Annotated in this window: 96 protein-coding genes, 9 tRNA genes, 1 other RNA gene and 1 pseudogene (1 of these 107 running past the window's edge); 65 read left to right on the top strand and 42 right to left on the bottom strand. The window is 41.7% G+C overall.

What is annotated here, in order from left to right:
- Together PSH54_RS12105 and pspF are read right to left on the bottom strand one after the other, a co-directional pair.
- Positions 1-1,322 carry the 5' portion of an ABC transporter substrate-binding protein gene (locus PSH54_RS12105; RefSeq protein ID WP_096041404.1) on the bottom strand. The gene continues 286 nt to the left of window position 1, outside the view, so the window shows 1,322 of its 1,608 coding nt (coding positions 1-1,322); the start codon lies at positions 1,320-1,322; its stop codon lies off the left edge, out of view.
- 15 nt (positions 1,323-1,337) lie between these two features.
- A complete protein-coding gene (gene pspF / locus PSH54_RS12100) occupies positions 1,338-2,402 on the bottom strand; it encodes a phage shock protein operon transcriptional activator (RefSeq protein ID WP_054983061.1) in 1,065 nt (354 codons plus the stop codon).
- A gap of 186 nt (positions 2,403-2,588) precedes the next feature.
- Between pspF and pspA the strand changes: the two genes are divergently transcribed.
- The 8 genes from pspA to PSH54_RS12060 all read left to right on the top strand — a co-directional run bounded on the left by pspA (position 2,589) and on the right by PSH54_RS12060 (position 9,198).
- Positions 2,589-3,248, top strand: coding sequence for a phage shock protein PspA (gene pspA / locus PSH54_RS12095; protein ID WP_004586906.1), 660 nt, complete (start codon positions 2,589-2,591; stop codon positions 3,246-3,248).
- Between the two features lie 67 nt (positions 3,249-3,315).
- Positions 3,316-3,549, top strand: coding sequence for an envelope stress response membrane protein PspB (gene pspB, locus PSH54_RS12090; RefSeq protein ID WP_004586907.1), 234 nt, complete (start codon positions 3,316-3,318; stop codon positions 3,547-3,549).
- A complete protein-coding gene (pspC, locus tag PSH54_RS12085; protein ID WP_004586908.1) occupies positions 3,546-3,947 on the top strand; it encodes an envelope stress response membrane protein PspC in 402 nt (133 codons plus the stop codon). The genes pspB and pspC overlap by 4 nt, the downstream gene beginning before the upstream one ends.
- 57 nt (positions 3,948-4,004) lie before the next feature.
- Entirely contained in the window at positions 4,005-5,429 is a 1,425-nt protein-coding gene (locus PSH54_RS12080; protein ID WP_273606233.1) for a YcjX family protein, read from the top strand.
- Entirely contained in the window at positions 5,426-6,454 is a 1,029-nt protein-coding gene (locus tag PSH54_RS12075; RefSeq protein WP_273606232.1) for a TIGR01620 family protein, read from the top strand. The genes PSH54_RS12080 and PSH54_RS12075 overlap by 4 nt, the downstream gene beginning before the upstream one ends.
- A 145-nt stretch (positions 6,455-6,599) precedes the next feature.
- Entirely contained in the window at positions 6,600-7,781 is a 1,182-nt protein-coding gene (megL, locus tag PSH54_RS12070) for a methionine gamma-lyase (RefSeq protein ID WP_096041407.1), read from the top strand.
- Between the two features lie 237 nt (positions 7,782-8,018).
- Positions 8,019-8,816, top strand: coding sequence for a phenylalanine 4-monooxygenase (gene phhA / locus PSH54_RS12065; RefSeq protein ID WP_029774298.1), 798 nt, complete (start codon positions 8,019-8,021; stop codon positions 8,814-8,816).
- Between the two features lie 37 nt (positions 8,817-8,853).
- Positions 8,854-9,198 carry a 4a-hydroxytetrahydrobiopterin dehydratase gene (locus PSH54_RS12060; protein ID WP_273606231.1) on the top strand — a complete coding sequence of 115 codons (345 nt, stop codon included), beginning with the start codon at positions 8,854-8,856 and terminating at the stop codon, positions 9,196-9,198.
- Between the two features lie 87 nt (positions 9,199-9,285).
- Here the strand turns inward: PSH54_RS12060 and PSH54_RS12055 are convergent, their stop codons facing one another.
- The 4 genes from PSH54_RS12055 to map form a co-directional block, all read right to left on the bottom strand.
- Positions 9,286-11,316, bottom strand: coding sequence for a BCCT family transporter (locus PSH54_RS12055; RefSeq protein ID WP_064386071.1), 2,031 nt, complete (start codon positions 11,314-11,316; stop codon positions 9,286-9,288).
- 328 nt (positions 11,317-11,644) lie between these two features.
- The gene (gene dapD, locus PSH54_RS12050; protein WP_024033809.1) at positions 11,645-12,472 is read right to left on the bottom strand and encodes a 2,3,4,5-tetrahydropyridine-2,6-dicarboxylate N-succinyltransferase; all 828 of its coding nucleotides are present in this window, start codon (positions 12,470-12,472) and stop codon (positions 11,645-11,647) included.
- A gap of 9 nt (positions 12,473-12,481) precedes the next feature.
- Positions 12,482-15,100 (bottom strand): [protein-PII] uridylyltransferase, encoded by a 2,619-nt coding sequence (gene glnD / locus PSH54_RS12045; RefSeq protein WP_273606230.1) that lies wholly within the window; start codon positions 15,098-15,100, stop codon positions 12,482-12,484.
- Between the two features lie 267 nt (positions 15,101-15,367).
- Positions 15,368-16,186 carry a type I methionyl aminopeptidase gene (map, locus tag PSH54_RS12040; protein ID WP_223230592.1) on the bottom strand — a complete coding sequence of 273 codons (819 nt, stop codon included), beginning with the start codon at positions 16,184-16,186 and terminating at the stop codon, positions 15,368-15,370.
- Positions 16,187-16,424: 238 nt separating this feature from the next.
- On the opposite strand from map, the gene rpsB reads away from it, so the two are divergent.
- The 14 genes from rpsB (at position 16,425) to PSH54_RS11970 (ending at position 29,805) form a co-directional block, all read left to right on the top strand.
- On the top strand, positions 16,425-17,153 hold the full coding sequence (gene rpsB, locus PSH54_RS12035) for a 30S ribosomal protein S2 (protein WP_004586918.1): 729 nt from the start codon (positions 16,425-16,427) through the stop codon (positions 17,151-17,153).
- A 105-nt stretch (positions 17,154-17,258) separates the two neighbouring features.
- Positions 17,259-18,110 (top strand): translation elongation factor Ts, encoded by an 852-nt coding sequence (gene tsf, locus PSH54_RS12030; protein WP_004586919.1) that lies wholly within the window; start codon positions 17,259-17,261, stop codon positions 18,108-18,110.
- A 159-nt stretch (positions 18,111-18,269) separates the two neighbouring features.
- A complete protein-coding gene (pyrH, locus tag PSH54_RS12025; RefSeq protein ID WP_273606229.1) occupies positions 18,270-19,019 on the top strand; it encodes a UMP kinase in 750 nt (249 codons plus the stop codon).
- A 13-nt stretch (positions 19,020-19,032) separates the two neighbouring features.
- A complete protein-coding gene (frr, locus tag PSH54_RS12020; RefSeq protein WP_004586921.1) occupies positions 19,033-19,590 on the top strand; it encodes a ribosome recycling factor in 558 nt (185 codons plus the stop codon).
- Between the two features lie 81 nt (positions 19,591-19,671).
- On the top strand, positions 19,672-20,451 hold the full coding sequence (locus tag PSH54_RS12015) for an isoprenyl transferase (protein ID WP_004586922.1): 780 nt from the start codon (positions 19,672-19,674) through the stop codon (positions 20,449-20,451).
- Between the two features lie 21 nt (positions 20,452-20,472).
- Positions 20,473-21,339, top strand: coding sequence for a phosphatidate cytidylyltransferase (locus tag PSH54_RS12010; RefSeq protein WP_004586923.1), 867 nt, complete (start codon positions 20,473-20,475; stop codon positions 21,337-21,339).
- A complete protein-coding gene (ispC, locus tag PSH54_RS12005; protein ID WP_273606228.1) occupies positions 21,336-22,541 on the top strand; it encodes a 1-deoxy-D-xylulose-5-phosphate reductoisomerase in 1,206 nt (401 codons plus the stop codon). Before PSH54_RS12010 ends, ispC begins: the two co-directional genes overlap by 4 nt.
- A gap of 1 nt (position 22,542) precedes the next feature.
- Complete coding sequence (gene rseP, locus PSH54_RS12000) at positions 22,543-23,895, top strand: sigma E protease regulator RseP (RefSeq protein ID WP_273606227.1); 1,353 nt, start codon at positions 22,543-22,545, stop codon at positions 23,893-23,895.
- 102 nt (positions 23,896-23,997) lie between these two features.
- Positions 23,998-26,469, top strand: a complete 2,472-nt coding sequence (bamA, locus tag PSH54_RS11995; protein WP_024033814.1) for an outer membrane protein assembly factor BamA — start codon at positions 23,998-24,000, stop codon at positions 26,467-26,469.
- Positions 26,470-26,480: 11 nt separating this feature from the next.
- Positions 26,481-26,999 carry an OmpH family outer membrane protein gene (locus PSH54_RS11990; RefSeq protein ID WP_024033815.1) on the top strand — a complete coding sequence of 173 codons (519 nt, stop codon included), beginning with the start codon at positions 26,481-26,483 and terminating at the stop codon, positions 26,997-26,999.
- 7 nt (positions 27,000-27,006) lie between these two features.
- On the top strand, positions 27,007-28,029 hold the full coding sequence (gene lpxD / locus PSH54_RS11985) for a UDP-3-O-(3-hydroxymyristoyl)glucosamine N-acyltransferase (protein ID WP_064386080.1): 1,023 nt from the start codon (positions 27,007-27,009) through the stop codon (positions 28,027-28,029).
- 26 nt (positions 28,030-28,055) lie between these two features.
- Positions 28,056-28,508 carry a 3-hydroxyacyl-ACP dehydratase FabZ gene (gene fabZ, locus PSH54_RS11980; protein WP_004586929.1) on the top strand — a complete coding sequence of 151 codons (453 nt, stop codon included), beginning with the start codon at positions 28,056-28,058 and terminating at the stop codon, positions 28,506-28,508.
- Between the two features lie 2 nt (positions 28,509-28,510).
- Complete coding sequence (gene lpxA / locus PSH54_RS11975; RefSeq protein WP_029773689.1) at positions 28,511-29,281, top strand: acyl-ACP--UDP-N-acetylglucosamine O-acyltransferase; 771 nt, start codon at positions 28,511-28,513, stop codon at positions 29,279-29,281.
- Between the two features lie 137 nt (positions 29,282-29,418).
- On the top strand, positions 29,419-29,805 hold the full coding sequence (locus PSH54_RS11970; protein ID WP_024033818.1) for a septal ring lytic transglycosylase RlpA family protein: 387 nt from the start codon (positions 29,419-29,421) through the stop codon (positions 29,803-29,805).
- A gap of 195 nt (positions 29,806-30,000) precedes the next feature.
- Here PSH54_RS11970 and cydC read toward each other — a convergent pair whose 3' ends face one another.
- Genes cydC through PSH54_RS11945 form a run of 5 tightly spaced genes read right to left on the bottom strand, consistent with a single transcriptional unit; the run spans position 30,001 to position 36,394 of the window.
- A complete protein-coding gene (cydC, locus tag PSH54_RS11965; RefSeq protein ID WP_273606226.1) occupies positions 30,001-31,743 on the bottom strand; it encodes a thiol reductant ABC exporter subunit CydC in 1,743 nt (580 codons plus the stop codon).
- Complete coding sequence (gene cydD / locus PSH54_RS11960) at positions 31,736-33,508, bottom strand: thiol reductant ABC exporter subunit CydD (RefSeq protein ID WP_273606225.1); 1,773 nt, start codon at positions 33,506-33,508, stop codon at positions 31,736-31,738. The genes cydC and cydD overlap by 8 nt, the downstream gene beginning before the upstream one ends.
- The gene (cydX, locus tag PSH54_RS11955) at positions 33,498-33,662 is read right to left on the bottom strand and encodes a cytochrome bd-I oxidase subunit CydX (protein ID WP_004586934.1); all 165 of its coding nucleotides are present in this window, start codon (positions 33,660-33,662) and stop codon (positions 33,498-33,500) included. The genes cydD and cydX overlap by 11 nt, the downstream gene beginning before the upstream one ends.
- A 12-nt stretch (positions 33,663-33,674) precedes the next feature.
- A complete protein-coding gene (gene cydB / locus PSH54_RS11950) occupies positions 33,675-34,814 on the bottom strand; it encodes a cytochrome d ubiquinol oxidase subunit II (RefSeq protein ID WP_024033821.1) in 1,140 nt (379 codons plus the stop codon).
- The gene (locus PSH54_RS11945; protein ID WP_273606224.1) at positions 34,811-36,394 is read right to left on the bottom strand and encodes a cytochrome ubiquinol oxidase subunit I; all 1,584 of its coding nucleotides are present in this window, start codon (positions 36,392-36,394) and stop codon (positions 34,811-34,813) included. Before PSH54_RS11945 ends, cydB begins: the two co-directional genes overlap by 4 nt.
- A 291-nt stretch (positions 36,395-36,685) precedes the next feature.
- On the opposite strand from PSH54_RS11945, the gene lpxB reads away from it, so the two are divergent.
- The 6 genes from lpxB to PSH54_RS11915 all read left to right on the top strand — a co-directional run bounded on the left by lpxB (position 36,686) and on the right by PSH54_RS11915 (position 44,638).
- The gene (gene lpxB / locus PSH54_RS11940; protein WP_024033822.1) at positions 36,686-37,843 is read left to right on the top strand and encodes a lipid-A-disaccharide synthase; all 1,158 of its coding nucleotides are present in this window, start codon (positions 36,686-36,688) and stop codon (positions 37,841-37,843) included.
- Positions 37,833-38,435, top strand: a complete 603-nt coding sequence (gene rnhB / locus PSH54_RS11935) for a ribonuclease HII (protein ID WP_273606223.1) — start codon at positions 37,833-37,835, stop codon at positions 38,433-38,435. Before lpxB ends, rnhB begins: the two co-directional genes overlap by 11 nt.
- Before the next feature lie 3 nt (positions 38,436-38,438).
- Positions 38,439-41,930 (top strand): DNA polymerase III subunit alpha, encoded by a 3,492-nt coding sequence (gene dnaE, locus PSH54_RS11930; protein WP_054983466.1) that lies wholly within the window; start codon positions 38,439-38,441, stop codon positions 41,928-41,930.
- Between the two features lie 16 nt (positions 41,931-41,946).
- Positions 41,947-42,903, top strand: coding sequence for an acetyl-CoA carboxylase carboxyl transferase subunit alpha (gene accA / locus PSH54_RS11925; RefSeq protein WP_004586940.1), 957 nt, complete (start codon positions 41,947-41,949; stop codon positions 42,901-42,903).
- Positions 42,904-42,994: 91 nt separating this feature from the next.
- Entirely contained in the window at positions 42,995-44,299 is a 1,305-nt protein-coding gene (tilS, locus tag PSH54_RS11920) for a tRNA lysidine(34) synthetase TilS (RefSeq protein ID WP_273606222.1), read from the top strand.
- The gene (locus PSH54_RS11915; RefSeq protein WP_055253102.1) at positions 44,300-44,638 is read left to right on the top strand and encodes a hypothetical protein; all 339 of its coding nucleotides are present in this window, start codon (positions 44,300-44,302) and stop codon (positions 44,636-44,638) included.
- A gap of 67 nt (positions 44,639-44,705) precedes the next feature.
- Here PSH54_RS11915 and PSH54_RS11910 read toward each other — a convergent pair whose 3' ends face one another.
- Positions 44,706-45,602 carry a GGDEF domain-containing protein gene (locus tag PSH54_RS11910; protein WP_024033826.1) on the bottom strand — a complete coding sequence of 299 codons (897 nt, stop codon included), beginning with the start codon at positions 45,600-45,602 and terminating at the stop codon, positions 44,706-44,708.
- 133 nt (positions 45,603-45,735) lie between these two features.
- Between PSH54_RS11910 and PSH54_RS11905 the strand changes: the two genes are divergently transcribed.
- Positions 45,736-47,709, top strand: coding sequence for a monovalent cation:proton antiporter-2 (CPA2) family protein (locus tag PSH54_RS11905; RefSeq protein WP_024033827.1), 1,974 nt, complete (start codon positions 45,736-45,738; stop codon positions 47,707-47,709).
- Between the two features lie 135 nt (positions 47,710-47,844).
- On the opposite strand, the gene PSH54_RS11900 is transcribed toward PSH54_RS11905, so the two are convergent.
- Positions 47,845-48,990: a patatin-like phospholipase family protein gene (locus PSH54_RS11900; protein WP_004586945.1), complete on the bottom strand. Its 1,146-nt coding sequence runs from the start codon at positions 48,988-48,990 to the stop codon at positions 47,845-47,847.
- Positions 48,991-49,212: 222 nt separating this feature from the next.
- Here PSH54_RS11900 and PSH54_RS11895 point away from each other — a divergent pair, with 222 nt between their 5' ends.
- The 4 genes from PSH54_RS11895 (at position 49,213) to PSH54_RS11880 (ending at position 53,762) form a co-directional block, all read left to right on the top strand.
- Positions 49,213-50,088, top strand: a complete 876-nt coding sequence (locus tag PSH54_RS11895; RefSeq protein ID WP_273606221.1) for a DUF3014 domain-containing protein — start codon at positions 49,213-49,215, stop codon at positions 50,086-50,088.
- A gap of 138 nt (positions 50,089-50,226) precedes the next feature.
- An RNA gene (ffs, locus tag PSH54_RS11890) (signal recognition particle sRNA small type) lies at positions 50,227-50,323 on the top strand.
- 144 nt (positions 50,324-50,467) lie between these two features.
- The gene (locus PSH54_RS11885) at positions 50,468-50,740 is read left to right on the top strand and encodes a hypothetical protein (RefSeq protein WP_273606220.1); all 273 of its coding nucleotides are present in this window, start codon (positions 50,468-50,470) and stop codon (positions 50,738-50,740) included.
- 262 nt (positions 50,741-51,002) lie between these two features.
- Positions 51,003-53,762: a response regulator gene (locus tag PSH54_RS11880; protein ID WP_273606219.1), complete on the top strand. Its 2,760-nt coding sequence runs from the start codon at positions 51,003-51,005 to the stop codon at positions 53,760-53,762.
- Positions 53,763-53,788: 26 nt separating this feature from the next.
- Here PSH54_RS11880 and PSH54_RS11875 read toward each other — a convergent pair whose 3' ends face one another.
- Both PSH54_RS11875 and zigA read right to left on the bottom strand, forming a co-directional pair.
- Entirely contained in the window at positions 53,789-54,478 is a 690-nt protein-coding gene (locus PSH54_RS11875) for a DUF1826 domain-containing protein (protein ID WP_273606218.1), read from the bottom strand.
- On the bottom strand, positions 54,478-55,677 hold the full coding sequence (zigA, locus tag PSH54_RS11870; protein ID WP_273606217.1) for a zinc metallochaperone GTPase ZigA: 1,200 nt from the start codon (positions 55,675-55,677) through the stop codon (positions 54,478-54,480). Before zigA ends, PSH54_RS11875 begins: the two co-directional genes overlap by 1 nt.
- A gap of 216 nt (positions 55,678-55,893) precedes the next feature.
- On the opposite strand from zigA, the gene PSH54_RS11865 reads away from it, so the two are divergent.
- The 3 genes from PSH54_RS11865 to PSH54_RS11855 all read left to right on the top strand — a co-directional run bounded on the left by PSH54_RS11865 (position 55,894) and on the right by PSH54_RS11855 (position 60,079).
- Positions 55,894-56,979 (top strand): alkene reductase, encoded by a 1,086-nt coding sequence (locus PSH54_RS11865; RefSeq protein ID WP_273606216.1) that lies wholly within the window; start codon positions 55,894-55,896, stop codon positions 56,977-56,979.
- Positions 56,980-57,164: 185 nt separating this feature from the next.
- Positions 57,165-58,244 carry an RDD family protein gene (locus PSH54_RS11860; RefSeq protein ID WP_273606215.1) on the top strand — a complete coding sequence of 360 codons (1,080 nt, stop codon included), beginning with the start codon at positions 57,165-57,167 and terminating at the stop codon, positions 58,242-58,244.
- Positions 58,245-58,483: 239 nt separating this feature from the next.
- The gene (locus PSH54_RS11855; protein ID WP_121637735.1) at positions 58,484-60,079 is read left to right on the top strand and encodes a TIR domain-containing anti-phage reverse transcriptase; all 1,596 of its coding nucleotides are present in this window, start codon (positions 58,484-58,486) and stop codon (positions 60,077-60,079) included.
- A 56-nt stretch (positions 60,080-60,135) separates the two neighbouring features.
- Here PSH54_RS11855 and lnt read toward each other — a convergent pair whose 3' ends face one another.
- From lnt to miaB, 5 genes are read right to left on the bottom strand one after another with little or no spacing between them, the layout of a single operon-like run.
- Positions 60,136-61,686: an apolipoprotein N-acyltransferase gene (gene lnt, locus PSH54_RS11850; protein ID WP_273606214.1), complete on the bottom strand. Its 1,551-nt coding sequence runs from the start codon at positions 61,684-61,686 to the stop codon at positions 60,136-60,138.
- The gene (corC, locus tag PSH54_RS11845) at positions 61,667-62,551 is read right to left on the bottom strand and encodes a CNNM family magnesium/cobalt transport protein CorC (RefSeq protein WP_004589463.1); all 885 of its coding nucleotides are present in this window, start codon (positions 62,549-62,551) and stop codon (positions 61,667-61,669) included. Before corC ends, lnt begins: the two co-directional genes overlap by 20 nt.
- Positions 62,552-62,573: 22 nt before the next feature.
- Entirely contained in the window at positions 62,574-63,032 is a 459-nt protein-coding gene (gene ybeY, locus PSH54_RS11840) for an rRNA maturation RNase YbeY (protein WP_273606213.1), read from the bottom strand.
- A 4-nt stretch (positions 63,033-63,036) separates the two neighbouring features.
- Positions 63,037-64,095, bottom strand: coding sequence for a PhoH family protein (locus PSH54_RS11835; RefSeq protein WP_055253090.1), 1,059 nt, complete (start codon positions 64,093-64,095; stop codon positions 63,037-63,039).
- Between the two features lie 57 nt (positions 64,096-64,152).
- The gene (gene miaB, locus PSH54_RS11830) at positions 64,153-65,601 is read right to left on the bottom strand and encodes a tRNA (N6-isopentenyl adenosine(37)-C2)-methylthiotransferase MiaB (RefSeq protein ID WP_029774570.1); all 1,449 of its coding nucleotides are present in this window, start codon (positions 65,599-65,601) and stop codon (positions 64,153-64,155) included.
- A gap of 244 nt (positions 65,602-65,845) precedes the next feature.
- Between miaB and PSH54_RS11825 the strand changes: the two genes are divergently transcribed.
- Positions 65,846-67,027: an FAD-dependent oxidoreductase gene (locus tag PSH54_RS11825; RefSeq protein WP_273606247.1), complete on the top strand. Its 1,182-nt coding sequence runs from the start codon at positions 65,846-65,848 to the stop codon at positions 67,025-67,027.
- Between the two features lie 156 nt (positions 67,028-67,183).
- Positions 67,184-68,773 (top strand): putative bifunctional diguanylate cyclase/phosphodiesterase, encoded by a 1,590-nt coding sequence (locus PSH54_RS11820; protein ID WP_273606212.1) that lies wholly within the window; start codon positions 67,184-67,186, stop codon positions 68,771-68,773.
- Between the two features lie 4 nt (positions 68,774-68,777).
- On the opposite strand, the gene PSH54_RS11815 is transcribed toward PSH54_RS11820, so the two are convergent.
- The 14 genes from PSH54_RS11815 to lolB form a co-directional block, all read right to left on the bottom strand.
- Positions 68,778-68,852: transfer RNA gene (locus tag PSH54_RS11815), tRNA-Gln, on the bottom strand.
- A 39-nt stretch (positions 68,853-68,891) separates the two neighbouring features.
- Positions 68,892-68,976: transfer RNA gene (locus tag PSH54_RS11810), tRNA-Leu, on the bottom strand.
- Between the two features lie 122 nt (positions 68,977-69,098).
- Positions 69,099-69,173 (bottom strand) — tRNA-Gln (locus PSH54_RS11805).
- A gap of 40 nt (positions 69,174-69,213) precedes the next feature.
- Positions 69,214-69,298, bottom strand: a tRNA-Leu gene (locus PSH54_RS11800).
- A gap of 94 nt (positions 69,299-69,392) precedes the next feature.
- A tRNA-Met gene (locus PSH54_RS11795) sits at positions 69,393-69,469 on the bottom strand.
- Between the two features lie 5 nt (positions 69,470-69,474).
- Positions 69,475-69,549: transfer RNA gene (locus PSH54_RS11790), tRNA-Gln, on the bottom strand.
- Positions 69,550-69,586: 37 nt separating this feature from the next.
- Positions 69,587-69,671, bottom strand: a tRNA-Leu gene (locus PSH54_RS11785).
- 67 nt (positions 69,672-69,738) lie between these two features.
- Positions 69,739-69,815: transfer RNA gene (locus PSH54_RS11780), tRNA-Met, on the bottom strand.
- 745 nt (positions 69,816-70,560) lie between these two features.
- Positions 70,561-71,652 (bottom strand): redox-regulated ATPase YchF, encoded by a 1,092-nt coding sequence (gene ychF, locus PSH54_RS11775; protein WP_004588829.1) that lies wholly within the window; start codon positions 71,650-71,652, stop codon positions 70,561-70,563.
- A gap of 33 nt (positions 71,653-71,685) precedes the next feature.
- Positions 71,686-72,270, bottom strand: a complete 585-nt coding sequence (gene pth / locus PSH54_RS11770; protein WP_024033868.1) for an aminoacyl-tRNA hydrolase — start codon at positions 72,268-72,270, stop codon at positions 71,686-71,688.
- 18 nt (positions 72,271-72,288) lie between these two features.
- A complete protein-coding gene (locus PSH54_RS11765; protein WP_004588831.1) occupies positions 72,289-72,903 on the bottom strand; it encodes a 50S ribosomal protein L25/general stress protein Ctc in 615 nt (204 codons plus the stop codon).
- 151 nt (positions 72,904-73,054) lie between these two features.
- Positions 73,055-74,002: a ribose-phosphate pyrophosphokinase gene (locus tag PSH54_RS11760; RefSeq protein ID WP_004588832.1), complete on the bottom strand. Its 948-nt coding sequence runs from the start codon at positions 74,000-74,002 to the stop codon at positions 73,055-73,057.
- Positions 74,003-74,092: 90 nt separating this feature from the next.
- On the bottom strand, positions 74,093-74,950 hold the full coding sequence (gene ispE / locus PSH54_RS11755) for a 4-(cytidine 5'-diphospho)-2-C-methyl-D-erythritol kinase (RefSeq protein ID WP_004588833.1): 858 nt from the start codon (positions 74,948-74,950) through the stop codon (positions 74,093-74,095).
- A gap of 2 nt (positions 74,951-74,952) precedes the next feature.
- Positions 74,953-75,540 (bottom strand): lipoprotein insertase outer membrane protein LolB, encoded by a 588-nt coding sequence (gene lolB, locus PSH54_RS11750; protein ID WP_273606211.1) that lies wholly within the window; start codon positions 75,538-75,540, stop codon positions 74,953-74,955.
- Between the two features lie 83 nt (positions 75,541-75,623).
- On the opposite strand from lolB, the gene hemA reads away from it, so the two are divergent.
- From hemA to PSH54_RS11680, 14 genes and pseudogenes are all read left to right on the top strand, one after another.
- The gene (hemA, locus tag PSH54_RS11745; RefSeq protein ID WP_004588835.1) at positions 75,624-76,880 is read left to right on the top strand and encodes a glutamyl-tRNA reductase; all 1,257 of its coding nucleotides are present in this window, start codon (positions 75,624-75,626) and stop codon (positions 76,878-76,880) included.
- Positions 76,881-76,887: 7 nt separating this feature from the next.
- A complete protein-coding gene (gene prfA, locus PSH54_RS11740; RefSeq protein WP_004588836.1) occupies positions 76,888-77,973 on the top strand; it encodes a peptide chain release factor 1 in 1,086 nt (361 codons plus the stop codon).
- 2 nt (positions 77,974-77,975) lie between these two features.
- Complete coding sequence (prmC, locus tag PSH54_RS11735; protein ID WP_248534271.1) at positions 77,976-78,815, top strand: peptide chain release factor N(5)-glutamine methyltransferase; 840 nt, start codon at positions 77,976-77,978, stop codon at positions 78,813-78,815.
- A 57-nt stretch (positions 78,816-78,872) separates the two neighbouring features.
- Positions 78,873-79,814: pseudogene (locus PSH54_RS11730) on the top strand (DUF3369 domain-containing protein); the annotation flags it as partial.
- A gap of 314 nt (positions 79,815-80,128) precedes the next feature.
- Positions 80,129-80,503 carry a SirB2 family protein gene (locus PSH54_RS11725; RefSeq protein ID WP_064384853.1) on the top strand — a complete coding sequence of 125 codons (375 nt, stop codon included), beginning with the start codon at positions 80,129-80,131 and terminating at the stop codon, positions 80,501-80,503.
- A 306-nt stretch (positions 80,504-80,809) separates the two neighbouring features.
- Positions 80,810-81,637: a tetratricopeptide repeat protein gene (locus tag PSH54_RS11720; RefSeq protein WP_004588840.1), complete on the top strand. Its 828-nt coding sequence runs from the start codon at positions 80,810-80,812 to the stop codon at positions 81,635-81,637.
- A gap of 14 nt (positions 81,638-81,651) precedes the next feature.
- Positions 81,652-82,905 (top strand): DUF819 family protein, encoded by a 1,254-nt coding sequence (locus tag PSH54_RS11715; protein WP_273606210.1) that lies wholly within the window; start codon positions 81,652-81,654, stop codon positions 82,903-82,905.
- Positions 82,906-82,914: 9 nt separating this feature from the next.
- Complete coding sequence (gene kdsA, locus PSH54_RS11710) at positions 82,915-83,769, top strand: 3-deoxy-8-phosphooctulonate synthase (RefSeq protein ID WP_024034184.1); 855 nt, start codon at positions 82,915-82,917, stop codon at positions 83,767-83,769.
- A 128-nt stretch (positions 83,770-83,897) separates the two neighbouring features.
- Complete coding sequence (locus tag PSH54_RS11705) at positions 83,898-84,794, top strand: transcriptional regulator GcvA (protein WP_004588843.1); 897 nt, start codon at positions 83,898-83,900, stop codon at positions 84,792-84,794.
- Positions 84,795-84,796: 2 nt separating this feature from the next.
- Positions 84,797-85,432, top strand: coding sequence for an alpha/beta family hydrolase (locus tag PSH54_RS11700; RefSeq protein WP_024034183.1), 636 nt, complete (start codon positions 84,797-84,799; stop codon positions 85,430-85,432).
- Complete coding sequence (locus tag PSH54_RS11695; protein WP_273606209.1) at positions 85,429-85,797, top strand: DUF423 domain-containing protein; 369 nt, start codon at positions 85,429-85,431, stop codon at positions 85,795-85,797. The genes PSH54_RS11700 and PSH54_RS11695 overlap by 4 nt, the downstream gene beginning before the upstream one ends.
- Positions 85,798-85,814: 17 nt before the next feature.
- A complete protein-coding gene (gene rlmM, locus PSH54_RS11690) occupies positions 85,815-86,900 on the top strand; it encodes a 23S rRNA (cytidine(2498)-2'-O)-methyltransferase RlmM (protein ID WP_273606208.1) in 1,086 nt (361 codons plus the stop codon).
- A gap of 17 nt (positions 86,901-86,917) precedes the next feature.
- Complete coding sequence (locus PSH54_RS11685) at positions 86,918-90,229, top strand: PKD domain-containing protein (protein ID WP_273606207.1); 3,312 nt, start codon at positions 86,918-86,920, stop codon at positions 90,227-90,229.
- Positions 90,230-90,769: a hypothetical protein gene (locus PSH54_RS11680; protein ID WP_273606206.1), complete on the top strand. Its 540-nt coding sequence runs from the start codon at positions 90,230-90,232 to the stop codon at positions 90,767-90,769. It abuts the gene before it with no gap.
- A 49-nt stretch (positions 90,770-90,818) separates the two neighbouring features.
- Here the strand turns inward: PSH54_RS11680 and cysZ are convergent, their stop codons facing one another.
- Positions 90,819-91,532 carry a sulfate transporter CysZ gene (cysZ, locus tag PSH54_RS11675; RefSeq protein ID WP_004588849.1) on the bottom strand — a complete coding sequence of 238 codons (714 nt, stop codon included), beginning with the start codon at positions 91,530-91,532 and terminating at the stop codon, positions 90,819-90,821.
- Positions 91,533-91,918: 386 nt separating this feature from the next.
- Between cysZ and PSH54_RS11670 the strand changes: the two genes are divergently transcribed.
- The 4 genes from PSH54_RS11670 (at position 91,919) to PSH54_RS11655 (ending at position 96,403) form a co-directional block, all read left to right on the top strand.
- On the top strand, positions 91,919-94,183 hold the full coding sequence (locus PSH54_RS11670) for a sensor domain-containing phosphodiesterase (protein WP_273606205.1): 2,265 nt from the start codon (positions 91,919-91,921) through the stop codon (positions 94,181-94,183).
- Between the two features lie 158 nt (positions 94,184-94,341).
- Positions 94,342-94,812: a GNAT family N-acetyltransferase gene (locus tag PSH54_RS11665; RefSeq protein WP_004588851.1), complete on the top strand. Its 471-nt coding sequence runs from the start codon at positions 94,342-94,344 to the stop codon at positions 94,810-94,812.
- A 268-nt stretch (positions 94,813-95,080) separates the two neighbouring features.
- Complete coding sequence (locus PSH54_RS11660) at positions 95,081-95,950, top strand: MYG1 family protein (protein ID WP_138579189.1); 870 nt, start codon at positions 95,081-95,083, stop codon at positions 95,948-95,950.
- Positions 95,951-96,070: 120 nt separating this feature from the next.
- A complete protein-coding gene (locus tag PSH54_RS11655; protein WP_055253079.1) occupies positions 96,071-96,403 on the top strand; it encodes a YnfA family protein in 333 nt (110 codons plus the stop codon).
- 44 nt (positions 96,404-96,447) lie between these two features.
- On the opposite strand, the gene PSH54_RS11650 is transcribed toward PSH54_RS11655, so the two are convergent.
- Both PSH54_RS11650 and PSH54_RS11645 read right to left on the bottom strand, forming a co-directional pair.
- On the bottom strand, positions 96,448-97,053 hold the full coding sequence (locus tag PSH54_RS11650) for a TetR/AcrR family transcriptional regulator (RefSeq protein ID WP_273606204.1): 606 nt from the start codon (positions 97,051-97,053) through the stop codon (positions 96,448-96,450).
- Positions 97,054-97,055: 2 nt separating this feature from the next.
- Positions 97,056-97,919 carry an alpha/beta hydrolase gene (locus tag PSH54_RS11645; protein ID WP_273606203.1) on the bottom strand — a complete coding sequence of 288 codons (864 nt, stop codon included), beginning with the start codon at positions 97,917-97,919 and terminating at the stop codon, positions 97,056-97,058.
- Positions 97,920-98,171: 252 nt separating this feature from the next.
- Here PSH54_RS11645 and speA point away from each other — a divergent pair, with 252 nt between their 5' ends.
- Together speA and speB are read left to right on the top strand one after the other, a co-directional pair.
- The gene (gene speA, locus PSH54_RS11640) at positions 98,172-100,085 is read left to right on the top strand and encodes a biosynthetic arginine decarboxylase (RefSeq protein WP_273606202.1); all 1,914 of its coding nucleotides are present in this window, start codon (positions 98,172-98,174) and stop codon (positions 100,083-100,085) included.
- A gap of 3 nt (positions 100,086-100,088) precedes the next feature.
- The gene (gene speB, locus PSH54_RS11635; protein WP_029772730.1) at positions 100,089-101,012 is read left to right on the top strand and encodes an agmatinase; all 924 of its coding nucleotides are present in this window, start codon (positions 100,089-100,091) and stop codon (positions 101,010-101,012) included.
- A gap of 52 nt (positions 101,013-101,064) precedes the next feature.
- Here speB and PSH54_RS11630 read toward each other — a convergent pair whose 3' ends face one another.
- The 3 genes from PSH54_RS11630 to PSH54_RS11620 all read right to left on the bottom strand — a co-directional run bounded on the left by PSH54_RS11630 (position 101,065) and on the right by PSH54_RS11620 (position 103,753).
- Positions 101,065-101,430 (bottom strand): DoxX-like family protein, encoded by a 366-nt coding sequence (locus PSH54_RS11630; protein ID WP_273606246.1) that lies wholly within the window; start codon positions 101,428-101,430, stop codon positions 101,065-101,067.
- Positions 101,431-101,611: 181 nt separating this feature from the next.
- A complete protein-coding gene (locus PSH54_RS11625; protein WP_273606201.1) occupies positions 101,612-102,634 on the bottom strand; it encodes a M48 family metallopeptidase in 1,023 nt (340 codons plus the stop codon).
- Positions 102,635-102,643: 9 nt separating this feature from the next.
- Positions 102,644-103,753, bottom strand: a complete 1,110-nt coding sequence (locus PSH54_RS11620; RefSeq protein WP_054983478.1) for a YjgN family protein — start codon at positions 103,751-103,753, stop codon at positions 102,644-102,646.
- 162 nt (positions 103,754-103,915) lie between these two features.
- Here PSH54_RS11620 and PSH54_RS11615 point away from each other — a divergent pair, with 162 nt between their 5' ends.
- The 7 genes from PSH54_RS11615 (at position 103,916) to msrB (ending at position 112,787) form a co-directional block, all read left to right on the top strand.
- Positions 103,916-104,647 carry an RNA methyltransferase gene (locus PSH54_RS11615; RefSeq protein WP_248444011.1) on the top strand — a complete coding sequence of 244 codons (732 nt, stop codon included), beginning with the start codon at positions 103,916-103,918 and terminating at the stop codon, positions 104,645-104,647.
- Between the two features lie 67 nt (positions 104,648-104,714).
- On the top strand, positions 104,715-108,110 hold the full coding sequence (locus PSH54_RS11610) for a chromosome segregation SMC family protein (protein WP_273606200.1): 3,396 nt from the start codon (positions 104,715-104,717) through the stop codon (positions 108,108-108,110).
- 72 nt (positions 108,111-108,182) lie between these two features.
- On the top strand, positions 108,183-108,944 hold the full coding sequence (gene zipA, locus PSH54_RS11605; RefSeq protein WP_096041447.1) for a cell division protein ZipA: 762 nt from the start codon (positions 108,183-108,185) through the stop codon (positions 108,942-108,944).
- Positions 108,945-109,016: 72 nt separating this feature from the next.
- On the top strand, positions 109,017-111,035 hold the full coding sequence (gene ligA, locus PSH54_RS11600; RefSeq protein WP_273606199.1) for an NAD-dependent DNA ligase LigA: 2,019 nt from the start codon (positions 109,017-109,019) through the stop codon (positions 111,033-111,035).
- A 9-nt stretch (positions 111,036-111,044) separates the two neighbouring features.
- Positions 111,045-111,551 (top strand): DUF2919 domain-containing protein, encoded by a 507-nt coding sequence (locus PSH54_RS11595; protein WP_004588866.1) that lies wholly within the window; start codon positions 111,045-111,047, stop codon positions 111,549-111,551.
- A gap of 11 nt (positions 111,552-111,562) precedes the next feature.
- Complete coding sequence (locus tag PSH54_RS11590) at positions 111,563-112,003, top strand: hypothetical protein (protein WP_024034163.1); 441 nt, start codon at positions 111,563-111,565, stop codon at positions 112,001-112,003.
- Between the two features lie 343 nt (positions 112,004-112,346).
- Positions 112,347-112,787 (top strand): peptide-methionine (R)-S-oxide reductase MsrB, encoded by a 441-nt coding sequence (gene msrB / locus PSH54_RS11585; protein ID WP_004588868.1) that lies wholly within the window; start codon positions 112,347-112,349, stop codon positions 112,785-112,787.
- 55 nt (positions 112,788-112,842) lie between these two features.
- Here msrB and PSH54_RS11580 read toward each other — a convergent pair whose 3' ends face one another.
- Complete coding sequence (locus tag PSH54_RS11580) at positions 112,843-114,483, bottom strand: tetratricopeptide repeat-containing response regulator (protein ID WP_273606198.1); 1,641 nt, start codon at positions 114,481-114,483, stop codon at positions 112,843-112,845.
- Between the two features lie 773 nt (positions 114,484-115,256).
- A tRNA-Val gene (locus PSH54_RS11575) sits at positions 115,257-115,332 on the bottom strand.
- Positions 115,333-115,343 lie beyond the last annotated feature (11 nt).

Genomic DNA, 115,343 nt, shown 5'->3' with positions numbered 1-115,343 from the left:
TCTGGATCGGGTGTATCGGCAGCCCAGCCGAGTAATACGCTATCGTGGCGGTGCTCACCTATACGCTGAATAAAAGTATTCCACTCGTACTCAACAATACTCACGTTAACACCTATTTTTCGTAAATCGCTTTGCATCAGCTCAGCCATTTTACGGGCATTAGGATTGTATATTCGACTCACCGGCATTGCCCAAATGGTCATATCAAAGCCATTCGGTAACCCCGCTTCTATGAGTAGTTTTTTAGCTAGCTCTGGGTCAAACATAGGCATGTTTTCTTGTGGTTCAAAGCCCCACGAGGTCGGCGGTAAAATAGATTGCGCGCGTATGCCATTACCGTAATAAACGGCTTGCATTATTTTGTCTATATCAATTGCATGCGCAAGGGCTCTGCGCACTCTAATGTCATCAAAAGGGGCGCGCTCAGTATTAAAGGCCCAATAACCAATATTTAAATTGGTTTCTTTTTCAACGTTTATATCGTCTCGTTGCGCTAAAATACTCAGTTGTGCACTACTTGGGTGCGCGGTTACATCGCACTCTTTAGTGAGCATTTTTGCTATGCGCGTAGTGCCGTTTGTCGTAATGTCGTAAACCAGCTGTTCAAGGGCAACATCGTGCTTCCAATAAAGGGGGTTGCGGTAAAAGCGCACTAAGTGATCGCGTCGGTACTCTTTGTATATGTAGGGGCCTGTGCCAATAGGGTACTGATCGAATAAATTAGTTTGATCTCGCGCTTTTAATTGCATTGCGTATTCTTGCGACAGCACCACGGCAAAGTCGGTGGCCATGTTCGTTAAAAAACTGCTTTCTGGGTGAAATAGCTCAAAGCGCACTTGATAGTCAGACACGCGTACAATTTTACGAATAAGCTGATCGAGCCCCACACTTTGAAAATACGGGTAGTTTGCATCGCCTACAAAATGGTACGGGTTGTACACGTCAAATAATCGGCTAAAGGTAAAAATAACATCATCAGCGTTAAAATCGCGAGTAGGGGTAAAGTACGAGGTAGAATGAAATTTCACGCCTTTACGCAGCGTAAAGGTAACCGACTTTCCATCGTTGCTAATTTTCCAATCGGTTGCCAGCTCACTTTTAAAATCTGCAGTAACGGGGTCAATACTAATTAAACGGTCAAATAACTGATTAGCAATAATATCAATAGTTGAGCCAGTGGTTGTTACTTGCGGATTAAACGACACAGGGTTCGCTTCGGCGCAATAAACGAGGCCTTGGTTTTTCTCTTCTATAATTTCTTCTTTACTATCAAAGCAGCCTGTTAAGGTGCTGGCTAGTAAAACAAGTAGTATTTTATGCACTCGCATAACCTCTAACTATTTATCTTCTAATAAATTGTATTTTTTAAGATAACCACGTAATTGATGATACGTTAAACCGAGTACTTCTGCAGTTTTCTTTTGATTAAATTGGCTATGCTCAAGGGCTTTATTAATCATATTTATTTCAAATTCATTAGAGCGCTCTTTTAAGCTACACGGAAATTCAATTGGGGCGCTAAGCTCGTTACTAAGCTCGCTAATAGGTGTGGCTAGTGTTGTAGGCTCCGCTGGGGCAAGCGGTGTTGCAATAGGAGCTTTAATGCGTGCTTTGGGTCTAAAACGGCTTTCAAACGGGTCTAAAATAATCTGGTGAACGGGAATATGTTCATTACCATGACGATACAAACTTCGCTCAACTACATTTTTAAGCTCGCGTATATTACCCGGCCAATCGTAATTTAGCAGGGTTTCGGTGGCGCTGCGGGTAAAGCCACTAAATAACTCCCACTCTAAATCGCGTGCCATATTCATGGCAAATTGCTCAGCGAGTAGCATAATATCGTCTTGACGCTCGCGCAGTGGTGGCAGGGTAATTACATCAAAGGCTAAGCGGTCAAGTAAGTCACTTCTAAATTCGCCCTGTTCAGCAAGGTGGGGTAAATCTTCGTTGGTGGCACACACTAAACGAGTATCTACCTTTACGGTGTGTTTACCACCAACCCGCTCAAATTCACCGTATTCTATAACGCGCAAAAGCTTTTCTTGTACCATGGCCGATGTATTAGCCAGCTCATCTAAAAATAAGGTACCGCTGTTAGCGCGCTCAAAGCGACCTTCGTGACGTTTACTTGCCCCGGTAAAAGCACCGCTTTCATGACCAAATAATTCGCTTTCGAGGAGGTTTTCGTTAAGGGCTGCACAGTTAAGCTTTACGTAGTTTTGATCCCAACGCTTTGATAAAAAGTGTAAACGGGCGGCTATAAGCTCTTTACCGGTTCCTCGCTCGCCAATAATAAGCACTGGCTTATCTAAATTAGCTAACTGGGATACCTGATCAAGTACAGCTAAAAAGCTATCAGATTGGCCGAGTAAATTATCCTGTTGGCGATATTGGCTCATTTTTCCTAACTCTTGGTCATTTTTGCTAACAGTTAGTGTATTTCATAATCAGGGATAACTAAAGGAATTTGTATATTTAGTTTAACTTAATGAAAATAAAGTGTATTTTAGATTTTAAAAAGTTGGCAAGCATATTGATACTAGTTACAGCAGACCAACTAAGTTTATATTACAGAGGTAAATGTTATGGGAATTTTTTCGCGTTTTGCAGACATTGTTAATTCTAATATCAATGCCATTTTAGATAAAGCAGAAGACCCAGAAAAAATGGTTCGTCTTATTATCCAAGAGATGGAAGACACATTGGTAGAGGTGCGCTCTACGTCAGCTAAAACACTGGCTGAGAAAAAAGAATTAGTACGTCGTGTAGACACACTAAAAGCACAAGTAAGTGATTGGCAAGACAAAGCAGAGCTTGCACTAAGTAAAGACCGCGACGATTTAGCGCGTTCAGCGTTACTTGAAAAGCAAAAGTCGGCAGAAGCAGTCGCAGCAGTAGAGTCTGAGCTTGAGCATGTAGAGTCTCATATTGAGAAACTTCAGCAAGAAGTCACCACACTACAAGAAAAGCTAGCCGATGCTAAAGCACGTCAAAAGGCAATTATTTTACGTCAACGTTCGGCTGAGTCGCGCCTTGAAGTGAAAAAAGCCCTTGATAGCTCTAAAGTAGAAGATGCACTTAATCGCTTTGAGCGCTACGAAACTAAAATTGATGGACTAGAATCTCAAATAGAGTCTTACGATTTAGGTAAAAAGTCGCTTGCAGATGAAATTGCCGACCTACAAAAAAATGAAAAGATAGATGATGAGCTTGCCGAACTTAAAAAGAAGCTAGCTGATAAATAACTTATAAAGGGGTACTTAAAGTGCCCCACTGCTTAAAACATCGATTACGGATTGTCAGGAGAGGATTATGTTTGATCCAGAGATACTAATTGCACCATTTATCTTGTTCATGATTTTTGTTGCGCCACTGTGGTTAATTTTGCACTACCGTAGCAAAAAGCAAGTGAGCCAAGGGTTAAGTGAGCATGAACATCGCCAGTTATTGGAACTTGCTCACAAGGCTGAAAAAATGGCTGATAGAGTAGAAACACTTGAAGCATTACTCGATCAAGAGTCACCACAATGGAGACGCAAAGTATGAGTGCCAAACGCGAATTATTAAGAGACCCACAGCGCGGCAAAATCGCCGGTGTATGTGCGGGATTAAGTGACTACTTTAATATGGAGTTATGGTTAGTTCGCATTATTTTTGTTAGTGCGGTACTGCTAACGGGTGGCCCATTATTTGTGGTAGCGTATATTGCAGCGTGGTTTATTTTAGATAAAAAAGACCCCACAACTATACATACTAGTAGCTCAACTAAAACTGACGATCCGCTAGAAGTTAAATTTAAAGTATGGCAAAAAGGCGAGCCACCGCGCCGCGCATTGCAAGACTTAAAAGAGCGTTTAACGCGAATAGACACGCGTCTTCAAGATATGGAGCGCCATGTTACTTCAAGCGAGTTTACGGTTAGCCGTGAAATCAACAAACTTTAAAGGATTTAATAGCACTTTGTTCGGTGATTAACAGCATCAATGAAGTGCTAGCCCATTATGAGTAGCACTTCATTTGCCAAAAAAACCTTTAAAAGTATTAAAGGTTCAGCCCAAAAAGCCCTTCATCGCAGTTTAGATCAACACGTAAAATTGGCCGTAACCGGCCTAAGTGGCAGTGGTAAAACCGCGTTTATTACCGCACTTGTTAAGCACCTTACAACACAAAGCGATGATAAAAACTTACCGTTTTTTGATGTAATGCGAGAGCACCGCCATATAGCCACCAAAGTGGTGCCGCAAGAGGCGTTAAAAGTGCCTACGTTTGACTATCCGCGGGCGCTTAATGCCTTGCTCCCAAGCGATGGGGAGCCTACATGGCCTGCATCAACCGAGCGCATTAATACCCTGCGTTTAGCGATTAAATACCAAAGCGCATCTGGGTTGCGTGGGCATTTTTCGCCGCAATCTACGCTGTATTTAGATATTATTGACTACCCAGGTGAATGGCTACTTGATTTACCTATGCTTGAGCAAAGCTATAGTCAGTGGTGCGAGCAACAATACCCGCTGTTACTACAGCACCCGCGTGTGAATACCTCTACTGAATTTTTAAACGCGCTTGAACAGCTTGATTTAAATGCGCCTGTAGATGAAGGCTTGCTTGCACACATTGCAGCGCTTTATCAAAGTATGCTGGTGGGCCTTAAAAAAGATACTAAGCTTGCCATGTTACAACCTGGGCGCATGCTAATGCCTGGCGACTTGCAAGGTGCGCCGCTATTGTTGTTTTTTCCGGTAAATGCGCAGCATATTAAAAGTGACGAGGTAGTGCCTGGCTCTAACTTAGCGCACTTAATTAAGCGCTTTAACGCCTATGTAAAAGAGGTGGTTAAGCCATTTTATAATGAGCACTTTAAACACTTTGACCGCCAAATTGTGTTGGTAGACGTACTCAGCGCTTTAAACGAAGGCCACGAAACACTCCAAGAGCAAAGTAGTGTAATAAACCAATTACTCGCACACTTTAATTACGGCGAGTCGGGATTTTTTAAGCGTTTATTTAAACCCAACATAGATAAAATACTGTTTGCTGCAAATAAGTCAGATCATATAAGTGCAAAGCACCATAAAGACTTAGCACTACTACTTGACTCGCTAGTGCATGAGCAAAGTAATCACTTAAAGTTTGATGGCGTACAAATAGAAACCATGGCAATGTCGTCAATTGCAGCAACGCAGCCGCGCCAAGTGGCCGATAAAGGCCAAACGCTTGATTGTATTTATGGTAAACCATTAAACGAGCAAGATTGGCTTACTTATTTACCCCCACAGCCACCAAAGCGCATGCTTAATAAAAATGAGTGGCCAGCGCAGGGCTTTGAGTTTTTATCGTTTGCGCCTATGCCAAATCCCGATAAGCAACTTAAGCATATTCGCCTTGATCATGTGATGCAGTACTTGTTAGGAGATAAATTATCATGAACGACACACAGCAAACTTTTCAAGCAGGTAGGCGAATTGATAGTCAAGCTGATGAGCAGGTTGAGGCGACGCTTGCTCCTGCAAAAATAATTACCCAGGGTCAAAGTGAATACATTGAAGAGCCTGAAGATGAACTTCTTGATGAAGAAATAGACCTAGAGCCGGTATATAAAAAGTCTAAATGGCAAACGCTTAAAGGGGTGTTTGCTGTAAGCTTTTTAGTGTTAGTGCTACTTGAGTTTGCTTATTCGTTAGTGTTTGCGTTTCAGCAGTCGGTCATTTTAGGCGGCGTGTATTTAACGGCGGTGGTAAGCGGTGTGTTGCTAATTGGGCGCATGCTATGGCGCGAATACAGAATGCTGCGCAGTTTAAAGCGTAATCAGTTACACCGCCAAGAAGCCGACAGACTCTTAAATAGCGAGCAAGTAGGTGGCGCATTACCTTGGCTTGAAAAACTAAATAAGCACCAACAGCTCGACAACTTCGATGCGTTTAAAAACCAAGTGGCTACCCATCATAGCGATAAAGAAATAATGACCCTTTACGCAAATAGCTTACTTATAACGCAAGACACGCAAGCTAAAAAGCTTATAAACCGCTTTGCGACAGAGTCAGCGTTGCTTGTTGCCCTAAGCCCCCTTGCGCTAGTAGACATGATGGCGGTGCTTTGGCGCGGTACTAAGTTAATAGAGCAAATTGGTAAAATTTATGGCATTGGTTTTGGTTACGCAAGCCGCATTAAGCTCTACCGTATGCTAATAAAACAAGTTATGTTTGTAGGCAGTGCTGAGCTTGTATCTGATTTAGCAGCCACAGCACTCAGTGCTGAGCTTTTAGGTAAGCTTTCGGGGCGTGCAGCGCAAGGTGTAAGCGCCGGTATTTTTACAGCACGTATTGGTTACAAAGCAATGGAGCTTAGCCGCCCATTACCACGGCTTGAAAACAAACGCAGCTTGTTAAAAGGCACAGTGCAAAGTATTGCCAGCAAAATTCTGAACCGTAAAAAGGCCGAGCCAACGGCCTAAAGTAGCAGTGGCAATATTTGTGTACAAAACCGCGCTGAGCGGTTTTTGCACAAATAGCCATCTGAGCATCCGGCATGCTTGTGATTTAAACTGCGGTGCGTTTTATTTATGTAATTGACATACATAATAAAAACGAGAGCACACAATGAGCAAGCAGCATATTAATACCCAATGTATTCATGGCCCGCAAAAAGCAAACGATCCGCATGGCGCACTCACGTCGCCTTTGTATCAAACCTCTACCTTTCATTTTGAAAATGCAGCACAAGGTGCCGCGCGTTTTGCAGGCGATGAGCCTGGTTATATTTATACCCGCCTGGGTAACCCAACCACCACCGAACTTGAGCAAAAAGTAGCACAGTTAGAGGGCTGCGAAGCTGCTGCTGCTACCGCCACAGGTATGGGAGCTGTATCGGCGTCGGTATTAAGCTTTTTATCGCAGGGCGATCATTTAATTGCATCAAGTGCATTGTATGGATGTACTTTTGCGTTTTTTGCTCACATGTTACCGCGCTGGGGAATTGAAGTTACTTTTGTTGATATGACCAACGAGGGCGAGCTTCGCGCTGCTATAAAACCTAATTCAAAAATGATATTTGTAGAAACGCCAATCAACCCCACAATGGCAGTCATTGATTTAGCCTTAATTGGCGCGCTCGCTAAGCAACATAATTTAATTAGTGTGGTCGACAACACCTTTTTAACGCCACTGCTGCAATCACCTAAGCAGTACGGCATAGATATTATTGTGCACAGTGCCACTAAGTACTTAAACGGCCATGGCGATGTAGTAGCGGGGCTTGTGTGTGGAACGCATGAGCACATTACCTTAATAAAAATGACGGTACTTAAAGATATTGGTGCCACCATAAGCCCGCACGACGCATGGCTTATTAATCGCGGATTAAAAACTTTAGCCATACGCATGGAGCGCCATTGCCAAAGCGCGCAAACGGTTGCTGAATATTTAGAGGCGCACCCACAGGTTAATATTGTTTATTACCCTGGGCTTAAATCGCACCCTGGCAACAAATATATAGGCAAGCAAATGAAAGCCGCAGGCGGCGTTATCGCATTTGAAATTAAAGGCAGCCTTGCTCAAGGAGCGCAGTTTATAGATAGCATGAAGCTTTGCACACTTGCTGTAAGTTTAGGTGATGCCGAAACGCTTATTCAGCACCCCGCATCAATGACGCATTCCCCTTACACACCCGAGGAGCGAGCAGCCGCAGGCATAAGTGATGGCTTAATAAGACTCTCTGTAGGGCTTGAAGATGTTAACGATATTATTGACGACTTAAACCAAGCTTTTACATTAATTTGTTAGGTGTATTTATTTATGTACAGTTTAATTTGCCATTAACGCCTTTAATTTGGTGGTTGTATAATATTAATGCCGGTGGTGTAATTTTAACTATACACTTTAGGGGATCGTGCTAAATGTAGATATCCGCCTAACTATTAAACTTTTCTTCACTTTTGCATAGTATGGCTGCATTAGATATTCACTAATCTTGAGTATCACACTGACACACATTTAGGGCTTAACCCCAAGAAGGTTATTATGGCTAAAGCAAGTAAATACACCTCTAAAACACCTGATGAAAACGGTGTTATTCATTGGAGCGAAGAAGAAAACAAAATTTGGTCTGAGCTTGTTACGCGCCAACTTGCGTGCATAGAAGGCAAAGCTTGTGATGAGTACATGGATGGGCTTAAAAAAATAAACCTACCACACGATCGTATCCCGCAATTAAGCGAGCTTAACGAAGTGCTTCTTGCCACCACCGGTTGGCAAGTAGCGCCTGTACCTGCGCTTATCGATTTTGATGAATTTTTTAGGTTATTGGCAAACAAACAATTTCCGGTAGCGACGTTTATTCGTAGCCGAGAAGAGTTTGACTACCTGCAAGAGCCTGACATTTTCCATGAAATATTTGGCCACTGCGCTATGCTAACAAACCCTGACTTTGCCGAATTCACACACAAATACGGCCAGTTAGGGTATGCAGCGCAGAAAAAAGATCGTGTATACCTTGCACGTATGTATTGGTTTACCGTTGAGTTTGGTTTAATGCAAACCGAAAACGGCCTGCGTATATATGGTGGTGGTATATTATCAAGCCCAGGTGAAACCCAGTACGTGTATTCAGATACACCAGAGATAACGCCTATGAGCGTAATTGATGTGCTGCGTACGCCGTACCGCATTGATATTATGCAACCACAGTACTACACCATAAATTCGATTCATGATCTGTTTGATATATCGCAAATGGATATTATGACTTTGGTTGAGCAAGCTAAAGCGCTTGGTTTGCACGACCCAAAATTTCCACCTAAAGAAAAATTAGCCGGTTAACTTTAATTTAAAAGAAACGCTAAAGTAAGGATTTAAAATGTCTTCATTAAGTGAACAAAAATGCGAAGCCTGTCACGTAGATGCGCCAAAGGTATCTGAGGAAGAGCTTGCCCAACTTATTACAAAAATTCCAGACTGGGTACCAGAGGTACGCGACGGCATTATGCAACTTGAGCGTGTTTATAAGTTTAAAAACTTTAAGCAAGCTATGGCGTTTACCAATAAAGTAGGTGATATGGCAGAAGATGAAGGCCATCACCCTGGTTTATTAACCGAGTGGGGCAAAGTAACCGTAACGTGGTGGAGCCATTCAATTAAAGGCCTACACAAAAACGATTTTATTTGCGCAGCAAAAACAGACAACGTATTTAACGCACTGTAATTAAAAAATTAATTGAGCAAACTAAAAAGGCACTTTTAAGTGCCTTTTTTATTGCATCAAAATTGCGCTGTTAATTAAAGCGCTTATTTAAGGTTTGTCGCTATTTAACATGTCATCGTGTTCGGCCATATCCCACGGAAGTTCCCCTGGGCTGTTACCTAAAAAGTGCAAGTAATTCTCAAATTGATCAAGAATGTCCTTCACAATATCATCTTCACTGTAGCCATATACATCGTAAGATAGCCCACCTCGGCGTAAGAAAACATCTGCCTTGTAATACATCTCGGAGTTATCAACATCCGGTTTTAGCTCTGTATAGGCAAAGCTTGGCATTGGGTGCTCAGTAAGACGAATGTCATACACAAAATCAACATGTTCATGGCGTAGTACGGTTAAATGGGCGCGGCCTAAGTCAGTATCAAAATCTACCTCGGCATGCCACTGGCGCGCTTTTAATTCTGCTTGAACAGCTTGCATTGCTTTTACCACCACACTACTGATGAAGGTATGCACTTTTTCCTTATTCGGATAATTAACCATAGCGGCTAACCGGCGCTTCCAATGAGATAGGTTAACATTACGGCTATTGAGCGCATGTGCTTGTAAGCTCGTATCGCGATGGCCTTCAATGGTAAGTGCGCGCCAAAGTCCCGCGGTTGCAATAAGCATAATAATAGCAAAGGGTAGGGCACTGGCTATTGTCATGGTTTGTAGTGCACTTAGCCCACCTGCTACTAATAAAACAGCAGCCACAGCGCCTTCAAGCACAGCCCAAAACACCCGTTGCCATGCCGGCGTATCAATACTCCCGCCAGAGGCGAGGGAGTCAATAACTAACGAGCCCGAGTCAGATGAGGTTACAAAAAAGGTAATGATTAAAATAACCGTCAGTAGCGAAATAATAAACGATAACGGTAGCACTTCAAATAATTGAAATAGCGCAACGGCATGGTTTGCTTGAACATCGGTTATTAAAGTATTAAACCCTTCATTCATTATTAAATTTAGCGCGGTATCGCCAAATACAGAAAACCATAAAAAGGTAAAAATAGTCGGAACTAGCATCACGCCAACAACAAATTGCCTAATGGTTCTGCCGCGGCTAATTTTAGCGATAAACATACCAACAAAGGGTGCCCACGCTATAGTCCAGCCAAATATAAATAGAGTCCAGTTACCAATCCAATCACTACGGCTATAGGCTTGTAAATTAAAAGTACGCTCAACAATACCGCTGAGGTAGCTGCCGGTATTTTGTAAAAACGATTCAAGAATATGAATAGTCGGGCCAATAAAAAACACAAAGGCCATTAATGATACGGCGAGAGTCATGTTTATTATAGATAAACGCTTCACACCTTTATCCATACCTGCCACCACAGAAAACGTTGCCGCTGCGGTAATAATAACAATAGCGGTAATTTGTACCGTGGTATTAATAGGGATGCTTGGCCATAAGTAGTGCAGCCCGGCATTAATTTGAGTAACCGAAAGCCCTAACGTTGTGGCAATACCAAATAACGTGCCTAATATGGCAAACACATCAACAGTGTGCCCAATAGGGCCATATATTTTATCACCAATAAGTGGATACAGGGCCGAGCGAATAGAAAGCGGAAGGCCGTGGCGAAATGCAAAGTAAGCAAGCACTAAACCAACAATCCCATAAATTGCCCATATATGAAAACCCCAATGAAAAAATGCAATTTGCATAGCCTGCTTAGCGGCATTAACGGTTTCTGCGGCGCCTGCCGGCGGAGATGCATAATGGAGCACGGGTTCTGCTACACCAAAATAAAGTAATGCGACTCCGTAACCGGCCGAAAATAGCATGGCAAACCATTCACCAAAGCTGTATTGCGGTTGTGCATGATCAGGCCCCAGCTTGATATTTCCCCAGCTGGAGGCGGCAACACAAACTATGAAAACTAAAAAGATGGCAACTGATAACATATAAAACCAGCCAAAGGTTTCTGTTATCCACTTGAGGGCGACACTGAATGCTTGCCCTGCCAGTTCAGGGTTGCTACTTGTACCAATGACCAAAAGCAGAATAATAAATACCGCGGGCAAAAATACCGGTAGCAAAATAGTTGAGCGTAAAGCAGTTTTTGTCATATTAATCCTTAATATTAATTGCTAACTTTCAAGTATGCTTTGCTACCTTATTATATCTTGGGTGTGTTGGCTAATTCAGTCGTTTGTTTGTAAACGTATATTGCTTTGAATTAAGGTTGAGTTGAGCACAGAGAAACCCAACGGTTTAGCTATTTAAGAGATAAACTCTAATCTAAACAAAAAAGCTCTAAACCCAAAGGGCTTAGAGCTTTCTAAATTTTGCTAAAACACTAAGCTTTAATGTGTCGTTGGGTTTCGTTTCACTCAACCCAACCTACGTTTAACACCAATCAGCTTAGGGCTTACAGCTAAAAGCTTATCGCTTCTTTTAATCATCAATTGAGCGTAGTAGGGCGTTGATGCCTACTTTTTCGCGTGTTTGTTGATCAACTTTTTTCACGATAATTGCAGCGTATAGGCTGTGAGTGCCATCTTTTGATGGTAATGCACCTGGCACAACTACAGCGCCTGCTGGTACGCGGCCGTAATGAATTTCGCCGGTTTCACGGTCGTAAATACGGGTGCTTTGGCTAATGTAAACGCCCATTGAAATTACAGCGCCTTCCTCTACTACTACACCTTCAACAATTTCAGAGCGTGCGCCAATAAAGCAGTTGTCTTCAATGATGGTCGGGTTAGCTTGGAGTGGCTCTAAAACGCCGCCTATGCCCACGCCGCCCGATAAGTGTACGTTTTTACCAATTTGTGCGCACGAGCCAACAGTTGCCCATGTATCAACCATAGTGCCTTCATCAACGTAGGCGCCAATGTTCACATACGATGGCATAAGTACGACGTTTTTACCTACAAAGCTGCCTTTACGTGCTACCGCGTTAGGAACTACGCGCATGCCACCTTGCTGAAACTGCTCCGGTGTGTAGTCGCTAAATTTAAGCGGTACTTTATCGTAAAACTGGTTTACGCCGTCGTTCATTGGTTGGTTATCGCGAATACGGAACGATAATAAAACGGCTTTTTTAAGCCATTGGTGTACGACCCATTCGCCTGATATTTTTTCAGCAACACGTGCTGCACCGCTATCAAGAAGCTCTAGTGCGTCAATAATCGCTTGTTTTACATCGCTAGATACACTGCTTGGGCTAATGCTATCGCGGTTGTCCCAGGCGTTTTCTATCATAGTTTTTAAATCTGACATGGTGTGTCCTTATTCTGTTTCGGCGTTGAATTTTTTACGTAATGCCTGATGAATTTTGGCTTGCTCTTCATCAGTCAGCGCTTGGTATTCGTTATTTGATACGACAAAGAAATCCTCTGCACGTTCACCTACCGTTGTAATACGGGCTGCGTGAATGTGTAGTAAATGCGTTTGGAAAACTTCGGCAATTTTAGTAAGTAAACCGGGTATATCAACAGCTTGAATTTCTATTAGGCTGCGATCTTTACGTGCATGAGGGCGCAGCACTATTTTAGGTTTAATATTAAAGTCTTTAAATCGTTGCGAGCGATTCTTTTTAAAGCGTATTTTTTTGCGTGGTTCGCTAAGTGCTTGCTCAAGCCCACGTTTAATTGACTGAGCACGGCTACTTGCAATAGGGTCGCCGCTCACTTCAAGTATTACAAAGTTAAATAGGGCGTAGCCATCTTTGGTAGTAAGCACTTGAGCGTGTTGTATTTGCGCCTTTTTAGAACCAATTACGCTAACTAAACGAGCGAATAACGGCCCAGAGTATGGGCTATAAGCAAACACTTGCGTGCCACCATGCATTGCTTTATCAGAAACAATGACACTGGGTAGGCTTAAGTCTGCGCATTTTAATAGGTGCTCGGTTTGCCATGATATTTGCTGCTCGCTAAAGGCAGTAAAGTAATTGGCTTTAAAGCGGCTCCAAATTAAATCAATTTGGTTTTCTAGGTAGCCCAAATTAAGTAAGCGCTGTTTAGCTTGGTGTTTTTTATCGCGTATTTGGTCGCGTTGATCCATTGGGTTTTCAAGCCCTAGGCGTAATGCGCGCTGAGTATGCAAGTATAACTCGCGTAGTAGAGTGTTTTTCCAATCATTCCATAAGTTGTCGTTGGTCGCGCGTATATCGGCAACGGTTAAACAATAGAGGTAATCGAGTTGGCGCTCTGTTTTTACGCGCGAAGCAAAGTCTTTAATAACACCTGGGTCATTTATGTCTTTACGCTGCGCAGTAACCGACATAAGTAAATGGTTACCAACTAGCCACGATATAAGCTTGCCATCAGATGATGGGAAGCCATGTAATTTAGAAAAAGCAATGGCATCCACTGAGCCTAGCTCTGAGTGATCGCCGCCACGCCCTTTAGCAATATCATGAAAAATACCCGCTAAATAAAGCAGCTCAGGCTTATCCATTCGGGTTACTATTTCACTACAAATAGGAAACTCGCTCACTTTAGATTTATCAAAATATTGGTAAATATTATTGATTAATTTATGGGTGTGCTCATCTACTGTGTAGGCATGAAATAAGTCAAATTGCATTTGCCCAAATATATTACGCCATTGTGGTAAATACGCGGCCAGCATGCCGTGTTTGTGCATGAGCGTGAATGCGCGGCCCATGCCGTTTGGGTGTTTTACAATACGCATGAATGCCTCGCGACACGCTGCGTAATCTTGTAAGTCACCTAATAGACGCCTGCGTACTTGCCTAATGGTACGAATAGTACTTGGGTAAATATGGGTAATTTCGGGGTTGTCGGCAATATGCTCAAACAAAACAAAAAGTTGATCGCGTCTAAAAAATACCGATGGGTTTTTAACCCTAATTTGGTGCCCAACGCGTTCAAAGTCTTTGTCTAACTCAATTACTGGCGCTTCGCTGCTCTCTGGCATAATACTTTCTTCAAAGTACGATAGCAGCATTTGATTAAGCTCGCGTATGCGGCTCATTATTCTAAATAAGCGTTTCATCATACGCTCAACCGAAGCTTTACCATCGCTACCAAAGCCAAGTATTTCAGCTGTGTGTGGTTGATGGTCAAACAACAAACGGTTTTCTGAGCGCCCAGCGGCTAAATGCAGTGCAAAGCGAATATTCCAAAGGTTTTCTAGGCACTCCGAAAGCTCCTGAAACTCTTCATGTGTTAAGTAGCCGTGGCTAATTAGCTCTTGTAGGGTTTCGGCTCTAAAGTGCTTTTTAGCAACCCAAATAATGGTTTGTAAATCGCGAAGGCCACCGGGGTTTTCTTTTATGTTTGGCTCTAGGTTGTAAGCAGTGCCGTGGCACTTTTTATGGCGTAGGTTTTGCTCTTGCACTTTGGCTACAAAAAATTCACCTGAGCGCCAAACCGGGGTTTCTATAATATGCGTTTTGAGTTTTTCAAACTCAATGTGATTACCAAAAATGAGCCTGCTTTCGAGCAAGCTGGTGGCAAAGGTAACGTCTTCACGTTTTTGCTCAATGGCTTGTTCAATGGTACGCACACTGTGGCCTATCTCTAAATTGAGATCCCATAGCATGGTAACAAACTGGCCTATTTTTTCACATATTTGCTCGCTAGGCGGCTGCGTAACAAGCAGTAAAAAGTCAATATCGGAGTAGGGGTGTAGTTCGCCACGGCCATACCCGCCCACGGCAATAAGGGCAAGATCAGGCTCGTGAGCTAAATCGTAAACATGAAACAGTTTAATTAGCAGGCGGTCTATAAACTCAGCCCGGGCATTAATTAAATTACCAACTGGTTGCTTAGAAAATTCGTTATGTAACCACTTATAAAAATAGCTAGAACAATCGCGATAATCGCTCAGTTGCTCAGCATCGCTAAGCAACTTTTTTACTTTGTTGGGTAATGCCACGTGGGCTGGCTCCTTATTGAACCGTTAGCATTGATAAATAACCTGAACGTGAAGTAATAAGTCTATCCCCAGCGGCTATTTTCTGTGTTAACAGTGTTGAATCCACTTGCAAATAGGCTCGCTATTTGACGCGTCAATTCGATTTGTTTTCACTGAAAATCTCCAGCTTGGGAATAATAAAATAAATATTACATATAATTCAGTATGTTATTAAATATATTAACCCGATTAGAGGTTAAATACTTTTATCAAGTGGCTCGGTTTTTATTAGTGTTCGATAATCCTGTCGATAGTATCATCTGATCGCAGCGTTAAAATTTCAACACCATTTTCAGTCACTAATAGGGTGTGTTCCCACTGTGCAGACAAACTACGGTCGCGTGTAACTACAGTCCACTCATCTTTTAAAAGTTTACACTGGCGCTTACCTGCGTTAACCATTGGCTCTATTGTTAAACACATACCGGCTTTAAGTGTTTCGCCAGTACCCGCTTTACCGTAGTGCATTACTTGAGGCTCTTCGTGAAATTCGCTACCAATACCGTGGCCGCAGTATTCACGTACAATTGAGTAGTTAAAGCTCTCTGCGTATTTTTGAATTGCTTCACCAATATCGCCTAAACGCACACCTGGTTTTACCATTTTAATGGCAAGGTATAAGCTTTCTTGTGTTACTTGTGCAAGGCGTTTACCTTGAATGTTAGGCGTACCTACATGAAACATCTTTGAGGTGTCGCCGTGGTAACCGTCTTTAATTACGGTTACATCAATGTTGACGCTATCGCCATCTTTTAGCGGTTTGTCATTTGGAATACCGTGGCAAATTACATGATTTACAGAGGTACAAACCGACTTAGGAAAACCGTGGTAATTTAGTGGCGCAGGTATGGCATCTTGCACATTTACAATATAATCATGACAAATTGTATTTAGCTCATCAGTAGTCACACCTGGCACTACATGTGGTTCAATCATTTCAAGTACGTCTGCCGCTAAACGCCCGGCTACACGCATTTTTTCAATTTCTTCAGGGGTCTTGATCACAGCGCTCATTGAGGCTCCAAAGTTGCGTTTTTTAACATTTATCGTCGCACAAATTTTGCACGCGACGTTGAGTATTTAATTTTAATATGGTATAAAGCGCGCCGTCTTTTTACAAATAAATTCTTAAATGATTTTTTGTATTTAAGGCAAACACAATTTTATTTTAACACACACACGTATCGTCACATACACTTGGGTGCATTTGAAGTTTAAATACTTCGGTGTTGGTGCTATGGGATATGTGGAGGCCTAACCCTAAACTACATAGAGGATTTACAAAATGGCAAACGTTTCAATGCGCGATATGCTTCAAGCTGGTGTTCACTTTGGTCACCAAGCACGTTACTGGAACCCTAAGATGAAGCCTTTCATCTTCGGCGCACGTAACCGTGTACATATCATCAACCTTGAGCAAACAGTACCAATGTTCAACGACGCACTTAAGTTTTTATCAAGTGCTGCTGCAAACAAAGGTAAAGTTCTTTTCGTTGGTACTAAGCGTGCAGCAAGCGAAGCAGTTAAAGAAGCTGCTTTACAAAGCGACCAGTTCTTCGTTAACCACCGTTGGTTAGGTGGTATGTTAACTAACTGGAAAACAGTTCGTCAGTCAATCAAGCGTCTTAAAGACCTTGAAGCTCAAAGCCAAGACGGTACTTTCGAGAAGTTAACTAAGAAAGAAGCGTTAATGCTTACTCGCGAAATGGAAAAGCTTGAAAAGAGCCTTGGCGGTATCAAAAACATGGGTGGCCTTCCAGACGCTATCTTCGTTATCGATGCTGATCACGAGCACATTGCTATCCGTGAAGCAAACAACCTAGGTATTCCAGTTGTTGCAATCGTTGATACTAACTCTAACCCAGACGGTGTTGATTACATCGTACCTGGTAACGATGATGCTATCCGTGCAATCAACCTTTACACTAGCTCTGTTGCAGCTGCTATCACTGAAGGTCGTGAGAACAACATCGTTGCTCAAGCTGAGAAAGACGACTTTGTAGAAGCTGAGTAATTAGCTGTCATCAAGTCTTCATCTTTTTAAGGTGAAGACTTGCTATTCTTGTAGAGCGGTTTACCCGCTTATCTAATACCTGATTTCAGATTTGAGGATTTACTAATGGCTGTAACTACTGCCCTAGTTAAAGAATTACGCGAGCGTACTGGCGCTGGCATGATGGATTGTAAAAAAGCGTTAACTGAAACTGATGGCGACATCGAGTTAGCGATTGAAAACATGCGTAAGAGCGGTGCTGCAAAGGCTGCTAAGAAAGCAGGTAACATTGCTGCTGAAGGTACTATCATCATCAAGCAAAACGATGGTGTTGCAGTACTAGTAGAAGTTAACTGTCAAACTGACTTCGTAGCAAAAGACGAAAGCTTCTTAGCGTTTGCTAACAAAGTTGCTGACGCTGCTATCGCTGAAACAATCACTATCGAAGACTTACAAGCTAAGTTTGAAGAAGACCGTGTTGAGCTAGTAACTAAAATTGGTGAAAACATTAACGTACGTCGTCTTCAGTACATCACTGGTGAAACACTTGTTGAATACCGTCACGGTGAGCGTATTGGTGTTGTTGTTGCAGGTGTTGCTGATGAAGAAACACTTAAGCACATTGCAATGCACGTTGCTGCTTCAAACCCAGAGTACTTAACGCCTGAAGATGTACCTGCTGACGTTGTAGAAAAAGAAAAGCAAGTTCAAATCGACATCGCGATGAACGAAGGCAAGCCTGCTGAAATCGCTGAAAAAATGGTTGTTGGCCGCATGAAGAAATTTACTGGTGAGGTTTCTCTTACTGGTCAAGCTTTCATCATGGAGCCTAAAAAATCTGTTGGCGAAATTCTTAAAGAGAAAAACGCAACAGTTACTAGCTTCGCACGTGTAGAAGTTGGTGAAGGTATCGAGAAGAAAGAAGAAGATTTTGCTGCTGAAGTTGCTGCTCAAATTGCAGCTGCAAAAGGCGAGTAAGATTAACTATTTGTGATGCATAAGGAAATTAGATGCCATTAAAGTACTATTTGCTTTTGCGTCACGCTTAGAAATTCTTTAAAATAACCGCGCTTTTATGTTTATCATAAGCGCGGTTATTTTTTACCCATAATTTAATAAAAAGTTGGCCCCAATACTATGACTATCAATCGTAAACCTATTTTTAGACGTGTTCTTCTCAAATTAAGTGGTGAAGCTTTAATGGGAGACGAAGGCTTCGGCATCGACCCAAAAGTGCTAGATCGTATGGCCCAAGAAATTAAAGAGCTGGTAGAACTCGACGTAGAAGTGGGTTTGGTTATCGGCGGTGGTAACTTTTTACGTGGCGGATCACTAGCAGAAGCTGGCATGAACCGCGTAGTTGGTGACCACATGGGTATGCTTGCAACCGTAATGAACGGCCTTGCAATGCGTGATGCACTACACCGTGCATTTGTTAATTGTCGTTTAATGTCGGCAATCCCTCTAAACGGTGTATGTGATGCATACAACTGGGCTGAGGCAATTAGCTTATTAAAATCTGGCCGCGTTGTTATTTTTGCAGCAGGTACGGGTAACCCGTTCTTCACTACCGATTCTGCTGCGTGTTTACGCGGTATTGAAATTGAAGCCGACACTGTAATTAAAGCGACTAAGGTTGATGGCGTATTTAGTGATGATCCGGTTAAAAACCCAGAAGCCACGCTTTACCGTCACTTAAGCTACAATGAAGTTATTGATAAAGAACTAAAAGTAATGGATTTAGCGGCGTTTACACTCGCTCGCGATCATAATATGCCATTGAGCGTATTTAACATGAATAAATCAGGCGCCTTAAAACGCGTAATTATGGGTGAAGAAGAAGGCACACTTATCTCTTCACAAGCCTCAGATGAAGTAATCAAATAATTAGGATTAAACCGTGATTAACGATATTCAAAAAGATGCGCAAGAGCGCATGCAAAAAAGTGTAGCAGCACTAGGTAGTCAACTATCAAAAATTCGTACAGGTCGTGCTCACCCAGCAATTTTAGACGGCATTATGGTATCGTACTACGGTGCTGATACACCGCTTAACCAAGTGGCTAATGTAACGATTGAAGACTCTCGTACGCTGGCTATCGGCGTATTCGATAAGTCTTTAGCGCAAGCTGTAGAAAAAGCAATTATGGCGTCTGACTTAGGTTTAAACCCTATGTCTGCTGGTACAGTAATTCGCGTACCACTTCCTCCGCTTACAGAAGAGCGTCGTAAAGATTTAATTAAAATTGTACGTGGCGAAGTAGAAAGCGGCCGTGTGGCTGTGCGTAACATTCGTCGTGACGCTAATGGCGATGTAAAATCTTTATTAAAAGATAAAGAAATTTCTGAAGATGAAGCGCGTCAAGCAGAAGATACAATTCAAAAGCTTACAGATAAATTTATCAAAGAAATGGATGCACAACTAACAGCGAAAGAAGCTGAGTTGATGGAAATCTAAACAGCTAAATAACCTCAATGCAGGTTATGAAATATATTAGTTTTGAAACGCCGTCTAGGGTATACTAGGCGGCGTTTTTTTATGGAATACTCAATATTTATGGTTCTAGACGCTGATACAATTTCACAGCAATGTTTACCTAAACATGTTGCCATCATCATGGATGGTAACGGGCGTTGGGCGCAAGCTAGAAATAGACCTCGTGTGTTCGGGCATAAAAAAGGCGTGGACGCAGTTCGTCAATCTGTTCAGTTTTGTACTAAATTAGGGATACAATCGTTAACCTTATTTGCTTTTAGTAGTGAAAACTGGCGCCGCCCCGAAGACGAAGTAAACACTTTAATGGAGCTTTTTTTGTTTGTTTTAACAAAGGAAGTAAAAAAGCTTCATAAAAATAATGTAAAACTGACCATTATTGGAGATTTATCACGATTCTCTGAAAGTTTACGTAGCAAAGTAAACGCTGCGCATGAGCTAACAGCAGATAACACCGGTTTGCATTTAAACGTGGCCGCTAATTATGGCGGTAGATGGGATATGGCAAATGCAGCAAAGCAACTAGCACTTCAAGTTGCAAACGGACAACTCAAGGCAGAGGATGTTACAGAAGAGCGCTTAGCACAGCATATGAGCATGGCAGACCAAGCGGAGCCGGATTTACTAATTCGCACGGGTGGTGATGTTCGTATTAGTAACTTTTTACTATGGCAAGCTGCTTATGCGGAACTTTACTTTACCGAAACTCTTTGGCCTGATTTTAATGAAGCAGCATTTGCTGAGGCCATTGCGTGTTACGTTGCCAGAGAGCGACGTTTTGGTTGTACGGGCGAACAAATAAAACAATTACTCGCTCAAACCTAAAATAGAATAAGGGTCACTATTTTGTTAAAACAACGAATTTTAACCTCGGTTGTATTAGCGCCGTTAGCGCTAGCCTTGGTTTTTTATACTCCACTAACATTGTTTAGTTATTTTGCCGGTATTATTGTTTTACTTGGCGCGTGGGAGTGGTCTGCTTTTATGGGCCTATGCACAAAATTAAAACGTGGTGCGTTTGTGGTGTTAATTGGCGCGTTATTGGCGCTACTAAATTTACATTGGCCGATTGAATCACTGTGGCAAAACGGCCAGCTGGTCGGGGATGCAAATTACTTATTTACGCTCTCGTTTGCTTGGTGGATTGTGGCCAGTTATTTAATTTGGCGCTACCCAGCCATGGCCAAAGCATGGAACGAAGGCTTGGTAATGCGCGGCATTGCCGGGTTGCTTACTTTAATCCCACTTTGGCTTGCACTCAATACCTTACGTAGCGCGCAATACGCTGAATCAACGCACTTTGGCTCGGTACTGATTTTAGTGGTACTTGGTATTGTGTGGAGCGCCGATGTAGGGGCTTATTTTACAGGCAAAAGTTTTGGTAAGCACAAGCTTATGCCAAAGGTGAGCCCAAATAAAACCATCGAAGGCCTAGCAGGCGGTGTGGTTGCATCGATTATATTTGTTTTAGCTTTTTGTCACTTTACCGGTGTGGATTTTGCTGTATGGCCTATTTATGCCGTAATGACCGCCTTTATAGCCTTGTTTTCGGCTGTCGGTGATTTACTCGAAAGCATGTTTAAACGTGAAGCCGGCCTAAAAGACAGTGGTCGCTGTTTACCCGGCCACGGCGGTATTTTAGATAGAATTGACAGCTTAACCGCAGCAGCCCCAATGTTTGTAATGTGCTATGCATGGACCTTGAGTTTATGAGCCAACAGCAACAACTTGTTATTTTAGGCGCTACAGGTTCAATTGGGTTAAGTACATTAGATGTTATAGCGCGAAACAAAGCGCTATTTAACGTATTTGCCCTCACTGCAGGCCACAATGCAAAAAAAATGGCAGAGCTTTGTATTGAGCACAAACCGTTATATGCGGTTATGGCCACACAAAGCGCTGCAGAGCAACTATCATCGTATTTAAATAATACGCCATGCCAAACCTTAGTAATGCATTCACCGCAGGCTATGAGCGATTTATGTGCGCATCCCGATGTCGATACCGTAATGTCAGCTATTGTTGGCGCTGCCGGTTTACTGCCTACACTAAGCGCCGTTGAAGCAGGTAAAAAAGTACTGCTTGCCAATAAAGAATCGTTGGTTATGTCAGGGCAGTTGTTTATTGATAAAGTAAAACAGCATAAAGCCACGTTGTTGCCTATTGATAGCGAGCATAACGCTATTTTTCAGTGCTTACCTCATTCACTTCAAAACGCAAACGCTGATCAAAATTTACAAGAGCATGGCGTAAGTAAAATATTGCTTACCGGCTCTGGTGGGCCATTTTTAACGCGCGATATAAATACCTTAAAAGAGGTTACGGTTAGTGAAGCCGTCGCTCACCCTAATTGGTCTATGGGGCAAAAAATATCGGTAGATTCAGCCACCATGATGAACAAAGGGCTTGAATTTATTGAAGCTAAATGGCTGTTTAATTGTGACACCAGCGATATTGATGTGGTGATCCACCCGCAAAGTATTATTCATTCTATGGTGCAATACCACGATGGCTCCATTTTAGCGCAAATGGGTAACCCCGATATGCGCACACCTATTGCACACGCACTCGCTTACCCAGATCGAATTAACGCGGGTGTAAAACCACTCAACTTTTCGGATATTTGTGATTTTTCGTTCACAAAACCTGATTTTGCGCGTTATCCAAATTTACAACTTGCTATTGATGCGTGCAGCGCAGGGCAAGGCGCAACCACAACGGTAAATGCAGCAAACGAAATAGCGGTTGCGGCATTTTTAAAAGGCCAAATTGGCTTTACTGACATTTATAAAATTAATGCACAAACGCTTGAAGCGGCCACATTCACTAACGTACAAAGCCTAGATGAAATATTAGCGTGTGACCAACAAGCCCGCCAACGTGCAGCGGACCTAATAACAAAAGTGACTCATTAATATGTTAGATTTTTTTTGGAATCTTGGCTCGTTTATTTTAGCGCTGGGCATTTTAGTTGCTATTCATGAATATGGGCACTTTTGGGTGGCCCGTAAAATGGGTGTTAAAGTGCTGCGCTTTTCGATTGGTTTTGGTAAACCGCTTTTAAAGTGGCACGATAAATACAATACAGAATACGTAATTGCCGCTATTCCACTGGGTGGCTACGTTAAAATGCTTGATGAACGCGTGGATGAGGTACCTGAAAATGAGCGCCATTTGTCATTTAACGCTAAATCGGTTCAGGCCCGTATAGCCATAGTAGCAGCCGGCCCGCTGGCTAATTTTTTATTTGCTATTGTGGCGTTGGCGGCTATGTACATGGTGGGCGTGCAATCGGTAAAACCTGTAGTGGGTAGTATTACCGAAGGTAGCAGAGCAGAGCAGGCGGGCATTATGCCCTCTGAACAAATTATTAAAATTGGTGATGACACAATTGCCACCTGGCAAGATGCAACTTTTGCACTTATGTCGAGCTTAGGTGAGCAAAGCGTGCCCGTAGTAGTGCGTAATGAAAACTACCAAGAGCAAACAAAAATGCTTAACGTAGAGGGTTGGAAGCTCGATCAACAAGACGTGCCGCCACTGAGTTCGTTGGGTATTGTACCATTTAGACCGCAAGCCACATTAACCATTGCGGCTATTACTAAAAATTCAGCAGCCGAACTGGCTAATTTGCAGGTTAACGATACGATTATCGCTGTAAATGGTGAAACAATAAGCGATTGGCAGCAATTAGTTAATCTTATTACGCAATCGGCTAACAAATCTTTACAATTTAGTGTAAAAAGACAAGATAGTATAAATAGCGTAACAGTAACGCCTAAATCGCGCATTAATGAGCACGGTATTGAACAAGGGTTTTTAGGTGTTGCGCCGGTTGTTCAACCTTGGCCTGATGGCTATGTTGAAACCCGAAGCTTTGGTCCGCTTGATAGTATTGTTCGTGGTACCCAAGAGACCTGGCGCCTTATAACGCTTAGCTTTGACATGATTGGTAATTTAATTACAGGTCAGGTTTCGGTTAAAAATTTAAGTGGCCCTGTGGGCATTGCAGTTGGTGCAGGAACTAGCGTAAGCTACGGGCTAGTCGCCTTTTTAAGCTTTTTAGCGCTAATAAGCGTTAACTTGGGTGTATTTAATTTATTACCTCTGCCAGTGCTTGATGGTGGACACTTAATGTATTACATAATTGAACTTTTCCGTAAAAAGCCGGTCTCTGAAAAGACACAAGAATTTGGTTTTAAAGTGGGCGCCTTGCTGCTCATATTTTTAACATGTTTCGCTTTGTTCAATGATGTATCGCGTTTGTAGTTACAGCGTGACAATTACTAATTAGAACACGATTGTAAGCATCACTAATTATTAGTTTTGATGTTAAGCGGTAATACAGTTGTAAAGGATAAAGATAATAAAATGGCTATAAAAAAACATTTGGCAGTTTCAAGTTTATTGGGTGCAAGTTTTGCAGCCCTGGGCCAAAACTCCTTTATTGTTGAAGATTTAAAAATTGAAGGTTTGCAACGTGTAGCACTTGGTGCAGCACTAACGCATGTTCCTATCAATGTGGGCGATAACGTTGATGACTATACGATTTCAAAAACAATAAAGTCACTTTATCGTTCAGGTCACTTTGACAACATCAAAGCGTTACGCGATGGTAATAACGTTATTTTTAAAGTGACTGAGCGTCCTACTATTAGCTTTATTGAGTTTGAAGGCAATAAAGATATAAAAGACGAGCAGCTTAACGAATCACTCGATCAGCAAGACATTCGCCAAGGTGAACCGCTTGATAAAACCGTTATCGATAATATCGAAAAAGGGTTGGTTGAGTTTTTCCACAGTATTGGTAAATACAATGCCACCGTTGATATTAGCGTAACTAAGCTGCCACGTAACCGTGTAAAGCTTAAGCTAGAATTTGACGAAGGCGAAGCCGCCTCTATTCGTCAAATCAACTTAGTTGGTAACGAATTATTCTCTAACGAAGAGCTTTTAAAGCTTGCTGAATCGCAACAAGATTTACCGTGGTGGCAGTTTATGGGTAGCGACCGTTACCAAAAACAAACCATTGAAGGCGATTTAGAAAAAATTCGCAGCTTTTACTTAGACCGCGGTTACTTACGTTTTAATATCGACTCTACGCAAGTATCAGTAAGTCCTGAGCGCGAATCTGTGTATGTAACTGCTAACTTAACAGAAGGTGTTAAGTACACAGTTAAAGGTTTTGACTTTATCGGTGATTTACTTGGCCGAGAAGAGCTAATCAAAAGCGTTATCCCGCTTCGCGCCGGCGAGCTTTACAATGGCTCAGTGGTGACCTCATCTGAAGAGTTTATCAAAAGCTACTTAGCGCGCTTTGGTTATGCCAATGCCGAAGTACGCACAATTCCAGAAATTGATGATGAAAAACAAGAAGTGCAACTTACGCTGTCGGTAAATCCGGGCAAGCGTGTGTACGTACGTCGTATCATCGTTGGTGGTAACCAAAATACTGCTGATGAAGTACTTCGCCGCGAAATGACACAACTTGAAGGTGCATGGTTATCTAATCAAAACCTTGAGCGCTCAAAGCTGCAAATTCAACGTTTACCGTACATGGAAACTGTTGATTTTAACGTAGTACCAGTACCGGGTGTAGATGACCAAGTAGACGTAGACTTTACAGTAAAAGAGCAATCGGCCGGTAGCTTTAACGCGGGCTTAGCGTATGGCTCATACGCAGGGCTTCAGTTTAATATTGGTGTGACCGAATCTAACTTTTTAGGTACGGGTAATCAAATTGGCTTAAACTTAAATACCTCTACTGGTTCTGAAAGCATTAGCTTGTCGTACACCGACCCTTACTTTACGCCAGATGGTGTATCGCAAGGCAGCAGTATTTTTTACAACAACTACGATGCCAGTAAATTTAGCTTAGTAGATTATAAATCAACAAGTTACGGTATTGGTACCAATATTGGTTTCCCAATTGATGCGGTAAACCGTGTTAACTTTGGCGTACGTTGGATTCAAGAAGAACTTTCAGAAATTGCCGAGTACGAACAAACTCGCGTACTACGCGAAACCTTCTTAGATGAAGAAAACCCAGATGCTGGCTTTGACTTTACTAAATATGAGCTAAGTGTTGGTTGGTCGCGTATCACAGTTAACCGTGGTTTATTCCCAACAGCGGGTTCGCGCCAAACATTAAATTTAACAGCCACAACGCCTAACTCTGACCTTCAGTATTTTAAACTGAACTACGATTCGCGCTTTTACTGGCCAATATCGAATGACCACCGTTGGGTGTTCTCAACACGTGCAGCGCTTGGTTACGGTAATGGTTATGGGTCAACCAATGGTTATGAGCAAACTCTGCCATTCCAAGAGTTCTTCCGTATAACGGAAATGGAACTACGTGGCTTTGACCGTAATACTATATTGCCGCGTGCTGTATCACGTGTTCCTTTATCAATCCCTGGTACGCCAGGTGCTGATGGTACTACAACCGGTAGCATCGGTGGCTCTGATGAGTTTGATATTTTAGTACCACAAGGGCGTATTGGTGGTAATGCAAAAGCGGTTGCAGGTATGGAGTTAATTGTACCTACGCCGTTCTTAGATGAAGAAAACACCAGTTCTGTACGTACCAGTTTCTTTGTAGATGCTGCCAACGTATGGGATACTGAATTTAACGTTGACCGTTTCCAAAACTTAGCGCCAGATGAGCGTGCTAAGTTAGATGATTACTCTGATCCAATGCGCTTTAGGGTATCAACCGGTTTATCTTTACAATGGATCTCTCCAATGGGTCCAATGCTGATTAGTTTTGCGTATCCATTGCAAAAAGAAGAAGATGACGATACAAAGACCATCAGCTTTAATATTAGTAACACTTTCTAAAGGAGTTTTTTGTGAAAAAATTATTTAAATCAACAGCAGTAGCCGTGTTAGCAACATTGATGATGGGCACCTCTGCAAGTGCATTTGCCCACAAAGTAGGCATTGTTGATATGCAAGAGATCTACAAGCAAATTCCTCAAATGGCTAAAATTGAGCAGTCTTTACAAACTGAGTTTGCTGAGCGTCGTCAAGAGCTTGAAAAACTACAAGGCGACATTCGCTTTGAAGCAGAAAAATTTAAGCGTGAAAGCACTACAATGAGCCAAGCTCAAAAAGATGCACTACGTGACAAAATCCAAGGCATGCAACAAAACCTTGCTGAAAAAGGTCGTCCTTTAGAGCAAGAAATCAAAGCACGTCAAAACCAAGAGCTTGCTAAAGTTCAGGGTTTAATTGTTAAAACAATTGAAGAAATTGCTAAAGATGGCGACTTCGATGAAGTTAAAGTTAAAGACACTACTATTTACTTTAACCCTAAAGAAGTAACTGATCTTTCAAGCAAAGTTGTATCAGCAGTTAGTAAGAAATAATCACTCTATGCAAAATTATACGCTTTCGCACATTGCGGAACTTCTAGGCGCCGAGCTTCAAGGTGATGGCGCTTTAGAAATTACAAAAATAGCTACACTTGCAAATGCCCGTTCTGGGCATATTGCATTTTTAGCGAACTCAAAATATCGTACGCAGCTTGAAACCACACAAGCCAGTGCTGTTATTCTTAGCGAAGCCGATGCACCGTATTTTAGTGGCGCAAAAATCATTGTTGGAAATCCGTATGTGAGCTACGCAAAGCTTGCACAATTTATGGATACAACCCCGCAAGCGGCGCAGCAAGGTATTCACGCTAGTGCGACTATTCACCCAAGTGCAACGGTAAGTGCAAGTGCTGCCATTGGCGCAAATGTAGTTATAGAAGCCGGTGCAGTGATTGGTGATAACGCACAAATTGGTCCGAACAGTTTCATCGGTGAACGTGTTAAAATAGGTTCTGGCACAAAGCTTTGGCCGAGTGTGACTATTTATCACGATGTTGAAATTGGCGCTGATTGTTTATTTCAAGCAAACAGTGTGGTTGGCAGTGACGGATTTGGCTATGCAAACGAGCGCGGGCAGTGGGTTAAAATTCCTCAGTTAGGCTCTGTGATTATCGGCGACAAGGTTGAAGTGGGCGCAAGCACAACAATTGACCGTGGCGCACTCGATAACACGATTATTCATAGTAATGTGATCATCGATAACCAATGTCAAATAGCACACAACGTTGAAGTTAACTCGGGTACTGCAATTGCAGGCTGTACTGTACTAGCAGGTAGTGTAACCATTGGTAAAAACTGCCAAATAGGTGGCATGACCGCAATTAATGGTCACATGTCAGTATGTGATGGTGTTATAATTACCGGCATGAGTATGGTGACTAAATCGATCACCGAGCCGGGTATTTACTCATCTGGTATGCCCCATACAACTAATAAAGAATGGCGTAAATCAATTGCCCACTTGCGTAATCTTTCAGACATGAAATCACGTCTCAAAGCGCTTGAAGCATTGGCTAAGTCATAACGTTGAACACTAATAAGGATGCTATTTTGGCAAACGAATTAAATAGCCTTGATATTCAAGAAATTTTAAGTTTATTACCACACCGCTACCCGATGCTTTTAATTGATCGTGTAATTGACTTTACGCCTGGCGAGTCACTTCATGCGATTAAAAATGTATCGGTTAACGAGCCTATTTTTACTGGCCACTTTCCAAATCAGCCAATTTTCCCTGGTGTGCTAATATTAGAAGCCATGGCGCAAGCCACCGGTTTATTAGGATTTAAAACAGTAGAAAACCGTAGCGATAACGAGCTTTACTTATTTGCTGCAGTAGATAACGCACGTTTTAAACAGCCAGTTATACCGGGCGATACAATGCATTTGCATGTAGAGTTTTTAAAAGAGCGTCGCAATATATGGAAATTTGCCGCTGAAGCAAGAGTCGACGGCAAGGTTGTATGTAGTGCCGAAATTATGTGTGCGAGAAGAGAGTTTTAATAGTGATCCATTCTACAGCAATAATCGAACCTGGCGCTAAACTAGGCAACAATGTCTCAGTTGGTCCATATAGCTATATTGGCAATGATGTTGTGATCGGTGATGACTGTATTATTGAGTCTCACGTTGTTATTAAAGGGCCATCTACTATTGGCTCTGGCAATCATATTTTTCAATTTGCGTCAGTAGGCGAAGCCTGCCAAGACAAAAAATATAACAACGAACCAACCACTCTTATTATGGGCGATAACAACGTTATACGTGAGTGTGCAACCATTCACCGTGGTACTATTCAAGACCAAGGTGTTACTAAAATTGGTAGTAATAACTTATTTATGGCGTATACCCACGTTGCTCACGATGCCGTAATTGGTAATAACGTTATATTTGCTAATAACGCAAGCGTTGCAGGCCACGTGCATGTAGGCGATTGGGTTATTTTAGGTGGTAACTCAGGTGTGCATCAATTTTGTAAAATTGGTGATCACGCATTTATTGGCATGTACTCAGGCGTTAATAAAGACGTACCGCCATTTGTAACCACCATTGGTATGCCAGCAGGCCCTGCTGCGACCAATAAAGAAGGTATGAAGCGTCGTGGCTTTGAAAGCGACGAAATTATGGCCGTACGCCGTGCTTATAAAGCGTTTTATCGTAAGAGCTTAAGTGTAGACGAAGCAATTGCCTCACTAAGTGAAGATGCCGCTAAGTATCCTGCAGTACAAACCATGATTGATTTTGTGAAAAGCTCTGAGCGCGGTATCGTAAGATAAGCGCTTTATGCTTTTAAAAAAACCACCTAAGAGTAATCGACGGTGGTTTTTTATTGCCTATAAAATATTTTAATTCAGTACACACTCAGCCACGTAAGGTTAACCTTTGCGCGAATTTTTATAATTAAAGCGCATCTATGTCTTTTACTAAGTTAATTTTTACCCTCAGTTTTTTATCAATTTTAGCTGCGTGTAGCAGCCAACCTATAGTTACCTCTGCTAATGGCGAGCGTACTCAGTTAGGTAAAGCCTCTTATTACGCTAATAAATACCATGGTCGCACAACAGCAAACGGCGAAACATTTAGCCAAAATGCATCCACTGCTGCGCATTTAGAATTACCCTTTGGTACAAAAGTGAAGGTTACAAACTTGGCAAATAACAAATCGGTGATCGTGAGAATAAACGATAGAGGCCCGTACGTTAGAGGGCGGGTTATTGATTTATCGTTAGGTATGTTTAAAAAAATTGCCGACCCTAAAGTCGGCGTTATAGATGTATCCATCAGCGTTTTAAATGATTAACTTGATCTCTGGATAATATATCTATCTCAAGCAGCTATTTTTAGCGCTAACCGCGTTGAATTTTCTTGCAATAAGCTAGCTATTGACGCGTAAATTCGCCTTGTTTCCACTTAAAATTTCTAGCAAGAGAAAACAAAATTAAGTTTCATTAATACTCAGCTGGTTAGTAAATCTCTTAACCAGAGTTCAAGTTATTTAAAACCGAGTAGTTAAGGCAACATAATCGGTATATGTTTCGCTAAGCTCTTTATGAGTGCCTTGCGCTACAAGGCTGCCATTTTCTAGCCAAATAATGTTATCCATTTGCGCTAAAAGAGCAGGGTCGTGGGTAATGGTAAGTACGCTTGCGTTACTCATTACCTGCATAATAGCGTTCATTACCGTTTGCTTAGATTGGTTATCAAGCCCTTCAGTAGGCTCATCAAGGACTAAAATAGCTGGGTTTTGTAATAAAGCTTGCGCAATGGCTATGCGCCTTGATTGGCCTTGAGAAACACTTCTCCCACCTGTGCCTAAACGGGTTTTTAATCCATCTTGTAGCTCATTAAACCAAGGTTTTAGTTGTGCAAGGTTAATGGCTTCAAGCATTTCTTCTTTTGTGGCGCTTGGCTTTGCATAGCGTAAGTTTTCACTTAATGTGCCATCAAAAATATGATGCTGCTGCGCGAGTATATTAATAATGCTTGCGCGGGTGTTGCTGCTTAGTGCGTGGAGTTCTTCTGCGTTATTTTCATCGCTTAGCCTAATACTGCCTTGCTGCACAGGCCATAAACCGGTAAGTAAATTAACCAAGGTGCTTTTACCACTGCCGCTTCTGCCTACAATCGCTACTTTTTGCTGAGCTTTAAGGGTAAAGCTGATATTAGTTAAAGCACTGTGCTCCTGGTATTTATAGCCAATGTTATTAAGCGCCAAAGTTGTATTGTTTTTATCAAACTGCATCTCAACTAACTCAGCGCTATTAGCTTCTTGCGCTGTGACTTTATCTTCCAGTGTAAATAGTCGCTCAGCGGCTTTGAGTACAGTGGGTAGTTCTATAAATGCATTAGGCAACAGCAATACAGTTTCAAAGCTTGCTAATACAAATAGGCTTAACATAGCAAGCTCAACATTTACCATAGCGCCGCTGTAAACCAAAGGCACAATAGTGACTATGGCGCCAAGCATAGCTAGCTGCACAACCAGCAAACTTAAACCGTCGCTATTTGCTAGTACTTTATGGCGACTATAAAGTTGTTGGTTATATTGCTCGTTTAGTTCATTACATTTTGAAATTTGCCCAGCACGTGCCTGATAAATACTCAGCTCTCTAAGGCCGGTTAGGGTGTCAGAAAGTTCTGCTCTAAGTTGTGCACTGAGCTGTGTTTCTTTATGGCTATTTTTATTTAATTTAGCACTTAACAGCGCAGGTAAAACAACACCAATTAGTAAAATGCCCATAAAACAAATAAGCGCAACGTTGGCGTTATAAGCCGCCATAAACACCATAATTATGGGCACACTCAACAGCGCTACCAGCATTGGCAGTAATATGTTTAAGTAAAACTTATCAAGCGCATCCACATCATTTTGTAAGCGGTTAACTAAATCGGCGCTGCGGCTCATTGCTAAATCTACATTGTTTAGCTTACTTAGCGTGGCAAACATATTAACACGTATTTCACTAAGCAATAAAAACGTCGCGTTATGTGTTACTAAGCGCTCACCATAGCGTGATGCAGTTCGTACAATCGCTAAAAATCGAATGGTTCCTGCAGGAGTAAAGTAATTCATTTGTACGCCTGCAATACCCGCTGCCGCCATTGAGGCTAAAAACCACCCCGATATAGCTAATAAGCCCACGTTTGCAAGTACCGTTAACGTCGCTAAAAAAGTACCCAGTAGCATGGCTTTATAATGGGGGCGGCAAAGCTTTAATAGCCTAATAAAATTAGTCATTGTTTGCTCCTTGCGCTTGTAAATTAAGGAGTGATTTAAATGCGCCTTGTTGCTGCTCAAGTTGGCTGTAAGTACCTTGCTGTGCTATTTCGCCATTTTGCATAACAAGGATATTGCTTGCGTTTTTCACCGTATTTAGGCGGTGGGCAATGACCAACACTAAGTGGTTTTTAGCGTAATTATTTATAGCCTGCTGAATAAGCTGCTCGGTTTGGCTATCAAGGTGGGCTGTCGGTTCGTCAAGCACTAAAATAGGCGCTTGTTTTAAAAACGCCCGTGCAAGGGCTATACGCTGCTTTTGACCGCCAGAGAGCCCTTCACCTTGCTCACCTATCAGGGTGTCGAACCCATTCTCTAACGTGTTTATAAAATCTAAGGCGCCCGCTTGGTGTGCGGCTTGCTCAAGCTCGAGTTGCGTAGCGGCTGGCTTGGCTATTTTTATGTTATCGCTAATGCTTTGATAAAAAAGCGTTGGGGTTTGGGGGATCCACGCAATTGCGTTCTGTAATGTACTCATGCTTGTAGCATCAAGTGGTTTATTATTAATGCTTATTTGTTCAATCACCTGCGGATGAAACCCTAATAAACAATCAAATAAAGTACTTTTACCTGAGCCACTAGCACCTACTACTGCCACTAGCCCTTTAGCGGGTAGCGTAAGGTTTATATTTTTTATGCCTTCGTTACTGTTTGGGTAGGTAAAGTTTAAGTTGTTTATGTTTATTGAGCTTATATGCTCCTCAAACTTTGTTTCATGTTGCTGTGACTGCTCAGGAAGTGGGGCATTTAAAATAGTAACCATATCGGCCGCAGCGCTTATACCTTGCAAGCGGGCATGGTAGTGGCTGCCTAATTGGCGCAGGGGTAAGTAAAATTCTGGGGCAAGTAGTAAAACAACAAAGCCGGTTGAAAAATCAAGCGTGCCAAAAAACAGTCTAAAACCAATGATTACCGCTACCAGTGCCACACTAATAGTGGCTAAAAATTCCAGCGCAAATGATGATAAAAAGGCAATTTTTAAAACACCGAGTGTAGCGTGCCTAAAGTCATCAGAAATTTTGGCTATTTGTTTTAGCTCTTTTTGCGTTGCGTTAAACAATTTAAGTTGTGTTAAACCTTGTACGCGGTCAAAAAAGTAATTACCTAGTACGGCCAGTTGCTGCCATCTTTTTTGATTTAACGCCTCGGCCTTTGAGCCCACCAAAATCATAAAAAACGGAATAAGCGGAGCGGTTAATAAAAATATTAAGCCTGCTTTATAGTCGGTTGGAAAAATAACCACCAATATTGCCAGCGGAATAAGCGCGCTATAAGCAACGCCAGGCAAGTATTTAGCGTAGTAGTCGTGCAGTGCTTCAACGCCATCGTGCACGGTGTTGAGCGTTGCTCCTTGGCCGTGTTGTTCAATATAACTTGGGCCAAGATGCGTTAATTTGGTTAATAAGGTTTGGCGCATAGCCGACTTTATTTTAAGTGCCGCATAAGCACTGAGCCTTTCACTGATAGCTAAAAATAGGGCTCTGAGTAAAATAATACCCGCAAGTGGCCAAAGTAAGTGGGTTACTTGGTTAAGGCTTGCACCTTCAAACATAACGTTATGAATAGTTTGTGCCAGTAAATAGGCGCCTGCAATCATTAAAATAGCGTTAAATGTGCCCAGTGCAATACTTAACTTTAGCCATGCACCCGCAGGCTTACTTTGCCGTTTTAAAAGAGCGCGCAGAGATTGCTGCTGCGCGCGATTTGGTCGGGGATTAGTCGTCATCTTTTGTGTTGTTAGCTTCGTTTAGTAAATCGTGCATCGGTTGTTCATCATCAGCTATGCTGTTTTTATTTTGATGAAACTCGTACCACATTACATTTATAACACCTAAGGTACAGGCTAAAAGTACACCTAAAATCCAAGCGAAATACCACATAATTTAGTCTCCTTAGTAGCTACCGTGCGTGTTGTTTTCAATTTCGTCTACCGTTACTCTGCGCCACATTTTTACGTAACACCAGGTGGTGTAGGCCAAAATTAACGGAATAAATATAACAACAGCAACAAACATAATATTAAGCGTTCTGTGGCTCGACACCGCATCCCAAATAGTTAAGCTAATATCTGGGTTATTAACAGATGGCATAATAAATGGGAACAGCGATACACCCGCCGTCATAATAACGCCAATTAACATAATGCTGGTTGAAATAAGCCCAAGTGCTGGCTTGTTTAGTTTAGAGAACAGTAAAGCACTGAGTGCCATAACAAAGCCTAAAATAGGGAAGGTCATTGTCCATGGGCGCTCGCTGTAATTATTAAGCCACGCACCTTGCGCTGTGCTTACAACTTTTGCCAACGGATCTGCATGGCTTTGCGTATCAGGCATAGAAACAATTTGGTAGCCATTTATGTTTGCTACCCAAAAACCCGCAGCCGCAAACAGTACAATAAATACCACTAATGCGTAGCGGCCATATTGCGCTGAGCGCTCTGCAACGGCATCTGCTGTGCGCAGTTGTAGCCACATGCCAGCATGGGCAATTAACATGGTGATACTAATTAAACCTGCCAGTAGGCCAAATGGGTTGAGTAAGCCAAAAAACGAGCCTTGGTAACTTACACGCAGTAAGTTATCAATATTAAACGGTACACCTAAAAATAAGTTACCAAATGCCACACCAAATACTAAAGCCGGAATGGCGCTGCCTGCAAATAAGCCCCAATCCCAGTTATTACGCCAGCGTTTAGAGTCTATTTTTGAGCGGTAATCAAAACCTAAAGGTCTAAAAAATAACGCAAACAAGACCAGCATCATGGCAAAGTAAAAGCCCGAAAATGCAGCGGCATACACCATAGGCCACGCTGCAAATAAAGCGCCGCCTGCGGTAATAAACCATACTTGGTTACCGTCCCAGTGGGCGCCAATGGTGTTGATTACAGTGCGGCGCTCTGAGTCTGTTTTACCAACAAGGCGAAGCAGCATCGCTACGCCCATATCCATGCCATCGGTAATTGCAAAGCCTATTAGCAGTACGCCAATGAGCAACCACCACAGCATTTTTAATGTTTCATAATCAAAAATCATAATTGCTCTCCTGCGTTTTTATCTGCTTTGTTTGGTAACTCAAAGTGATACTTGCCTGTATGTAACGAGCTTGGGCCTTGTTTAATAAAGCGCACCATTAACCAACCTTCTACAATGGCAAGGCCAGTGTAAAAAATAATAAACCCAGTTAAGCTAATTAAAATATCGTTTACCGTCAGTGACGAAGTGGCTAAAAAGGTCGGTAATATTTCTGATATAGCCCAAGGCTGGCGACCATATTCAGCAACGATCCAACCAAATTCTATTGCAATCCAAGGTAGCGGAATACTCAATACTGCAGCCCACAGTAGCCAACGTTTTTGCTCAATAATACGGTGTGCGTTGTAATAAAATGCCAATACAAATACGGCCAGCATAGCTACACCACAGGCCACCATTATTCTAAATGACCAAAACATAGGCCCCACTTTAGGGAACGAGTCTTTAACTGCCATTTGAATGTGCTCTTCTGTGGCATCTACCACATTGGGGGTATAGCGCTTAAGCAGCAAGCCATAACCTAAATCGGCTTTAAGAGAATCAAATTTAGCTATGTTTTCTTCGCTGTCATCGCCATTTCTTAGCTTTTGGAGGTATTCGTACGCTATCATGCCGTTACGAATGCGTACCTCGTGTTTTTTCTCTAAATCAGAAATACCAATAACTTGCTCATCTAAAGAGCGGGTAGCAATAATGCCTAGTGCGTAGGGTATTTTTACTGCTGCATGCGTTACCTGCTCATCTGAGTCAGGAAAACCAAGCGCGGTAAACGCAGCGGGTGCTTCTTCGGTACGCCATTCAGCTTCTATGGTGGCAAGTTTTACTTTTTGAACTTCGCCTACTTCGTAGCCTGATTCGTCACCTAATAAAATTACACACAATATGGATGCTAAACCAAAGCCCGATGCCACCGAGAACGAGCGCTTAGCAAAGGCTAAATCTCGGCCTTTTAATATGTACCAACTACTAATGCCCAGTACAAACATAGAAGCGGCTACGTAACCGGCCGATACCGTATGAATAAACTTAACCTGCGCCACTGGGTTAAATACAAGCTCTGCAAAGCTGGTCATTTCCATGCGCATGGTTTGATAGTTAAACTCTGCCCCTACCGGGTTTTGCATCCACCCGTTAGCTATTAATATCCACAGCGCCGACATATTAGTACCTAGCGCCATTAAAAATGTAGCGCCCAAATGTTGGCGTTTAGTTAACCTATCCCAGCCTAAAAAGAACATACCCACAAAGGTCGACTCTAAAAAGAACGCCATTAAGCCTTCAATAGCGAGCGGGGCGCCAAATACATCGCCTACGTAATGCGAGTAATAAGACCAGTTAGTACCAAACTCAAACTCCATGGTCAGGCCCGTTGCCACCCCAATAGCAAAGTTAATACCAAACAATTTTCCCCAAAACTTAGTCATATCACGATAAATTTCGCGACCGGTCATAACATAAACCGATTCCATAATAACTAAAATCCAGGTCATACCTATGGTTAAAGGCACGAATAAGAAATGGAAGAGTGCGGTAACAGCAAACTGCAATCGCGATAGATCCACAAAGGTTTCATCTATCATTTTTGGCTCCTTGAGGGTGACGGGTTAACAAGGCAATTAATAATTGGCAAAGTTAAAATTAATGAACTTTCAGTAATTACTGAAAGTTTGGAATATTATTTACGTTTGCACAATTTTTGTCAATAAACATATTAGAAAAAGTTAATATATATTCACCATGCTACATCAGTATGAAATACAAACAATCGTTTGGTACTAAATTAGTTACAAATAATCGTTAATTTAAAGCGTTTAACCAAACATTAAAACACGGTAAACTAACCGCTATGAACGCCTGATAAATAAAGTCGAATGAATAAAGAGAAAAAACAACTACGTATTGGTATTGTGGCAGGTGAGCTGTCGGGCGATATTTTAGGCGAAGGCTTAATTAAAGCACTTAAAACGCACTTTCCAGATGCCATTTTTGAAGGCATTGCAGGGCCAAAAATGCAGGCGCAAGGCTGTAAAACGCTTTACGATATGGACGAGCTCTCGGTAATGGGGCTGGTTGAAGTATTAGGGCGTTTGCCGCGTTTACTTAAAATACGTAAGCAGCTGGTACAGCACTTTAAAGATAACCCACCCGATGTATTTATAGGTATTGATGCGCCCGATTTTAACCTACGCGTAGAAAAACCTTTAAAAGATGCCGGTATTAAAACCATTCAATACGTAAGCCCGTCGGTTTGGGCATGGCGCGAAAAACGTATTCATACCATTAGTGCTGCCACAAATTTAGTGCTTGCTCTGCTGCCGTTTGAAAAAGAATTTTACGATAAGCACCAAGTACCGTGTACATTTGTAGGACACACCTTAGCTGACGATATAGCGCTTGAGCACGACGATAGCCAAGCCCGCCAAGAACTTGGCCTAAATACCGACGACAAAGTACTGGCTTTACTGCCAGGTAGCCGTGGCTCAGAAGTAGGCTTGCTCAGCGAAACCTATATAAATACAGCTGCGCAGTTACAAGCGCAAAACCCAGACCTTAAAATAGTGGTGCCGCTGGTTAACGAAAAACGCAAAGCGCAATTTAGTGAAATTTTAAATGCCACTGCACCAAATTTAAATGTAAACTTACTCGATGGTCAGTCAAAACTAGCCATGCAAGCAGCTGATGCCATTTTACTGGCATCAGGCACAGCAACGCTTGAAGGCATGCTGTATAAAAAGCCTATGGTGGTGGGTTATAAAATTAAGCCAATGAGCTATTGGATTTTTAAAACCTTGTTTACCTTTAATATTAAATATTTTTCACTGCCAAACTTATTAGCCGATGAAGAGCTAGTGCCGGAGTTTTTACAAAGTGAATGTAACGTGGCTAATTTAACGGGCGCACTTACGCCTATGCTAAATACCGATAATAAAGAACTAAAAGCACGCTTTTTAGCCATCCACGAAAAAATTAGATTAAATGCCAGCAAACAAGCAGCCAAGGCTGTGGCGGAGTTAATAAATGCAAATTGAACGACCCAACGTAACCTTAATTGCCGGTGTAGATGAAGTAGGGCGTGGCCCGCTTGTCGGTGATGTTGTTACCGCTGCGGTAATACTTGACCCAGCGAATCCTATTGCAGGTTTAGCTGACTCTAAAAAGCTAACCGACAAAAAGCGCCAAGCACTGGCTATAGAAATAAAACAAAAAGCGCTGTGTTATGCCATTGGTCGTTGTAGCCCAACAGAGATTGACGAGTTAAACATTTTGCATGCAACTATGCTTGCAATGACGCGTGCAGTTGAGGGGTTAAGTACGCAACCAGAGTTTGTATTTGTAGATGGTAACCGCTTACCTAAATTAGCTATGCCGGCTCAAGCAGTTGTTAAAGGCGATAGTTTAGTGGCTGAAATTTCAGCAGCCTCTATTTTAGCCAAAGTAGCGCGTGATGATGAAATGCTTGAGCTTGATACTCGCTACCCGCAATACGGGTTTGCAGGGCACAAAGGGTACCCAACTAAAACACATTTTGCAGCGCTTGAGCAGTACGGTGCTATTGATGAGCACCGTAAAAGTTTTAAGCCGGTACAACGTGTGCTAATGCAAGCAAAGGGCGAGGCATAAATAATGGCCGCTCCAGATTTTGTACATTTACGGGTTCACTCAGACTTTTCGATGGTCGATGGCTTAGCTAAAACCAAGCCTATTGTTGCTAAAGCGCAAGAGCTTGAAATGCCAGCGCTGGCAATTACCGATCAAATGAACTTTTGTGGTTTAGTGCGTTTTTATGGCGCAACCCACAGTGCCGGTATTAAACCCATAGTGGGAGCCGATTTTTGGTTGCGCAGCCCAGAGTTTCCAGATGAGCCAAGCCGTATTACGTTGCTAGCTAAAAACAACGACGGTTATAAAAACATTACCTTATTAATATCTGAAGCTTACCAACGCGGGCATATATTTCATCGCCCGGTGATTGACCGAGAATGGCTAGTTAAGCACAAAGAAGGGCTTATTATTCTCTCAGGCGCAAAAGATGGTGATTTAGGTAAAGCCTTATTAAAAAATAATCCAGGCGTTATTGAATCTGTAGTGAGCTTTTATAAGCAGCATTTTAGCGATCATTACTATTTAGAGCTTATTCGCACCGACCGTCCGCTTGAAGAAGACTACCTGCATATGGCGGTAGAGCTTGCAGCTAAAGAGCAACTGCCCGTTGTTGCCACAAACGAAGTGGTTTTTTTAAAGCCCGAAAACTTTGAAGCGCACGAAATTCGTGTGGCTATTTTTGACGGTTACACCCTTGATGATAAACGCCGCCCTAAACGATTTTCACAAGAGCAATACCTAAAAACGCCTGAGCAAATGGCCGAGCTATTTAGCGATATTCCTGAAGCGCTGCAAAATACGGTAGAAATAGCCAAACGCTGTAACGTAACGGTGCAACTAGGCACTTACTTTTTGCCTGATTACCCAACCGGCTCGTTAAAAATTGAAGACTTTTTAGTTAAGGTTTCAGAAGATGGCCTTGAAGAGCGCCTGCAGTTTTTATTCCCCGATGAACAAGAGCGACAAGAAAAACGAGGCGAATACGACGAGCGCTTAAAAGTAGAGCTTGGTGTAATTAACCAAATGGGTTTTCCAGGCTACTTCTTAATCGTAATGGAGTTTATTCAGTGGAGTAAAGATAACAATATTCCAGTGGGGCCAGGGCGTGGTTCGGGTGCGGGTTCATTAGTGGCGTATGCCCTAAAAATTACCGACCTTGATCCGCTTGAATTTGATTTACTCTTTGAGCGATTCTTAAACCCTGAACGTGTATCAATGCCCGATTTCGATGTCGATTTTTGTATGGACAGGCGTGATGAGGTAATTGACCATGTATCGGCATTGTATGGGCGGGACGCGGTATCACAAATTATTACCTTTGGTACCATGGCTGCAAAAGCGGTAATACGCGATGTAGGGCGTGTACTTGGCCACCCTTATGGTTTTGTTGATCGAATTTCTAAGCTGATCCCAGGGGATCCCGGCATGACGCTTGCCAAAGCGTTTGAGGTAGAGCCGCGTTTACAAGAAGCCTACGATGGCGACTCAGAGGTAAAAGATTTAATCGATATGTGTCGCATCCTAGAAGGGTGTACACGTAATGCCGGTAAACACGCCGGTGGTGTTGTAATATCGCCGACGACCATTACCGACTTTGCTGCACTTTATTGCGATGACGAAGGTAAGTTTCCGGTAACACAGTTTGATAAAAACGACGTAGAAACCGCAGGCCTAGTTAAGTTCGATTTCTTGGGCTTACGTACCTTGACCATTTTGCAGTGGGCTGTGGATATGACCAACGAGCGCATGAAGCGCGAAGGCAAAGCGCCCGTTGATATAAATACCATTCCATTGGATGATAAAAAAAGTATAGAGCTATTACTGCGCGCCGAAACAACCGCGGTATTCCAGCTAGAATCGCGCGGCATGAAAGACCTCGTACGCCGATTAAAGCCCGATTGCTTTGAAGATATGATTGCATTGGTAGCCTTGTTCCGCCCAGGCCCACTGCAATCAGGCATGGTAGATAACTTCATCGACCGTAAGCTTGGCCGAGAAGAAATTTCATACCCAGATGCCCAATACCAACACGAAAGCTTAAAGCCCATACTTGAGCCTACTTACGGCATTATTTTGTACCAAGAACAAGTAATGCAAATTGCCCAAGTACTAGCAGGCTATACGCTTGGTGGCGCCGACATGTTACGTCGTGCAATGGGTAAGAAAAAACCCGAAGAAATGGCCAAACAGCGTTCAACCTTTGAAGAAGGCGCACGCAATAATGGTATAGACGGCGAACTGGCAATTAAAATTTTCGACCTGGTAGAAAAATTCGCAGGCTATGGTTTTAATAAATCTCACTCGGCAGCGTATGCACTGGTTTCGTACCAAACGCTGTGGATGAAAACGCACCATCCGGCAGAATTTATGGCTGCGGTAATGTCGGCCGATATGGATAACACCGACAAAATAGTAATCTTGGTGGATGAATGTGAAAACATGAAGCTCACCTTATTACCGCCTGATGTAAACGCCGGAGAATTTAAATTTACGGTAAACCTGCAAGGTGAAATTGTTTACGGTATTGGTGCTATTAAAGGCGTAGGTGAAGCGCCGGTAGAGGCCATTTTAGAAGCGCGCGCAAAAGGCGGCCCATTTAAAGATTTATTTGATTTTTGTGCCCGTGTAGATTTAAAACGCTTAAATAAACGTGTGACCGAAAAATTAATTTACGCCGGTGCACTTGATCAACTCGGGCCAGAGAAAACCCAAGCAGGGCGTGCAACATTACTGGCAAGTTTAAAAGATGCCATGCGCGCTGCCGATCAGCACAACAAAGCTGAGCAACTTGGGCAAAGCGATTTATTTGGCTTACTGGCCACTGAGCCTGATGAAGTTGAGCAAGCCTTTATTAAAGCCACACCGCTTACCGATAACCAATGGCTTGATGGCGAAAAAGACACGCTAGGCCTTTATTTAACAGGGCATCCGATAAATCAGTATCGTCGTGAACTTAGACATTACACCAGCGGCAAGCTGGTGGATTTACAGCCAACAAATCGTGATGTACTCTCTACGGCGGCGGGTTTAGTTATTTCAGCGCGGACATTAATTAATAAAAAAGGAAATCGTTGGGGCTTAATAACTTTAGATGACAAGAGCGCCCGTATTGATGTACGCTTGTTTCCTGAACAGTTCGAAATGTACCAAGAAATGCTTCAAGTAAACAATATCTTGGTAATATCTGGACAGGTCAGCTTTGATAACTTCTCCGGTGGCATTACAATGACCGCCAGAGAAATAAACACCATTGCTCAAGCGCGTGAAAAACGCATTAAAGCGATTAAAATGACGCTGAACATGGTGCAAATCGAGGCAGGTTTCTTCGATAAATTACAAAAAGTACTCGAACCTTATAAAATGGGAACGTGTCCGATCAAGGTTTATTACCAGCGCCCCGATGCGTTGGCTCAATTAACCCTAGGGATCGAATGGTGTGTTACGCCGAGCGACGACTTAATTCATAAGTTATCACTCATGGCGGCACAAGATGTAGAACTAGAATTTAACTGATTAGGTAGTTTAGAGCATGAGCCTCAATTATCTTGATTTTGAGCTTCCGATTGCAGAATTAGAAGCAAAAATTGAAGAATTACAAAGCATAAGCCGCGCTGGCGAATTAGACCTTGAGTTAGAAGAGGAAGTCAGCAAATTAAAAGAAAAAAGCGCTAAGCAAAAAGAGGAAATATTCTCAAATTTAGGCGCTTGGCAAGTATCGCAGTTAGCGCGTCATCCGTTGCGTCCTTACACTCGAGATTATATCGAGCGCATTTTCACGGAATTTGACGAGTTTGCAGGCGATCGTACTTTTGCTAACGATCCGGCTATTTTAGGTGGTGTTGCACGTTTAGATGGCGAACCAGTAATGGTGATTGGCCAGCAAAAAGGGCGTGATACAGCTGAAAAAATTAAACGTAACTTTGGTATGCCAAAACCAGAAGGCTACCGCAAAGCGCTACGTTTAATGGAAATGGCCGAGCGTTTTAAAATGCCAATTATGACCTTTATCGACACCCCAGGGGCATACCCAGGTGTGGGCGCTGAAGAGCGCGGTCAGTCTGAGGCAATTGCACGTAACCTAAAAGTAATGGCGGCACTTAAAGTACCCACAATTTGTACGGTTATTGGCGAAGGCGGCTCTGGTGGTGCATTAGCCATTGGTGTTGGCGACAGAGTTAACATGTTGCAATACAGCACGTACTCAGTAATTTCGCCAGAAGGCTGTGCTTCAATTTTATGGAAAAGCGCCGATAAAGCACCACTTGCCGCAGAGGCAATGGGTGTAACTGCAGAGCGTGTTAAAGAGCTCGATTTAATTAATAACTTAGTTGAAGAGCCTTTAGGCGGCGCACACCGCAATTACGATGCAATGGCACGTAACTTAAAAACACGTTTAAAACGTGACCTTGCTGACTTACAAGCGCTATCGCTTGAAGACATGCTAGATCAACGCTACAAACGTTTAATGTCGTTTGGTTACTGCTAATTAGCTAACCAACACATTTATTGTTAAAAAAGGCCGCTTATGCGGCTTTTTTGTTTTAAAATACTGCAAACATTAAATTTATAGCGTATCCATGCAAGCATCACCTATTTATCAGCACGTTAAACACGCCCTTGAGCACTTTTTTAAGCACCAGCAGTATAACTTTACGGTGGCGCTTTCGGGTGGCGTGGATTCGGTGGTATTGCTTCATATAATGCACTTATTAAAACAAGCGCAACCAAAGCTAAACGTAAACGCGATTTATGTTAATCATGGTTTAAGCCAATACGCGAATGACTGGCAGCGCTTTTGCCAAAACTTGTGCGCTGAGCTAAATATATCGTTTAATGCCGCGCAGGTAACAATAAACTCAAAAACACGAACAAGCCTTGAAGCGCAGGCACGTGAGGCGCGTTACAAAGCACTTGATGAGCTAAGCCCCGCGGGCAGTGTTATTTTGTTGGGTCAGCATTTAAACGATCAAATAGAAACGTTTTTACTGCGGTTAAAGCGCGGCTCTGGCTTAAAAGGGTTAGGCGCAATGCAAAAAATGCGTGAACTACAAAGCGGGCGAATATGCTACAGACCGCTTTTAAACATAACGCGCAGTGATATAGAGCACTTTGCCACAGAGTTTAATATTACGCACATTACTGATGACTCAAATACCGATGAGCGTTTTGATCGTAACTTTTTACGTGCACGTGTAGTGCCTATACTTGCAAAGCGCTTTAAAGGTTTTGAACATTGTGCTGGGCGCAGCATTGAGTTACTACAGCAACAACAAGCGCTACTTGATGAGTACACTGAACTTGATTTAAAACAAAGCGTAAACGCCCATCAAGCACTGAGCGTTAGCCAACTAACCACCTACAGCGACGTGCGCATAACCAATGTGGTTCGTGCATGGCTTAGCTTATTTACCCAAGTAATGCCCTCACAAAAGCAGCTTTTGCAAATAATTAACCAAGCCATAAATGCGCAGGCTGATGCGCAAATGCAAGTTGATTTAAGCGAAGGGCAAATACGACGCCATCAAGGGTATTTGTATTTTGTTACACCACACACATTATTAGCCGATGAAGCGCTAACGAGCAATGAGCTTGCACTTAATGATGGGCGCGTTTTAATAAAGCAACAAGGTAAAGGCCTACGTGTCCCACTGCCAAACGAGCAAGTCACCGTGCGCTTTAATTGTAATAGTGCGCGTATAAAGCCGTTAAAAAAGCCAGGCAGCAATACGCTTAAACACTGGTTTAAAGATGCAAAAGTAGCCCCGTGGTTAAGAGAGCGGGTGCCTTTAATATTTTATAACGATGAGCTTGTGCAAGTTGTTGGTTATTTTGTAAGTGAAAAACACCGAGACGAAAACGGCATTTTTTGGGAGTGTAAATAAATGAAAGATCAGCCACATGTAGGCCTATCGCTAGTTAGCAAAGCGCCGATGGGTATGTTAATAACAGCGTTAGTTGCTGTTATAGCCAATGTATTACTAGAGCTTAATATTATTACATTAGGTTATGCCGTTGTGGGCGGGGTGATATCGGCGGTATTACTGCTTGCCTACTGGTTAGGTAAAGGCGGGTTATTTTTTATTTTAGGCGTAAGTTTACCATTGGTTTTAGTGTTATTTACCCCGCTTGCAAGCATAACAGCATTGCTTAATTTAGTGAGCGGCTTCTTTTTTGGCTTTTGTGCAGCCTTGTTTGTTTATAAATTACTGGCTAATAAATAATTAAACAGTAATAAAAAAGCTTAGCGGGGGAAGCTAAGCTTTTATAAATAATAGAGTTATATAAATACTAATATGCTTTTGCGCAGTTGCGCCCAGAGGCTTTTGCCTTATATAAGCCTTTATCGGCTCTTGCAAATATTTCTGTTTCGCAATCTTGGCTATTGGCTAGGGTAAAGCCAATGCTGGTGGTTACTTTGTATTTAGACATTAAACTTGAGTTTCTGACTAAGTGCATAATGCGCTCAGCAACCACTTTGTTTGTTGTAAACTCAGGGTCTTCAATAATCAGCGAAAACTCATCGCCACCAAATCTAAATACAGAGTCGGTGCCGCGTATACTGCTACAAAGTACCTGCGAAAATTCTTTTAAAACATCGTCACCTACTTTATGACCATAGTTGTCGTTTACTTGCTTAAAGTTATCTAAATCAAGCAGCATTAAACTAAAAGGGCGCTGGTAACGGCGGCAGTTTTCGAGCTTTTGCGATAACATGTCATTAAATTGGCTACGGTTATTTAACCCAGTGAGCGCATCTTTTGTGGCAAGTTTTAACACTCGGCTGTACATCATTGCGTTACGCAGTGGGTACACAAGGGCGCTGTGCAAGGCACGTAATTTGTTTTCAATCGCTTTACTAATAGGGTATTGGCTAAAGTAAATTAGCTGTCCTAAGTGCTCGCGACCAATAGCTAAATCGTAAGAGTACGGGCTAGTGTTCGTGTTGCTATCTGAGGTTTGTGCAGTACCGAGCGTTGATTGAAACTGCAGCCCTGAAAAGTTAAGTAGCTGTTTGGCAAATTTTGCATAAATAGCCAACACATCTTCTATTACTAGGCTTGTTTGTAGCTCGGTAACTAAATCGTGCGTTGCCGCTGTTTCGTTAGTGTGTGTTTGCTCTGCCGAAAACGGCAAAAAATCGCCGCGCCCAGACACGCGTTGTGTCAAAATATGGACATTTTCCATTAAAATCTTCCCCCAGGGTGTTACTTTGCAATAACTAAGCTATTTTTATGCCATATTTTAAAATTGCTTGATAAACATATGGTTGCTATATTTAAAGTTCATTCCGTAGTTTAATTGACGCTGGAGGCCGAATTTGCAAAGTATAAACGCTCAAATTTTTGGCTTGTTAGTGGCAGCGGTGCTTTTTGTATGGTTTTTTAAGCGCATTGGCTTGCCGCCTATTTTGGCGTATTTAGCAACAGGCGTTTTAGCGGGCAGCCATGGCATTGGTTGGCTTGCTCAATCTCACGAAATAGAGTTTATTGCTGAGCTGGGCATCGTATTTTTACTGTTTAGTTTAGGGCTCGAATTTTCTATATCGCGGCTAATGGCCATGCGCAATATTGTGTTTGGACTGGGCTCGTTACAAGTTGGTGTTACCAGCTTGCTCTTCATTATTATTTTATATTGCTTAAATTTTAGCTTACTCACTAGCTTTACCATTGGCACAATTATGGCGCTTTCTTCAACCGCGGTGGTGGTTAAGCTATTAAAAGAAACTGGCGAACTAAACCAGCGCCGTGGGCAACTGGCGGTGGGCGTATTACTGTTTCAAGATATTGCCGTTGTGCCCCTACTTATTATTTTGCCATTGTTTGCCTCAAGCGATTCGCAAAGTATTAGTTGGGCGCTGGCATTTGCGCTTACAAAAGGCGCGTTTGTGTGCTTATTACTGTGGGCGATTGGTAAATGGGTGCTGCCTAAAGTATTTAAAGAAATAGCGCAGGTACGAACCGATGAACTGTTTGTGCTTACCACAATTTTGGTGGCGTTATTTGCCGGTTTTTTAACTTACATGTTTGGTTTATCAATGGCGCTTGGGGCATTTTTAGCTGGCATGATGCTAGGAGAGAGCCATTACCGCCATCAGCTAGAGGCTGATATTAGGCCATTTCGCGATATTTTAATGGGGCTGTTTTTTGTAACTGTGGGGATGCAGCTCGATATTTTATTTGTGCTTTCGCATGGTTTTGTAATTATTGGCGCGTTATTTGGCTTGTTAATATTAAAAATTACCGTGCTGGCATTAAGTGCCAGATTAATGCATGAGCGCAATCAAGACTCGCTAGCCTGCGGCGTTATGCTGTGGCAAATGGGAGAATTTGGGTTTGTGCTTATTGCTTTGGCAAGTCAGCATGAGTTGCTCAATTCAGAGCAAGCGTCGTTTTTAATTGCCTTAGGGGTGCTATCGATGGCGCTAACCCCGTTTTTAATTGATAAAACCCCACTAATTTTAAAGCAATTAGGTATTTTAGATCACCCCAGTATGGCGAGGGAGAGCGAGCCTAAAAGTAGCACCTTATATAATGATCACGTGGTTATTTGTGGCTTTTCACGCGTAGGGCAAACAATAGCGCGATTTCTAAAACCCGAAGCCATAGATTACGTTGCCATAGAAAGTAACCCTATCTTAGTACAAGAGGGCAAAGCCGCAGGTGAGCCAGTAATATTTGGCTATGTAAAACAAAAAGATATTTTAAAGTGCGCAGGGGTAGAGCGAGCACGCTTAGTGATTATTACCTTTACAGAGCTTGAGCATGCCCATGTGGTTATAGATGCCATAAAGCAACTTGCGCCCAACGTTAAAATACTAATAAGAACCCGCGACGACAGCCAATTAAACAACTTAAAAGAGTTGGGTGTTACTGAGGTGGTGCCTGAGTCGTTAGAGGCAAGCTTAATGTTGGTTTCGCATGTGTTGTCGATGTCGGGAGTACCGATGACACGCATTGTACGCCGTGTTAGTAAAGAGCGCCGTAATCGCTACCCGCTTATGCAAAGTTTTTACGCCGGTTACTTTAAAGACAACGAAGAAACCTCCTCTGAGCGCTTAGAATATTTGCACGTAGTCGCGTTGCCAGATCAAGCCTATGCGGTGGATAAAACAATAGACGAGCTTAACTTATCTAAACGCCGCGTGACTGTAAAAGCTTTGCGCCGAGAGGGGCAAGAAATAGACGACCCATCAACCAGCACCACATTGTGCGCAAACGATGTATTGGTATTGCAAGGTAAGCCTAGGCGGGTAGAGCGAGTAGAGCATTACCTACTCGATGGGCTTGAATAAAAAGCATTTTTTTACTGACATAGATGCAAGTTATTAAAATAACACAGGTAGTTGTCCAGCTCAGTTGGTTTTAAAGCTTGCTCTGCGATTAAATAGCCCATAGAACAAGTTTTAATTAGCAAAGGCCAACATTAGTTAATCGAGCTCTAAAAATTGGCGTATTTCGGGTAGTTTTTTCATGCCATCTTCATAGCCAATTTGAATTAGGTGCTGAGTGTAGCGTTTTTCAAACAATAAATAGCTGGTTAAACTCGACTGCGAGTGCTTTTTTACCCCAATTGTGCGCAGCAGCAACTTAATTGCCCACGGCATATCGCTGTAGTATTGAGCGGCAATATCGTTAAAGTTTTTTGATGGATTAATAATACAGGTTTCTATTTGTTTCAGCTCTTGATGTTTGTCGCGCGCCGGAAGCAGCCCTAAAGTGCGATTTACACGCTCAAGGCGCTCAAGGTCGGCTTGCATGGTGTCGCTAAATACACTATCGAGTAAATGCCCTGCAACCGCAGAAAGCCCAGGGTAGTGGGGCGAGTAACCCGCTGGGTGCGACTCTTTTGGTTGGTCTACCCCAATAATAAATATTTTTTCAGCCCCTAAATGAATAGATGGGCTAAGCGGTGAAAGCTGGTGAATAGAGCCATCGCCAAAATAGTGGTTAAATACATTAACACTTGGAAACACCATAGGAATGGCGCTTGATGCCATTAAATGCTCAACGTTAATGCGCATAGGGCGACCTTCGCGCTTGGCACGCTGCCAAGGTGTTTGTGTGTTTGACTGAAAAAACGCAACAGAGTCACCAGTTGTATAGCTTGAAGCGGTAATAGAAATCGCTTCTAAATAATTGCGATGTAAATTACGCTCAATGCGGTGCAGGTCTAAAATTTCGTTTAATAAACCGCGCAAAGGGCGGTTATTTAGCAAACTGCCTGGTGGGTGGTTTATGTGCTCAGACTGAAAACTGGTTAAAATATTACGCGCAATATGGCCAAACACACTTAAAAAGTCGCTTTTGTAGACCATAGACGTTGAAAAGTTTTTCCAAACAGACTCAAGCTTACGCACGGCCAAATGCGCACACGAGGCATAACAGGCCAAAGCTGCAGAATTAATCGCGCCTGCAGAAGTGCCGTTAATAATTCTAAATGGCAAAGGCGCGGTGCGAGGCATACTATGAGCAAGCGCTTTAAGCACGCCCACTTGATAAGCAGCGCGAGCGCCACCACCTGTAAGTAATAGGGCTATTTTAGGTTTATGTGGGTCAACTTGCTGGATTTTCATAGTGGTTTTTGAACTGCTTAACGTCTTTTCTTTATTTATCAACTTTAAGTCTTTAAGCTAGAAGAATCAAAGAATAACTGAGTTACTATGGCTCGTTGTTCTAATTAGTAAGTGTAGGTTTATGTTGTAAAGCCTATATTTAAAGTAATAGTGATTACCGATAGTGAATTTTTTCCACTCAGCGTACTCTGAGTAATATGCATTTAAATTTATGGAGTTTGTATGTCAGATAAACCAGAAGCGTCAGATGTTCAAAAACGTCCGCCTAAAAACAATTTTTTATTCGCCGTTATTATTTTAATTATCTTAGTGTGTGCCGCTGCGTTCGTTCTGCTATCGCCCACTGACGAGCCAGAAACTCGCACAGAGGTAGAGCAAACACCTAAAGAGCAACCGGTGATGGAGCTAAAGCCAGAAAACGACCCTGTGGTAGATGCGCCATCAGTTAAGCCTGAAAAGCCAGCTGAGCTAAGCGTACCTGCTCAACGCCCAGCTGAGCCAGAGCCGGTTGTAGAGCCATTACCAACGCTTGATGAAAGCGACACCGTAGTGGTTGCCAAAATGGATGAATACCTAAGCGACTCGGTAATGAGCCTAATGGTAACCGACGATGTAATTCGCCGTGGCGTTGTATTTATAGACAACATAGCCAAAGGCAAAATTGCTAAAAAGCACACGCCAGTGGTTAAACCTGAAGAAGAATTTAGCGTAAGCGAAGGGGACATTTTAACAATTGACCCTAACAGCTACGAGCGCTATACACCGTATGTAAAAGTATTTACGAGCTTGAGCGCCGCCCAAGCTGTGCGTATGTACGAGCAGTACAAGCCATTAATCAACAACGCGTACAGTGAAATTGGTTACGGCGATGATGAATTTAATCAAACGCTAGAAGATGCTATTGAGTTATTACTTGATACACCGGAGCCAGAAGGCGAGTTACCGCTACTGCGAGACTCGGTTACTTATCAGTATGCGTTTTCTGAATGGGAGCAATTACCGGCTGCACAAAAACAGCTGTTACGTATGGGCCCAGAAAACATGAAAAAAGTAAAAGCAGCACTGCGTAAAATTAAAGCCGAGTTAGAGCGTAATTAATAGGCATTAAAGGCTGTTTTTAACCGCGATTGTATATGAAGTATGCAATCGCACTTTCTTTTTTGATTATCCCTTGAATAACACACCAAAAGTAGAGATAATCCTTCCCGCGCCAACCAAGGCCCTCAATGGTAGTCTTATTGGTCCTCTCGCAACACTAGCAGGCGAACCTGGTCAGGCCCGGAAGGGAGCAGCCACAGTTTGTGACGTGTGTGCCGAGATGTGGCTGGTAAGACTGCCACCCAAACTCCTCATTTGGGTGAAAATACATTCCTTTTAAATTATTCCTTAGTGACACCGTTAAATATTTAATATTACGAGTATCGATTTTCCACTATTACCGCTCTACCTCATTTTTACATTCACACTGTTTTTATTATTGCCGTTTACTGCACTAGCAGATGAAACATTCACTATTTATGTAAAAAAATCAAATTACTTATTTAGCAACGCCAAAGCAAAACTCACATCTACTGAGCTTGGCAATAAATTACAGTCACTCAATGTTTCAACAGTAATACTCAATGTAGATTATTGCGCAGCTCCAGAAGCGTTAGCTAATGCCTATTTAGCAATCGCAAATGCTAAGCCTATGCTTAAGGGTATTAAGTTAAATTTAAGTGACAGTCATAAAAAGAGTAAAAACACATAACACGCTTTTTGAGGGCGTTCACAAGTGTAAATTGCCAAATGTTTAGCACGCCCTATAACCTGCCTTCTAAGTGGATGGCTATTTGCACACCTTTCTTTTTAAATTAATTAGTTACCTGCGGCTATTCGCTTTTTGACAGGGGGGATTGTTTATCTGTTCCTGTTTTATTGCTGCTAGACAACCCTTGCCTTGTACGTAATAATGTAAAAATTACATTAATTTTAACATATAAAGTGTTAACAAAGTGCCCCAAGGTTGATTAATGCCGCAAAGAAGTAAGTGGACACTCGCTGTTTTATTAGGGTTATTAGGCGGGTTAGTAAATCTCTCGCCATTGTATTTTTTCGACAGCTCCGAATTTTTGTTTGGGCAATTGTTTGTTTTATGCAGCTTAGTATTTACTGGGCTGCGTTACGCGTGCCTAAGCCTTGCCATTGTTTCTGGTTTTTTACTTTATAGATGGGGCCATTGTTGGCCGAGTATTGTGTATTTACTCGAGCTTTGTTGGCTTTATGCTTTTTGCTTACGCCGCTCTAAACCTATTCTTCCTTTGGGTAGCGTATTTTGGCTATGTATTGGTTTACCCTTCGTATGGGTTATAGGCCAATTTGTTATTGGCTTGGCCTGGTTAACGCTAATAGTGGCTATATCAAAGTACTTAATTAACGCGCTAATAAGCTTGGCGGTGGTTGATTTAGTTAGTGTATTTGTACCTTACGCTAGCCGTGCGTATCAGGGTCGGCCCCTGGCAAAAATTTTAAGCTATGTGGTTAGTGTCATTATTATTTTAGTGGTACTGCTAACCAGTGTAATTTTAGTAAACGATCATCATGCGCGCTTAGAGTATGAAGTAAACGCTCAACTAAAAGAAAAAGCCGAGTCTATTAGCACGCAATTAAATGATTATTTAGCATTTCATAAAAACGCTATTGTTATGAGTAGCGACGCAATAAGTGCGGGCACTGCAAGCGATGTGCAGCTCAAACGATTAATGTCGTTATTTCCAGGCTTTACCACCAGCTTGTATGCAAACCCAGATGGCTTTGTAGAGCTTAGCTCACCCAGCGATTTAATAGAGGGGCTTAGCCTTGCGCAGCGTAGTGTTAAAGACCGAGCATACTTTACTCAAGCTCAGCAGTTCCCTTTGGGCTATACCAGTGGCGTGTTTCAAGGTCGCGGCCTAGGTAACGAAGCCATAGTGGCGCTGTCGGCACCTATATACCGTAACAATACGTTTTATGGTGTGGTAGAGGGCTCGTTAAAGTTAGACCGCTTAGAGCGGTTTATACCTAACTTATTTGAGTACACGGGCGATTTAGTGGTGCTAGATGCGCAGCAAAAAGTGGTATTTAGCTCCCTTGATGAATTTAAAATACTGAGCCATTTTAACGGGGAGGGCTTTAATACCAGTAATTTAGGTGATAAAAACCTATTTCGTTCAACCAAAAACGAGGTGTACCACAGCTCTAGGTACATTGATCCACAAAATCACTGGCAAGTTATTACCTTTTATAATCGTAAGCATTTAAGTATGGCGGTGGCAAAAGCTTGGCTACCCACTATTTTGTTAAGTGCGATATTGATGCTTATGGTGGTTATTTTTATACACCAACTTGCTAATTTATTAGTGCAGCCAATCACTAGCTTAACTACGCTAATGCAAAGCTTTGGCAAAACCAAAACACATAAGTTTAATACAGACTCAAGCTGGCATGAAGTATTGCAGCTACAACAGCAATTTGAATTACTAGCTAATGCGCTGCAGCGTTCAATAGAAAACCTACAAGCCTCTAATATCAGAAACCAAGGGTTAAATACCCAGCTGAGCGAATTTAATCAGCAGCTAGAGGGCAAAGTAGCAGAGCAAACCACCGAGCTTAAAAAAGCGGTAAATAGGGCTAATTTAGCCAATGTTGCTAAGTCGCAATTTTTAGCCAATATGAGCCACGAGCTACGCACCCCTATGAACGGTATTTTAGGCATGGGTGAGGTTTTATTACGCGATAATTCATTAACCGATGAGCAGCGAGAGCTATTAAATACGCAGCAAAAAAGCGCACAAAATTTACTGAAAATTTTAAACGATATTTTAGATTTTTCTAAAATAGAAGCTAACGCTATGGAAATTAGCCCTCGGGCGACTAACCTTGCGCCGTTTATTGCCAATATAAAGTCGTTGTTTTCTCCCATTGTAAGTTCTGATCACGTCGAGTTTATTGTTAGTCAAAGCGACAGGCTGCCAGATTGCGTAAAAGTAGACGACCTACGTTTAAACCAAGTCATTATTAACTTGCTCTCTAATGCGTATAAGTTTACCGAGCGTGGTTTTGTGCGCTTATCGTTTGATTACGAAAACGAGCAACTTTTAATAAGCGTAGCCGATAGCGGCATTGGTATTGAAAAAGATCAGCAGTCGTTGTTATTTAGTGAGTTTACACAAGCTGATGTAGGTGTGGCACGTAAGTATGGTGGCACAGGCTTAGGTTTAGCAATTAGCCAAGGGTTAATTAAAAAAATGCAGGGTGAAATTACCCTCAACAGCGAACCAGGCAAAGGCAGCGTACTTAAATTTTACGTGAGTGCACCTAAAGCACAGTCCAACAAACCAGAGCCCGTTAAACAGCCGAAGTCGTTGCCTAATTTAAGCGATAAAACACTTTTACTGGTTGAAGATAACCCCATTAACCGCCAAGTAATTGCAAAAATGCTAGAGCCTACAAAGGTTAACTTAGTGATGGCAACCGATGGCATAGAAGCGCTAAAAGTACTTGAAGGAAATCGCTTTGATTTAATTTTAATGGATTGCCAAATGCCTAATATGGATGGCTACGAGTGCACCCAAACAATACGGGCTAACGAGGTAAACACAAAGGCACATGTGCCCATTGTTGCTATTACCGCAAACGCCTATGAAGATGATAAGCAGCGCTGTTTGAGTGTAGGCATGGATGACTTTGTATCTAAACCGGTAAATACACAAGGGTTGTACGAAGTAATCGCGAGGGTGATAAACGCCCATTAGTGCAGCGTTTATCACCATAACAAACTTTAAATAAAATCGAGGGTGAGCAACAAGCGTTGCTCGTTTGCAGCCACCGGTGGCGAGCGATGTACAAGCCCTGCGCCTTCGTTTTCATCCCAGTACTCGCCTTTAAGTAGCGCAACATCGCCTTGCTGGAGTTGATTAATATTATTTAGGCTTTTAAATAAGCCAGACTCTTCATCGGGCTTACCTAAATTACCAGTTCCAAGCTTTGAGCGGTCTACATCGCTGTGATTTAACCACTGCGTTGCAACGCCTTGGTAAGTTGTCACTAATCGGCACGGAATTTTGTCTACATGAAAACGCGGGCACATAGGTTTATCTAATATTTTTAGCCTTAAACCGGCGCGTTTTAAATCAAATAGGCAGCAAAACATTTCAACTAATAATGCTATGTCTTCACACAGCGCATCAGTTTCATCGCGGTTATTATCATCTGGTTTAAGTGCAGTAACTAACTTATCAAACGCATCATCGGGTGATACCGCAAGCTCAAGTGGTTTTATGGCATTAGTGCTAATGAGTGTTTTAACGGCATTTGTTAATGCTTGTTCAAGGTTTCTTTGCCAAATAACGATGTTAGTGTTTTGGTCATAAATGTGTGGCAATACATTGGCGTTACTTTCTTTGGCTGCTCTTCGGTGGAGTTGCTCAGTGGGTTTTATTTGTGCCGTTATTGGAGCTAGGGCATTCATTACACTTCCTCCCAAATAGGAAACGGGTCGTTATAGGTTTTCCAAAAAACTTTACCTTTAAGCACAGCTTCTTCTGGTAGTAGGCAGTCATCAAGCGCCTCAATCATGGCTTGTTTATTTAACGACTGACCAATAAATACAAGTTCTTGACGCATATCACCAAAGGGCTCTATCCATTTACTGTTTATATCAGCAAGTAGCTCGGGCTCTGTGGGCCAGTCTTTTTTAGGAATTGCTTTATAAAACATGCCAGCAAACCCGTAATGAGCTATACCGCCGGCTTGGCTCCACTGCGCGCAAAATAAAGGGCGCGTTGCGAGCCAAAAATACCCTTTAGAGCGAATGAGCTTGCCAAATTGCTCGGTGTTGTGCAAAAAGTGATAAAACTTTTCAGGGTTAAATGGGCGGCGCGCCGTATAATTAAAGCTGCTAATACCATACTCTTCGGTCTCGGGAATGTGTTCACCACGCATTTCTTTAAGCCAACCCGGCGCTTGTTGGGCGCGTGCAAAATTAAATAAGCCCGTGTTGAGCACTTCGTTAATATTAATATTGCCGTTTGATATAGGAATCATTTTAGCTTGAGTATTAAGCGTATTTAAAATGGCAATAAGCTTATTGAGCTGTTCATTGGTGACTAAATCAGTTTTGCTAATTAAAATAACGTCCGCAAATTCAACTTGATCAACAAGTAGGTCAGCCACGCTTCGCTCGTCGTCTTCTCCTAACGATTCGCCAGTATCTTGTAAATCGTTTGCTTGTTCGTAGTCGGTTAAAAAGTTAACCGCATCAACCACGGTTACCATGGTATCGAGGGTGGCAACATCACCAAGAGAAACACCGTTTTCGTCGGCAAAGGTAAATGTTTCGGCAACCGGTAGAGGTTCTGAAATGCCTGTTGATTCAATGACGAGATAATCAAAACGGCCATCTTTGGCAAGTTTACCCACTTCAACAAGTAAATCTTCTCGTAGTGTGCAGCAAATACAGCCGTTGCTCATTTCGACGAGTTTTTCGTTGCTGTGATTGAGCGACACATCGCTTTTAATTGTGGCTGCATCTATGTTTATGTCGCTCATATCGTTGACAATGACAGCCACTTTTTTTCCTTGTCGGTTATTAAGAATATGGCTAAGTACGGTTGTTTTACCAGCGCCTAAAAAGCCTGATAACACTGTGACGGGCAGTTTATTGATCATTTAATTTTACTTACTAATAGGTATTTATTGGTATGTTATATTGTATCAATTAAATTTTCTAGCACTAGCATGACTTTTTAAATGGTTTGTATGTAATGCTTAGCAGAAGAATAAGTAGACACTTTTGCAAATACAACAAAGCTATTTTGTGTTTTTTGCTATTTTTGAATTTATATAGCTGCGCTATTATGAGCGCCATCAAACTTAGGAGGCATTATGACGTTACTTTTCTCACCCATAGAACTTGCAGGTAAAACTTTAAAAAACCGTATTGTTATGCCACCAATGACTCGCTCGCGCTCAACGCAGCCTGGCGACATTGCCAATGATTTAATGGCCACTTATTACGCGCAGCGAGCAAGTGCTGGGTTAATAGTAAGCGAAGGCACACAAATAAGTGAGCTGGGTAAAGGCTATGCCTGGACACCAGGTATTTACACAAACGAGCAAGTCGCAGGTTGGCGCACGGTGACCAACAAAGTGCACGATGCTGGTGGCGTTATGTTTGCGCAGCTTTGGCATTTAGGGCGCGTAACACACAGCGATAACACAGGAGGTGTGCAGCCTATATCGGCATCGGCCATTGCTGCAAAAGACGTAAAAGTATTTGTAGATACTAACGGCGAGCCTGGCTTTGTTGAGACTCAGTTACCGCGTGAAATGAGCAAGCAAGATATTGAAAATGTACTAGGCGAATTTCGCCAAGCGGCTAAGAATGCAGTAGACGCAGGCTTTGACGGCATAGAGCTACACGCCGCTAACGGGTATTTAATTAACCAATTTTTAGACTCGCAATCAAATGCCCGTACTGATGAATATGGCGGCAGTGTGCAAAATCGTTTGCGTTTTTTAACAGAGGTCGTAAATGCAGTAAGCGATGAAATTGGTAGTCAAAAAGTAGGTGTAAGACTTGCGCCACTTACCACGCTTAACGGCACGGTTGATGATAACCCAGAGCAAACATATTTAGCCGTTGCTCAAGCACTAAACGACGCTGGCGTGGGCTACATGCACATTGCTGAAGCCGACTGGGATGATGCCCCTTTAATGAGTGTTGAGTTTAAACAGGCTATTCGTAAAGCGTACAGCGGCGTATTAATTTATGCAGGTAAGTACACTAAAGAGCGTGCTGATGAAGCCCTAACACAAGGCTGGGCCGACATGATTGGCTTTGGTCGCCCGTTTGTGTCTAACCCAGATTTACCGGCACGTTTAAAGCAAGGTAAACCGCTAAATAGCCACAACCCCGACACCTTATTTGGTGGCGCAGAGCAAGGCTATACCGATTACCCAACCGCTTAATTATTTATAAATAAAGTATTTTAAGGGCTGCATGTATGCAGCCCTTTTTTATGCTGGTAAATCAATACTTTTAACTTGAGCTAATACCAATTCTCAAAATAGATCACTTAATTAAGCGGATTGATATAAAAATAAAAAGCGCGTAAGTTAAATAGCTTACCCATTTTAAAAACATAAAAATAAAAATGAAAACCAAAGAGATAGAGCAACTCGCGTTATCAGACTCTGAGACCAAAGACGTGATCACCCCGTATGCCTTTAAAATAGACCAAGCGTTATTAGGTATTCCATTAGCGAGCCCAATTAAACGTGCATTGGCGATGACTATTGATGTCACTTTAATATTTATGGCCGCTAAGCTAAGCGCCACTTTAATTGCCTTTGTGGCTGCCATGGCTTTTTATAAAGGCACTGCGCAGCAATATCTTCCAAAAATGTCGTCGTTTTGGCGCAGAGCCTTAAAGCTTTTTGCCGCGAGTTTTTTATTTGTAAGTTCATTAACCGTACTCTCGTTAGCAATTGATTTTTTTGAAGGCGATACCGTTATTCAAACACCTCAACTAGAAAAAACACAGCAAAACGATGAGCTAAGCGAGCATGATAAAGCAATAATACGCACCTATTTAACGCAAACAGACGACGATAAAAACTGTGATGATGCTTGCCAAAGCGTTGCTCGAGCTAATTTAGTTGGCCAATTACCAGCGCTTGCTGAAATGCAAAACGTAGGAGGGATTGAAGTTACGCGCTCATTATTGCACTTAATGGCTATAGCTGATGATGAGCCCGTTGCGGCAGATGATTTTAAAAATAATGAGACAGAGCTTGAAAGCATTTCGGGCGAAGTAACTCATAAAAGCAATATCACTGAAAAAGCTGAAACTAAAAGCGAGCAAACCAAACCTGTCACCAGCATTTTGCAGTGGGGTAAAGGCATTATTCAAGACCTAGGCCTTGGTTTTGGTTGGGCGGCCGTATACTTTACGTTGTTCTCATTATTATGGCGCGGGCAAACCCCTGGTAAAAAAGTATGTAATATTCGGGTGGTCTCACTAAATGGCGAACCACTAGGTATGCTTGATTGTTTTGGCAGATACGGTGGATACGGCGCCGGTTTCGCCACGGGTTTATTAGGCTTTTTACAAGTGTACTGGGACCCAAACAGGCAAGCCATTCAAGATAAAATATCAGCGACGGTGGTTATCAAAGGTAACTTGATTCAACGCGTGAATGTTGAAACTGTTGTAGATGCAGTGGAAGGTTAGTTTTTGATTAGATAAAGTTAAGCCTGATCCTACAATTGAAAACTATCATTATCACTAGAGATTAGTGTATTATTCAACTGGTTTCGACCCAAAATGTCTGAAGTTGTTACCGCTTTAGATTAGGAACTCTGGGTAGGATATGCCTGTGTGAACTTTATCAGATTGCTTCCAATTATCTGATTGGCTCTAAGTGCGCAAAGTGATTGGGTTGAAGCCGTTACTTATTACATGGATGTTATATGACAAAATTAATGGACTTTTTATCGTTTCATTCAAATGCATTTGAGCCAACTAAAAGTTCTAAAAATGCAGGGTATACATGGATAAACCCTTCACTTACCCCACACTTAACTAGAGAACTCGATTTTGTACAGAGGCAGTTTCTAGGCTTACAATCAGACAATGATGTTGCTAACATATTAGAGATTCCAGTAGGTCAACTTTTGTATATATTATATTCTCAAAAAGATACTTACGTAAATTTCACTGTCAAAAAGAAGTCCGGAGAAAATCGAAATATTGAAAGTCCATGCTCTTCTATTAAAATTTTACAAGATAAAGTCAGGCCCTTAATTGAAGCTCATTATCGAGTTAAGAAACCAGTTCATGGCTTTGTCGGAAATGGGAAGGGTATTATTTCTAATGCAGAGCAGCATAAAAAAAAGACATATGTTTTAAATATTGATTTAAAAGATTTTTTCCACTCAGTTAACTTTGGACGAGTCCAAGGGATATTTAAAAACATTCCTTTTAATATGGGTACACCAGCTGCTACGGTTTTAGCCCAACTTTGCACCCATAAAAGAAGGTTACCGCAAGGGGCATCTACTTCTCCAGTTCTTTCAAATTTAGCATCCACTACTTTAGATAAAAAGCTAACAAAAATAGCTAAAAAATTCTATTTAACCTACACAAGATATGCTGATGATATTACCTTTTCTAGTAATGAACCGTTCTCACAAGCTCTCTTAGAAAAAGATAAGTTAGATGATGGTCAATATATTTATAGGGTCGGGAATGTTTTAGAGGCGGCTGTAATTAGCTCTGGCTTTTCGATTAACCATAAAAAAACTAGATTGCAGCATAAATCCCAAAGGCAAGAGGTAACCGGATTAGTTGTAAATAAGGGGGTTAATATAAACCGAAAGTTCATTCGTAAGACCAGAGCAATGATAAACGAATGGGATAAAAATCTAATTGAAGCTGAAAAACGCTTTATCAAAGTGCGATATCATGCACAAGAAACTGAAATTGATATGAGTAAACTAGATGGGTCTATATATAAAAGAGCTGTCTATGGTAACTTAAGCTTTATAAGAATGGTCAGAGGTGAGGATCACTCCCCGTACTTAACATTATGTAAAAAGGTTTTGGAACTTGATCACAATCCACCTGCATTTATCAATAAATTAAAAGGTATATTCGAAATGTATGATGTTTTTATTTGCCATGCGAGTGAAGATAAAGAAAGTGTGGCTTTGCCTTTATATGAATCTCTTGAAAAGCGTAATATAAATGCATTTATAGACTGTTTCGCAATTAATTGGGGGGATTCTCTCGTAGCAAAAATTAATACAGCACTTCAAAAGTCTAAATATGTTATTGCGATAATATCAGAGGATTCAGTAAAAAAATCTTGGCCAATGAAAGAACTTAATGCTGTTTTATCTGCAGAGATAGCAGCAGATAAAACAAGGCTATTACCTCTCATGGTTGGAGATGGTGAAGCTTTAGTTAGGCAACTACCTCTTTTAGCAGATAAACTTTTTGTTGGATATAAAGATAATATTGAAGAAATTACAGATATGATTGAGTCATTATTAACAGAGAAATAAATTTACAGTGATTCTAGTAAGAATAAACGCATTGGAATCACTGTAAGATAAAAAGTTTATTTCCTTAACCTAACCCCAATTCCACCAATTATCAACAACACCACAAATCCCCATACAAACACATTGCCGTATTGGCTGTACACGCTGTCGCCTTGTATAAGATTTATATCGGCTTTCATGGTCGCAGCTTCAAACTGTGGCATGGTTTGTTGTGTGTGGCTTATTGGGTCGTATACGGCGCTTACGCCATTGTTGGTAACACGTACCAGCGGGCGTTGTAACTCTAATGCGCGCATGCGGGCTATTTGCATGTGTTGTAATGGCCCAATGGAATCGCCAAACCAGGCATCGTTACTTACGGTAAACAGCAAGTCAGAGTTGCTTTGGTAATTACCGCGCACTAAATCGGCAAATACTATTTCGTAGCAAATGGCAGGTAGCAGATTAAATCCATTGGCGCGTAAGTTGTTTTGCACTCTATCGCCACGGGTAAACGATGACATAGGTAAATCAAACAATGGCGCTATAGGGCGCAGTATATCCTGAAATGGTACAAATTCGCCGATAGGTAACAACTGGTGCTTACGGTAGCGGTTTTTGTCTAGGTAGCGGTAATGGCCGTGCTCGTCGTTGTGCTCTTTATTACCTACCACAATAAGGGTGTTGTAAATGGTTTTGGTGTCGAGCTGGTAGTCAACAATACCGGTAACTAACGCGGTTTTATTAAACGACGCCGCGCTGTCTAAGTTGGCTAAGTACGTGTCGGCAAGGGCTTCTATTTCGGGCACGGCGGCTTCGGGCCATACCACTAGGTCGGCATCCCAATGTGGGCGTGTTAGGTCTTGGTACTTGCTCATGGTGGTCCAAAACTCACTGGGTTCAAAGCGCAGGTGTTGTTTAATATTACCTTGCACCAATAAGGTCGACATTTCTTTGCCAGAGTAGCGATTATTACCTGAATTTAATGCGCCAATAACAAGTAACGCTAAAGCGGCTGCGCTTATTAATGGGGTTTTAAAATCTTTTTGGGTGAGCCTGTAAAGGGCAAAACCAATGCCAACACAGGTAAGCGTTAAGCCAAATTCGCCAATATAAGGGGCAAGTAGCCTAAGCGGGCCATCTGTTTGTGTATAGCCAAAACTTAGCCATGGAAAGCCGGTCAGTAAGTGTCCACGTAAGTATTCACTAATGGCTATGCTGGCAATTAGAAGTGCCCCCATGCTTTTAGGGCCACTTGCAAAGCGAGTTGCAGCCCAAAACGCGAGTGCTGGAAACAGGGCTAAATATGAGCACAGTAAAGCCATTAACGAGAGCGATGCTATAAGCGGCATGCCGCCAAAGGTGGCAATAGATACGTGCACCCAGCTAATACCCGCGCCAAACCAGCCTAAGCCAAATATAAAGCCATATTTAGCAGCGCTTTTTGCGTGCGCTTTGCCTGTGTTGTTTGGGTTAATACAAAAAATAATGGCGGCAATGCTAAAAAATGCGATGGGCCAAATTTGGTAAGGGGCGTAGCCAAAAGTTAAAATAAGGCCCGCAACCAGTGCGAGCCATGCTTTTTTATCTTTTACTAACAGGGTGAGTTTAGTTAGTAGTTTCTTCACTGTCGTTTTCATCAACCTTAGGAACGGTGACTTGCAGTTGTAAAATACGACGGTTATCAGAATTAGTTACTTTAAACTGATAGTCGTCTATTTCAATTGTTTCGCCGCGACTTGGCATATGGCCAAATGCGTGTAGTACCGTGCCGCCAATGGTATCGGCTTCATCGGTGCTGTAACCTGTTTTAAAGTACTCGTTAAAGTCATCTACAGGGGTGAGCGCTTGTACTACGTATACATGCTTAGCAAGTTGGCGAATATCTTGTTGATCTTCTTCTTCGTCGTGTTCATCTTCGATTTCGCCGACGATTATTTCAAGAATATCTTCAATGGTGACAAGGCCCGATACACCGCCGTATTCGTCAATGACAATAGCCATGTGGTAGCGTTGTTGACGAAATTCATTTAGTAGGGTGTCTACGCGCTTGCTTTCTGGCACTACCATGGCTGGGCGTAAATATTCGCGCAGTGAGGGTAGGTGCTCATCTTTATTTAAAATAAGCGGCAGCAAGTCTTTTGCGAGCAAAATACCTTCAACGTGATCTTTGTCTTCACACACCACCGGAAAACGCGAGTGGGTGGAGTCGACCATCATGGGGATCAAATCTTCAAGGGGGCTGTCGACCTCAAGTGTGACCATTTGTGAGCGCGGGATCATTATATCGCGCACTTTAAGCTTGGATACACCAAGCACACCTTCGATCATTTCTTTGGTTTCTGGGTCGATTACGTCACGCTCTTGCGCGTCGGCAATTACTTCAACCAGCTCTTCTCTATTCTGGGGTTCCCCTTGCAACATTTGGGCTATGCGGCCCATCCACGTTTTGCCAGAAGAACCCTGGCTAGATTGCGAGTTATCGTCGCTCATTGCGTCTAAATGCTCCGTTAAATTAAATTTCGTCCCGGTATGGGTCAGCTATGTTTAGCTCTGCAAGTAATTGCTTTTCTATGCTTTCCATCTCAAAAGCGTCTTCACTCTTTATATGGTCAAATCCAAGTAAATGCAAGCATCCATGAATAACCATATGGGCAAAGTGGTCATGAAATGACTTTTCTTGCTCGATTGCCTCGGCCAATACAATGGCTGGGCAAATTATTAAATCACCTACTAATGGCAAATCAATGCCTGGCGGTGCTTTAAATTCGAACGACAACACGTTGGTTGGTTTATTTTTACCACGGTAGTCGTTGTTTAATTGTTGTGATTGGGCTTCATCGCTTATAACGATGCTCAGCTCAGATTCATCACGAAACTTGCTCAGGGCTTTATCGGCCCACAGTGCAAATTGTTCTTCGCTTGGGAGGTTGTCAAACTCACACGCTATTTGTAAATCTAATTCGGTGCTCACGGTATTACTCTTTAGTTGAAGGCGGCTGTTGAGCGGCAAGTTGCTCTTTGGCTTTTTGTTTTTCTATACGCTTTAGTCGCTCGCTTTCGTCATTGCGCTCGTAGGCTTCGACAATACGACCAACAACAGGGTGGCGAACAATGTCGTGCGATTGGAAAAAGTTAAAGCTAATTTCTTCAACATCGCTAAGTACTTCTATTGCATGACGAAGGCCTGAGCGCGCACCGCGTGGTAAATCAACTTGTGTTATATCGCCCGTTATTACTGCTTTAGAGTTAAAGCCTATACGGGTTAAAAACATTTTCATTTGCTCGGCGGTGGTATTTTGGCTTTCATCTAAAATAATAAACGCATCATTTAGTGTACGGCCACGCATGTAAGCAAGTGGGGCAATTTCAATAATGTGTTTTTCAATAAGCTTTTCTACTTTTTCAAAGCCAAGCATTTCAAATAGCGCGTCGTAAAGAGGGCGCAGGTATGGGTCTACCTTTTGGCTTAAATCGCCTGGTAAAAAACCCAGTTTTTCGCCGGCTTCTACCGCTGGGCGGGTAAGTAATATACGACGAATTTCTTGGCGCTCTAAGGCATCTACTGCGGCTGCAACTGCTAGGTAGGTTTTACCTGTACCGGCAGGGCCAATACCAAAGGTAATGTCGTGATGCAAAATATTAGCAACATACAAACCTTGGTTGTCATTACGCGGTTTAATTACGCCACGGCGGGTTTTAATAAACATTTCTTTGCCGTACGCACTTTGCGGCACTTCTTGTTCTAGGGCTTTTGATTCGGTAATGGCTAAATGTACGTTGTCGGGCTCTATTTCACCAATTTCGCCACGAACAGGTTGAGTATCAACATAAAGGTTTTTTAAAATTTCTACGGCCGCGGCACTTGAGTGCAGTTTACCTGTTACTTTAAAAAAGTTGTCGCGGTGGATTATTTCAACACCTAGGCGGCGTTCAATTTGTTTGATGTTTTCGTCAAACGGGCCACATAAAGAAGAAAGGCGTTTGTTGTCGGCAGGTTCTAAATAAATCTCTAATGTTTTTAACTGATTACTCAAAATTACTTCCTATTCGGGTGCGCCAGTAAAGGTTACTGGCGCAATGAATTTATACAACTACGGTACGAAAGTAGCTACGCCAATTTCGTTGGTTGTATCGATTTTTGGCTCAACGCTTGCAGCTTTTGTTAAAATAGCTGAAGGAGCAATATCACGACGTAAGTTCATTTCTGATTCTGTACGAATTAAATCGCCACGTAAAGAGTTTGGTAACGCTTCGGTAATACGTACATCAACAAACTGGCCGATCACTGTGTGTGGGCCAACAAAGTTAACTACACGGTTGTTTTCGGTGCGGCCACGTAATTCCATTGGGTTCTTTTTAGAAGGCCCCTCAACTAAGATACGTTGCTCTGTATCAAACATTTGGCGGCTAATTTGTTGTGCCATTTGTGTAATACGGTTTTGTAGTAGGTATAAGCGCTCTTTTTTCTCTTGCTCTGATACGTCATCAGGTAAGTCGGCGGCAGGCGTACCTGGACGCGCACTGTAAATAAAGCTAAAGCTCATATCAAAGCCAATGTCGTTAATCAGGTTCATAGTGGCTTCAAAGTCTGTTTTGCTTTCACCTGGGAAACCAATAATGAAGTCTGACGACATGCTTAAGTTAGGGCGAATTTTACGCAGCTTACGTATTGTTGATTTGTACTCAAGCGCTGTATGGCCGCGTTTCATTAAATTAAGAATACGGTCTGAACCACTTTGCACAGGTAGGTGTAAGTGATCAACAAGCTCTGGTACATCAGCGTACGCATCAATAATATCTGGCGTAAACTCTACCGGGTGCGAGGTGGTGTAACGAATACGGTCAATGCCATCAATCGCTGCTACGTAACGGATTAAATCTGAGAAGTAACAAATTTCGCCATCGTGTGTTTCACCGCGGTATGCGTTTACGTTTTGACCAAGCAGGTTTACTTCACGTACGCCTTGCTCAGCAAGTTGCGCAACTTCTAATAATACGTCATCTAATGGGCGGCTAACTTCTTCACCACGGGTGTAAGGTACAACACAAAAAGTACAGTACTTAGAACAACCTTCCATTATTGATACAAATGCAGACGGGCCTTCTGCTTTTGGCTCTGGTAAACGGTCAAACTTTTCAATTTCTGGGAACGAAATATCAACCACCGATGAGCCTTTGTCGCCTTGCACTTGTTTAATCATTTCTGGTAAACGGTGCAATGTTTGTGGGCCAAAAATAACATCAACAAACGGTGCGCGCTGGCGAATAGAGTCACCTTCTTGTGAGGCAACACAACCACCTACACCAATAATTAAATCTGGCTTGTCGTCTTTTAATAACTTCCAGCGACCTAATTGGTGAAATACTTTTTCTTGCGCTTTTTCACGAATTGAACAGGTGTTAAGTAAAATAACGTCGGCGTCTGCTGCTTCTTCCGTTAGCTGGTAGCCGTTGGTTGCATCTAAAAGATCAGCCATCTTCTGAGAGTCGTACTCGTTCATCTGACAACCCCAAGTTTTGATATGCAGCTTTTTGCTCATTGAAATATAGCCTCGTGTTCAATTCGGTAGTGGCACAAAAATGTGCTTAAAACGGGATTAAGGAGCAAGGTTGCTCACTTAAAGGACGCGTATTTTAGCTGGATACCCGCCCAGATCCAAGTATAGTTTTCATGTTTGTGATCTCAAATCAATACACAGGCAGTTTAATAGCGTGATAGTTATATACTCTCGCACTAATGCGGCGAGTTACGGTACAATCAAAACAGTTTCACGTATTAACCAAATGATGAAAAACATGACTCAAAACAAAGTGATTGTTGTAGGCGCAGGGATGGTCGGTGCGGCCATTGCCATAAAGCTTGCACAGCAAGGAAAATCAGTACAAATAATAGAAAAAAAACTGATTAACGCCGACGCCATTTTAGCAAGTGATCAGGTAGATATACGGGTATCGGCTATTAACCGTTTTTCAGAAAACCTGCTGGACGAGCTAGGGGCTATGCCTATTTTAAGGCAAAATCGATTAGCACCTTACACGCAGTTAGAAGCATTTGAGCGCGGTGGCGACAACCTATTATTTGATTGCGCCGATATTAATACTTCGCACTTAGGTCATTTAATCGAAAACAATTTAATACAAGCAAGCCTTTGGCAGCAGTTTGCACATTATAATATTGAGGTTATTGAACAATCAGCACCTTTAAGCGCTATTGAGCAAGACACAACGTCAATCACCCTCATTTATGGCGATACCCGTTACACTGCTGACTTAGTTATTGCGGCCGATGGCGGGCAATCGCAGCTACGAGCAAAGGCAAATATTGGTGTAACAGGGTGGCAGTATCAGCAGCACTGCATGGGCGTACTAATAAAGCTAGATGCGCCGCAGCAAGTAAAAACGTGGCAACAATTTACCCCTACAGGCCCGTTAGCCTTTTTACCTATGCAGGCGCCATACGCTAATTTAATTTGGTACGACAGCGCTAATACCTTACAAAACTTTAAAGGGTTAACGGCTGAGCAAATTAAAGCGCATGTTTTAAATAAGTTTCCGCTTCTTGCAGGGGATTTTGAGGTGCAAAACCATGCGGTATTTCCGCTTACCCGTCAGCATGCAAATAATTACTCTAATGGGCGTTTGGTGTTAGTGGGCGATGCGGCTCACACAATTAACCCACTGGCCGGGCAAGGCGTTAATTTAGGCTTTCAAGATGTGGTAGCACTCGCACAGGCACTTGAAGACGCTGATGATATAGGTTGTCCGCTAAAACTAAAAGAATACGAGCGAAGCCGCCGTAAAGCCAACCTATTAATGATGAGCATGATGGATGCGTGTTACTTTGGTTTTTCTAATCAAATTACGCCACTAAAATGGGCACGCAGCCAGTTTTTAAAAATGGCTAACAATACCGGTCCGTTAAAAAACTGGGTATTAAAATACGCCATTAGTGGGGAGCTTAATTAAATCCGCTTAAGTGATTGGCTAATTTAATAAATGCACAGCCAATCACTCCCTTTCTTATGCCACTTGGGCACCTGCATAGTTGTCACTATTAATTTATTCCGTTATTGCGTTTTTTTGCCATACTCAAACTACTAACCAATTAAAAGTTGTGTGTTTGTGGATATTTTTTTTATTTTTATACTCATTGTCGGCGCTTTGCTATTAACGCTGAGCATTGTGCCAACAATAAAAATTTGTAAAAAAACTAACCGTGTTTCGTGGATTTTGCTACTGGCGCTTATTTTTAGCTTTATAGTGGGTTATTGGTATGTACTTTATTATTTTGTAAATAACGATATAGCCGGATTTATTGCTATGAGCGTATCGCTAATTTTATTTGGCGGGGGCGCTTTTGTTTATTTAGTTATTCAGCTTAGTTATAAAAGTATTTTAAAAATAGACCGCTTTGCAAAACGTCAACGAACCCTTGCCGAAAACGACAGCTTAACTGGCCTCCCTAATCGAAAAAAGTTTTTTCAGGTGCTTAATAAACAAGTTAAGTACGAGCCTTCGTTTTATTTAATGCTTATAGATTTAAACCGCTTTAAATCGATTAATGACTCATACGGCAATAAAGTAGGGGATATGCTGTTAAGCATTTTTTCAAAAACTCTCAGCCATAATATTGTGGGAATAGCCAAGCTGTACCGTTTAGGCGGCGATGAATTTGCACTTATTGTTGATAACTCAGCCAATGAGGCAATTAATTTATGTATTGAAGCCATAAAAAAATCAACTAAACACCCATTTCATATTTACGAGCATAGTTTACGTGTACACGTGACTGTGGGAATAACAACCTTTGCGAATCACTCGTCGCACGCTAATGAGCTATTAAAGCAAGCAGACTTAGCACTGCATGAGGCTAAAGACACACAGCAACTGTATGTACATTACTTTGAGGCGCTGAGCACCCGAGCAAATGAGCTTTCAAATATGACCTCACGTATTAAGCACGCCATTAAAAACCACGAATTTGAGCTTTATTTACAGCCTATTTTTGATGCCAGAGCCGATGAAGTACATGGAGCAGAAGCGTTAATACGCTGGCCGCAAAGTGATGGCTCTTTTATTAGCCCAGAGGTGTTTATTGGCATTGCCGAGCAAAGTGGGTTGATATTAAATATTTCTAAATGGGTGCTACTAGAAACAATAAAGCACTTAAAGGTGTTAAAAGCAGCTGGGTTTATAGGTTCGTTGCATGTAAACCTTTCTACTAAAGATTTAGAAAGCCCGGAGTTTTATGAGTTTGTTGAAGAACTAGTAAAGCATGATCCAACGCTAAGCGACGCAATTATTTTTGAAATAACCGAATGCGCCATGATGACAAACCTAGAAGCCGCCCGCACAATGATGCAAAAACTAAATAGCAGAGGGTTTGAATTTAGTGTAGATGATTTTGGTACTGGCTTTTCTTCTTTGGTATTACTGCGAGAATTACCAATAAGCCAAATAAAAATAGATCAATCATTTATAAAATACATGCTGACTCAAATAGCAGATTACGCGATTGTTGAATCGACATTGTTTTTAGCGACGCGACTTAATTGTAAAGTGGTGGCAGAGGGAATAGAAGATAACGATCTTAAACAAACATTAACGCTAATGGATTGTGATTATTTGCAAGGGTATTATTTTAGCAAGCCAGTAAACATTAATGAGTTTATACACAAATATGCTAATGAGGAAGAGTACAGGATAATATAGAAATTGGCTGGGATACCAGGATTTGAACCTGGGAATGCCAGGATCAAAACCTGGTGCCTTACCGCTTGGCGATATCCCAACGCTAAATTTGGAATAGTTTTAGTTCTAGATAAGAACATGGTGCGGAAGGAGAGACTTGAACTCTCACATCCTAAGATACTGGAACCTAAATCCAGCGCGTCTACCAATTCCGCCACTCCCGCATTTAACATATACAGGTGTTAATGTATTGGAACCTAAATCCAGCGTCTAATTCAAGACTACTGCTAATTCCGATACTCCCGATATGGTCATTCTTTATAGCAATTTCTTTGGTAGAAGAAATTGGCTGGGATACCAGGATTTGAACCTGGGAATGCCAGGATCAAAACCTGGTGCCTTACCGCTTGGCGATATCCCAACAAAGAATTAGCTGATTATTTTAGTTCTTATCGAGAACATGGTGCGGAAGGAGAGACTTGAACTCTCACATCCTAAGATACTGGAACCTAAATCCAGCGCGTCTACCAATTCCGCCACTCCCGCATTTTTACTTTGAATAATCAAAGAAAGGTAGTTATTTTAAACTCTTCATTGAGCTGCAATTTAACTCTTGCAGAGCCACTTCTAAAAAAAGAAATGGTGGCTAAGACGGGATTTGAACCTGTGACCCCATCATTATGAGTGATGTGCTCTAACCAGCTGAGCTACTTAGCCATTGTTGGCTGGGATACCAGGATTTGAACCTGGGAATGCCAGGATCAAAACCTGGTGCCTTACCGCTTGGCGATATCCCAACAGAAAACAATTGATAGTTTAGTTCATATCAGAACATGGTGCGGAAGGAGAGACTTGAACTCTCACATCCTAAGATACTGGAACCTAAATCCAGCGCGTCTACCAATTCCGCCACTCCCGCATTTTCACTTTGAATAATCAAAGAAAGGTAGTTATTTTAAACTCTTCATTGAGCAACAAAAGAAAAATGGTGGCTAAGACGGGATTTGAACCTGTGACCCCATCATTATGAGTGATGTGCTCTAACCAGCTGAGCTACTTAGCCATCTCTTTTGTTATCACTTCATCGCTGAGTGCGGGGCGTATTATGCTGATATGACCCAAATCCGTCAACACCTTTTTTGCAAAAAAACACTTAACAGGGTTTGTTTGCAGGAAAATTAAGCTAAGAGGCTAAATTTTAATAAATTTGCTGTTTTTTTAACTGTAAATCAACTGTCAAAGTACACTAAGTAATAACAACTTAAAACCGTTAATATAAAAACTGCTGAGTATTTATGCAGTCGCTTTGTGATCAAGTTGTATTAAAACCGAGTTTATTGAGTATTTTAGCTATTGAATGAAGCTATGATACTTAACAACCAGGTTATGCAATCATTTTAAGTAGGCATAACTTGCGCTAGTTGCGTTAAAAATTACATATTAATCACCTTGTGGGGGTAGTTGGTAGGGTAATTTGCTTATTACTGATGCGTATTTATCACGCTAAATAAAGTATTTAACTTAGCTCGTTAGTATAATACCAATCCGTAATAATACTTATATCATTTTTAGGGACTAAACGTGTCGCTATCTGTGTTAATAAATTATTTTAGAACAACTAAATAGCGAATTTTCCTAGCTATCAACAGGTTTTTCTATCCCCAAAATAGATCGCTTAATTATGCTAATTGGTTTAAAAAGCTAAAAGTGATTAAGGCCATTTGTCTTTTGGGATAAAACTTATTTAGATAAAGGCATAAAAAAACCCGCATTAAGCGGGCTTTTATAAACAGATTGTTTAGGCGTAATTATACGTTGAACAAGAAGTTCATTACATCGCCATCTTTAACAATGTACTCTTTACCTTCTTGACGCATTTTACCGGCTTCTTTAGCGCCACCTTCGCCATTAAAGGCAATGTAGTCGTCATAAGCAATGGTTTGTGCGCGAATAAAGCCACGTTCAAAGTCGGTGTGAATTTTACCAGCCGCTTGTGGCGCAGTTGCACCTACTGGAATAGTCCACGCGCGTACTTCTTTTACACCTGCTGTGAAGTAGGTTTGTAAATGCAATAGCTCGTAACCACCGCGAATAACACGGTTTAGGCCTGGTTCTTCTAAACCTAGGTCTGCCATAAATTCAAGCTTGTCTTCTTCATCTAGTTCAGAAAGCTCAGATTCGATTGCAGCACACACCGGAATTACTACAGCATCTTCAGACTCTGCAATAGCACGTACACGGTCAAGGTGTGGGTTATTTTCAAAGCCATCTTCAGCTACGTTAGCGATGTACATAGTAGGCTTAATAGTTAAGAAGTTAATTGAGCTAATTGCTGCTTTTTCTTCTTTAGTAAGCTCTAAAGAGCGAAGTGTTAACCCTTCGTCTAAGTGTACTTTAACTTTTTCAAGTACTGCATTTTGCTCTTTAGCGTCTTTATCGCCGCCTTTCGCTTTTTTAGCGTTACGGAAAATTGCTTTATCAGCGCTGTCCATATCGGCAAGTACTAATTCGGTATTGATAACGTCAATATCGTCAGCAGGGTCAATAGTACCTGCAACGTGAATTACGTTTTCGTCTTCAAAACAGCGAACTACATGGCCAATTGCATCCGTTTCACGAATGTTTGCTAAAAATTGGTTTCCTAAACCTTCACCTTTTGATGCGCCTTTTACTAAACCAGCAATATCAACAAATTCCATACTGGTAGGTAGAATACGTTGAGGATTTACAATTTTTGCTAGCTCGTCTAAGCGAGGATCGGGTACCGGTACTACACCTGTGTTAGGTTCGATGGTACAAAAAGGAAAGTTAGCGGCTTCAATACCCGCTTTAGTTAGTGCATTAAAAAGCGTTGATTTACCAACATTAGGCAAGCCAACGATGCCACATTTAAAACCCATAGTAAGATACCTTGTTAAGATTCGTTTAAACGATTATGGTTTAAAAGAATGTAGTCTGTTTTGTGCTTTTAACACACCATCTTTTGCAAGTATTTCCATACAACGAACTGCTTCATCAACCGCTGCATCCATTTTTTCTTGGTCTTCTTTGGCTGCTTTTCCAAGCACCCAACCGGTAACCATTTCACGATGCCCTGGATGACCGATACCTATGCGTAAACGCATAAAATCTTTTTGGTTTGCCATTTTTGCAATAATGTCTTTTAAGCCATTATGACCGCCATGACCGCCACCTTTTTTAAGTTTGGCAACGCCTGGGTCTAAATCCATTTCGTCATGGGCAACAAGTATGTTTTCCACGGGGATTTTGAAAAAATTGGCTAAACTACCGACCGCTTTACCACTTAAGTTCATGTAGGTGGTGGGGATCAATAATTTGAATTCTTGGCCTTGGATGATCACTTTGCCAGTTAGGCCGTGATATTTAGGATCGTGTTTGAGCGTGCAGTTGTAGCGTGCTGCGAGTTCTTCAATGAACCAAGCACCTGCATTGTGGCGTGTGTTTGCGTATTCGGGGCCTGGATTAGCCAGGCCCACAAGCATTTGAATAGAATTCAAGGTGCAAGACCTTAAATATTATTCAGCAGCGTCTGAAGCTTCTTCTTCAGTAGGAGCTGCTTTGTTAGCTTTGATTGTAACTACTGACAGGTCGTGGCCTTCGCCTTTACCTAGTTCAACAGACTGAACACCTGAAGGAAGTTCAAGGTCAGAAATGTGAACTGAATCACCAACTACTAAATTAGAAACGTTAACTTCAACGAATTCTGGAAGTGCTTTAGGAAGACAAGAAATCTCAACTTCAGTTAACTGGTGAACAACCGTTGCGCCAGCTTTAGTAACTGCTTCTTCACCGATGAAGTGAAGAGGAACTTTAGTTACTAATTTGTGAGTTGCATCTACACGTTGGAAATCAAGGTGAGTGATTTTTGGCTTGAATGGGTGACGTTGAATATCTTTTAAGATAGCTTCAACAGACTCGCCGCCAACATTTAGCGTAAGAATGTGCGTGTAAAAACCTTCGCTTTCTTGTGCTTTGATCATGTCTTTATGAGCAAGAGTAAGCGATACCGCTTCTTTATCTGCACCGTAAAGGATAGCAGGTACTTTGTCTTCGCGACGTAGGCGGCGGCTCGCACCAGTACCAGTTTCTACGCGAAGTTCAGCGTTGTAAGTATAAGTTTCGTTAGACATAATGTCTCCAATAATTAAAAGTGTTAGGGCCTTTGCGACCAAGGTCCCTACCCAAAAGGCGCGCTATCATAACACCGCCCCCCGATAAAATAAACAACACATACAAAAAAAGCGCCAAAAGGCGCTTATATGTTCCAACGAATGTGTGATTTTAGTGTTCAAACATCGCTGAAATGGATTCTTCATTGCTGATGCGACGAATTGTTTCGGCTAACATGTCAGCAAGAGTCAGTACTTTTACTTTATCAAGCGCTTTTAATTCATCAGATAACGGAATTGAGTCAGTTACAATTACTTCATCAATTACTGAGTTACGAATGTTCTCTGCAGCTTTGCCAGATAAAATAGGGTGCGTTGCATAGGCAAATACGCGTTTAGCACCGTGTTCTTTAAGTGCTTCTGCGGCTTTACATAAAGTACCACCGGTATCAATCATATCATCTACGATAATACAGTCGCGGCCTTCAACATCACCAATAATATGCATTACTTGAGAAACGTTTGCTTGAGGGCGACGTTTATCAATAATAGCAAGGTCTGTGTCGTGAAGTAGTTTTGCAATAGCACGGGCACGTACTACACCACCAATATCTGGTGATACTACAACAACGTCTTCAAACTCACGCTCTTCCATATCTTCAAGTAATACAGGGCTACCAAATACGTTATCTACTGGTACGTCAAAGAAACCTTGTATTTGCTCAGCGTGTAAATCAACCGTAAGAACGCGGTCAACACCTACACTTGATAAGAAATCGGCAACAACTTTAGCGGTAATTGGAACGCGCGCAGAACGTACTCGACGGTCTTGACGTGCATAACCAAAATAAGGAATGACGGCAGTAATACGACCTGCTGATGCACGACGTAGAGCATCAACCATAACGATAAGTTCCATTAGGTTATCGTTAGTAGGGGCACAGGTTGATTGCAAGATAAAAACATCCGAGCCACGAACATTTTCATTTATTTGAACACTGATCTCACCGTCGCTAAAACGGCCAACAACAGCATCGCCTAATTCAATATACAAACGTTTTGCAACTTTTTGAGCTAACTCAGGTGTTGCGTTACCAGCGAAGAGCTTCATGTCAGGCACGGTAGGGTTCCTCAGGCACTGAATTTTTGGACTAACGGGTAAATAGGTAAAACCCACTACGCGTTAACTTATGATTACTTGTACGTTACTTCATTGATCGAATATGGCGGCAAGCTCCGTATGAGCAGGTGAGACATTTGCGCTAGAAGCAACAAAACCCTGCCAAGTATGGGGGAGGTTATCAAGTACATCTTGTGCTTGAACTTGGCTAGCAAATTCGACAAAACAACATGAACCTGTTCCGGTCATCTTCGACGGGGCGTATTTTAGCAACCACTGCAGGGTTTTTTCAACCTCGGGGCAGAGCTTTTTAACTAAAGGCTCACAATCGTTGGTTAATTTATGGGTTCGCCAATCACCTGAAATTTTTGGTGTATCGCGTTTTAAATCTGGGTGAGTGAATATTTTAGCGGTACTGACATGCTGATTAGGGTGTACAACGCAATACCATTTTTGTTCAAGCTCTACGTCAACCAATTGTTCGCCAATACCGTGTGCTATGGCGCTTTTACCACGAATAAATACCGGCACGTCGGCGCCTAATTGCAAGCCTAAGTTTGCTAATTCATCAATATTTAGTTGTGTATTCCACATTTTATTAAGTGCAAGTAACGTGGTGGCTGCATCAGATGAACCGCCTCCTACACCGCCACCCATAGGTAAACGTTTAGTGAGATTTATTTTTACACCTGATGAAATACCACAGTGATTTTTAAGCAATAACGCGGCTTTATAGATGAGATTATCGCAATCTGCTATGCCTTTCGTATCACCCGTTATTAAAATAGTGGGCGCTTCGTTAACTGAAAAGTCGAGTGTGTCGCCAAAATTTAAAAAGGTAAATAAGGTTTCTAGTTCGTGATAACCGTCATCACGGCGCGCATTGATGTGTAAAAATAAGTTAAGTTTTGCCGGTGCAATGACCGAAAAAGCTGTTTTAGTATTCATACTTAATTAAATTGCCAATTGTAGAGTTGAATTTTGATTTTAATTTGCTGATGTTTTAGCGTGACATTGCCAGGAACCCAAAAGCCACCTTGCTGTTTATAGTTTGAATACGTTATTTGCCACTTTTTATTGCTGTTATCGTACCAAATAACTTGTTGTGCACGGCCAAGTTCGTCTACTTTTAATGTTTGCGACGTTAATGTGCCTTTTAACCAGTTATCGGCGTTATCAACTGGCAGGTCAAAACCGGTTAAGCGTTTTAATAATAACGCGGCGTTAGTGTCTGTGTATGTTTTATCGTCGTAATCAAGCACCGCACCTGTGCGGGTTTGTTTAAGCGACAATATACGAGTACCAATAAACGTAGTGAGCACTAAGTTGTTTTGTTTTTCGTCTTGTTGCCAATTTAAGTTTGCAGATTGGCGCTCATCAGGGCTTATAAACGCTAATTTACCTTGTGCTTGCCAGGTTTTTTGCGCTGCTAAGCGTGGTTTCCAATCATCGTAAAGCGTTGTTTCTGTATCAATTTGGTGGGCGCAGCCCGCTAAAAACAAAAAAAGAGTGAATAAAATTAAATAATGTCGAATCAAATGTTGTTCCTTACTTTCCATATTCCGCTGATTTTTGGTAAAATTGCCGCCTTTAAAGTAGGGCGCAGCAATATTTGGCAAATATGACCATCATAGCACTTGGTATAAATCACAAAACCGCATCCGTAGAATTACGTGAAAAAGTGGCTTTTTCGCCTGAGCAAATGTCTGAGGCGCTCCAGCAATTAAGCGGTCATGCCGACTTTAACGAAGCCGTTATTGTATCTACCTGTAACCGTACCGAAATCTATTGTAGCCTTGAGCAGTCAAATTCCCAAGCACTGCTAGCATGGCTTGCCAGTTTCCATGGTTTGGATGAACACGAACTGAGCAAAAATATATATTGCCACCAAGGTGATGCAGCCATTAATCATTTAATGCGTGTTGCGTGCGGCTTAGATTCGTTGGTATTGGGCGAGCCGCAAATTTTAGGGCAAATTAAGCAAGCTTATCATAGCGCCAAAACACACGATGCTGTAGGCGTTAAGTTTGATAGGTTGTTTCAAAAAACCTTTTCGGTAGCTAAGCAGGTCCGTACCGACACCGATATTGGTGCCAGTGCTGTGTCGGTGGCGTTTGCAGCGGTTAATTTAGCAAAACATATTTATGGCAAGCTTGATAAAACCAATGTGTTATTAATTGGTGCCGGCGAAACAATAGAGCTTGTAGCTAAACATTTATATCAAAATGAGCCGCAACAAATTACGGTTGCTAATAGAACCATTGAGCGTGCACGCGGTTTAGCGCAGGAAGTGTCGGCCGATGTGATTGCGCTGGCACAACTACCTGAGCGTTTACACAAAGCCGATATTGTTATTAGCTCAACCGCCAGTACGTTACCAATTATAGGCAAAGGGGTGGTGGAGCAAGCATTAAAACAGCGCCGCCATAAACCTATGCTGTTTATTGATATTGCCGTACCACGCGATATAGAAAGCCAAGTAGGCGAGCTTGACGCAGCCTATTTATATTCCGTTGATGACTTACAAGCCATTGTAAGCGAGAATATGGCCGCGCGTGAACAGGCGGCAGAACAAGCACAATTAATAATAAGCGAACGCGTAAAAGAATTTGAAATGTGGGTTCGCTCTCTCGATTCGGTTGATTTAATTCGCCACTACCGAAACGACGTACAAACCATTAAGTCAGAACTTGTTGAGCGGGCGGTTAGTCAGCTAAATACAGGTAAAGACGCAGAAAAAATTATATTAGAGTTGGCCAATAAATTAACCAACCGCTTAATGCACGCGCCTACCCGTGCAATTCAAGATGCGGCTAAAAAAGGTGAAGTGGCACAACTAACTCAGTTGAAAAAAATGTTAGGTATTGATCAGGAATAACAGTTAAATGAAAGAGTCTGTATATCGTAAATTAGAAACCTTAGTAGAGCGCTACGAAGAAGTACAAGCGCTACTGAGCGATCCGTCGGTCATTAGTGATCAAAACCGCTTTCGTGCTCTTTCAAAAGAATACTCTGAGCTTGAAGAAATTGTAAAAACATTTTTAGCATACCAACAAGCACAAGACGATGTAGCGACTGCTGAAGAAATGTTAAAAGATTCAGACCCAGATATGCGTGAAATGGCGCAAGAAGAATACAAAGAAGCTAAAGCGCAAATTTTATCATTAGAAGATGAGCTGCAAGTGCTTATGCTTCCTAAAGATCCTAAAGATAACAACAATGTATTTTTAGAAGTACGTGCGGGTACCGGTGGTGACGAAGCGGCTATTTTTGCAGGCGATTTATTCAGAATGTACAGCCGTTACGCCGAAACACAAAAATGGAAAGTTGAAGTGGTGAGCACCAACGAAGGTGAACACGGCGGCTACAAAGAAGTTATCGCAAATATTAGCGGTGAAGGTGTGTACGGTAAGCTTAAGTTTGAATCGGGCGCTCACCGTGTACAACGTGTACCAGAGACTGAGTCGCAAGGGCGTGTACATACCTCTGCGTGTACGGTCGCAGTAATGGCCGAAATTCCTGAAGCTGAAGCCATTGAAATAAACACCGCCGATATAAAAGTAGATACCTTTAGAGCCTCTGGCGCCGGTGGTCAGCACGTAAATAAAACCGACTCGGCAATTCGTATTACTCATATTCCAACGGGTGTTGTGGTTGAGTGTCAGGATGAGCGTTCGCAACATAAAAACCGTGCTAAAGCGATGTCGGTACTTGCCGCGCGTTTACAGCAAGCCGAAGATGAAAAACGTCATGCGGCTGAGGCCTCTGAGCGCCGTAACCTAGTGGGCAGTGGCGATCGCTCTGAGCGTATTCGTACTTACAACTACCCGCAAGGGCGTATTACCGATCACCGTATTAATTTAACGCTTTATCGCTTAAACGAAGTGGTAACTGGTGATTTAGGCGCAATTATCGATCCATTAATGCAAGAGCATCAGGCTGATTTACTTGCCGCCATGGGCGATGAGTAATTGTGAGCCACACGCTTGAGCAGGCAATAGCGGTTGGTGCAACTAAACTTGCACCAACTAGCGACAGCGCTAAATTAGACGCACAAGTACTGCTGTTACATATTCTTCAAAAACCCCGCAGTTACTTATTTACCTGGCCAGATAACCTACTTAGCAGCGACGAACAGCGCCAATATGATGAATTTTGTGAACGGCGTTTAAATGGTGAACCCGTAGCGCATATTATTGGCCAGCGCGAATTTTGGAGCTTAGCGCTCGAGGTGAATGCCACGACGCTTATTCCTAGGCCTGATACCGAAACACTCGTTGAGCAAGCTTTAGCACTTACCGTGCCTGAGCAAGCAAAAGTGCTTGATTTAGGCACTGGCACCGGCGCTATTGCACTTGCACTTGGCAGTGAAATGCCAACATGGCAAATTACAGCAGTCGATAAAGTAGCAGATGCGGTGGCCTTAGCGACTCGGAATCAGCAGCGTTTAGCCATTAATAATGTGCAAGTTAAGCAAAGTAACTGGTTTAGCGCGCTGAAAAATGAGCAGTTTAATTTAATTGTGACCAACCCACCGTACATTGAACACGACGATAAACATTTAAAAGAAGGGGATGTGCGCTTTGAACCTCTTTCTGCGTTAGTGGCCGATGAGGCAGGAATGGCTGATATAAAACAAATAATTACACAATCACGTGACTATTTGCTCCCTAGTGGCTATCTTTTAATAGAACATGGTTTTGAACAGGGTGAAGCTGTTCGGCATTTGTTTAAGCAAATGGCGTATATAAATATTAAAACAGTAAAAGACTTGGGAAATAACGATCGTGTAACGCTCGCACAGTGGCCTTAATTTGATAATAAACAGCCATGATTGTGTGTTCTATAAATGCATTAAGGAACCTTTAATATGATGGGTGATTTTTTATTTTCAGATGAGCCAGATGAGTTAGAAAGTGAAGTAGAGCTTGGCACTTGGAAAGTATTAATCGTTGATGACGAACCTGAAGTTCATGCTGTTACAAAGCTTGCGTTGAGTGATTTTGAATTTCAGAACAAACGTTTAGAATTTTTAAGCGCATACTCGGGCGCTGAAGCAAAAGAATTAATAAATGCGCACCCAGATGCCGCTATTGTACTGCTAGATGTGGTAATGGAAACAGATGACGCTGGGTTACAGGTTGCTAAATTTATTCGCGAAGAAGCTAATAATAATCATATTCGCATTATTTTAAGAACCGGTCAGCCTGGGCAGGCGCCTGAACGCCAAGTTATTATTAATTACGATATTAACGACTATAAATCGAAAACAGAGCTGACAGCGCAAAAGCTGTTTACTGTGATTATGTCGAGCTTACGCTCGTATCGCGATATTATTTCTATAGAGCAATCTCGCGAAGGGCTTGAAAAAATTATTGTTGCCTCGCGCGATATATTTGCCACGCGTTCAATAGAGCAGTTTATTGAAGGGGTGATGCAGCAACTTACTTCGTTATTAGGCATTGCCGATCAAGCGGTGTATGCCACTACGTTAGTGGCGCAAAATACGCAAGAAAATAGTAACGATAAGCTAATAGTACGCTCTGGTACCGGTGAGTTTGAGCAAAGCGAGGGTAAAGAGTTAGATGCGGTGCTGCAAAACGAGCAACTAGAGGCGTGTCATCAAGCACTTAAAGATAAAAGCATAATTTATAAAGATAACTATTTATTTGCTTATTGTAGCAGCGAGTACAATCACAATTCGATGTTATTTATATCGGGGATCCCTAAAAATATAACCGATACGCAACGTAATTTAATTGAGATTTTTTCGCAAAATGTACAACTAGCATTTGAGAACGTGCAACGACAACAACGTTAATCGTTACTATAAATTTAAAAAGCACATAGCCTTGCGACTATGTGCTTTTTAGTTTGTGAGGCATAATAGCCAAAGCAGTGCGTAGGGCTTGGTATTATACCAAGCAGCAATAATACTTAATCATTTTGAGGGGGCTAAACGTGTTGCTATCAGCGTTAAAAAATTCTCATTTAGAACAACTAAATAGCAAATTTTTTGCCTAGCTATCAACACGTTTTTCCATCCTCAAAATAGATCACTTAATTAAGCGGATTGGTATTAAACGCACTTAACTAAATTTAACAAAACAAAAAGTACTGAGGCTTATGGATTATTTAGCAGTAAAACACTCACACATGGCAATTGCTATGCTAAGCGTTATCTTATTTTACATCCGCTCTTTTTCGCGTATGGGCAGTGGCAAGCTTGCCAAAAATAAACTGGTTTTTATTGGCAGTCACAGCATTGACACTTTATTACTTATTTCTGCAATAACATTGGTGTTCATGGCAAAAATAAACCCCTTTGAGCAACTATGGTTATTAGAAAAAATAGTGCTTGTAGTGATTTATATTGCGATAGGTATTATTAGTGCTAAACAAACTAATACGCTGCCAAAAATTATGTATGTGGTAGTAAACACGGTTGTGATTTTAGCAATAGGGTATTTGGCAACGGCAAAATCGCCGCTACTTTTATAATACCTACTCTGTTGCAAGTTAAGTGTCGGTGCGTGTATATACTTTTTAAACACGCACGATACTTAAAGGAAAAGGACTTATACGTAAGGGGCTTAAACCCCTAAGGAAATCACGTAACAGTTAACACAGTTAATACACCTCTGCACGTCTCATAGCCTTCACCATTTTTCAGCCATGCTGGCTACTCCTTTTACTATAAAGCACACCTCTGGGGTATAATTGCGGGTGGGAGCTTCGCTGTATTGGTAACTATCCGTAAAATTAGGTAAACTACGCCTTCGTTTTTTAATAAATGTTGTAGTATTGATGACCACCCTCGGGTATGACGAACACGACGAATCTTATTTAGATGATGCATATGATGAATTTACTCCACCGCCACTTTATCGGTGTATTAATGCAGAGTCGAAATGGGACCCTCAAATAGATTTAGCGCCAACTTTTTCTGTATTAACTGACTTTGAGCAGCAGATCACTGCTATGTGCGCAAAGCAAAAAGACCCACACGATAGATTAGAAGCCCTTCTTGATATTTTTTATAGCAAATGGCTATTTAGCGCCTCTGGGCTAAAGGTGCCAGAGCATAAAATAAATAGCTTAAGCTATACACTCACTATGCGCAGCGGCTCTATAACCACATTAGGTATTTTATTAAGCCATTTGCTTGAGCAAGCGCAATTAGATGCAAGTGTGTGTATTAACCAGGGCGATATTAGCGTGCATGTCGCAATAAGTGATGAAGAAGGCTACATTATTGAGCCTAGCAGTGGGCAACAAAGCTGGTACATCATTCCTGAAAATGCGGATGAAGAAAATGGCCAAGAGCAAGAGCCACTTGAACTTATTTATAACGATGAAGTTTATAAATTGTTTTTAGCGCAGCAAAAATGGTCGTTTATTAGCGAAAATAAATTTGGCCACGCGCTGGTATGTGTTGAGTTGCTAATGGAGCTATTAGGCGATGACCCGTACGAGAGACGCGACAGAGGTTACTTACTCAATCAGTTAGATTGTCCTAAAATGGCACGCGATGATTTACAGTTTTTTATTGATGAGTGCCCGGACGATCCGGCAATTGAAATTATTCAGCATCAACTAGAAGAACTTGAAGATAATAATAAAACACACCATTAAGAATAGGAACAAATATGGCTGATACTCACACTGCATTAATTACCAATGATGCTGTTGTACTGGGTTTGCTTGCTGTAATTTTAGGGTTCATTTTTAAAACCTCTAGCAGCGAAAACCCCAAACTAAAAGCATTTTATAAATATGTACCAGCATTATTGCTGTGTTACTTTTTACCTTCTTTACTCAATACGTTTGGCATTGTAGATGGACATAGTTCAAATGTTTACTATGTTGCTTCGCGCTATTTGCTACCAGCATGTTTAATCTTACTTACTATTAGTATTGATTTAAAAGCGATTATTAATTTAGGCCCCAAAGCGCTAATTATGTTTTTAGTGGGTACGTTGGGCATTGTGATTGGTGGGCCTTTATCTATTTTAGTGGTTAGTGTATTTAGCCCTGATTTAGTAGGCGGCCACGGCCCAGATGCTGTTTGGCGTGGTATGACAACGGTTGCCGGCAGCTGGATTGGCGGCGGCGCTAACCAAGCTTCAATGAAAGAAATGTTTGAAGTGGGCGGCGATATATTCTCGGTTATGGTGACCGTTGATGTGATTGTGGCGAATATTTGGATGGCTGTTTTATTACTAATGGCTGCAAACCATAAAAAAATTGATGCCGCAACAGGGGCTGATACAACCGCCATAGAAGATTTAAAAAGCCGTGTTGAGCAATACCATGCAGAGCATGCCCGCATGCCGACACTCAATGACTACATGACCATTATTGCCATAGCATTTGGTATAACTGGGCTAGCTCATTTTTGTGCCGACTTTTTAGGGCCGTTTTTTGCAAACAATTATGCGTGGGCTAAAGAGTACAGCTTAAACAGTAAATTCTTTTGGCTAATTGTTATTTCAACCACGATTGGTATTAGTTTATCATTTACTAAAGTAAGGCAAATAGAAGCGTTTGGCGCATCAAAAGTGGCTTCAAGCTTTTTATATATTTTAGTGGCATCAATTGGCTTACATATGAACGTAACCGCTATATTTAGTAACCCTGGGTTATTTTTAATTGGGGCTATTTGGATGCTAACACACGCAAGTTTAATGCTGATTGTAGCCAAAGTAATAAAAGCCCCGTTATTTTATATGGCGGTGGGCTCGCAAGCTAACGTTGGCGGCGCTGCGTCGGCGCCTGTGGTGGCTTCTGCGTTTCACCCTTCGCTTGCGCCAGTGGGCGTTTTATTAGCTGTACTAGGGTATGGTGTAGGTACATATATGGCCTACATTTGTGGATTAATGATGCAAGCAGTTGCACCTTAAGGAATTTAAATGAACAACCAAGTAATTGATATTAATAATATTGAGCTGGCAAACGACAAACCATTTGTATTATTTGGTGGTATGAATGTTTTAGAGTCGCGCGATTTAGCAATGCGCATTGCAGAGCACTATGTAGAAGTAACGTCTAAATTAAATATTCCTTATGTATTTAAAGCCTCGTTTGATAAAGCGAATCGCTCATCAATAAATTCTTACCGCGGGCCTGGTATGGAAGAAGGCTTAAAAATATTTGAAGAGATTAAAAATACCTTTAATATCCCGCTTATAACCGACGTGCACGAACCACACCAAGCAGCGCCTGTTGCTGAAGTGGTTGATGTAATTCAGTTACCTGCATTTTTAGCACGCCAAACAGATTTAGTGGTAGCTATGGCTAAAACGGGTGCCATTATTAATGTGAAAAAACCACAGTTTTTAGCCCCACACGAAATGCGTCATATCATTACTAAATTTAATGAAGCAGGTAATGATAATGTTGCACTGTGTGAGCGCGGCTCAAGCTTTGGCTACAACAACTTAGTTGTTGATATGCTAGGTATGGATGACATGAAAGCCATGGCACCGGTTATTTTTGATGCCACCCATGCACTACAGCGCCCAGGCGGGCGAGCTGACTCTGCTGATGGACGCCGTGCACAAGCTGCCGAGCTTGCTCGCAGCGGCATGGCACTGGGCATTGCGGGCTTATTTATTGAAGCGCACCCTAACCCTAATGAAGCAAAGTGTGATGGTCCATGTGCATTGGCACTTAGCAAGCTTGAAGGGTACTTATCGCAAATGAAAGCGGTAGATGATTTAATTAAAAGCTTTGCACCACTAGATACAAGCGCAAGCGATTTATAATTTAACACCTATTTAGGTAATAGTTAAAAAGCGACTTAGGTCGCTTTTTTTATTCCATTAATATACACACACAACGATGCTGTATATAATCTTACGCATAAGAAAAACTAATTCTAAGCTTGGTTACTATGTCAAGACGAGTCCCCCCATTAAACGCACTTAAAGCTTTTGAAGCCGCGGCACGCCATTTAAGCTTTACTAAAGCAGCGGAAGAGCTGTATGTAACGCAAGCGGCAGTGAGCCATCAAATTAAAACCCTTGAAGAGCATTTAGGCTTAAAATTGTTTTTACGTAAAAATCGCTCGTTATTATTAACCGAAGAAGGCCAAGGCTACTTTTTAGATATTAAAGAGATTTTTACCCAGCTGATAGATGCCACCGAAAAGCTACTTGCTCGCGGTGCAAAAGGCTCGCTTACCGTAAGTTTAACCCCGAGTTTTGCAATTCAGTGGTTGGTACCTCGATTAAGTTTATTTAACGAACTCCACCCCGAAATAGATGTGCGTATAAAAGCGCAAGACCAAGACGAAAACTCGTTAACCGATGATGTAGATATTGCTATTTACTACGGCCGAGGCCACTGGAGTGGAGTTCAAACTTACAAATTGCACACCGAGTATTTAGTGCCTTTATGTAGCCCACTGTTATTAAGCGGGCATAAACCGCTTAATCAACCGAGTGACTTAGCCCAGCACACTTTGCTGCACGATACCACGCGCCGTAACTGGAAAACCTGGATGAAAACGGCGGGTGTACGTAATGTACAAGTGAATCAAGGTCCTATATTTAGCCACTCATCAATGGTGCTCCAAGCCGCGGTGCACGGTCAAGGTGTAGCAATAGGCAATAGTGTGCTTGCCAAACCCGATATTGACGCGGGCCGTTTAGTGATCCCATTTAGCCACAGCTTAGAGAGTAAAAACGCGTATTACTTAGTGATTAGAGAATCGCAAACAGAGCTGGGTAAAATAGTCTCGTTTAAAGATTGGATGCTGAGCTTAGTTGAACAAGAACAAGAGTATTAATAATGATTGAATGGTTTAAAAGCGCAACGCAGCCTGCTATTGCACAGTTTATATTTGCGCATGGTGCCGGAGCTGGATCAGATTCTGATTTTATGCAGCATATGGCTAAACTCATCAGTGCGCAGGGTATTGATGTAGGTTTATTTGATTTTGAATACATGCAAATTGCTAAACAAACACAAAAACGTAGACCCCCAGAGCGAGCCCCTAAACTGTTAGCTTATTACGAGCAAGTACTAACAAATGCGCAGCCTAATTTACCGTTATTTATTGGCGGCAAGTCGATGGGCGGGCGTATGGCGTCTATGCTTGCCTGTAGCTCTACACAACCGATTGTAGGTGTATTAGCGTTTGGCTATCCGTTTCATCCGCCCGGTAAGCTAGATAAGCTACGCACCGATCATTTTGCAGACATACCTTGCCCGTTTTTAGTCTTACAAGGCGAGCGAGATACCTTTGGCACCCGTGAAGAGCTTAAAACGCTTTCTATGCCAAAACAGCCAAGCTATGTGTGGCTTAGCGATGGCGACCATTCACTCAAACCACGCAAAAAAAGTGGTGTGAGCGAGCTGCAAAACCGTGAAACTGCAGCGCTTGAAGCAAGTAAATTTATAGCCAATAGAGTGGAGCAATTATGATTAAATTATTTTTACTCACGGGCAGCTTTTTTTGCATGCTGTCGGTTATGTTAGGGGCATTTGCCGCACATGGCTTAAAAAGCCGTTTAACTGAGTATTCACTCGGGGTATTTAAAACCGCAGCTGAGTATCAAATGGTGCATGGTTTAGCGCTTATAGCCGTGGCGATTCTTATTAAGTGGGGTATTAATTTAACCGTGGCGGGAGGTTTTTTTATTGCCGGTACACTGCTTTTTAGTGGCAGTTTATATTTACTAGCCCTAAGCGGCATGAAGTGGTTAGGCCCAATAACCCCATTAGGTGGGTTATGTTTTATAATTGGTTGGGCTGTTATTTTAGTGCAAGTTGCACGATTTAAGTTTTAAAGAGTTTAAGGGTTAATATGTCTAGTGTTGTGATTTATTGTCGTAGTGGTTTTGAAAACGATGCGGCTGCTGAAATAACGTTTCATGCTGCCGAGCAAGGTTTTGCCGGCTATGTAAAAGCCAAACCAAATACCGGCTACGTGATTTATGAATGTTTTGAAGCGCAACACAGCGACGAAATAATCAAAAAGGTCGACTTTAAAAATATGGTATTTGCGCGCCAGTGGTTTGCTGGCACGTTAATCGAAAATATGCCAGTAGAAGATAGGGTCACTGCATTAAAAGAAGCCGCAAAGGATTTTCCTTTGTGTAGTGAGTTGCGCGTAGAAACCCCCGATACTAACGAAGGCAAAGAGCTGCTTACCTTTTGTAAAAAAATATCAACGCCGTTAAAAAAAGCACTCGAAAAACAAAACACGGTATTACGTGAGCCAAAGGCAAACCGCCCGATAATGCATGTACTATTTTTAGCAAACAATGCCGCATATGTAGGGTATTCGTATAGTTATAATAATTCGCCGTTTTTTATGGGTATTTTACGTTTACGTATGCCAAGTGACGGACCGAGCCGCTCAACGTTAAAACTTGACGAAGCCTTTAATGTTTTTATTCCTGAAAAAGAGCGAGAAGCGCGAGTACAACCAGGCATGCGAGGGGTTGATTTAGGCGCTTGCCCAGGCGGTTGGACCTATCAATTAGTACGCAGAGGCATGTTTGTTAGCGCAATAGATAATGGCCCAATGAACGATAGTTTGATGGAAACAGGCCAAGTTAAACACTTTAGAGCCGATGGTTTTAAATATCGCCCAGAAAAAAGAAATATTAACTGGTTAGTGTGCGATATGGTGGAAAAACCAGCCAAAGTGACTAATCTAATGATTGACTGGGCAGTAAACGCATACGCCAAAGAGCTGATATTTAATTTAAAGCTGCCTATGAAAAAACGCTTTGATAGTGTTTATGAATGCCTAACGATGATCAAAGAAGAGCTTACTAAGTACGGTATAACCTATGAGTTGCAAGCTAAGCATTTGTATCATGATCGTGAGGAAATTACCGTTCATTTAAACGTTGTTAAGGTGCCCCAAAATTTGTATAGCTAAATCATAGAGGCATAAAAGTGGTATTAAATAATGTTTATAAATGGCTAGGATTACTTTTTTTATCACTTTTAATAGCCGGTTGCGGCGGTGGCAGCGATAGTGACGCCACCGATAGTGGCTCAACTGGCAATACCGCCCCTACTGTGAGTGTTGATGTAAGCAGCAGCGTTATTATTGCTAACCAAACCTTTACTATTACGGCTCAGGCAAGCGATAGTGACGGGCAGGTGTCTAGTTATCAATGGCAGCAGCTGTCGGGGCCTGAATTTACCTTTACTGCCAATGGCAACATACTCACAGCAACGGCCCCCAGTGTACAGAGCGACACTGATTTTAGCTTTTCGGTGCTAGTAACCGATAATGACGGCGCCACTACAGAGCAAGTGTTTTCTGGGACTATCACGGTTCAAAACACCCCTCCCACAGTTAATATTACAGGCCCAAGTAGTGCACTGGCTAATACCCAAGTTAGTTTAATTGCTAATGCACAAGACATAGATGGCACAATTAGCGCCATAGTGTGGGTACAATCTGCTGGCTCCTCCATCGAATTTAGCCAAACTGAAGGTGAATTAAGCTTTACCGCCCCAAATGTAAGTGAAAATGAAACGCTTGGTTTTAGTGTTACTGTAACCGACAATGCCGGGGGCACTGTACAAAGCAGTGCCACGGTACTTATTACGCAATTAAATAGCGCACCTAGTGTTACCTTAGCTGGGCCTGACGAGGCAATGCAAAATGAGTCAGTGACAATAACAGCTACAGCGCAGGACAGCGATGGCACCATTAGCGAGCTAAGCTGGCAGCAAACAAACGGCCCCGTGGTCGAATTTACGCAAACCGACTCCAGCATTACGTTTAATGCTCCAACGGTTGCTCAAAATACCAATATTACCTTTTTAGCCACCGTTAGAGATAACGACGATGCAACTAATAGTGCCCAAAAAACGGTGATTGTGGTGCCGCCTAACAATCCGCCTGTGGCAGACGATGTAACCGTTGAGGTGCAATATAACTTAAGTGCTGAATTTAATTTGACGGTAAATGATGCCGATGGCGATACGGTACAAATTACTTTTCCAGATGACTTAGAAGGGGCGCAGGTGAGCGTTATTGATGCCCAAGCGCTGCGCTTTAGCTACACACCGCCTGTAAATAGTATTTCTGCAAAAAGCTATACACTGACCGCCAGTGATGGTGAAGACAGCACCAACTTTTTACTTAATACGACAATTATTGATACCAGCGCTGCAACGGTGACAGAAATAACGCCTAATGGAGCAGATGAACCGGTATTGGTTGACACCCCCATTAGTATTACGTTTTCAGATGTGATGCTGAGCAGTTCGTTAACCGTAAATAGTAGCGCGGGGAGCTGTGAAGGCAGTGTTCAGGTATCAAGTGATGATTTTTCAAGCTGTGTTGCACTTAATGTAGAGAGCGTATCTGGTGCGCCTGATGAGACGAGTGACTATTTTAAAAACGTTAACTTAAGCGCTGATTTTTCAGAAAACACGCTTTACAAAGTGCGTGTAAATGACCAATTAGTTAATTTTTCTGGTACTGCTGCGACAGCAGGCCAAGTGAGTGAATTTACCACCTCAACCCAAGATTTAAAAATAACCGAACTCATATCGGTGCAATTTACTAATGATACGCCCTGGGTAGAGATTTATAACGGCACAGGAGAGGCTGTTAATTTGCAAAACTATTCATTAAAAACGCGCGCAATTAATATGCTTGATAGCTCAGTGAGTGCAGAGCAAGTATTTACATTACCCAACAAAGTATTAGAAAACGGCAGTTATATTTTACTGCAAAGTCGTTTTGGTGATGAGTTTTTAGCAAGTGCGGCACTTAATAACCCTAAAATTGTGCTGGTGGGTAACCAAAGCGATGCGCTACGCCCATACTGGTATATAAATGGCTTTGCAGAGTTATTAAATAGCGCCGCCACACAAACAATCGACTTTGTTAAATTTGGTAATTCTACCCAGCAACCGGTTAGTGCCACGCAATGGCAAGGCGATAACGCACCACAAATGCAGGCCGAGCAAGGCTCAAGCTTAAAACGTGCGCTTAATGCAACAGATACTAATCAAGCAAGTGATTGGGTTTACTCAGTGTTTAATACGCCGGCAGGTCAAAATGATATTAGCTGTGATACCGATACAGATTTAGATGGGATCCCTGATTGCAGTGAGCAAGAAGGCGCCACGTTTGGCGGGCTGCCTTTATACGAATGGGGCGCACGGGAAAATCAAAAAGATATATTTATAGAAATTGATTATATGGACAGTACCGATATAGGTATTACGCCACAGCGTACAGCATTAGAAAAAGTAGTAAGCGTATTTGCAAGTAACGGTTACACAGTGCATTTTGATGTAGGCGATTTGTTTGACCAAAGCACAGGTATTTCCACCGCTAACTTTGATTTAGGAGGCGGTACAACCGTACCGTTTAACAGTTACACGCCCTTTGAATATGACCAAGGTACCGCTAATTTATTTGCCTATAAAATGGAATATGCCGATACAACGCGCCGCCCAATTTTTCATTATTTATTAATGGCAAACAGTGGTAACGAAGATGGCAGCATTAGTGGCTCGGGTATTGCCGAAATAAATGGTAATGACCTAATGCTGACTATGGGCGGATGGGGGTTATCGGTTGATGATCAAACATCACAAAATGTGACGAATAATTACCAAGCGTCTACTATTTTTCATGAGTTGGGGCATAATTTAGGGCTTTATCATGGCGGCGACGAAGAAGTGAACTTTAAGCCAAATCATTTAAGCTCAATGAATTACCTATATCAATTAACGGGGCTTGCAAGCATAGGTAATAACGAAGGTGATCGTTATTACGACCGGTTTTATACCAACAACATTAACTGCGACCTTGTGCCAAATACCAACAATCAAACAGGATCAACGGAGGATTTTATCATTGATTATTCAAACGGCAGCGCTGCAAATATAAATGAAAGTGCTATTGATGAAAGCGCAGGATTAAACAGGCCTGGCTCTGAGGCGGTCGATTATAATTGTAATGCAATTTTTGGCGATACATTAACTAACTTTGATGCAAACCAAGACTCGCAAATTACTGTATTAACGGATACCGATGAGTGGAGCATGATTAACTTACAGTTTTACTCACAAAGTGCAGGTAACCGATTTGGTGTGGCAAATACGATGAGCCATAAGCTGTATCAACAGCAGCGTGTTCAAGCTGTTTCTACTTCATTGCCTAGCTATATAAAAGAAGCAGCGCCAAGCGAGGCTATAATTAACCAAATTAAAGCAATTAAAGAGCGCTAAATGAGCTACCGATTTATAAAAGCTGCACTTTTACAAGGAGCTATTATTTGTTTAGTTGCTGCCTGTAGCCAAGGTGCTATTAATAAAGCCAGTAGTAGCCATAGTAGTGAATGGTTACTAACTGATGCGCTTTATTATAATAACAAGCCAGTAAATTGGCAGCAAAGGCGTGTAAACGGGTGCAGCACGTGTTTAATACAAAACGACTCTGTACTTCAGCCCGAGGGCATAACGCGTTTTAATACGCTTTATAAAGATGGGGAGTGGGTTGCAGTACAGGAGCAAAGCAGTTTAAATGTTATAAGGTTAAAACTGCCTTTGCACACCCCCTATTTGTATGTTGAGCAATTAGGTAACGGTGAACTTAAATTGTTTAATCAGCAACACACTTATAAAACTAAAATAGGCGAAGTCATTAACATTACTTTTAAAAAGCAGTTATTCTCGATAGTGATCACAGCGTTTACTTTACAAGATGAAAAAAATGCAGCACTGCCAAGGCGCGCAAGACTAAATTACACTGCACTTAAGTTGATATAGATAAAATAAAAGCACCAAAAGGTGCTTTTATTATTTGCCATAGTGTTTGTTAGCCCGCTCGGTATTTAGAGCGATAATTATCTACCCACAAACGAGTAGCGCCACACACAGCAACGGGCATAACAATTAGGTTAATAAATGGGATTGCAGTGAGCAGCATAACAGCAAAGCCAAAACCATAAGATAAACCTTGTTTAGACTTTAAATCGTCTTTCATTTGCTTAAAGCCTACTTTATGGTTATCGAAGGCAAAATCTTTGTATTGCACAGCATACATCCAACATGTAAATAAAACCCATAACACTTGTCCAATAACGGGTAAAATCCACAACAAAATAAAAAAGCCAATAGCGCGGGGTAAGTAATAGCAAAGCTTTGTCCACTCTCTGCCTACCATGCGTGGAATGTCTTTTACTAAATCAGCAAAACCGTCGTCATTTATTTTTTGACCCGTTAAATAAAGCTCTACTTTTTCGCTGAGTAGTCCGTTAAAAGGGGCCGCAATAAAGTTGGTTATTACCGTAAATAGCATGCTGTAACTAAATAGCACCACAAGCACGGCAATGGGCCACATTAACCATTCAAGCCAGCTTAGCCACTCAGGTAACATGTTGTTTATATAATTAAAGCTGTCGCTTAACCAACCAAATAAAAAGAATAATGAACTACCAAACAATAAAATATTAAGTAAAAGTGGAATAAGCACAAAGCGCTTAAGGCCTTTTTGGCTAATTAATTTAAAGCCTGAAAAAAAATATTCCATACCTTGTATGATCTGCACAGTAACCTCAAGAAAGACTCATATCTGCATGCAGTATAATTAGACTGATAATTTTGAACAGCCTTTTTAAGTAACAAAGTGTTAAACCTGCAAAATTTTTAAAAAGTTTTAGAGTGTGTTGGCTGGATTGTTTTTGTTATGGATGTTTATTTTTTGTTGCAAAATAATGTAGGCTTAACGCATACTAAAGTTGTTTTTTAGCTATTTTATTAAAAAACAATTTCCATAATCGTAATAATAAAACTCGCGCTGTAAGTTTATTAACTATACTCATTTTAAATATATGAACTAAGAGCAGGAATTTGTTGATGCACTGCACTTTTTTAAAGTGCGTAGCAACATAAAAGTACCTAGATGCATGGTGAAGTATGAATACTGCAAAACTAAAACAATTGTTATCTCACCAGCAGGATATATTATCTAAAATCGCGTTAGGCATTGCCTTAGACGATGTTTTACAAGATATTTGTTTAGCTATAGAGCAAGTTATTGAAGACAGCTCTGCAAGATGCTCAATACTGTCTTTAACAGGTAATCAGTTATTTCATCGTGCTGCCCCAAATATTGACGATGAATATTTAAAGGCCATTAATGGTGTGTTTATAGGCCCTAATGTAGGGTCTTGTGGCACCGCGGCTTATAAAAATGAGCAAGTTATTGTGCAAAATATTGACCTTTCGCCCTTGTGGGAAGGTTACAAAGATTTAGCGCACAGCTACGGTTTATATTCTTGTTGGTCAACCCCGATTATTTCAACCACCAGTGAAATATTAGGCACTTTTGCTATTTACCACGGCGCCCCTAAAGCGCCTACACAGCAAGATTTAGAACTCATTGACTATTTTGTACACTTTTCTAGCATAGCACTTGAAAAAAGCGCAGAGTCGCTCAAAGCTAGGCAGCTAGTGGCAGACCTGCAAAAAAGTATTGAAAAATTTAAAGCATTTACGCAAGTGATGCCCGATCTTATTTTGATTTTGAACGAAGAGGGCGTCTATACCGATATTTACGGTACCTCGAGTGACTTATTACTTGAATCGCCCACCGATTTAATTGGTCAAAATGTGCAAGACTTGTTCCCAGTTAAAGATGCCGACATGATCATGGGGATTATAAAAAAAACCATTCGCACCAATGAAATGCAAATATTTGAGTACGATTTAGCCGTGCCCAAAGGCCACATAACCTTTGAAGGAAGAGCGGCTGCACTTACTAACTACCAGCCAGAAAAACCAGAACTTAAGCACGTAGTGTGGATGGCAAGAGATGTAACCCTTCGCAAAAAAGCCGAGCAAGAAGTTCAACGGCTTGCGTTTTTTGATCCACTAACAGGGCTTCCCAACAGACGAATGCTCAGCGACAGCCTAGCAAAGTGTGTAGAGCGTATTAAACGCACCAAAAAAACGGGCGCATTGCTGTTTTTAGATGTTGATAACTTTAAAAGAATAAATGATTCATTAGGCCACGGCGCCGGAGATCAAGTATTAATAGAATTAGCAAAACGCTTAGGTGGCGTAATACGATCATCTGATACTTTAGCTAGAGTGGGCGGTGATGAATTTATTATTTTACTCGAATACATTGGCGAGCATAATCACCAAGCCTGTATTGAATCCGAAATAGTCGCTAAAAAAGTACAAGGCGTGTTTAATGATAAGTTTGCAATAGGGGAGCTGGCATTTCAAGTTAGTTGCAGTATAGGTATTTGCTTAATTAACGAAGAGCACACAGCCACCGATAACATATTAAAATTTGCAGATACTGCTATGTACCGCTCTAAGGCAAAAGGCGGCAATAGCTGCAGCTTTTATGACCCTAAACTGCAAACTTTACTCGAAAACCAAGCCGAATTAGAAACGGATATTGTAAGAGCAATCGCAAATAACGAATTTTGTGCGTATTTTCAGCCGCAAATTAGTATGCAAGGAAAGATAGTAGGTGCAGAAGCCCTGATAAGGTGGATGCACCCTAATAAAGGGGTTATTGCGCCTAATCAGTTTATTCCTATTGCAGAGCAATATGGCCTGATTCAAAAACTGCAAAACATAGTGCTTCGCAATATATGCCGCCTTATTAATCAACTTAATGAAAAAAACATGATAGATGAGCACTTTAGCGTATCTATAAATATTAGTCATATACAGTTTAATTCTGCACAGCTTACCCGTGAGCTCTGCTCTACAATTAAAGAGTTCAACATAAAACCGCAGCATATTAAACTTGAGATCACCGAAACCATGCTATCGGGCGATATTGACAGCACAATAAAGCAAATGACGGAGCTACAAGAACAAGGTTTTGTGTTTTCTATAGACGACTTTGGTACAGGGTATTCCTGTTTAGCCCATTTAAATGCGTTCCCCGTGCAGGAAATAAAAATTGATAAAAGCTTTATCGATAAGATTTTAGATAAAGGCAAAGGCTTTAATATTGTTAATACGATTATAAGCCTAGGCAAAAGTTTAGACATTACCGTTGTTGCTGAAGGTGTAGAGCAAGAGGCGCAATTTGAGTTACTAAACTTGCTCAATGCAGATTGCATACAAGGCTATTTAGTCGCAAAACCTATGAATGCCAGTAATTATATTAAGTGGCATGCCCATCAATTAAAAAAGCAAAGCCTAAGTGCTTAGCAGGCTGTGCGTCGTTTTTGTAAATTAAGCTAACGTTTTAATAAAGCCATTTTTACCTTATTAAAACATTTTGTTTAAACAACACTAGGAACACGCGTATTAAGTATATATTATGAAGTCACTATAACGATTCAAAATAATAAAATGGACGACAAGAGATGCAGTTAGTCGAATTAACCCCTAAGGATCCTGATGTAGTTAATGTGTTTGCAGATATAGATAGACTGATAAACTCCTTATACCCCGTGGCTACAGCCCAATCTCTCAAATTAGAAGAATTAAGCAAAGACAACGTTTATGCAATTGGTTTAAAAAACGAAGATGGCATTATTGCCTGTGGCGCTATTGTTAAGCAAAATGACGGCGCGCTATATGGCGAAATAAGGCGTTTATACGTAAAACCAAGTTACCGTGGTAGAGGTTTTTCAAGACGCATAATGCAAAACCTACTGCATTACGCCGGCGAAACAAAAATTCCACTTATCCGATTAGAAACAGGCCCAAAGCAAACCGAATCAATTAGTTTATATGAAGATTTAGGTTTTGCGCGCTGTGCAAGCTTTGGCTCGTATCAAGATAACCCGCAAAGTGTATTTATGGAGCTTGCCCTGAGCCCTGAGCCAGAATAAATAAGCTATTTACTACTGTGTGCCTATAGCTGACTCTGTAGGCGCAAAAAATACTTCACTGTTTTTCACTGCTATCTTCGTATAAAATTCGCCACGTATATTTAATACCTGTGCACAGTAATACTTAATGATTTTAAGAGGCAAAACCTGGCTATAAACAAGCTTTTTTGCTTCAAAATAAATTACTTGATTAAGCAAACGGGTATAAACCTTTATTTAGCACTTCATAAGTGAGAATTTTATCTTTTTTAAAAGTAGCCCAAAACCAATGAGCGATTTAACAGTAGTAACCCACAGTGGTAATTTCCATGCCGATGACGTGTTTAGTATTGCGGTACTTAAGCATGTATTGCCTGCCTTTAACTTGGTACGAACCCGCGATAAAGCAGTAATAGAAAGTGCCGATATTGTTGTTGATGTAGGTGGTGAATACAACCCTGACACAGGACGCTTTGATCACCACCAACGCGGCGGCGCAGGCGAGCGCGAAAATGGCACGCCATACTCGTCATTTGGCTTAATTTGGAAAAAGTATGGTTTAGCGCTGTGTGATAATAACCAAGCGGTGGCTGATAGAGTTGACGCTGGTTTAGTCTCTACAATTGATGCCATAGATTGTGGCTACGTTAAAGGTGTGGTTGAGGGCATAACGCTTAGCCAAACGCTTTCTATGTTTAATCCAACATGGGAAGAGGAAGGCAACTTTGATGAATGCTTTGATGAAGCCGTTGAGTTTGCAGCGCGTTTATTAACCCGTTTTATTGCCTCAGCAAAAGGAAGCATTAACGCCAAAGATATTGTTGCAAAAGCAATAAAAGAGGCAAAAGATCCCCGCGTGATTATTTTAGAAAAATACACACCATGGAAAAAAACAGTACACCATTTATCAAGCGACGCTTTATTTATGGTTTACCCTTCGCAAAACGGCCAATGGATTATTCAAACTGTACCAGTAGAGCCCGGCTCGTTTGAAGACAGAAAGTCACTGCCTAAAGCGTGGGCTGGTTTATCTGATGAAGAGTTCCAAGCTGAAACAGGCTTAGACGACGCTGTATTTTGCCACAATGGTTTATTTATAGCCGGTACTAAATCGTTCGAAAGTACAATGAAGCTGGCCGACGTGGCCCTAGCTGAGTAACCTGTTTTACTTAAATATGGGTAAAATTTTTTTACCCAAATTAGTACTATTTAGCTAAGTAACTAGTATGCAGTTACTTAGCTTCATTATGCTCTCGTTATTTAAATCACGTGAGGCTTTATGTTTGAAGTAAAAACTATCGCGCTATTTATTATTACCGCACTGGCAGAAATTATTGGCTGTTACTTACCTTATCTTTGGCTTAAAGAAGATAAATCCATATTCCTTTTAATACCTGCAGCATTCAGTTTAGCGCTATTCGCATGGTTGCTAACGTTACACCCCGCAGCCGCTGGACGGGTGTATGCCGCGTATGGCGGTGTGTACATATGCGTGGCTTTACTGTGGTTATGGGCAGTTGATGGCGTAAAGCTTACAATGTGGGATGTAGTGGGCGGGGCGGTTGCCTTACTGGGCATGGCTATTATTATTTTTGCACCTAAAAGCGCTTAAAAAGTACGCCATATTAAAGGTAAAAAACGCCTTACAGGCCACTGTTAACGCATATATCGCGCAATTAAATTGCCAACTACTTTTTTATAAGTAAGCGTTAAAGCTGGATTATCTATTAAGCTTGTTTGTACAACATGCCCGGTATATAAGCCATAAAATTCATACGCAAAAATGCTCGGCTCTTTGTCTTGGCTAAAGTAGCCTTGTGCTTGGCAGTTAACTGCAAGTTTAGTGAGGTAGTTAATCATTTTTAAGTGTTGGTCTTGCATAAACTGCCTTACCAAACAGTCGGGGCTTGCTTTAAACTCTACCGACGCTTTAATGAGCGGGCAACTTGCCTGCTTACCAGGCGATACCGTATCTAAAAAATTGAGCCACTCAAGCCAGCGTTGCTGAAAATTATTTAAATGAATTAACGCATCTTCATCAGCAGATATATCAACAACCTGTTTTCTAAACTCTTCTTCGGTGTAGGCCAAAATAGCCACTTGCATATCTTCTTTATTGCCAAAGTGTGAGATCACCCCAGTACGCGACATGTTAGTCATTGCCGCTATTTTTCCTATCGACAAGCTATATAAACCATGTGCAGCCGCATAGGCCATTCCTTTGTGCAAAATATTGCGTTTTGTGCTCTCACTTTTTTTCATCGTTAATCCATAAAGCGTGTTATTTGGTCGTACACGTATTGGCTTTTTAAAATGCGCACGTGTCCCAGCTCCTGTGTGGCCACAAGTGTTGCGGGTGTGTTCTCAGTTAATAATTTTATTGCCTCAAAGCTTGCCACTGAGTCATTTTTATCATGAATAAACAACATGTTTTCGTTAATTTTATTTTTAGAATGATCAGGGTGAAGGTTTTGCCAGTTAATACCATATTTGTCCGACACTTTATTAAGCATATTTTCTAGCATGAGCTCAGAAATACCCACTTGCCTGACCTTAGCAAACATGGCTTCAAATATTTGTGCAGGGGCAGAGATCATCACAATTTTTTTATTCTCTAAATAATGAGGCGCTAAGTTTAACAAAGCAACACCGCCCATAGAGTGTGTAACGACTCTATTAATTGTAATATTTTGCCCATTAAAGTACTCAAAAGCCGCTGTTAGGCCCTGCATATACCCGTATAAGTGCGAGGTATTGCCGTGCGAATAGCCATGGCCTATGTGATCAATTGAGTAAACATTAAAGCCTTTTTCAAGTAGTTCATCTATTAAAGCAGTAAACCGATTAGTGCTATCGGCCCAGCCATGAGATAAAAATACCGTTTTAGTGTTTTCGGCTTGGCTAAAATAGTACAGGTTTACAGCGCCAAGCTCGGTAGTAAGTTTAATATTAATTGGCTGTATACATGTTCTAAATTCGTATTGGCGTCGGCTATGCGGATTACAAAATACCTTCATGGCAAGGCGGGCACTGAGTTTAGGAAATGTTTTGGTCAAACCAAAAGTGGCAGCCTTTGTTATTTTAGAAAATTTAGGTGGCTTGTTTTGATTAAAATAAATTTGTTTCATGTTTATACCAAATAAGTACAGTTGTTCTATTTTATCTTAAAAAAGTACAGCTGTACTTATTTTTTTAGCCGCATAACCAGCTTGCTTTACTAAAGGCGGTTAGCTGTAAAAGCTAAGGTGTAGGTGTTTTTTCTCTCAACACTAAAAATCACTCGTTACGAGTAAAAATACTTGTTGGACTTAAAAGTCTATTTTTCTTTTAATGCGCGAAACTAGCCGAACCGGCATTCATTAAATACAAGAGAAAGATAAATGAAAGAGACAATATCACTAGAACAAGCTCGCACGAGTTACAATGTTCGTCATTGGAGCCAAGGTTTTTTTGGTATTAATGATCAAGGTGATGTGTATGTTGCGCCAAAGGCTCACGCCCCAGAGCAAACTATTGCACTTACAGATATTGCAAAGCAGCTAGAAGAAAAAGGCTTAAGCTTGCCGGCTTTAGTGCGCTTTCCACAAATTTTACATCATCGTGTGCACAGTTTATGTGACGCGTTTAATACCGCGATTGAAAACTATGGTTACCCAAAAGATTACTTATTAGTTTACCCAATTAAAGTAAACCAACAACGCGAAGTGGTTGAAGAAATAGTAGCAAGCCAAGCCGAATTAGAAAAAAAACAATTAGGCCTTGAGGCGGGCAGCAAACCAGAGCTATTAACTGTTTTGGCAATGGCAGAAAAAACCAGTGCAGTGATTGTATGTAATGGCTACAAAGACAAAGAATATGTGCGCTTAGCACTGATTGGCGAAAAGCTAGGCCACAAAGTATACATAGTGCTTGAAAAACTCTCTGAGCTCGACATGGTACTTAGCCAAGCAAAAGCGCTAAATGTTAAACCACGTATTGGTATTCGCGTTCGTTTAGCATCGCAAGGCAAAGGTAAGTGGCAAGCAAGTGGCGGCGAAAAATCTAAATTTGGTTTATCAGCGTCGCAAGTTTTGCATGTAGTGAATCGTTTAAAAGAGGCAGGCCAGCTTGATTTAATGCAACTTGTGCATTTTCACTTAGGCTCGCAAATGGCAAACATTCGTGATGTGCGTTTAGGTGTAAGTGAGGCCGCGCGTTTTTACTGTGAGCTACGCAAATTAGGTGCAAACATTGAGTGCTTAGATGTAGGGGGCGGTTTAGCTATTGATTACGATGGTACCCGCAGCCAATCACATAATTCAATGAACTACAGTTTAGCTGAGTATGCAAATAATATTGTGTACACCATAGGTGATACATGTAAGCAATACGCGCAGCCCATGCCGACGATTATTTCTGAGTCGGGGCGTGCACTAACGGCGCACCATGCCGTGCTTATTTCTAATGTTATTGGTACTGAAAGTTACACGCCAGAAGAGTTAGTAGCGCCAGCAGCAGATGCACCGCTTTTATTAAATAATATGTGGGCATCGTTTGTGCAGTTAACCGATTTAACGGATGACCGCGCACTGATTGAAATTTACCACGACAGCCAAGGGGATTTAGCGGAAGCGCATAACCAGTTTGCACTTGGGCTTTTAGATTTAACGCAGCGTGCGTGGGCAGAGCAAGTTAACTTACGTATTTGTTATGAGCTTAACAAACACATGGATAACAAAAACCGTTTTCATCGCCCGATTATTGACGAGTTGAACGCGCGTTTAGCCGATAAGTTTTTTGTAAACTTTTCGCTTTTTCAATCGCTTCCTGATGCATGGGGGATTGATCAAGTGTTTCCGGTATTGCCATTAAGTGGCTTAACCGAAGCACCAAAAAAACGCGCTGTATTACTTGATATTACCTGTGATTCAGACGGCGCACTTGAGCACTATGTTGATGGCCAAGGCATTGAAAGCACATTACCCGTACCTGAGTACAGTGCTGATAAACCTTACTTAATGGGCTTTTTCTTAGTGGGTGCGTACCAAGAAATTTTAGGTGATATGCACAATTTATTTGGCGATACGCACAGCGCCATTATCAATATGGATGAGCAAGGCGTTGCCAGTATTAGTGAAATAAACCAAGGTGATACCGTAGCCGATATGATGCGCTATGTACATTTAGATGTTGAGAGCTTTCAACACTCGTACGCGCAGTTAGTGTCTGCAAAAATAGATAAAAATGAACAGCAAAGCGTTTTAGACGAGTTGCAAAGCGGCCTTAATGGCTACACTTATTTAGAAGAGTTATAAGCAATGTCTAGCTTGTTTGGTCATGTTGACCACTCACTGTATTCAAACGGGATGACGTTTTTACGTCGTCCTATGGTGCAAAACATTAATGCCATTGATGCAGATGTCGTTGTACTAGGCTTACCCTTTGACTTAGCAACATCGGGCCGCCCCGGTGCACGCTTAGGGCCCGATGCCATTCGCCGTGCGTCGGTACATTTAGCCTGGGAAGACACTAAATACCCGTGGACATTTCCTTTGTTTGAGCGTTTAACGGTTGCTGATGCGGGGGACTTTACTTATCCGGTAGGCGATCCTGAGTATTTTACGGCACAGCTAGAAATGGCTGCAGAGCAAATACTTCGCCAAGGGGCAACGCTGTTAGGCCTTGGTGGCGATCACTTTGTAACGCTTCCGCTATTGCGCGCGCATGCAAAGATACATGGCAAAATGGCACTGGTTCATTTTGATGCGCACACTGATACATACAGCAATGGCTCGCGTTTTGATCACGGCACTATGTTTTATCATGCTCCCATGGAAGGGCTGATTGATGTAGAGCACAGTATCCAAATTGGTATTCGTACCGACTTTGATCAAAGCAAACATGAGTTTGCAGTGATTGATGCAATGCAAGCTAACGATTTGCACGCCAATGAAATAGCAGCGCAAATACGTGAGCGAGTAGGCGACTTACCCGTTTACTTAACGTTTGATATAGATTGTTTAGACCCAGCATTTGCACCAGGTACAGGCACACCTGTATGCGGTGGTTTAACATCAGATAAAGTGCTTAAAATACTGCGCGCACTAAAAGGCATAAATATGGTGGGTATGGATGTGGTAGAGGTTTCACCGTCGTACGACCAAAGTGAGCTTACCGCTATTGCCGCAGCAACAATTGCCAGTGAATTATTGCACCTGTGGACACATAAAAATAAGTATTAACGCTATAAGTTAAGCACTACAAAAAGGTATGCACTGGCAAACCTTTTTTATTTTAGAGGTGTCGATTATTTTGCAGCTTAATTTCTTTTAACCAAATAAAACTTAACCCAATAAGCGGCAGGTTAGTTGTTACTGGATTAAATGCTTCAATGAGTAATTGTGGCTGCATTACTACAACCGCTAACAAAAGCCCTAAAAGCGCTAAAATATTTAAAATAACGATGTGCTTATTTTTATAAAACACTAATAAGCATAATCCAAATATAATTTCGCCAATACCCGCAGAACGTGTAATTAAGTCAGACACTTCTGCTGAAAAACCCGCACTACCAGTCATTAGTTTTTCAAGCGGGGCAATATGATAAAGCTTTGGAAAAAAGCCGTGAATGATACTAACCCAAATAACTATTTGAACAATTTAACGTACTAAATCAATTACTAACGTCGTTAAAAAATCTCTATTTAGAACCACTAAACAAAAAATTTTTTGCCTAGTTAATAAATGATTTATTTATCGTTAAAATAGCTCCTATAGTTAATCGAATTAGTATACCCAACTTAGACTCTCTATGTAGCGAGCAATTTGTATATAACCGGGGTTATTTCCTCGCATTGTCTATTCGCTCTTGTGCGCTTGGGTGGCTAGATAAATATTCGAGCAAATTATTTACCTTTTCAAGGTGTTCGTTTTCGCTGGTGTGCGCACCTTGTAATGCTTCAATGGCATCGGCAAAGTCGTTGCTTGAATACCCTAAATGCTCAAGTTGAATGAGTGCATAGCTATCTGCCTCGCGCTCCATATCACGAGAAAACCCTTGCTGTGCAAAAGATGCCCCCGTACCAAGTACCACTTCTGCTATGCCTTCTAAATCGCCAAATATAACTGCAAGTACAATGGTACTGGCTGCCGATTGAGCAGTCATGCGTACGCTATGCTGGTGGACTACGTGGCCAATTTCGTGAAGTAATACGGCTTTTAGTGCGTTGGGTTTATCGGCTAATAAATTTGCTAACTCATCGGTTACGACAATACGCCCGTGGGGCATTGCAAACGCATTCGCTCCAAAGGCCTCTGATTTATAAAACGATAACCTATAAACCGATGGCTCAAGCGAGAGCGCATTAAGCATGGTATTAAAGTGTTGTTGTACTTTAGTTTGTTGCTCATTAGGCAGCTCACTGTCATCAAGCGCGAGCTTTTCAATTAGGGTAAAGCTTTGTTCACCCATTTGCTCTACTACACTGCGCGGCAGGGTATCAACACTGTAAACAGCAATAGCGGGCACAACTTTATAAAGCATTAACCACATAAAAAGCGGTGTAAAAATAACGGCCGCGATAATAGCCCATTTACTTTTTTCAAGGCGCTCTAGTAGGTCATGCTTATTTGTTTTAAAAGGCCAGCGATAATTTACATCAGTAGGGATAAAGCGGCTGCCATCATTAAAATTTAGTTCATCAGCAAGCCCAGCTAGGCCAGAAGTGAGTGTTATATCGCTTATTGCATGGCTTGAAATAAGCTGGTCATCGTAGCTAATCTCAACACAGGTGTCGCTAATGTTAGCGACACCTTGCTGGTAATTGCTTGATGCCTTGGGGAAGTAATGTCCCTGTACGTGCATAATAAGCTCTTAGGTTAGCGATAGGTCAATATCAAATACATTGGCTGCTTCTTCAGCAAACGATGACTGCTCTTGCTGCGCGGTATCCACTAAATTTAGCGCGCTTGGGTAAATATTAACGGTTGTAACCTCGGCAAGCATTCTCGATGTACGCACTTTGGTCCACGGGTAGGCAAGCCCTAAAGAAAACACAATGGCCAGCATATTGGTTAATAGTAATATGGCAAAAGGAATAGGCTTAAGCTCTGATTTAAATGATGCTACGTCTTCAAATTGACTGTTATCAAAAATATGGTTACGAATAGCCGCAGCCCACACAGCGGTTACTATCGCAATCATAAATACGTAAGCAATCATTAATCCACCAAACATAATGCCCATTTTGGCTGGATCTTGTGCAGCTTGTTGGTTTTCTACATTCATTAAATCAAGCCCAAATAAGCCTAATACAGCCATAAATATCACCATAGTGATAGAGCTCACCACAAAGCAAATAAGGGCGGTTAAGTAGTAGGTTTCACCTTTAAGGTTTACGGTTAATGGCGTGTCACCGTAGCTAATATTGCTATGTATGTACGTGTCGATACGTTTTAAAACATACGGCATTAATAAATAAAGGGTAAAAATACTGGCAATAGGTAAAAGAATAAAGTTAATGAAGGCTTCGCCGTAATCGCCTTTAAATGCAAAGCGTACATTACGATGACGGGTCATACGCATATTAAAGCGCAGGCCTTGGTTAATAATCCACGGCATTAAAAAGATAAAAGCAACCGCAAATAATAAGCCTACAAGAGGAAAAAAGCTGCTACCAAAGGAGTAAATTAAAAATACAATAACCGCTAAAATACGGCCTTTTAAAATTTGCATCGGGGTGGCTAAGTAGTCAAAGCTGTGTCCGTCAATGCGGGTGTGGCCATAAAAGTATCGCATTGTGCGCACTTTTGCCCAAGCCGAGTAAATACCTAAAGTAAGTACGCTCAGTAAAATATTGACTATCCAAATACCAAAAAACTCACCGCCTTTACCGCTAAACTGTACTTTGCCGCTAAAAATAGGGGCAGCAGGTTCACTTACTGCAGGGGTGGTTTCTGGGGGAGTAGGGTGTATTGATTCCATTAAAATTATATCCATGTTGTTTTTTTGTTAATTTACCTAAATTTGGTGCAAAGCTCAATCTTTAATAGCCTTACAACCTACAATGGCGCTGCTTTTAATATATGTGGTGCTGCACTTTAAATCATCTCTGGTATACTAGGGCGATAATTTTATGGGGCTGTTATGATTTCAAAAAACCAACTCAAGCTTATTCGCCAACTTGGCCAAAAAAAGTACCGAAAGCAATATAATCAATACCTTGTACAAGGTGAAAAAAACGTACTTGAGTTGTTAAACAGCCCATTAAAGGCGGTTGATATATTTGCAACACAGGCGTTTATAAATACTCACCAAAACCAGTTTCCACATGTAGATTTTACGCCAGCAGAAGAAGAGTCGCTGACTAAAGCCAGTACCTTAGTAAGTAATAACGCGGCCATTGCAGTGGTTGATATGCCAAAGGCTGATTTACCTAATAATACCGGCTTAATATTGGCGCTTGATGGAGTTTCTGATCCGGGCAATTTAGGCACTATTATCAGAGTTGCCGACTGGTATGGCATTAAACATATAGTAACAAGTACCGACAGCGCCGATGCTTACAACCCTAAAACAATTAGCGCTACCATGGGTTCGTTTGTCAGAGTGTCGGTAAGCCAAGTAGAGCTACCTGAATACTTACAAACATTAAATATGCCTATTTACGGGGCATTTTTAGATGGGCAAAGCGTACATACAACGGACCTTAGCGCAAAGGGTGTATTGCTTATGGGCAGTGAGTCGCATGGCATACGCGAGCAGTGTGCAAAATTAGTAAGCGACAAAATAACCATACCGGCTTTTGGTGAGGCAGAGTCACTTAATGTGGCAATGGCCACAGGTATTATTTTAGATAACTTTAAACGCCAAGCTTAACTTTTTAACTGTTTATGAGTTAAATTGTTTGTAAGTAATAACAATAATAATCGGTAATAACAATAAGATGCGCTTAAGCACTATTAAATTAGCGGGCTTTAAATCGTTTGTAGAGCCCACTAAAATTCCATTTCCTGATCAAATGACGTGTGTTGTTGGGCCTAACGGCTGTGGCAAATCAAACGTGATTGACGCTGTGCGATGGGTGCTTGGTGAAAGCTCAGCTAAAAACTTACGTGGCGATGCCATGACCGATGTTATTTTTAATGGCTCAACTAATCGTAAACCAATCTCGCAAGCCTCAGTAGAGCTTATTTTTGATAACACCCAAGGTGATTTACCTAATACATTTGCCGACAGAAACCAAATAGCGATTAAGCGTTTAGTAACACGCGATGGCCAATCGTTGTACTTTTTAAATGGGAGCAAATGTCGTAAGCGCGATATTACCGATATATTTTTAGGTACTGGGCTTGGCCCGCGTAGTTACGCAATTATAGAGCAAGGGATGATCTCGCGTTTAATCGAGAGCAAACCTCAAGAGCTACGCGTATTTTTAGAAGAAGCCGCGGGTGTGTCTAAATACAAAGAACGCCGCCGCGAAACGCAAACCCGAATTAAAAGTACCCGCGAAAACCTTGAGCGTTTACTTGATGTGCGCAAAGAATTACAAGCGCAACTAGATAAACTGGCTGTGCAGTCGGTTGATGCGAAAAAATACCGCGATTTAAAAGCGCAAGAGCGTACCTTAAAAGGCCAAGTAGCTGTATTAAAATGGCAAAAGCTGCATCAACAACAGCTTGAAAAAAGTGAGCAAATCAAAAAGCTTAATGAGCAAATCGCCTTTTTTAAAACGGCTCACTCAGGCCACGACGATGTGCTTGCAAGCCTAGAGGCTCAAGTAAATGCAGAGCAAGATGCGCTTAACGATGCGCAGCATCAGCAACACGTTACCCACACAGAGTTGACCCGCGCCGAACAACAACACATTAATATTAAACAGCAAACGCAAACACTTAAACAAAGTGTGGTTAAGCTTGAGCAGCGAAAGCTGCAAAGTGAAGCGCTAAAAACACAGCAACAAAATGTGTGTGAGCAGTTATCTGTGAGCCACCAAGAGATAAGCGAGTACAGTTTAGAGTGCAGCGAACAAGTTGAAGAGCTTACCCTTACACTTGCAGATTTAGCAGATGAAAAAAATAAGCACACAAACGCATGGCAAAGCCTTAATCAACAACAGCACGCGCTTAATAATAAAGTACAGGCTCAGCAAAGTAGTGTTAAGCAAACAGAGCAAGCCTTAGTCCATGTAAACGCACAGATAAGCCAACTAAATAGCCAAATTGACGATATTAAAAGTAGCCAATTAGAGCAGCAACTAGCCGAGCAACAAAAATACAAACAAACCCTAACTCAAGAGCTTGCCAGTAAGCAAACGGCGCAAACACACTGCACCGCAGCGCTTAAAGAGCAAACCGATTTAGTAAATGACGCTGAGCAACAGCATCAGCAAAGCTTACAGCACGTTAATGAACTAAAAGCTCGCATTGCTGGGCTTAAAAGCAGTTTAGGGATTGAAGATGACAATAAGCAGCACACTTTATTTAATCAATTACAGGTAAAACCAGGGTTTGAACATATAGTTGAACAGGCACTGCAAACGCTTGAGCACCTAAACGTAGCTGATGTGCAAAGCAATAATAGTGTGTGGCCGCATAAAAGTGAAATACCAGTCAATAGCGTTGCGGCGTTAGTTACTGAGGGTGTTTACCCTGATTTATTGACCCGTATTGCGTACAGCGAAAACGCTGAACTCGCTGCGTTAAATGATACGTTTTATATTGCGGTTATGGATAAAAGCGGTGCTTTACATGCTCGAAACTGGCACCGTAGCGCAGACAAAAACGCCGAAAACTCACAACTTTTAAAACACACACAGTTAAAGCAAAAAACAGCGAGCTTAGTAGAGGCCGAAAATAGCCTCGCAAGGGATTTTGAGAAACTTAATGCGCTAAAAACACAGCAGCAAAAGCTGAGTGATGAGTTAGCAGTACTTAAAAATGCAATTCATCAATTAGCACAAAACATGGCCGTGGCCACTACGCGCAGCGACATGTTAAAAGAGCAAGTAGCACAATTTTTACAGCAACTAGAAAAGTACCAGCAACAAAAGCGTGCATTAACCACTGAGCAATCACAATTATTAAAAACGCGCGATGAGCACAACAGTGCGCTTGAAGTGTTACATCAACAGCAACATAATTTAGCTGACGAACTGGCAAGCGCCGACGCCGCTTGCACACGCAGTAATACTGCATACAGCCAAGCTGCAGCTACACTTGAGCAATATAAAACACAAGCGCATCAGGCCACGTTAAAAGAGCAAAAAGCACACAGTGAGTGGCAGCTTAGTCAAACAAAGCTTAATCATGCTGAGCAAGAGCTCATTAGTGCGCAAGAAGAAGCGCAAGAGCTGCAAGCGCAAATGGAAGCGTTGCTTATACCCGAGCAAGAGCTCACTGAGCAAATAGCACAGCTTTTAATAAAGCATCAACAGGGCGAAGCTAGCTTGGTCGCGTTACAAAAAAAGCTTAACGAGGCAAAGCAAACACTTATAAGTAAACAAGCCAGCCTTAAGCACTCTCAAGGTGAGCTGACAGGTTTGCAAGAACAACATCAAAAGCTAAGTATTGAAGAGCAAAGCCTAATTATAAAAGCGCAGGCAGCACTTGAGCCGCTTGAAGAATTAAAGCAAAGTTTAAAAAGTGTTTTAGATACACTGCCTGATTCACTGAGTTTAAATGCAGCGCAAAATCAGATCAGTGGGCTTGTGCATCAATTAGATAAGCTAGGTCCAGTTAATTTAGCCGCAATAGATGAGTTTGAACAAGCTAAAGAGCGCAGTGATTATCTGAATAATCAACTTGAGGATTTAACCAAAGCGTTAAATACGCTTGAAGGGGCGATTCGTAAAATTGACAGCGAAACCAAAACACGCTTTAAAGCTACCTTCGATCAAGTGAACAACGACTTTGCCGAGCTATTTCCAAAAGTATTTGGCGGTGGTAGCGCGTATTTAGAATTAACCAGTGACGATTTACTCGAAAGTGGTGTTAGTATAATGGCACAGCCACCAGGCAAGAAAAATTCGACAATTCATCTGTTAAGTGGTGGAGAAAAAGCGCTGAGCGCATTATCATTGGTGTTTTCTATATTCAGGCTCAATCCAGCTCCATTCTGTATGCTGGATGAAGTAGATGCGCCGCTTGATGATGCTAACGTGGTACGCTTTTGCCGTTTGGTTGAAGAAATGTCACAATCGGTGCAGTTTATTTATATTAGTCATAATAAAATTGCGATGGAAATGGCAGGGCGTTTAACTGGCGTTACTATGGCAGAGCCAGGCGTATCACGCATGGTAGCAGTAGATATAGAACAAGCAGTGCAACTTGCACACACATAACAGTTTATTTTAAGCGTATTAGTGTTAATTAATACACGGGTTTAGGCATAACAAATAATAAAAGGTGAGGGGATGGCCGAAGAACTAAGATTGGTTTTAATTGTGATCAGTGTACTTGTCATAGGTGGCTTATTAGTACATGGTTTATGGTCAGTTAGAAAAAAAGACAGCCCAGAGGTAGCGCCTTCAGAGCGGGTTGAGCCAATGCAAGATACACCTTCGCATACACCAGTTGAACCTAAAGAGCCGGTTGTTGCCCAGCGAGATGAGCCGCAATTTGGTGAGCTAAACTTTGATGCAAACGAGCCGCAAATAGATACTAGCGTGGCGCAAACACCCATTGAAGACGACCTGCAAGTAGTTCAAGAGCCAGAGCCAGAGTTAGAACCAGAGCCAGAGAGCGAAAAAGAAGCGCCAGCAGATGTGTCTGACTTTGTTATTGTGCATATTCAAATGCCTGAGGGGCTAAGCATGCAAGGTAGTAAGTTATTGCCTGCAGTAAATACCTTAGGATTTAAATATTCAGAAGAAGGCTTTTTTAATCGCCACATAGACCCTGCAGGGCAAGGTCCAGTGTTATTTAGATTAGTAAATATGTATAACCCAGGTACGTTTGATATTGATAATATGGAACAGTTTAGCACCGCAGGGGTTAGCTTATTTATGACTTTACCTTGTGAAGGCGACGGGCTAGCTGCTTTTAATATGTTACATAGCGCAGCTAAGAAAATTGCCGATGAATTTGGTGCACAAATTTTAGATGCCGAGCGTGAAGAAATGACCGTTGAGCGCGTTCGTCAATATGTTGAGCAGGTTCGTGCATTTTCTGCGTAATTTATACGCACACATTATTTTTATTAAGCCACTTACCTAAAAGTGGCTTTTTTTATGTTTTTTGAGGTTTAAATGTCTAGCAGCATTAGTGAGCAAATTAATCATCTTCGTAGTACGTTAGAGCAACACAACTACAATTATTATGTCCTTGATACACCCAGTATTCCTGATGCAGAATACGACAGACTATTGCGCGAGTTAAGCGCCCTTGAAAGAGAAAACCCAGAATTTTTAACGCCTGACTCACCCACTCAAAAGGTCGGAGGCGCTGCGCTGAGTAAATTTGAACAAGTTGCTCACCAAGTGCCTATGCTATCGCTTGATAACGCCTTTAGTGAAGAAGAATTTAGCGCCTTTAACCGCCGTATTAAAGAGCGTTTAATGAGCCAAGATGAGCTCACTTTTTGTTGTGAACCTAAGTTAGATGGCTTGGCTGTGTCGATTATTTACCGTGACGGCGTGCTTGTGCAGGCCGCAACTCGTGGCGATGGTTTTACTGGCGAGAATATTACACAAAATGTAAAAACAATCCGTAACGTGCCCCTTAAGCTGCGTGGCGATTACCCCGCAGAGCTTGAAGTACGTGGCGAAGTATTTATGGATAGCGCTGGGTTTGAAAAACTAAACAGCGAAGCCGAAAAACGTGGCGAAAAAGTATTTGTAAATCCTCGAAATGCAGCCGCAGGTAGCCTACGCCAGCTTGATTCAAAAATCACCGCTAAGCGCCCGCTAATGTTTTATGCGTATAGCACTGGGCTGGTGGCCGATGGCTCAATCCCTGAGGATCACTACCAACAATTGGCAAAATTAACTGATTGGGGTTTACCGCTGTGCCCAGAAACAAAGTTAGTTGAAGGTACGCAAGCGGCTTTAGATTACTACAGTGATATTTTAACGCGCAGAAGCGAGCTTAAATATGAAATTGATGGCGTAGTAATTAAAATAAACCAAAAAGCCTTACAAGAGCGTTTAGGGTTTGTTGCACGTGCACCGCGCTGGGCAATTGCTTATAAGTTTCCTGCGCAAGAAGAAATAACCCAGTTACTTGATGTAGAATTTCAGGTTGGTCGCACAGGCGCAATAACGCCGGTAGCGCGTTTAGAGCCTGTATTTGTAGGCGGTGTTACGGTATCAAACGCAACGCTGCACAATGGCGATGAAATAGCCCGCTTAGGCGTAAAGGTAGGCGATACAGTAATTATACGCCGCGCCGGCGATGTTATTCCGCAAATTACACAAGTAGTACTTGAGCGACGCCCAGATGATGCACGCGACATTGTATTTCCTGCCAGTTGCCCCATTTGTGACTCACACGTTGAAAAAGTAGAAGGCGAGGCCGTGGCTCGTTGTACCGGTGGCTTAGTGTGCCAAGCTCAGCGTAAACAAGCGATAAAGCATTTTGCATCACGCAAAGCGCTTGATATAGATGGCTTAGGCGACAAAATAGTTGATCAGCTGGTTGATAGAGAGCTGGTAAAAACCCCCGCAGATTTATTTATATTAAAACAAGGTCACTTTGAGTCACTTGAGCGTATGGGTCCTAAGTCGGCTAAAAACTTAGTAGATGCGCTTGAAGCTTCAAAAACAACGACGCTTGCAAAGTTTTTATATTCGCTGGGTATTCGTGAGGTTGGCGAGGCCACAGCGCAAAACTTAGCAAATCATTTTTTAACACTTGAAAAGGCAACCCAAGCCAGTATTGAAAGCCTTACGCAAGTGAGTGATGTAGGGGTTATTGTAGCAACTCATGTTCGTGGCTTTTTTGATGAGCAACATAATGTAGATGTGGTTAATGCTTTAATTGAACAAGGCATTAATTGGCCAGCACTAACGCCGCCTTCAGAGGATGAGCAACCCTTAGCTGGGCTAACCTATGTATTAACTGGCACTCTTAATACTTTAAACCGAAACGATGCTAAAGCACGCTTACAACAGTTAGGTGCAAAAGTAGCCGGTAGTGTGTCGGCTAAAACAGATGCATTGGTGGCGGGCGAAAAAGCCGGCTCTAAATTAACTAAAGCACAAGATTTAGGCATAGACATACTTAGCGAAGATGACTTAATTGCACTGTTTGATAAGTACAATGCTTAGGGTAATAAAATGAGCCGATATGGACCCGAGTACTGGGATAAATACGGAAGCTACCGTACGCCAATTGCATTTCATCTGAGTTTATTGGTGTTACTACGTGCGTATTTTATTTGGGTTATAGCGGCGCTGAGTCGTCGCCCTGAGCTTGATTTAATGTCGCTATTTTTTAAATCTAAAAACGATTTTTTTATCGCAATTTCGATTGGCGCTATTGCGATAGTGCCCACTTTTTTATTTTGCTTAAGACGACCGCGCGACTCTCATCAACAAAGTGCGCGTTTAGCGATGGTGTGGCGCTACATGCGCTGGCCGTTACTTGTGTGTGCAATAACCGACTTAAGCTGGTTAACAATACAAGCTGCACATAGTCATTACAGGTTTTCACTGTTTTTAGCTGTGCAAATGGTGATTGTGTTTTGGGTAATGTGGTACTTGGCAAAGAGTCGTTATTTGCAGGTGTTTTTTAACGATTGGCCAGAGCCTACCGAAAAAGCAGATGATAAAAACGCTAAATAAAAGGGAGCTAAATGGATAACATTAATAAAAAAATTGCCATTGTAGTGCTTGGTATTGGCATTATTTTAGGCGCTTTGGTGTTGTTTACATCGCTAACTGATCATATTTGGTTTTCTGCCGTAATAGGATTATGGTTATTTGTGTTTTGTTCGTGTTGTTACAGGCTGACACCCGCCTTTAAAAAGCGCAATACGCTTGATAACTTTATTCAGCGCGATGCACAGCACTTAATGTTATTTAGCTTGGCAGGCTTTTTTGATAAAAAATTTGGCCCGCAATGGCTTGTTATTGGCAACATTGAACATATAGAAAGTAAGAACGATGAGCTTATTATTCATAGCAATAACGAGCGACAATTTAGTGTAAGTTTACCCGCACAAAAAAATGACATAGACGCCTACATGAAGCGCATACTTTCAGATCACGAAAAGCAAACTATTCGCTTTAGTTAGGGGCTGTTGAACTTTGCGGATTAAAGTTTGTTCAAACTAGGGGCTATTTAATCGCGGCGCGAAGTTTGTAACCTAGTGGGCTAAGTAAAAGCTGAGCAAAGCTTCCGCGTCCTGCTCACGCCCTTTACCTACATCCATGTAGGCAACAAAGAGTAAATAGCCCCTAGGAAGAACCCGTTGGGCAGCGCCTGTTTGGCATTAATGCTACGCGTTATCGCCCAATTATGGGGAATAACCACACTGCATAGGCTCTGACTTGCCTAAATACCAAACAGACTGCTGCAAATTTAACCTTAAAAGATCAACAGACCCTAATCACTTATTAATACCGAAGGAGGCTATTATGCTTACTTGGAATGATGTTATAAATTTTGCCAATAATGGCAATCCTACGCCACGCGAAAAGGTTGTAAAAACAGACGCGCAATGGCAGGCAATGCTAAGTGATGAGCAATACTATGTGACACGTAAAAAGGGCACAGAACGCCCGCACAGCTCACAAAGTTGCACATTACTAGAACCGGGTAAATACGCGTGTGTATGCTGCGATAATTTACTTTTTGATGCCGATGAAAAGTTTGATAGCGGCACAGGCTGGCCATCATTCACGCAGCCTGCAACTGTCGATGCAATTGGTTATGTGAACGATTTAAGCCATGGTATGCAGCGCGTTGAAGTGGTGTGTAATGTGTGTGATGCACACTTAGGGCATATTTTTCCTGATGGGCCAGCACCGTCGGGTTTGCGCTATTGTGTAAATGCCGCTGCAATGAAAAAGCTTTAATTATATAGTTAGCTTTCAATCAAGATAAACAGCTATTTCTAGCCGCTAGTTAGCGCTAGGGGGATTGAATATCGAGTTTCATTTCTTTTGCCATATGCAAAATTTTATCTAATCGCTGCGACTGATCTGGCTGCAGTGTAGAGTTACTCAAAAGGGCGTAACACTTTTTAGCAATAACCAAGTTAAAAGTGCCGCCTTTTTGTTTTGTCGAATCAAACAAACACTGTAATAAATTAAGCGCAATGCTTGGGTTACGCGGCATTACTCTAAATGCTTGCGTAAACGCCTCTAACGCCGTATTTAATTGCCCTCTATTAAATTGAGTTACTGCATGGTTGTTAAGCTCTTTAGGGCCCATTTTAATGTCGCGGCGCTCACTTTGCTGCTGTTGAATGTAACGCAGGTAAGTTGTATCACTCATATTGGGGTGGCGCTCACAATGGCTAATTATTTGGCTAAATAATGTTTGTGCTTTTTGATGAAAACCCAGCTCGTGAAACGCTTTTGCTTTATCAAGCGCCCCATCTACAGAGCGTATTAACGTATCGTCGTCATCAAGTTGCTCTATCAAGCGCTTGGCTTTTTGGTGCTCGTCTTTTAAATAGTGCAAACGCGCATTAAGTACATCAATTTGAGATTGGTTTGCGTTGTTAGGAAACTGCTTTTTTAAATCATTTATGTATTTATTAGTTTGACGCGAAATACGTTGTATTTGGTCTGTTTGATCTGTGGTTAAAGCAAAGTCTATACCGGCACGGGCAGCATTGAGATAGATGTCGGGGCTGTCATGAATAGAATGACGCGCATAGCTGGCTATTTCTTTTTGGGTTAAGTAGCTTTTTTCGTAATCGTGGTTTATTAACGAAACATTACTTAACGATTTTTGTCTTTGGATATTACGTGGCGCGATATCGACTGCTTGGCTTAAAAAATTTTGCGCCAATTCAAATTGGTTAAGTTTTATTTCTAATCGGCCGAGTAAATCCAGTGCAACTAAACGTGTTTCATGGCGCTCAAGCATGGTTTTTAACATGCGCTGAGCAAGAATATGCTCATTATTAGCAATCAGGGCTTCTACTAAACCAACTTTGGCCCAGGCAAATTTTTGTATGTCTAGCACCGAGGTAAAAAAGTCTTTAGCTTCTTCACTGCGGTTTAGCCTAAGCAATGCATCTCCTTTTAAGCGAAGGAGGATAGGGCTGTATATATTGTTTTTTTTATTTAAAGCGGCATCGATTACTTTTATTGCTTTAGAGTCGTTGCCATCATCTACTAAGGTATAAATGCTCTGAAGCTCATTTTTACGTTTTAGAATACGCTCAATCCGCGTTTTTAACTCTTGTACCGTAAATGGCTTTACCAAAAAGTCGTCGGGTTGAAGCTCTAAAACGCTATGCACTAGCGCACCACTGGTTTCTGCAGAAATAAAAATAAACGCGGTGGAGTTTTTTATCAGTTGCTTAACACGGAGTTCTTCGTAGAGTTGGTAGCCGTCTTGGTGTTTGCTTAAATTAAACGAACATACAATTAAATCAAATTGCTCAGCCAAACATTGCTCTTTTGCTGCAATTGCATGATCGGCAAAGTGCAACTGCCGAAAGCCAAGCCTTTCTAGCGACTGTTTCATATAGCTTTGAGCGAGGGGCTGCTCTTCCACTATCAGTATTTTGGCTTTGGCGTAGATCTTAGTTGGCATTGGCTTACATGTTGTTTGATTTATCACAGACTATAATCAACAGTTTAGCTGCTTACAAGGGAATTTAACTATTAGCCGAGGTTATTAGAAGATTAAGTTATTTTCATACGTTTAGATGGCTTCATATTATCCTGGCCTTAGCGATTTAAAATCAATGTTTAATTAATAGGTAAAAAGCAGCTCTAAATGAGCGATTAACTATATGTTTGCTTATGACGCAGTTTATAACCCATATAGAACCTTACATGTTACAGATTAATCGTTTTGCAAAAGACAAATTAAGAGTGATATTTATGGAATTTTTTAACTTAGGTATTTTGAAGTGTTTACATGTGGTGGGTGATTACTTGGCTTGAACCAGTGACCCTCGCCATTATTTGTACAGGGCGGCGATGCTCTCTTTTTCTTACAACTGGATTAATTACCCAAATAGGATTTTTATAATAATTATTCAGAGGAGTTTAGATGCTTTAGAAGTGTTTATATGTGGTGGGTGATTACTTGGCTTGATACCGGTAACCCTCGCCTTTATTTGTAAAGGGTGGCGATGCTCTCTTTTTCTTATAACTGAGTTAATTACCCAAATAGGATTTTATAATAATTATTAAGAAGAGTTTAGATGCTTTAGACGTGTTTATATGTGGTGGGTGATACTGAACTGAACCAGTGACCCTCGCCATTATTTGTAAAAGGCGGCGATGCTCTCTTTTTCTTATAACTGAGTTAATTACCCAAATAGGATTTTATAATAATTATTAAGAAGTGTTTATATGTGGTGGGTGATACTGGACTTGAACCAGTGACCCTCGCCTTGTAAGGGCGATGCTCTCCCAACTGAGCTAATCACCCACATATAATAG

It is taken from the genome of Pseudoalteromonas sp. Angola-30 (assembly GCF_028599215.1).
Classification (GTDB): domain Bacteria; phylum Pseudomonadota; class Gammaproteobacteria; order Enterobacterales; family Alteromonadaceae; genus Pseudoalteromonas; species Pseudoalteromonas atlantica.
This window is presented reverse-complemented; position numbering and strand designations above follow the sequence as displayed.

Bases quoted from the DNA above. Each gene is read 5' to 3' on its own strand.
- pspF (WP_054983061.1), bottom strand. From the start codon at position 2,402: ATGAGCCAATATCGCCAACAGGATAATTTACTCGGCCAATCTGATAGC.
- pspA (WP_004586906.1), top strand. From the start codon at position 2,589: ATGGGAATTTTTTCGCGTTTTGCAGACATTGTTAATTCTAATATCAAT.
- pspB (WP_004586907.1), top strand. From the start codon at position 3,316: ATGTTTGATCCAGAGATACTAATTGCACCATTTATCTTGTTCATGATT.
- pspC (WP_004586908.1), top strand. From the start codon at position 3,546: ATGAGTGCCAAACGCGAATTATTAAGAGACCCACAGCGCGGCAAAATC.
- PSH54_RS12080 (WP_273606233.1), top strand. From the start codon at position 4,005: ATGAGTAGCACTTCATTTGCCAAAAAAACCTTTAAAAGTATTAAAGGT.
- PSH54_RS12075 (WP_273606232.1), top strand. From the start codon at position 5,426: ATGAACGACACACAGCAAACTTTTCAAGCAGGTAGGCGAATTGATAGT.
- megL (WP_096041407.1), top strand. From the start codon at position 6,600: ATGAGCAAGCAGCATATTAATACCCAATGTATTCATGGCCCGCAAAAA.
- phhA (WP_029774298.1), top strand. From the start codon at position 8,019: ATGGCTAAAGCAAGTAAATACACCTCTAAAACACCTGATGAAAACGGT.
- PSH54_RS12060 (WP_273606231.1), top strand. From the start codon at position 8,854: ATGTCTTCATTAAGTGAACAAAAATGCGAAGCCTGTCACGTAGATGCG.
- PSH54_RS12055 (WP_064386071.1), bottom strand. From the start codon at position 11,316: ATGACAAAAACTGCTTTACGCTCAACTATTTTGCTACCGGTATTTTTG.
- dapD (WP_024033809.1), bottom strand. From the start codon at position 12,472: ATGTCAGATTTAAAAACTATGATAGAAAACGCCTGGGACAACCGCGAT.
- rpsB (WP_004586918.1), top strand. From the start codon at position 16,425: ATGGCAAACGTTTCAATGCGCGATATGCTTCAAGCTGGTGTTCACTTT.
- tsf (WP_004586919.1), top strand. From the start codon at position 17,259: ATGGCTGTAACTACTGCCCTAGTTAAAGAATTACGCGAGCGTACTGGC.
- pyrH (WP_273606229.1), top strand. From the start codon at position 18,270: ATGACTATCAATCGTAAACCTATTTTTAGACGTGTTCTTCTCAAATTA.
- PSH54_RS12015 (WP_004586922.1), top strand. From the start codon at position 19,672: ATGGAATACTCAATATTTATGGTTCTAGACGCTGATACAATTTCACAG.
- ispC (WP_273606228.1), top strand. From the start codon at position 21,336: ATGAGCCAACAGCAACAACTTGTTATTTTAGGCGCTACAGGTTCAATT.
- rseP (WP_273606227.1), top strand. From the start codon at position 22,543: ATGTTAGATTTTTTTTGGAATCTTGGCTCGTTTATTTTAGCGCTGGGC.
- bamA (WP_024033814.1), top strand. From the start codon at position 23,998: ATGGCTATAAAAAAACATTTGGCAGTTTCAAGTTTATTGGGTGCAAGT.
- lpxD (WP_064386080.1), top strand. From the start codon at position 27,007: ATGCAAAATTATACGCTTTCGCACATTGCGGAACTTCTAGGCGCCGAG.
- PSH54_RS11970 (WP_024033818.1), top strand. From the start codon at position 29,419: ATGTCTTTTACTAAGTTAATTTTTACCCTCAGTTTTTTATCAATTTTA.
- cydC (WP_273606226.1), bottom strand. From the start codon at position 31,743: ATGACTAATTTTATTAGGCTATTAAAGCTTTGCCGCCCCCATTATAAA.
- cydD (WP_273606225.1), bottom strand. From the start codon at position 33,508: ATGACGACTAATCCCCGACCAAATCGCGCGCAGCAGCAATCTCTGCGC.
- cydX (WP_004586934.1), bottom strand. From the start codon at position 33,662: ATGTGGTATTTCGCTTGGATTTTAGGTGTACTTTTAGCCTGTACCTTA.
- cydB (WP_024033821.1), bottom strand. From the start codon at position 34,814: ATGATTTTTGATTATGAAACATTAAAAATGCTGTGGTGGTTGCTCATT.
- PSH54_RS11945 (WP_273606224.1), bottom strand. From the start codon at position 36,394: ATGATAGATGAAACCTTTGTGGATCTATCGCGATTGCAGTTTGCTGTT.
- lpxB (WP_024033822.1), top strand. From the start codon at position 36,686: ATGAATAAAGAGAAAAAACAACTACGTATTGGTATTGTGGCAGGTGAG.
- rnhB (WP_273606223.1), top strand. From the start codon at position 37,833: ATGCAAATTGAACGACCCAACGTAACCTTAATTGCCGGTGTAGATGAA.
- dnaE (WP_054983466.1), top strand. From the start codon at position 38,439: ATGGCCGCTCCAGATTTTGTACATTTACGGGTTCACTCAGACTTTTCG.
- accA (WP_004586940.1), top strand. From the start codon at position 41,947: ATGAGCCTCAATTATCTTGATTTTGAGCTTCCGATTGCAGAATTAGAA.
- tilS (WP_273606222.1), top strand. From the start codon at position 42,995: ATGCAAGCATCACCTATTTATCAGCACGTTAAACACGCCCTTGAGCAC.
- PSH54_RS11915 (WP_055253102.1), top strand. From the start codon at position 44,300: ATGAAAGATCAGCCACATGTAGGCCTATCGCTAGTTAGCAAAGCGCCG.
- PSH54_RS11910 (WP_024033826.1), bottom strand. From the start codon at position 45,602: ATGGAAAATGTCCATATTTTGACACAACGCGTGTCTGGGCGCGGCGAT.
- PSH54_RS11900 (WP_004586945.1), bottom strand. From the start codon at position 48,990: ATGAAAATCCAGCAAGTTGACCCACATAAACCTAAAATAGCCCTATTA.
- PSH54_RS11895 (WP_273606221.1), top strand. From the start codon at position 49,213: ATGTCAGATAAACCAGAAGCGTCAGATGTTCAAAAACGTCCGCCTAAA.
- PSH54_RS11880 (WP_273606219.1), top strand. From the start codon at position 51,003: ATGCCGCAAAGAAGTAAGTGGACACTCGCTGTTTTATTAGGGTTATTA.
- PSH54_RS11875 (WP_273606218.1), bottom strand. From the start codon at position 54,478: ATGAATGCCCTAGCTCCAATAACGGCACAAATAAAACCCACTGAGCAA.
- zigA (WP_273606217.1), bottom strand. From the start codon at position 55,677: ATGATCAATAAACTGCCCGTCACAGTGTTATCAGGCTTTTTAGGCGCT.
- PSH54_RS11865 (WP_273606216.1), top strand. From the start codon at position 55,894: ATGACGTTACTTTTCTCACCCATAGAACTTGCAGGTAAAACTTTAAAA.
- PSH54_RS11860 (WP_273606215.1), top strand. From the start codon at position 57,165: ATGAAAACCAAAGAGATAGAGCAACTCGCGTTATCAGACTCTGAGACC.
- PSH54_RS11855 (WP_121637735.1), top strand. From the start codon at position 58,484: ATGACAAAATTAATGGACTTTTTATCGTTTCATTCAAATGCATTTGAG.
- corC (WP_004589463.1), bottom strand. From the start codon at position 62,551: ATGAGCGACGATAACTCGCAATCTAGCCAGGGTTCTTCTGGCAAAACG.
- miaB (WP_029774570.1), bottom strand. From the start codon at position 65,601: ATGAGCAAAAAGCTGCATATCAAAACTTGGGGTTGTCAGATGAACGAG.
- PSH54_RS11825 (WP_273606247.1), top strand. From the start codon at position 65,846: ATGATGAAAAACATGACTCAAAACAAAGTGATTGTTGTAGGCGCAGGG.
- ychF (WP_004588829.1), bottom strand. From the start codon at position 71,652: ATGGGTTTTAAATGTGGCATCGTTGGCTTGCCTAATGTTGGTAAATCA.
- PSH54_RS11765 (WP_004588831.1), bottom strand. From the start codon at position 72,903: ATGTCTAACGAAACTTATACTTACAACGCTGAACTTCGCGTAGAAACT.
- ispE (WP_004588833.1), bottom strand. From the start codon at position 74,950: ATGAATACTAAAACAGCTTTTTCGGTCATTGCACCGGCAAAACTTAAC.
- hemA (WP_004588835.1), top strand. From the start codon at position 75,624: ATGACCATCATAGCACTTGGTATAAATCACAAAACCGCATCCGTAGAA.
- prfA (WP_004588836.1), top strand. From the start codon at position 76,888: ATGAAAGAGTCTGTATATCGTAAATTAGAAACCTTAGTAGAGCGCTAC.
- PSH54_RS11725 (WP_064384853.1), top strand. From the start codon at position 80,129: ATGGATTATTTAGCAGTAAAACACTCACACATGGCAATTGCTATGCTA.
- PSH54_RS11720 (WP_004588840.1), top strand. From the start codon at position 80,810: ATGACCACCCTCGGGTATGACGAACACGACGAATCTTATTTAGATGAT.
- PSH54_RS11715 (WP_273606210.1), top strand. From the start codon at position 81,652: ATGGCTGATACTCACACTGCATTAATTACCAATGATGCTGTTGTACTG.
- kdsA (WP_024034184.1), top strand. From the start codon at position 82,915: ATGAACAACCAAGTAATTGATATTAATAATATTGAGCTGGCAAACGAC.
- PSH54_RS11705 (WP_004588843.1), top strand. From the start codon at position 83,898: ATGTCAAGACGAGTCCCCCCATTAAACGCACTTAAAGCTTTTGAAGCC.
- PSH54_RS11700 (WP_024034183.1), top strand. From the start codon at position 84,797: ATGATTGAATGGTTTAAAAGCGCAACGCAGCCTGCTATTGCACAGTTT.
- PSH54_RS11695 (WP_273606209.1), top strand. From the start codon at position 85,429: ATGATTAAATTATTTTTACTCACGGGCAGCTTTTTTTGCATGCTGTCG.
- rlmM (WP_273606208.1), top strand. From the start codon at position 85,815: ATGTCTAGTGTTGTGATTTATTGTCGTAGTGGTTTTGAAAACGATGCG.
- PSH54_RS11680 (WP_273606206.1), top strand. From the start codon at position 90,230: ATGAGCTACCGATTTATAAAAGCTGCACTTTTACAAGGAGCTATTATT.
- cysZ (WP_004588849.1), bottom strand. From the start codon at position 91,532: ATGGAATATTTTTTTTCAGGCTTTAAATTAATTAGCCAAAAAGGCCTT.
- PSH54_RS11670 (WP_273606205.1), top strand. From the start codon at position 91,919: ATGAATACTGCAAAACTAAAACAATTGTTATCTCACCAGCAGGATATA.
- PSH54_RS11665 (WP_004588851.1), top strand. From the start codon at position 94,342: ATGCAGTTAGTCGAATTAACCCCTAAGGATCCTGATGTAGTTAATGTG.
- PSH54_RS11660 (WP_138579189.1), top strand. From the start codon at position 95,081: ATGAGCGATTTAACAGTAGTAACCCACAGTGGTAATTTCCATGCCGAT.
- PSH54_RS11655 (WP_055253079.1), top strand. From the start codon at position 96,071: ATGTTTGAAGTAAAAACTATCGCGCTATTTATTATTACCGCACTGGCA.
- PSH54_RS11650 (WP_273606204.1), bottom strand. From the start codon at position 97,053: ATGAAAAAAAGTGAGAGCACAAAACGCAATATTTTGCACAAAGGAATG.
- PSH54_RS11645 (WP_273606203.1), bottom strand. From the start codon at position 97,919: ATGAAACAAATTTATTTTAATCAAAACAAGCCACCTAAATTTTCTAAA.
- speA (WP_273606202.1), top strand. From the start codon at position 98,172: ATGAAAGAGACAATATCACTAGAACAAGCTCGCACGAGTTACAATGTT.
- speB (WP_029772730.1), top strand. From the start codon at position 100,089: ATGTCTAGCTTGTTTGGTCATGTTGACCACTCACTGTATTCAAACGGG.
- PSH54_RS11625 (WP_273606201.1), bottom strand. From the start codon at position 102,634: ATGCACGTACAGGGACATTACTTCCCCAAGGCATCAAGCAATTACCAG.
- PSH54_RS11620 (WP_054983478.1), bottom strand. From the start codon at position 103,753: ATGGAATCAATACACCCTACTCCCCCAGAAACCACCCCTGCAGTAAGT.
- PSH54_RS11615 (WP_248444011.1), top strand. From the start codon at position 103,916: ATGATTTCAAAAAACCAACTCAAGCTTATTCGCCAACTTGGCCAAAAA.
- PSH54_RS11610 (WP_273606200.1), top strand. From the start codon at position 104,715: ATGCGCTTAAGCACTATTAAATTAGCGGGCTTTAAATCGTTTGTAGAG.
- zipA (WP_096041447.1), top strand. From the start codon at position 108,183: ATGGCCGAAGAACTAAGATTGGTTTTAATTGTGATCAGTGTACTTGTC.
- ligA (WP_273606199.1), top strand. From the start codon at position 109,017: ATGTCTAGCAGCATTAGTGAGCAAATTAATCATCTTCGTAGTACGTTA.
- PSH54_RS11595 (WP_004588866.1), top strand. From the start codon at position 111,045: ATGAGCCGATATGGACCCGAGTACTGGGATAAATACGGAAGCTACCGT.
- PSH54_RS11590 (WP_024034163.1), top strand. From the start codon at position 111,563: ATGGATAACATTAATAAAAAAATTGCCATTGTAGTGCTTGGTATTGGC.
- msrB (WP_004588868.1), top strand. From the start codon at position 112,347: ATGCTTACTTGGAATGATGTTATAAATTTTGCCAATAATGGCAATCCT.
- PSH54_RS11580 (WP_273606198.1), bottom strand. From the start codon at position 114,483: ATGCCAACTAAGATCTACGCCAAAGCCAAAATACTGATAGTGGAAGAG.